This window comes from Rhodococcus sp. NPDC049939, from assembly GCF_040656415.1.
In the GTDB taxonomy this organism is placed as follows: domain Bacteria; phylum Actinomycetota; class Actinomycetes; order Mycobacteriales; family Mycobacteriaceae; genus Rhodococcus_F.
The window spans coordinates 57,672-169,030 of record NZ_JBFAMC010000006.1 but is presented as its reverse complement, the minus strand read 5'-3'; the positions used below and the strand labels follow the sequence as shown (position 1 = coordinate 169,030).

Annotated in this window: 98 protein-coding genes, 1 pseudogene and 1 riboswitch; of the genes and pseudogenes, 51 read left to right on the top strand and 48 right to left on the bottom strand. The window is 62.8% G+C overall.

What is annotated here, in order from left to right:
* Together AB0I57_RS19035 and AB0I57_RS19030 are read right to left on the bottom strand one after the other, a co-directional pair.
* Window positions 1-7,656: amino acid adenylation domain-containing protein (locus AB0I57_RS19035; protein ID WP_358338748.1), on the bottom strand; the 7,656-nt coding region annotated here is incomplete at its 3' end.
* Window positions 7,657-8,208: 552 nt separating this feature from the next.
* A complete protein-coding gene (locus AB0I57_RS19030) occupies window positions 8,209-8,715 on the bottom strand; it encodes a transglycosylase family protein (protein ID WP_358338745.1) in 507 nt (168 codons plus the stop codon).
* 846 nt (window positions 8,716-9,561) lie between these two features.
* On the opposite strand from AB0I57_RS19030, the gene AB0I57_RS19025 reads away from it, so the two are divergent.
* Window positions 9,562-12,780 (top strand): carboxyl transferase domain-containing protein, encoded by a 3,219-nt coding sequence (locus AB0I57_RS19025; protein WP_358338742.1) that lies wholly within the window; start codon window positions 9,562-9,564, stop codon window positions 12,778-12,780.
* Window positions 12,781-12,787: 7 nt separating this feature from the next.
* Here AB0I57_RS19025 and AB0I57_RS19020 read toward each other — a convergent pair whose 3' ends face one another.
* Entirely contained in the window at window positions 12,788-13,771 is a 984-nt protein-coding gene (locus tag AB0I57_RS19020; RefSeq protein ID WP_358338739.1) for an MDR family oxidoreductase, read from the bottom strand.
* A gap of 195 nt (window positions 13,772-13,966) precedes the next feature.
* Window positions 13,967-14,077 (bottom strand): annotated as a pseudogene (locus tag AB0I57_RS19015) (oxidoreductase); the annotation flags it as partial.
* Window positions 14,078-14,319: 242 nt separating this feature from the next.
* Between AB0I57_RS19015 and AB0I57_RS19010 the strand changes: the two are divergent.
* Together AB0I57_RS19010 and AB0I57_RS19005 are read left to right on the top strand one after the other, a co-directional pair.
* Window positions 14,320-15,408 (top strand): nitric oxide synthase oxygenase, encoded by a 1,089-nt coding sequence (locus AB0I57_RS19010; RefSeq protein WP_358338737.1) that lies wholly within the window; start codon window positions 14,320-14,322, stop codon window positions 15,406-15,408.
* Between the two features lie 93 nt (window positions 15,409-15,501).
* Window positions 15,502-16,335, top strand: a complete 834-nt coding sequence (locus AB0I57_RS19005; protein WP_358338734.1) for an oxidoreductase — start codon at window positions 15,502-15,504, stop codon at window positions 16,333-16,335.
* A gap of 52 nt (window positions 16,336-16,387) precedes the next feature.
* Here the strand turns inward: AB0I57_RS19005 and AB0I57_RS19000 are convergent, their stop codons facing one another.
* From AB0I57_RS19000 to AB0I57_RS18960, 9 genes are all read right to left on the bottom strand, one after another.
* Complete coding sequence (locus AB0I57_RS19000) at window positions 16,388-17,836, bottom strand: MFS transporter (protein ID WP_358338732.1); 1,449 nt, start codon at window positions 17,834-17,836, stop codon at window positions 16,388-16,390.
* Complete coding sequence (locus tag AB0I57_RS18995; protein WP_358338729.1) at window positions 17,833-18,288, bottom strand: MarR family transcriptional regulator; 456 nt, start codon at window positions 18,286-18,288, stop codon at window positions 17,833-17,835. Before AB0I57_RS18995 ends, AB0I57_RS19000 begins: the two co-directional genes overlap by 4 nt.
* Window positions 18,289-18,493: 205 nt before the next feature.
* Entirely contained in the window at window positions 18,494-19,942 is a 1,449-nt protein-coding gene (locus tag AB0I57_RS18990; protein WP_358338726.1) for an MFS transporter, read from the bottom strand.
* Window positions 19,942-20,256 (bottom strand): hypothetical protein, encoded by a 315-nt coding sequence (locus AB0I57_RS18985; RefSeq protein WP_358338723.1) that lies wholly within the window; start codon window positions 20,254-20,256, stop codon window positions 19,942-19,944. Before AB0I57_RS18985 ends, AB0I57_RS18990 begins: the two co-directional genes overlap by 1 nt.
* 462 nt (window positions 20,257-20,718) lie before the next feature.
* Window positions 20,719-21,819 carry a sn-glycerol-3-phosphate ABC transporter ATP-binding protein UgpC gene (gene ugpC / locus AB0I57_RS18980; RefSeq protein WP_358338720.1) on the bottom strand — a complete coding sequence of 367 codons (1,101 nt, stop codon included), beginning with the start codon at window positions 21,817-21,819 and terminating at the stop codon, window positions 20,719-20,721.
* Window positions 21,820-21,870: 51 nt separating this feature from the next.
* Window positions 21,871-22,719 (bottom strand): carbohydrate ABC transporter permease, encoded by an 849-nt coding sequence (locus AB0I57_RS18975; protein WP_358338772.1) that lies wholly within the window; start codon window positions 22,717-22,719, stop codon window positions 21,871-21,873.
* Window positions 22,720-22,748: 29 nt separating this feature from the next.
* Entirely contained in the window at window positions 22,749-23,714 is a 966-nt protein-coding gene (locus AB0I57_RS18970) for a sugar ABC transporter permease (RefSeq protein ID WP_358338717.1), read from the bottom strand.
* The gene (locus AB0I57_RS18965; protein WP_358338769.1) at window positions 23,711-25,036 is read right to left on the bottom strand and encodes a sugar ABC transporter substrate-binding protein; all 1,326 of its coding nucleotides are present in this window, start codon (window positions 25,034-25,036) and stop codon (window positions 23,711-23,713) included. The genes AB0I57_RS18970 and AB0I57_RS18965 overlap by 4 nt, the downstream gene beginning before the upstream one ends.
* Before the next feature lie 53 nt (window positions 25,037-25,089).
* Window positions 25,090-26,112 carry a sugar-binding domain-containing protein gene (locus AB0I57_RS18960; RefSeq protein WP_358338714.1) on the bottom strand — a complete coding sequence of 341 codons (1,023 nt, stop codon included), beginning with the start codon at window positions 26,110-26,112 and terminating at the stop codon, window positions 25,090-25,092.
* Between the two features lie 152 nt (window positions 26,113-26,264).
* On the opposite strand from AB0I57_RS18960, the gene AB0I57_RS18955 reads away from it, so the two are divergent.
* The 4 genes from AB0I57_RS18955 to AB0I57_RS18940 are packed head-to-tail and all read left to right on the top strand — an operon-like array spanning window position 26,265 to window position 31,072.
* The gene (locus AB0I57_RS18955) at window positions 26,265-27,269 is read left to right on the top strand and encodes an NAD(P)-dependent alcohol dehydrogenase (protein WP_358338766.1); all 1,005 of its coding nucleotides are present in this window, start codon (window positions 26,265-26,267) and stop codon (window positions 27,267-27,269) included.
* A gap of 10 nt (window positions 27,270-27,279) precedes the next feature.
* The gene (locus AB0I57_RS18950) at window positions 27,280-28,761 is read left to right on the top strand and encodes a mannitol dehydrogenase family protein (protein WP_358338711.1); all 1,482 of its coding nucleotides are present in this window, start codon (window positions 27,280-27,282) and stop codon (window positions 28,759-28,761) included.
* Window positions 28,758-29,678, top strand: a complete 921-nt coding sequence (locus AB0I57_RS18945; protein WP_358338709.1) for a carbohydrate kinase — start codon at window positions 28,758-28,760, stop codon at window positions 29,676-29,678. Before AB0I57_RS18950 ends, AB0I57_RS18945 begins: the two co-directional genes overlap by 4 nt.
* Window positions 29,678-31,072 (top strand): FGGY family carbohydrate kinase, encoded by a 1,395-nt coding sequence (locus AB0I57_RS18940; RefSeq protein WP_358338706.1) that lies wholly within the window; start codon window positions 29,678-29,680, stop codon window positions 31,070-31,072. Before AB0I57_RS18945 ends, AB0I57_RS18940 begins: the two co-directional genes overlap by 1 nt.
* A gap of 4 nt (window positions 31,073-31,076) precedes the next feature.
* Here the strand turns inward: AB0I57_RS18940 and AB0I57_RS18935 are convergent, their stop codons facing one another.
* The 4 genes from AB0I57_RS18935 to AB0I57_RS18920 form a co-directional block, all read right to left on the bottom strand.
* Window positions 31,077-32,084, bottom strand: coding sequence for an NADP-dependent oxidoreductase (locus AB0I57_RS18935; protein ID WP_358338703.1), 1,008 nt, complete (start codon window positions 32,082-32,084; stop codon window positions 31,077-31,079).
* A 182-nt stretch (window positions 32,085-32,266) separates the two neighbouring features.
* Window positions 32,267-33,511 carry an AGE family epimerase/isomerase gene (locus AB0I57_RS18930; protein ID WP_358338700.1) on the bottom strand — a complete coding sequence of 415 codons (1,245 nt, stop codon included), beginning with the start codon at window positions 33,509-33,511 and terminating at the stop codon, window positions 32,267-32,269.
* Between the two features lie 75 nt (window positions 33,512-33,586).
* A complete protein-coding gene (locus tag AB0I57_RS18925) occupies window positions 33,587-34,441 on the bottom strand; it encodes an SMP-30/gluconolactonase/LRE family protein (protein WP_358338697.1) in 855 nt (284 codons plus the stop codon).
* A 10-nt stretch (window positions 34,442-34,451) separates the two neighbouring features.
* Entirely contained in the window at window positions 34,452-35,261 is an 810-nt protein-coding gene (locus tag AB0I57_RS18920) for an SDR family oxidoreductase (protein WP_358338694.1), read from the bottom strand.
* Window positions 35,262-35,308: 47 nt separating this feature from the next.
* Here AB0I57_RS18920 and AB0I57_RS18915 point away from each other — a divergent pair, with 47 nt between their 5' ends.
* The 5 genes from AB0I57_RS18915 to AB0I57_RS18895 all read left to right on the top strand — a co-directional run bounded on the left by AB0I57_RS18915 (window position 35,309) and on the right by AB0I57_RS18895 (window position 39,479).
* Entirely contained in the window at window positions 35,309-36,040 is a 732-nt protein-coding gene (locus AB0I57_RS18915) for a GntR family transcriptional regulator (RefSeq protein WP_358338691.1), read from the top strand.
* Between the two features lie 49 nt (window positions 36,041-36,089).
* Entirely contained in the window at window positions 36,090-37,124 is a 1,035-nt protein-coding gene (locus AB0I57_RS18910) for a mannonate dehydratase (RefSeq protein ID WP_358338688.1), read from the top strand.
* 22 nt (window positions 37,125-37,146) lie between these two features.
* Window positions 37,147-37,881, top strand: coding sequence for an SDR family oxidoreductase (locus tag AB0I57_RS18905; protein WP_358338685.1), 735 nt, complete (start codon window positions 37,147-37,149; stop codon window positions 37,879-37,881).
* Window positions 37,882-37,914: 33 nt separating this feature from the next.
* Window positions 37,915-38,769, top strand: coding sequence for a fumarylacetoacetate hydrolase family protein (locus tag AB0I57_RS18900; protein ID WP_358338682.1), 855 nt, complete (start codon window positions 37,915-37,917; stop codon window positions 38,767-38,769).
* 341 nt (window positions 38,770-39,110) lie between these two features.
* Window positions 39,111-39,479 carry an antibiotic biosynthesis monooxygenase gene (locus AB0I57_RS18895; protein ID WP_358338677.1) on the top strand — a complete coding sequence of 123 codons (369 nt, stop codon included), beginning with the start codon at window positions 39,111-39,113 and terminating at the stop codon, window positions 39,477-39,479.
* Window positions 39,480-39,549: 70 nt separating this feature from the next.
* Here the strand turns inward: AB0I57_RS18895 and AB0I57_RS18890 are convergent, their stop codons facing one another.
* The 10 genes from AB0I57_RS18890 to AB0I57_RS18845 all read right to left on the bottom strand — a co-directional run bounded on the left by AB0I57_RS18890 (window position 39,550) and on the right by AB0I57_RS18845 (window position 47,174).
* The gene (locus AB0I57_RS18890) at window positions 39,550-39,822 is read right to left on the bottom strand and encodes a WhiB family transcriptional regulator (RefSeq protein WP_358338674.1); all 273 of its coding nucleotides are present in this window, start codon (window positions 39,820-39,822) and stop codon (window positions 39,550-39,552) included.
* Window positions 39,823-39,851: 29 nt separating this feature from the next.
* Window positions 39,852-40,394: an HNH endonuclease gene (locus AB0I57_RS18885; RefSeq protein WP_358338671.1), complete on the bottom strand. Its 543-nt coding sequence runs from the start codon at window positions 40,392-40,394 to the stop codon at window positions 39,852-39,854.
* Window positions 40,395-40,800: 406 nt separating this feature from the next.
* Window positions 40,801-41,898, bottom strand: coding sequence for a 1,2-phenylacetyl-CoA epoxidase subunit PaaE (paaE, locus tag AB0I57_RS18880; protein WP_358338668.1), 1,098 nt, complete (start codon window positions 41,896-41,898; stop codon window positions 40,801-40,803).
* 2 nt (window positions 41,899-41,900) lie between these two features.
* Complete coding sequence (gene paaD, locus AB0I57_RS18875; RefSeq protein ID WP_358338665.1) at window positions 41,901-42,416, bottom strand: 1,2-phenylacetyl-CoA epoxidase subunit PaaD; 516 nt, start codon at window positions 42,414-42,416, stop codon at window positions 41,901-41,903.
* A gap of 1 nt (window position 42,417) precedes the next feature.
* Complete coding sequence (paaC, locus tag AB0I57_RS18870; protein ID WP_358338662.1) at window positions 42,418-43,335, bottom strand: 1,2-phenylacetyl-CoA epoxidase subunit PaaC; 918 nt, start codon at window positions 43,333-43,335, stop codon at window positions 42,418-42,420.
* A 51-nt stretch (window positions 43,336-43,386) separates the two neighbouring features.
* Window positions 43,387-43,692 carry a 1,2-phenylacetyl-CoA epoxidase subunit PaaB gene (gene paaB / locus AB0I57_RS18865; protein ID WP_358338659.1) on the bottom strand — a complete coding sequence of 102 codons (306 nt, stop codon included), beginning with the start codon at window positions 43,690-43,692 and terminating at the stop codon, window positions 43,387-43,389.
* A complete protein-coding gene (paaA, locus tag AB0I57_RS18860) occupies window positions 43,689-44,642 on the bottom strand; it encodes a 1,2-phenylacetyl-CoA epoxidase subunit PaaA (RefSeq protein WP_358338656.1) in 954 nt (317 codons plus the stop codon). The genes paaB and paaA overlap by 4 nt, the downstream gene beginning before the upstream one ends.
* Before the next feature lie 84 nt (window positions 44,643-44,726).
* Window positions 44,727-45,515 (bottom strand): enoyl-CoA hydratase-related protein, encoded by a 789-nt coding sequence (locus tag AB0I57_RS18855; protein WP_358338653.1) that lies wholly within the window; start codon window positions 45,513-45,515, stop codon window positions 44,727-44,729.
* 82 nt (window positions 45,516-45,597) lie between these two features.
* Window positions 45,598-46,452: a 3-hydroxyacyl-CoA dehydrogenase family protein gene (locus AB0I57_RS18850; RefSeq protein WP_358338650.1), complete on the bottom strand. Its 855-nt coding sequence runs from the start codon at window positions 46,450-46,452 to the stop codon at window positions 45,598-45,600.
* On the bottom strand, window positions 46,449-47,174 hold the full coding sequence (locus tag AB0I57_RS18845; protein WP_358338647.1) for an enoyl-CoA hydratase/isomerase family protein: 726 nt from the start codon (window positions 47,172-47,174) through the stop codon (window positions 46,449-46,451). Before AB0I57_RS18845 ends, AB0I57_RS18850 begins: the two co-directional genes overlap by 4 nt.
* A 220-nt stretch (window positions 47,175-47,394) precedes the next feature.
* Here AB0I57_RS18845 and paaZ point away from each other — a divergent pair, with 220 nt between their 5' ends.
* From paaZ to paaI, 3 genes are read left to right on the top strand one after another with little or no spacing between them, the layout of a single operon-like run.
* Window positions 47,395-49,434 (top strand): phenylacetic acid degradation bifunctional protein PaaZ, encoded by a 2,040-nt coding sequence (paaZ, locus tag AB0I57_RS18840; protein ID WP_358338644.1) that lies wholly within the window; start codon window positions 47,395-47,397, stop codon window positions 49,432-49,434.
* Window positions 49,431-49,748, top strand: a complete 318-nt coding sequence (locus tag AB0I57_RS18835) for an EthD family reductase (RefSeq protein WP_358338641.1) — start codon at window positions 49,431-49,433, stop codon at window positions 49,746-49,748. Before paaZ ends, AB0I57_RS18835 begins: the two co-directional genes overlap by 4 nt.
* Before the next feature lie 7 nt (window positions 49,749-49,755).
* Window positions 49,756-50,208, top strand: a complete 453-nt coding sequence (gene paaI / locus AB0I57_RS18830) for a hydroxyphenylacetyl-CoA thioesterase PaaI (protein ID WP_358338638.1) — start codon at window positions 49,756-49,758, stop codon at window positions 50,206-50,208.
* Here paaI and AB0I57_RS18825 read toward each other — a convergent pair.
* A complete protein-coding gene (locus tag AB0I57_RS18825) occupies window positions 50,188-51,963 on the bottom strand; it encodes a CocE/NonD family hydrolase (RefSeq protein ID WP_358338635.1) in 1,776 nt (591 codons plus the stop codon). The genes paaI and AB0I57_RS18825 overlap by 21 nt on opposite strands.
* 413 nt (window positions 51,964-52,376) lie before the next feature.
* Between AB0I57_RS18825 and AB0I57_RS18820 the strand changes: the two genes are divergently transcribed.
* Window positions 52,377-53,489 carry an AbrB family transcriptional regulator gene (locus AB0I57_RS18820; RefSeq protein ID WP_358338632.1) on the top strand — a complete coding sequence of 371 codons (1,113 nt, stop codon included), beginning with the start codon at window positions 52,377-52,379 and terminating at the stop codon, window positions 53,487-53,489.
* A 62-nt stretch (window positions 53,490-53,551) separates the two neighbouring features.
* On the opposite strand, the gene AB0I57_RS18815 is transcribed toward AB0I57_RS18820, so the two are convergent.
* Entirely contained in the window at window positions 53,552-54,190 is a 639-nt protein-coding gene (locus AB0I57_RS18815; protein ID WP_358338629.1) for a TetR/AcrR family transcriptional regulator, read from the bottom strand.
* Window positions 54,191-54,279: 89 nt separating this feature from the next.
* On the opposite strand from AB0I57_RS18815, the gene AB0I57_RS18810 reads away from it, so the two are divergent.
* The 16 genes from AB0I57_RS18810 (at window position 54,280) to gcvT (ending at window position 74,692) form a co-directional block, all read left to right on the top strand.
* The gene (locus AB0I57_RS18810) at window positions 54,280-55,173 is read left to right on the top strand and encodes an SDR family oxidoreductase (RefSeq protein ID WP_358338626.1); all 894 of its coding nucleotides are present in this window, start codon (window positions 54,280-54,282) and stop codon (window positions 55,171-55,173) included.
* A 33-nt stretch (window positions 55,174-55,206) separates the two neighbouring features.
* Window positions 55,207-56,733 carry an NAD(P)/FAD-dependent oxidoreductase gene (locus tag AB0I57_RS18805; RefSeq protein WP_358338623.1) on the top strand — a complete coding sequence of 509 codons (1,527 nt, stop codon included), beginning with the start codon at window positions 55,207-55,209 and terminating at the stop codon, window positions 56,731-56,733.
* Between the two features lie 334 nt (window positions 56,734-57,067).
* Complete coding sequence (locus AB0I57_RS18800; protein WP_358338620.1) at window positions 57,068-57,430, top strand: hypothetical protein; 363 nt, start codon at window positions 57,068-57,070, stop codon at window positions 57,428-57,430.
* 309 nt (window positions 57,431-57,739) lie between these two features.
* Entirely contained in the window at window positions 57,740-58,102 is a 363-nt protein-coding gene (locus tag AB0I57_RS18795) for a nuclear transport factor 2 family protein (protein WP_358338617.1), read from the top strand.
* 50 nt (window positions 58,103-58,152) lie between these two features.
* Entirely contained in the window at window positions 58,153-58,431 is a 279-nt protein-coding gene (locus AB0I57_RS18790; RefSeq protein ID WP_358338614.1) for a hypothetical protein, read from the top strand.
* A gap of 685 nt (window positions 58,432-59,116) precedes the next feature.
* The gene (locus tag AB0I57_RS18785) at window positions 59,117-60,199 is read left to right on the top strand and encodes a beta-propeller fold lactonase family protein (RefSeq protein ID WP_358338611.1); all 1,083 of its coding nucleotides are present in this window, start codon (window positions 59,117-59,119) and stop codon (window positions 60,197-60,199) included.
* A 254-nt stretch (window positions 60,200-60,453) separates the two neighbouring features.
* Complete coding sequence (locus AB0I57_RS18780; protein WP_358338608.1) at window positions 60,454-61,752, top strand: lipase family protein; 1,299 nt, start codon at window positions 60,454-60,456, stop codon at window positions 61,750-61,752.
* 635 nt (window positions 61,753-62,387) lie between these two features.
* Window positions 62,388-63,437 carry a 3-oxoacyl-[acyl-carrier-protein] synthase III C-terminal domain-containing protein gene (locus tag AB0I57_RS18775; protein ID WP_358338605.1) on the top strand — a complete coding sequence of 350 codons (1,050 nt, stop codon included), beginning with the start codon at window positions 62,388-62,390 and terminating at the stop codon, window positions 63,435-63,437.
* Window position 63,438: 1 nt separating this feature from the next.
* Window positions 63,439-64,341, top strand: a complete 903-nt coding sequence (locus AB0I57_RS18770) for a hypothetical protein (RefSeq protein ID WP_358338602.1) — start codon at window positions 63,439-63,441, stop codon at window positions 64,339-64,341.
* Complete coding sequence (locus tag AB0I57_RS18765) at window positions 64,341-66,005, top strand: fatty acid CoA ligase family protein (protein ID WP_358338599.1); 1,665 nt, start codon at window positions 64,341-64,343, stop codon at window positions 66,003-66,005. The genes AB0I57_RS18770 and AB0I57_RS18765 overlap by 1 nt, the downstream gene beginning before the upstream one ends.
* Window positions 66,002-66,298, top strand: coding sequence for a hypothetical protein (locus AB0I57_RS18760; RefSeq protein WP_358338596.1), 297 nt, complete (start codon window positions 66,002-66,004; stop codon window positions 66,296-66,298). The genes AB0I57_RS18765 and AB0I57_RS18760 overlap by 4 nt, the downstream gene beginning before the upstream one ends.
* Complete coding sequence (locus AB0I57_RS18755) at window positions 66,295-67,335, top strand: NAD-dependent epimerase/dehydratase family protein (RefSeq protein WP_358338593.1); 1,041 nt, start codon at window positions 66,295-66,297, stop codon at window positions 67,333-67,335. The genes AB0I57_RS18760 and AB0I57_RS18755 overlap by 4 nt, the downstream gene beginning before the upstream one ends.
* Before the next feature lie 48 nt (window positions 67,336-67,383).
* Window positions 67,384-70,416: a non-ribosomal peptide synthetase gene (locus tag AB0I57_RS18750; RefSeq protein WP_358338590.1), complete on the top strand. Its 3,033-nt coding sequence runs from the start codon at window positions 67,384-67,386 to the stop codon at window positions 70,414-70,416.
* On the top strand, window positions 70,413-71,108 hold the full coding sequence (locus AB0I57_RS18745) for a formyltransferase family protein (protein WP_358338587.1): 696 nt from the start codon (window positions 70,413-70,415) through the stop codon (window positions 71,106-71,108). Before AB0I57_RS18750 ends, AB0I57_RS18745 begins: the two co-directional genes overlap by 4 nt.
* Window positions 71,105-73,282 carry an MMPL family transporter gene (locus AB0I57_RS18740; RefSeq protein ID WP_358338584.1) on the top strand — a complete coding sequence of 726 codons (2,178 nt, stop codon included), beginning with the start codon at window positions 71,105-71,107 and terminating at the stop codon, window positions 73,280-73,282. Before AB0I57_RS18745 ends, AB0I57_RS18740 begins: the two co-directional genes overlap by 4 nt.
* A 51-nt stretch (window positions 73,283-73,333) precedes the next feature.
* Window positions 73,334-73,425, top strand: a riboswitch (glycine riboswitch).
* A gap of 154 nt (window positions 73,426-73,579) precedes the next feature.
* A complete protein-coding gene (gene gcvT / locus AB0I57_RS18735; RefSeq protein WP_358338581.1) occupies window positions 73,580-74,692 on the top strand; it encodes a glycine cleavage system aminomethyltransferase GcvT in 1,113 nt (370 codons plus the stop codon).
* 54 nt (window positions 74,693-74,746) lie between these two features.
* Here gcvT and AB0I57_RS18730 read toward each other — a convergent pair whose 3' ends face one another.
* Complete coding sequence (locus tag AB0I57_RS18730) at window positions 74,747-74,977, bottom strand: hypothetical protein (RefSeq protein ID WP_358338578.1); 231 nt, start codon at window positions 74,975-74,977, stop codon at window positions 74,747-74,749.
* 278 nt (window positions 74,978-75,255) lie between these two features.
* On the opposite strand from AB0I57_RS18730, the gene AB0I57_RS18725 reads away from it, so the two are divergent.
* The gene (locus AB0I57_RS18725; RefSeq protein ID WP_358338576.1) at window positions 75,256-76,764 is read left to right on the top strand and encodes an amino acid permease; all 1,509 of its coding nucleotides are present in this window, start codon (window positions 75,256-75,258) and stop codon (window positions 76,762-76,764) included.
* A 97-nt stretch (window positions 76,765-76,861) separates the two neighbouring features.
* Here the strand turns inward: AB0I57_RS18725 and AB0I57_RS18720 are convergent, their stop codons facing one another.
* From AB0I57_RS18720 to AB0I57_RS18690, 7 genes are all read right to left on the bottom strand, one after another.
* On the bottom strand, window positions 76,862-78,499 hold the full coding sequence (locus AB0I57_RS18720) for an ABC transporter permease (protein ID WP_358338573.1): 1,638 nt from the start codon (window positions 78,497-78,499) through the stop codon (window positions 76,862-76,864).
* Window positions 78,496-79,419 carry an ABC transporter ATP-binding protein gene (locus AB0I57_RS18715; protein ID WP_358338570.1) on the bottom strand — a complete coding sequence of 308 codons (924 nt, stop codon included), beginning with the start codon at window positions 79,417-79,419 and terminating at the stop codon, window positions 78,496-78,498. The genes AB0I57_RS18720 and AB0I57_RS18715 overlap by 4 nt, the downstream gene beginning before the upstream one ends.
* Window positions 79,416-80,132, bottom strand: coding sequence for a TetR family transcriptional regulator (locus AB0I57_RS18710; protein ID WP_358338567.1), 717 nt, complete (start codon window positions 80,130-80,132; stop codon window positions 79,416-79,418). The genes AB0I57_RS18715 and AB0I57_RS18710 overlap by 4 nt, the downstream gene beginning before the upstream one ends.
* Before the next feature lie 60 nt (window positions 80,133-80,192).
* On the bottom strand, window positions 80,193-80,801 hold the full coding sequence (locus AB0I57_RS18705; protein ID WP_358338564.1) for a thiamine phosphate synthase: 609 nt from the start codon (window positions 80,799-80,801) through the stop codon (window positions 80,193-80,195).
* A gap of 107 nt (window positions 80,802-80,908) precedes the next feature.
* Window positions 80,909-81,484 (bottom strand): pentapeptide repeat-containing protein, encoded by a 576-nt coding sequence (locus tag AB0I57_RS18700; protein WP_358338561.1) that lies wholly within the window; start codon window positions 81,482-81,484, stop codon window positions 80,909-80,911.
* A 165-nt stretch (window positions 81,485-81,649) separates the two neighbouring features.
* A complete protein-coding gene (locus AB0I57_RS18695) occupies window positions 81,650-82,156 on the bottom strand; it encodes a DinB family protein (RefSeq protein WP_358338559.1) in 507 nt (168 codons plus the stop codon).
* 88 nt (window positions 82,157-82,244) lie between these two features.
* Window positions 82,245-82,967 carry a haloacid dehalogenase type II gene (locus AB0I57_RS18690; RefSeq protein ID WP_358338556.1) on the bottom strand — a complete coding sequence of 241 codons (723 nt, stop codon included), beginning with the start codon at window positions 82,965-82,967 and terminating at the stop codon, window positions 82,245-82,247.
* A gap of 135 nt (window positions 82,968-83,102) precedes the next feature.
* On the opposite strand from AB0I57_RS18690, the gene AB0I57_RS18685 reads away from it, so the two are divergent.
* Window positions 83,103-83,516, top strand: coding sequence for a VOC family protein (locus tag AB0I57_RS18685; RefSeq protein ID WP_358338553.1), 414 nt, complete (start codon window positions 83,103-83,105; stop codon window positions 83,514-83,516).
* Window positions 83,517-83,561: 45 nt separating this feature from the next.
* On the opposite strand, the gene AB0I57_RS18680 is transcribed toward AB0I57_RS18685, so the two are convergent.
* Entirely contained in the window at window positions 83,562-84,575 is a 1,014-nt protein-coding gene (locus tag AB0I57_RS18680) for a helix-turn-helix domain-containing protein (protein WP_358338550.1), read from the bottom strand.
* Between the two features lie 105 nt (window positions 84,576-84,680).
* On the opposite strand from AB0I57_RS18680, the gene AB0I57_RS18675 reads away from it, so the two are divergent.
* Both AB0I57_RS18675 and AB0I57_RS18670 read left to right on the top strand, forming a co-directional pair.
* Complete coding sequence (locus tag AB0I57_RS18675) at window positions 84,681-84,977, top strand: antibiotic biosynthesis monooxygenase (RefSeq protein ID WP_358338547.1); 297 nt, start codon at window positions 84,681-84,683, stop codon at window positions 84,975-84,977.
* Between the two features lie 201 nt (window positions 84,978-85,178).
* Window positions 85,179-86,078 carry a metallophosphoesterase gene (locus AB0I57_RS18670; protein WP_358338544.1) on the top strand — a complete coding sequence of 300 codons (900 nt, stop codon included), beginning with the start codon at window positions 85,179-85,181 and terminating at the stop codon, window positions 86,076-86,078.
* 105 nt (window positions 86,079-86,183) lie between these two features.
* Here AB0I57_RS18670 and lpdA read toward each other — a convergent pair whose 3' ends face one another.
* Genes lpdA through pdhA form a run of 4 tightly spaced genes read right to left on the bottom strand, consistent with a single transcriptional unit; the run spans window position 86,184 to window position 90,928 of the window.
* Window positions 86,184-87,566, bottom strand: coding sequence for a dihydrolipoyl dehydrogenase (gene lpdA, locus AB0I57_RS18665; protein ID WP_358338541.1), 1,383 nt, complete (start codon window positions 87,564-87,566; stop codon window positions 86,184-86,186).
* A complete protein-coding gene (locus tag AB0I57_RS18660; protein ID WP_358338538.1) occupies window positions 87,566-88,792 on the bottom strand; it encodes a dihydrolipoamide acetyltransferase family protein in 1,227 nt (408 codons plus the stop codon). The genes lpdA and AB0I57_RS18660 overlap by 1 nt, the downstream gene beginning before the upstream one ends.
* Window positions 88,789-89,793, bottom strand: coding sequence for an alpha-ketoacid dehydrogenase subunit beta (locus AB0I57_RS18655; RefSeq protein WP_358338535.1), 1,005 nt, complete (start codon window positions 89,791-89,793; stop codon window positions 88,789-88,791). Before AB0I57_RS18655 ends, AB0I57_RS18660 begins: the two co-directional genes overlap by 4 nt.
* Before the next feature lie 4 nt (window positions 89,794-89,797).
* Entirely contained in the window at window positions 89,798-90,928 is a 1,131-nt protein-coding gene (gene pdhA, locus AB0I57_RS18650) for a pyruvate dehydrogenase (acetyl-transferring) E1 component subunit alpha (RefSeq protein WP_358338532.1), read from the bottom strand.
* A 141-nt stretch (window positions 90,929-91,069) separates the two neighbouring features.
* Here pdhA and AB0I57_RS18645 point away from each other — a divergent pair, with 141 nt between their 5' ends.
* From AB0I57_RS18645 to AB0I57_RS18590, 12 genes are all read left to right on the top strand, one after another.
* On the top strand, window positions 91,070-91,543 hold the full coding sequence (locus AB0I57_RS18645) for an Lrp/AsnC family transcriptional regulator (RefSeq protein ID WP_358338529.1): 474 nt from the start codon (window positions 91,070-91,072) through the stop codon (window positions 91,541-91,543).
* A gap of 118 nt (window positions 91,544-91,661) precedes the next feature.
* On the top strand, window positions 91,662-92,303 hold the full coding sequence (locus AB0I57_RS18640) for an SIS domain-containing protein (RefSeq protein WP_358338527.1): 642 nt from the start codon (window positions 91,662-91,664) through the stop codon (window positions 92,301-92,303).
* Window positions 92,300-93,787, top strand: a complete 1,488-nt coding sequence (gene xylB, locus AB0I57_RS18635; RefSeq protein ID WP_358338524.1) for a xylulokinase — start codon at window positions 92,300-92,302, stop codon at window positions 93,785-93,787. Before AB0I57_RS18640 ends, xylB begins: the two co-directional genes overlap by 4 nt.
* A gap of 28 nt (window positions 93,788-93,815) precedes the next feature.
* Window positions 93,816-94,589, top strand: a complete 774-nt coding sequence (locus AB0I57_RS18630) for a glucose 1-dehydrogenase (protein WP_358338521.1) — start codon at window positions 93,816-93,818, stop codon at window positions 94,587-94,589.
* A gap of 95 nt (window positions 94,590-94,684) precedes the next feature.
* A complete protein-coding gene (locus AB0I57_RS18625) occupies window positions 94,685-95,080 on the top strand; it encodes a metalloregulator ArsR/SmtB family transcription factor (RefSeq protein WP_358338518.1) in 396 nt (131 codons plus the stop codon).
* Window positions 95,077-96,117: a cation diffusion facilitator family transporter gene (locus AB0I57_RS18620; protein ID WP_358338515.1), complete on the top strand. Its 1,041-nt coding sequence runs from the start codon at window positions 95,077-95,079 to the stop codon at window positions 96,115-96,117. Before AB0I57_RS18625 ends, AB0I57_RS18620 begins: the two co-directional genes overlap by 4 nt.
* 257 nt (window positions 96,118-96,374) lie before the next feature.
* Entirely contained in the window at window positions 96,375-97,853 is a 1,479-nt protein-coding gene (locus tag AB0I57_RS18615) for an FGGY-family carbohydrate kinase (protein ID WP_358338512.1), read from the top strand.
* Window positions 97,854-98,024: 171 nt separating this feature from the next.
* On the top strand, window positions 98,025-99,101 hold the full coding sequence (locus AB0I57_RS18610; protein ID WP_358338509.1) for an alcohol dehydrogenase catalytic domain-containing protein: 1,077 nt from the start codon (window positions 98,025-98,027) through the stop codon (window positions 99,099-99,101).
* A gap of 179 nt (window positions 99,102-99,280) precedes the next feature.
* Window positions 99,281-100,663: an MBL fold metallo-hydrolase gene (locus AB0I57_RS18605; protein WP_358338506.1), complete on the top strand. Its 1,383-nt coding sequence runs from the start codon at window positions 99,281-99,283 to the stop codon at window positions 100,661-100,663.
* Window positions 100,664-101,176: 513 nt separating this feature from the next.
* Window positions 101,177-101,446: a metal-sensitive transcriptional regulator gene (locus AB0I57_RS18600; RefSeq protein WP_358338503.1), complete on the top strand. Its 270-nt coding sequence runs from the start codon at window positions 101,177-101,179 to the stop codon at window positions 101,444-101,446.
* Between the two features lie 119 nt (window positions 101,447-101,565).
* The gene (locus AB0I57_RS18595; protein WP_358338500.1) at window positions 101,566-101,973 is read left to right on the top strand and encodes a DUF302 domain-containing protein; all 408 of its coding nucleotides are present in this window, start codon (window positions 101,566-101,568) and stop codon (window positions 101,971-101,973) included.
* Between the two features lie 37 nt (window positions 101,974-102,010).
* Window positions 102,011-102,787 (top strand): sulfite exporter TauE/SafE family protein, encoded by a 777-nt coding sequence (locus tag AB0I57_RS18590; protein WP_358338497.1) that lies wholly within the window; start codon window positions 102,011-102,013, stop codon window positions 102,785-102,787.
* Between the two features lie 136 nt (window positions 102,788-102,923).
* On the opposite strand, the gene AB0I57_RS18585 is transcribed toward AB0I57_RS18590, so the two are convergent.
* Window positions 102,924-103,388 carry a MarR family transcriptional regulator gene (locus AB0I57_RS18585; protein ID WP_358338494.1) on the bottom strand — a complete coding sequence of 155 codons (465 nt, stop codon included), beginning with the start codon at window positions 103,386-103,388 and terminating at the stop codon, window positions 102,924-102,926.
* Window positions 103,389-103,677: 289 nt separating this feature from the next.
* On the opposite strand from AB0I57_RS18585, the gene AB0I57_RS18580 reads away from it, so the two are divergent.
* Window positions 103,678-104,457 carry a class I SAM-dependent methyltransferase gene (locus AB0I57_RS18580; protein WP_358338492.1) on the top strand — a complete coding sequence of 260 codons (780 nt, stop codon included), beginning with the start codon at window positions 103,678-103,680 and terminating at the stop codon, window positions 104,455-104,457.
* 26 nt (window positions 104,458-104,483) lie between these two features.
* On the opposite strand, the gene AB0I57_RS18575 is transcribed toward AB0I57_RS18580, so the two are convergent.
* From AB0I57_RS18575 to AB0I57_RS18565, 3 genes are read right to left on the bottom strand one after another with little or no spacing between them, the layout of a single operon-like run.
* Window positions 104,484-105,920 carry a cytosine permease gene (locus tag AB0I57_RS18575; RefSeq protein WP_358338489.1) on the bottom strand — a complete coding sequence of 479 codons (1,437 nt, stop codon included), beginning with the start codon at window positions 105,918-105,920 and terminating at the stop codon, window positions 104,484-104,486.
* Window positions 105,917-106,060 carry a hypothetical protein gene (locus AB0I57_RS18570; protein ID WP_358338485.1) on the bottom strand — a complete coding sequence of 48 codons (144 nt, stop codon included), beginning with the start codon at window positions 106,058-106,060 and terminating at the stop codon, window positions 105,917-105,919. The genes AB0I57_RS18575 and AB0I57_RS18570 overlap by 4 nt, the downstream gene beginning before the upstream one ends.
* Window positions 106,053-106,742: an isochorismatase family cysteine hydrolase gene (locus AB0I57_RS18565; protein WP_358338482.1), complete on the bottom strand. Its 690-nt coding sequence runs from the start codon at window positions 106,740-106,742 to the stop codon at window positions 106,053-106,055. The genes AB0I57_RS18570 and AB0I57_RS18565 overlap by 8 nt, the downstream gene beginning before the upstream one ends.
* A gap of 267 nt (window positions 106,743-107,009) precedes the next feature.
* On the opposite strand from AB0I57_RS18565, the gene dapA reads away from it, so the two are divergent.
* Both dapA and AB0I57_RS18555 read left to right on the top strand, forming a co-directional pair.
* The gene (dapA, locus tag AB0I57_RS18560; RefSeq protein ID WP_358338479.1) at window positions 107,010-107,900 is read left to right on the top strand and encodes a 4-hydroxy-tetrahydrodipicolinate synthase; all 891 of its coding nucleotides are present in this window, start codon (window positions 107,010-107,012) and stop codon (window positions 107,898-107,900) included.
* Window positions 107,901-107,940: 40 nt separating this feature from the next.
* Window positions 107,941-108,747 (top strand): DUF3293 domain-containing protein, encoded by an 807-nt coding sequence (locus AB0I57_RS18555; protein WP_358338477.1) that lies wholly within the window; start codon window positions 107,941-107,943, stop codon window positions 108,745-108,747.
* 20 nt (window positions 108,748-108,767) lie between these two features.
* On the opposite strand, the gene AB0I57_RS18550 is transcribed toward AB0I57_RS18555, so the two are convergent.
* Together AB0I57_RS18550 and AB0I57_RS18545 are read right to left on the bottom strand one after the other, a co-directional pair.
* The gene (locus tag AB0I57_RS18550) at window positions 108,768-109,514 is read right to left on the bottom strand and encodes a hypothetical protein (protein WP_358338474.1); all 747 of its coding nucleotides are present in this window, start codon (window positions 109,512-109,514) and stop codon (window positions 108,768-108,770) included.
* Window positions 109,515-109,884: 370 nt separating this feature from the next.
* Entirely contained in the window at window positions 109,885-111,240 is a 1,356-nt protein-coding gene (locus AB0I57_RS18545) for an MFS transporter (protein WP_358338471.1), read from the bottom strand.
* Window positions 111,241-111,359: the final 119 nt, after the last annotated feature.

Here is a 111,359-nt window from a genome sequence, read left to right as displayed (position 1 = left end):
GGCGAACACCCCGGCAACAATCTCCTGCACCGGAGTCGTCGGCGCCCGGAACTCCCGAGGCACCCACACCGGCGCCGGCAACGCCCGCCGATCCAACTTCCCGGAACTGCCCAGCGGCAACACCTCCAACACCACCACCGCATCCGGCACCATATACCGCGGCAAACGCTTCCCCACCGCAGCACGCACCGCCTCGACCTCCACCGTGCACCCCGCAGCCGGCACCACATACCCCACCAACTGCTGACCGAACTCACCCTCATGCACAACCACCACAGCCTGCGACACCGCATCATCGGCCACCAACACCGACTCGATCTCCCCCAACTCGATCCGCAGACCCCGCACCTTCACCTGAAAATCAGTGCGCCCCAAGAACTCGAGATTCCCCTCCCGACTCCACCGCACCAAATCCCCCGTCCGATACAACCGCGCACCCGGCCCACCGAACGGATCCGCCACGAACCGCTCCGCCGTCAAATCCGCCCGACCGACATACCCCCGAGCCACCTGCACCCCACCCAAATACAACTCCCCCGCCACCCCCACCGGAACCGGCTGCAAACGGGCATCCAGCACATACACTCGGGTGTTCCACACCGGGCCACCGATCGGAACCACGGACTCGCCAGGACCGGTCTCGTAGGAGGTCACATCGACGGACGCCTCGGTCGGCCCGTAGAGGTTGTGCAACTGTGCGTCGCTCACCCTGTGCAATCGCGTCGCCGTCGCGGGCGCCAACGTCTCACCACTGGTGAACACCTGCCTCAGCGAATCACACCCCGCAACGTCAGCCCCGGCCAGGAACACCTCGAGCATCGACGGTACGAAGTGAACCGTGGTGACCGACCGCTCCCGGATCACACGTTCCAGGTATCGAGGTTCGCGGTGACCATCCGGTTCGGCGACTACCACACGCGCGCCGGTCTGCAATGGCCAGAACAACTCCCACACCGACACATCGAAGGTAGTCGGAGTCTTCTGTAGAACAGCATCTTTCGGACCGATCGGGTATCGCTGCTGCATCCACAGCAACCGGTTGACGATGCCCTCATGCGGCACGGTGACACCCTTGGGTTCGCCGGTGGAGCCAGAAGTGAAGATGACGTATGCAGGGTTGCCCGGACGCAGAGACGCCACCCGGTCTCCGTCACCGATGGGATGGGCAGAGTGCTCCGAGACGTCGAGGACATCGAGTGCGAGCGCCTCCACGGACGCGGGGAGCTTCACCCGATCCACGGTGCACGTCAGGATCAGAGCGGGCTCGGCAATGGCTACCACATGTGCAATCCGCTCGGCGGGCTGGTCCGGATCGATCGGCACATACGCCCCACCGCTCTTGACCACCGCATAGATCGCCACCAGTAGGTCGACCGAACGGGTCAAGGCGACGCCCACCAACGATTCAGGGCCCACCCCGGCACCGATCAGGTACCGTGCCAGACGATTCGTGCGGGCGTCGAACTCGGCGTACGACAACACAGTTCGGTCGAATACCACCGCGGGTGCGTCGGGGGTGCGGATCACCTGATCCGCGAACAGATCGGCGAGCGTGGTGTGCGGCACCGTATGCGAGGTCGTGTTCCACGTCTCGAGCACCAATTCCCGTTCACCGGGGGTGAAGAGATCGAGACCACCGACCGTGGTGCCCGCATCGTTGACAATTGCCTCGAGGATGCCGGTCAGGCGACCCGCGGCAGTCGCGGCTGTGTCGTGGTCGAAGAGTCCAGGTTGGTAGCGCAGACTCAACCGCAGGTGTGGCTCCTGGATCGACAGCAGTGTCAGAGGATAGTGAGTAGCGTCGCGGACATCGAGCATGGTGACCCGCATGCCTGCGATATCGGTGTCCGCGAGCCCGGACTTGTCGACTGGGTAGGACTCGAATACCGACAATGTGTCGAACAGGTTGCCCAAGCCCACACATGATTGAATTTCGCCGAGTCCCAGATGGTGATGCTCTACCAGGGACGCCTGCTCGGCCTGCAGTCGGGTGAGCAACTGCGCCAACGTCTCATCCGGATCGAGCCGAACACGAATCGGCACTGTGTTGATGAAGAGCCCCAGTATGCTCTCGACCTCGGGTAACTGCGGCGGCCGACCCGAAACAGTGGCGCCGAATACTATGTCGTCGCGCGAGAGCAGCCGAGAGAGCAACAGTCCCCACCCGGCCTGAATCACGGTGTTCACCGTGACTCCGAGTCGCGCAACGAACGCAGTCAGCTCCCCGATTATGTTGTCGGGCAGGTTTATATCGATTTCTGCAGGAACATCGTTGCGCACCGCAGACACACCAGGGGCAAGCAGGGTAGCTTCCTCGAAGCCGGCAAGGGCGCAATCCCACGCTCGCCGCGACGCATCGAGATCACGGTGGGCCAGCCAATCGAGATACGTCCGGAACGAAGGAGGTTCCACGAACGCGGTAGTCGAGTCGCCCGCAGCGTAGTCCACCAGCAATTCGCGCACCAGCAAGGGCATCGACCAGCCGTCGAGAATGATGTGGTGGTTGGTCATCGCGAGCACATATCGCGCCGGTTCCGTGCGGATCAGCAACAGTCGCACCAGAGGTGGCCGGGTGAGATCGAAGCTGGCGAATCGATCCTCGTCGAGAAGTCGTGCGAGTTCCGTATCCGCGCAAGTCCCATCGACACAGAGATCGACTTCCCGCCAAGGGACTTCCACGTCGTCGACTACCAGTTGCGCCGGCTCTCCAGTTTCGTCGTAGACGAAGGCAGCCCGCAGACTCGGGTGGCGTGCGAGCACACGTGCAGCAGCGGCACGCAGCCGCGCGCCGTCGACCGCACCCTCGAGGTCGATGCGCAGTTGCGCGGTGTAGACGTCGACCGACTCCGCGGCAATGGTCGCATGAAACAGCAACCCGGACTGCAGCGGCGAGAGTGACCACACATCGCGGAGCGTTGGATACCGTCGTTCCCAGCGCTCGATCTGCCGCTGGTTCACGGACACCAGCGGCAGGTCCGAAGGTGTCAGGCCACCGGCACCGGGTACCAGGGCGTGCGTGGCAAGGCCATCGAGGGCTCGGCGCCACAGATCCGCCAATGCTGCAACCTCCGCATCACGCAGGACTCCCGTCGGGAAGTCGAACGTCGCAGTCAGCCGTGGTCCGTCGTGGGCGTCGACGACAAGCGCATTGATGTCGACAGCGGCGGCCACCGTCATTCTGGACCCACTGGTTGCAAGCTGGTTCAGTGCCAACGGGTCGAGGGTCCAGCCGAGCTCGTGCTGATCCTCCTCCGCGTTCGACTGTCCGTCCGCCCGGCCCAGATAGTTGAAGCTGATTTGTGGAGCGGGGAGCGCGGCGAGGATCGTTCGCGTGGTGTCATCGAGCTGACGGAGCACACCGAAGCCGACGCCGTGTGCGGGCACCGCGACGAGTTGCTCCTTGATGGTCTTGATGAGGACACCGGCTTCGCGTCCGCCTCCGAATGCCTCGGCGAGATCGACCCCCCGCACTGTCAGCCGAACGGGAAAAGCGCTGGTGAACCAGCCAACGGTACGGGCGAGATCGGCACCCGCAACCGCCTCTTCCACCCGCCCGTGTCCCTCGAGTGTCAGCAGCACAGATCGTTCGTCGACCCCGCGGGAACGGCGCCATTCCACGATGGCCATCGCCAGGGCTGTAAGCAGGCCGTCGTGGATTCGACAGCTGAAGACGTCCGGTAGCTGTGCGAGCACCGCTTCGGTCACCGGCGGGCTTACCTCGATGGTGATCCGCTTGGTAGTGCGCATTGTGTCGATGGAGGGATCGATTGCCCGCGAACCGATCAGGGGATCACGGCCGCTGAGAACTTCCAGCCAGTGCGTCATCTCCCCGATGTGTGTGCCTGCGTCCGATTTGTCCCGGACTCCGTGTGCCCAACGGCGGAAGGAGGTCCCCACCGGGGCCAGGTCCGGTAGCTGACCGGCACCGATTCGCAGCCATGCCGTCGCGAAGTCCGGCAGCAGCACTCGCCATGACACGCCGTCCACTACCAAGTGATGCGCGACTATGAGAAGCCGCCCGGGCACCTCATGCGATCGTGGGTCGAGCCACACCACTTGAATCATGATCCCGCGCTCCGGGTCCAGCCGCCGTGCAGCGGCAGCACTCTCGGACTCCACCAGCTCGTTGAAGGTCAAGGAACCCGGCGCAGCGGTCGTCGGTACGCGCGAAACGAGAAGGTCTACCGAAATACCTCCGGCAAACCAATTTTCGATTGAAGCTGTTTCGAGAACCCAGGAGCTGCCCTCGCGATAGAACCGCGAACGCAACGTGTCGTGGCGCTCCATGACCGCCGCAAGCGTCGTCCTCAATCGGTCCTCGCCTGCCTCGACCGGTGCCATCAGCACCAATGTCTGACTGAAGTCGCCGAAGTATCCGCCGTCGAAGAATGCGCGTTCGAGCATCTCGTACATGACGGGGGTCAAAGGAATCCGCCCGACGCCACCGCCCTCGAATTCCTCGAGGCCCTCTGTGACCTGTTCCACCGCCGCTGCCCTGGCGATCTCGGCGATGGTCTTGCGTTCGAACACTGTCCGCGCGGTAAAGCTGAGACCACGCTTCTTCGCACGGGCTGCGATCTGCATCGCGATGATGCTGTCTCCGCCCAGGGCGAACAGCGAATCGTCAACACTCACCTTTTCGATCCCGAGTGCCTCGGCAACCAGTCCCGCGAGAAGTTCCTCGTCCGGCGTCGACGGAGGACGGAATGCGCGACTGGCGGAGCCGAACCGCGGCGCGGGTAGGGCGCTGCGGTCGAGTTTGCCCGCCGCGGTGACTGGAATCTCACTGAGCTGCATCACCACAGCAGGCACCATGTGTGAAGGTACTGTCGTGGCAACCTGCTCCGCAATGGCTTGCGGATCGAAGTCACAGCCGCTGTCGAGGCGCACATACGAGACCAAAGCTGGAGTGCCACTGTCAGTTTGATGAACGATAGTGGCAGCGAAGTTGATTCCGTCCAGAGTGAGCAGAGCCGTATCGATCTCACCGAGTTCGATACGAAAGCCACGGATCTTGACTTGGGAATCGGATCGGCCGATGAACTCGAGGGCGTAACCTCCCGCCGTGTCCGACTCCACCCAGCGCACTTCGTCGCCACTACGGTAGAGACGTTGCCCCGGCTCCCCGAAGGGGTTGGCCACGAAACGATTCGCTGTAAATCCGCGGCGGTCATGGTATCCGCGCGCCAGACCCGGCCCCGCCAGGTAGAGTTCGCCCACCACCCCTGCCGGAACCGGCCTGAGTCGGCGGTCGAGCACCACCGCGCTCACACCCGAAATGGGCGTACCTATGGTGATCGCGTCGCCCGGTTGCAGTGGGCACAGAGTGGTCGAGAGGATGGTGTTTTCGGAGGGGCCGTAGCCGTTGGTGAAACGGCATGCGTTGCCGAAGCGTTCGACAAGGTCTGGGGTGCAAATGTCGCCACCCACCAAGACGGCCTCGAGGTGCTCGAGGCTTCTTGGATCCACGGTGTTCATCACCGTGGGAGCCACGATCATATGGGTCACTTGTTCGTCGCGCAGCAAGTCGACCAGCTCACTACCGCCAATCATGTCCGGAGGTGCTACCACCATCGTGGCTCCGGCGCTGAACGCCTGAATCATCTCGAAGACGGATGCATCGAAACTTGCTGACGAGAAGCGCAATACCCGGGACTGCGCGGTTACACCGAGCTCCGGACGACTATCAGCCGCTACGTTGTTTGCCAGTCCGGTGTGGGCGATAACGACCCCTTTGGGGACACCGGTCGAGCCCGATGTGAAGATCAAGTAGGCGGCGTTGCCCTCCCGGAGTACCGACCGACGGTCGTTGTCAGTGATCGGGTCATCCGGCAGGGTCGCACACCGACGGTTCGTCGCTTCGTCGTCGAGCACGATCCAGTCGGTGGTGTCGGGCAGATCGGTGCGCAGGTCCCGAGTGGTGACGCCGACGAGTGCTCCGGAGTCCGCCAGCATTCTCGATATCCGCTCGATAGGCAAGTCCGGGTCAATCGGCACGAATGCAGCACCTGACTTGGCCACAGCCCAGAACGCGACCAACGATTCGACCGATCGAGACAGGCTCAGCGCGACGCGTATTTCCGGACCGGCACCCGACTCGATGAGTAACCGCGCCAATCTATTCGAACGGGTGTCCAGATCCTGGTAAGTGATCTCTGCGCCCGACGCGCGAATCGCGACGCTGTGCGGGGCCGCTGCCACACCTTCCGCCAGCAGATCGGGAAGCAGGCGCACCCTCGCGCCTGCCGGCCCGCGCGAGGGGACAAGGTGTGCAGCCTCGTCCTCGTCCAGGATCTCGAGGTCGACGACCCGACGATCGGCCGGTGCATCAGCGAAGGCGGTCAGGAATTCGAGGAACCGCGTGTGGTGTCCGCGCAGCTGATCCTCGGTATACAGATTCGGATTGGCCTCGAAGTCGATCTGCGCCACCTGACCCCCGACACTGGGATACAGGTTCACCGCCAGATCCTCAACCGGACCGGTGGTCAGCACGTTGAACTGGCCGACTGCATTGCCGCCGTGCAGTTCTTCGTGGAACAACATGATGTTGATCGACGGACCGAACAAACCGCGATAGCCGCCACTGATCCCAGCGTCGCGTCGAATGTCCTCATGCCGGTACCGCTGGTGGCGTAGCGCACCCGTCAACTCGAGCTGCGCGCGCCGAACAAGGTCGGCGACCGTCGCCTGATCGTCAACCTGCAGGCGGATCGGTACCACGTTCGACACCATGCCGCCGGAGTTACGTAGCCTCGCTGTAGTGCGGGCCGAGACCGGCAGACTCAGCACGACGTCGTCCTCGCCGGTCAGGCGGGACAAGAAGGCCGCCACAGCGGCCACTGCCACAGCGGCGAACATCGCATCTTGTCGGACGAGCAGCCGCTGGACCGCCGCTTCGGTGGCAGGGGGTAGCGGTTTGCTGATCACCCGAGCGGGCAGTCCGGGGGCAGCAGCCCGCCCGGCGAGGCTGATCGGATCCGGGAAATCGCGACTGCGCTCGGACCAATACTGCCGGTCCTTCTCAAATCTGCTGGACGTACGGTAACGAGCCTCGTCCTCGATGATTTCACGTAATGAACTGGCCTTGAATCTCGCCGGATCGCGCCCCTGGACCCTCGCGCTGTACAACTCCGCGGTTCGACTGTTGAACGTCATTGCGCCGTAGCCGTCGAGCGCGATGTGGTGGATTCGCGAGTACAAGTAGTAGTGATGGTCGCCAAGGTGCAGGATCGCGGTGTGGATCAACCGATCACCCAGCAGGTCGATCGGGGTGCTGTATTCGGTCCGCATCCAGGCGTGGGCGGCCGCGCGTGGGTCTTCTTCAGCCGTCAGATCGATGTGCATCCACTCGAGGCCGAGTGACTCGTCGATCACCTGGAGCGGTTCACCGTCTCTCTCGACGATCCGAAGCACACCGGTACCGAGTTCGCGTGCGGCAACGAGTGCGGAGTCCGCCAGCAGGTCGACGTCGAGATCGAGATCGGTGAACTCGACGTACTGAGAGATCACGATCGGGACATCGTCAAGTAGACCCTGAGCGAACCAAATCCCCCGCTGAGCAGCGGAAAGGGGGAACATTCCAGATGGTGCCGAGAAGTTGGAGGACGGCAACACCGACCGGGCCGAATTGATATCGAGATCGTTCAACGATGACACGCTTTGTTCACCAACTCTTCCATGCGTCATCTCGGGAATTAATAGTGGATCACCTGCTGCAACCACGAACCGCCCGATCGGCTCGTGGGGAGAATTCACCCGAGTATTCAGTTGCAGCGCAGGCCTATCACTGGGACCGGTTGCGGCCGAATTGAACCCAGCGGTCTTGTAAGTATACGCAACTGCGAGTGTGCGACATTGAGTCCGATTCCGCCTTCCGAGGGAGGCGAAATCGACTAAATAGACAGCCCTCGACGACTGATTCCAACGAAGTCGAGCCACCACTGAATCCGCTGTTCTGTTACATATCTGTTGTACATTCTCTTGCCTGACACATGAAATTGTTATCAAGCGAATCGAAGTAATTGTCCGGACCCAAACGCAGCTCGTCCCAGGTCAATACCCGGCCGCTGGGTTGGGGACGCCACGGACGGCAAGATCACCCTCGGATGCCCCGGCGGTGATCCCGCGGACCCGGCATCGGAAGCCGCTGTCGGCTTGTCCCCGGCCCAGAAGAACCGGGTGACAGCCGACAGGTGTGCGCTCGATCCCTCAGGATCCGGCCATCAGCATCTGCGCGATCCTGTGATCCAACCCGAACTGCTCAGCCAGATCGAGAGCCGTTTCGAAAGCCGCTTGCGCAGCCGCCATCAACGCTGCGGGATCGTCCAGGAAGGTGATGCCACCCGTGTTCAAGTACTTGCCGCAGACGGGCCACGCGCCGATGCCCTGAGTCTTGAGCACTCTCTCGGCGATACGGATCTGTTCGGCCCTGCTGGCATGCGCGGGATTGCCTATTCCTCCGTGTTCCGCCCAGGTGATGGGCGAGAACTGCAATCCTCCGTAGTAGCCGTTCCCGGTGTCGATGGACCAGTTGCCGCCGCTTTCGCATTGCGCGACGGCGTCCCAGTTGCGAAACGGGGACCACGAGGAAGATGACGAGGACGAGGAAGATGAGGCAGACGCGGTTCCGGTGCCCCAGCTGAGCGGGACTGCAACAGCAACGCCGACCATGACTATCCAGCCAAGGACACGCTTCTCGAGATTTCGAGTAGTCATGCTTGGTCAATCCTCTCCGCGCCCGCAGACGTGTCGGGCTTGCAGGCGACGATGTCTCGTTGCCTCCCCGAACATCCCTTTCCGTGCCGCGTCAGTGCGCCTCAAAGTGTCGGATTCCGGACCCACGAGCGCAGATCAACTGAGCGAAATCTGCAGCGAAGGGTCACTGTCTTCGCCCCGGTTCGCGACAAGGGGAGCGACCGTGCGCAACCTCCTCTCGAGATTCGGCTGAAAAAACAAGGTTCGAACGTCCGACTATCGAGACATTGGAGCCAAAATATTCGGATTTCAGAAAATCCGATGCGGTTCCGACATTGTCCCGTGACTTTCGGTATACATATTTATTACCTGAAGATTACCCTTTGGTCGGCTGTCTCGTGCGCTTTAGACCAGATGCCACGATTTTTACAACTAATGGTTTGCCAGGCGCATAACTACACCCGATCTGATTTGACCTATTCATTACCAATAGCGCTGAGCGCCAAAACAATCTGGCGGTCCGAACTTCTGCCCTTCTGGAGAATTGCGGTATGAATCGAATTCATCACCCGCTCGAGTTGTGGGCCCGCCCATGACTACCCGCCATAACGAGCGAGTTACCTAGCACGATCTTGGGCGACGAGTCGATGTCGGAGACCAGCAGACAGCACAGCCCGGTATCAATTCTGATATTGACGTCAACATCAGATACCGCATACTGTGGGCGCGTCCACGGGAGTGGATCTGCCAGCCTCGCCCCGTCGAACCTGTTGCCGAATGCACGCAGCGTGATACCGCCGTTCCAACGCCCTTGTCGCCCGCCACGGCCCTCGAGGCCGACCTGTTCGCTCTCACAGAGGAGTACAAGTGAGATTGCTTGTCGCCAACCGCGGTGAGATCGCGCTCCGCATCATCCGCTCCGCCTCCGAGATGTCGGTGGACACTGTCGCTGTCTACGCCGAAGACGACGCAGACAGCCCTCACATCTCGGCCGCAACCGAAGCCGCCGTACTGCCGGGATCTGGGCCCTCCGCATATCTGAACCCGCACGCGATCCTCGACGCAGCCGGCCAATTCGGTGCTACCGCACTTCATCCCGGTTACGGATTTCTCAGCGAAGACCCGGATTTCGCGCGCTCCTGCGTTGATGCCGGCATTTCCTTCGTCGGTCCTAGCCCCGAAGTGCTCGAAATCTTCGGCGACAAGTCCTCGGCGCGCGAGGCTGCCGAGCGCGCGAACGTGCCCGTGCTCGAAGCCACGCGCGGTCCCACCGACATCGACGGAATCCGCTCGTTCTTCTCGAGCCATCCGCGCGGAATCATGATCAAGGCCCTAGCCGGTGGTGGCGGCCGTGGAATCCGCGCCGTCCACCACGCGGACCGGATCGAGGAGTCGTATCGGTTGTGCGCCTCGGAGGCGCAGCTCGGATTCGGGAATCCAGCCCTGTTCGCCGAGGAACTGATTCCGGCGGCCAGACACATCGAGGTACAGGTAGTGGCGGCACCGCACTCGGGAAGCATCCGCGCACTCGCAGTAGGCGACCGCGACTGCAGCGTCCAACGCCGACACCAGAAGCTCGTCGAGATCGCACCGGCCCAAGGACTCGATACTCGATTGCGAACCGAACTGCACGAGGCTGCGACTCGACTCTGTGCCAGTGTCGGCTATCTCGGACTCGCGACCGTCGAGTTCCTGGTGTCATCCAACGGTTTCGCATTCCTCGAGGTAAACCCACGAATCCAGGTGGAACACACGGTTACCGAGGAAGTGACGGGGATCGACCTCGTTGCAACCCAGATCGATATCGCTCGGGGAGCGAGCTTCGACGATCTCTTTCTTCCGGAGGGGATCAGTGCCATCGGGTTGAACACGTCGGGCAGGTCGGCCACCGCTCGAGGCATCGCGATCCAGACCCGAGTCAACATGGAGACCATGAGCCCCGACGGTCAGGCAGTCCCCGTCACGGGAACCCTGTCGTCATTCTCGGCCCCCACCGGCCCGGGAATTCGCGTGGACACCTTCGGACGACCGGGTCTTTCACCGAGTCCGCGTTATGACTCGCTCCTCGCGAAAGTCGTTGTTCATTTTCGGGGGCAGTCATTTTCGGCTGCGACACGCAAAGCAGCGGCGGCACTGACCGAGTTCCTGATCGAGGGCGTCCCCACGAATATCGGTCTGCTCCAGGTAATTCTGAGAGACCCAGATTTCTCCGACGGCATTGTCGACACCAACTTCCTCGACGAGCGGACGAGCACGCTCGTAGACGCGGCGGACTCGCTCGATTGGGCTGGAGCGCCATCGGACGCACTCGAATTGCAACCGGGCGAAGAGATACTGCGAGCCCATATGTCAGCAACCGTCGTAGAAACGGCCGACGAAGGAGCCGACGTGGCGCCGGGCTGCCAACTCGTGGTGCTCGAAGCAATGAAGATGCACCACGTTGTCAACGCTCCTGCGGGTTCAGTGATCGCACGGAGTCTGGTATCACCCGGCGAGACCGTAAACATCGGCGACCCGCTGATCGTGATCCGCCGCTCCGGATCCGAATCCGATGCCATGACCTCGAGCGCGACCGATCTCGACCGAGAACGCGAGGATCTCGCGGAAATCCGATACCGGCACGAGGTCACCCTCGATGCTGCCCGGCCCGCCGCGATTGCGAAACGTGAGAAGATCGGCAGGCGTAGCGCTCGCGCCAACATCGCCGATCTGGTCGATCCAGACAGTTTCATCGAGTACGGACCCCTCGTTCTTGCCGGACAGCGTAGTCGCCGGTCCGAGGAGGATCTGATCGAGAACACTCCTGCCGACGGATTGGTCGCCGGACTGGCAACCATCAACCGAGGTGAGTTCGGCCCGAGCACGACTCAGGTGGCAGTGATGTCCTATGACTACACGGTGCTCGCGGGAACACAGGGGATGCGAAATCACGCGAAGACCGACCGCGTGATCGAAATAGCTGCGCGCAGACAGATTCCGATTGTCCTGTTTGCCGAAGGTGGTGGTGGACGTCCCGGTGACACCGACGCCGGCTCAGCAGCCGGACTCGATCGCGAGGCATTCCGGTACATGGCGGCGCTGAATGGGAAGGTACCGCTGGTATCGATCGTCTCGGGTCGCTGTTTCGCCGGCAACGCGGCGCTGGCCGGTGTCTGTGACGTCTTGATCGCCACCCCAGAAGCGAACATCGGCATGGGTGGCCCAGCGATGGTCGAGGGCGGCGGGCTCGGCGTGTACGGACCGGAAGAAATCGGCCCGGTCGAGGTGCAGCGCCGCAATGGGGTGATCGATTTGCTCGCGCGGGATGAGGCGCACGCAGTCATGCTGGCTAAGAAGTACCTGTCGTACTTCCAAGGCGTGACCTCCGACTGGACCGCCCCTGACGAAAGACTGTCCCGGCACGTCATCCCGGAGAACCGCTTGCACGCCTATGATGTTCGTTCCGCGGTGGACTCCATCGCCGATGTGGACTCGGTTCTCGAACTCCGTCGCGATCACGGCGTAGGGATCGTGACCGCGCTGATTCGCGTGGAGGGACGGCCGTACGGCCTCGTCGCGAACAGCAGCAGTCATCTCGGTGGCGCGATCGATGCGGTCGCGGCCGACAAGATGGCGCACTTTCTCGAGCTGTGCGAATCGTTCCGACTCCCGATCGTATCACTCTGCGACACACCTGGATTCATGGTCGGGCCTGATTCCGAGGAGGAAGCTACAGTCAGCCGCTTCGGCAAGCTGTTCATCATGGGTGCGCGGATGACCGTGCCGTACGGAACGATAATCTTGCGAAAGGGATACGGCCTGGGTGCAATGGCAATGGCGGGTGGTTCCTTTCATGCATCCGACTTCACGGTCGCGTGGCCGACAGGTGAGATCGGGGCGATGGGCCTCGAGGGCGCTGTACGGCTCGGGTTCCGTAAGGAACTAGAGGCGATCGACGACCCGGACGAACGGCACTCTGCATTCACCCGACTCGTCGATTCTGCCTACCAGCAAGGGAAGGCTCTGAACGCAGCGACGATCTTCGAGCTCGACGATGTGATCGACCCAGCCGATTCGCGCGCCTGGATCAGTCGGCTCAGTCCCTGACGTATTGCTACATCACCACGACGGCGCGGCCCGAATAGCTTCCGGCACGCACCTCATCGATTACCGACACAACGTCGGCGATCGGAACTTCGTGAGTGATCAAGTCGAGTCGAGATGGCGCGAGGTCCGATTCGAGGCGTCCCCACAATCGGCGGCGCTGGTCGATCGGATACTGAACCGAATCCATCCCGAGCAAGCTGACACCGCGAAGGATGAAGGGCAGCACCGTGGTAGCCAATTGGGCCCCGCCGGTCAGCCCACTCGCCGCAACCGCTCCGCCGTACTGAACGGTGCTCAGCACGTGTGCAAGGGTCGCGCCGCCGACACAATCCACCGCGCCCGCCCACTGCGCCTTGCCGAGCGGCCGCGGCTCCGTGCCGGGTTCCGGGATACGTCCGATCACCCTGCTCGCACCCAACTGGGTGAGCAGCTCGGCCTTCTCCGGCTTCCCACTCGACGCCACCACATCGAAACCTGCCGTCGACAGCAAATCGACGGCAACGGTTCCGACACCCCCACTCGCACCAGTGACCAGCACTGGTCCGTTTTCCGGTTCGATTCCTGACGCCAGCAGCGCCTCCACACTCATCGCGGCCGTGAAACCGGCTGTTCCGATTGCAGCGGCAGTGCGTGTCGACATGCTGCCCAAACGGACCACCCAGTCCGCTGGGACACGGGCGAACTGTGCGTACCCACCGTGGCGAGCGGTCCCTATGTCGTATCCGTGTGCAACAACTTTGTCACCGACCGCGAACTCGAGGGTCTGGGATTCAACGACAACGCCCGCGAGGTCGATGCCGGGCACCAGCGGGTAATCGCGCACCACACCGCCTTTCGGTGTCAGTGCCAGAGCGTCCTTGTAGTTCACGCTCGAGTACTCGACTTGGATCGTCACCTCGCCCGCAGGAAGAAACGGCTCGCCGACGCTCTCACGAGAAAGTCCGATTCCTTCCGAGTTCTCACGCGCGATCCACACGGTGAATTCTTTCATCAGCTACTCTCCTGACCTCGACGGTTTAGCCTTCACCATCATGCGACAGCACTCTCACACCAGCACTGTCGCGTCGCGAATGCAGGCAAATACGAGGCGGTGAGCGCGTCCGCCACGCCGAATTGTGCGGTGGAGCCGGCAGTGCCGATGCGGCAGCCATGCGGGTCGGTATGCTGCCCAACCGACCACCCAGTCCTTCGACCGAACGACAACGCCCGCGGGGTCGATGCCGGGCACCAGCGGGTACTCGCGCACCACAACGCCTTTCAGTGTCAGTGCCAGAGCGTCCTCGTAGTTCACGCTCGAAGCCATACCATCATGCGACAGTGTCCCGCCACCGGACGAAAGACCCTAAAGATTATCCCGAAATCAGTGCATAGGCTCAGTAACTTTTCTCTGGCATACTGGCGCGGGGCGTGATCAACAGCGGACGAGATCAACAATCGTCGGAGGTCTTGATGGACAGCACGAAGACGCTTCCGTCCGCTTCGGACATTGAGGCTGTAGAAAATGGACTCGACTGTGCCGGAGCCAGATACAAAGCTCAGATGGAAGAGTGTTCGGACTTCTTCCATCAGCCGGAACTCTCTCACCTGCTCGATTCACGTCTCGAGAACTCGTTGCAGTCTCTTGCTGCGACTGGGCGATATGAGCAGACCTTCGAGGAGCTGGAGATCGGTGCACGGCTGGCTTGGCGTAATCACGCACGTTGTGTGGGCCGCAAACACTGGCGCATGCTCAAGCTCCTCGATGCCCGCCACGCCACCACAGCAGACGAGATCGCGGAAGCATGCTGGAGGCATTTGCGGATTGCAACCAACGGCGGTGCACTACGTTCCGTCATCACCGTCGGCCCTCTACCTCTCCCCGACGGTCGCGAGTACAAGATCATCAGCCCCCAGCTGATCCGGTACGCCGGCTACCGCAACTCGGACGGGACGGTGACCGGTGACCCTGCGCACGTGAGCATCACCGAGTACGTCACCAGGATGGGATGGCGCGGTGCCGGGACGCCCTTCGATGTACTACCGCTGGTGATCAGCACGCCGCACGAGCCGGTGCGCTGGTACGACGTGCCCACCGAACTGGTCCTCGAAGTCGAGATCTCGCATCCCGATTACCCCTGGTTCGTCGATCTCGGTCTCAAATGGCACGCCGTCCCAGCCGTGTCGAACATGACCCTTTCAGTCGGCGGTCTGAACTACCCGCTCGCCCCGTTCAGCGGGTGGTACGTCAGCACCGAGGTCGGAGCCCGCAACTTCAGCGACGAGAATCGGTACAACATGCTGCCTGTCATTGCCAAGTACCTGAACTTGGACACGAGATCGGAGCGGACGCTGTGGCGCGACCGTGCACTGGTCGAACTCAACCGTGCCGTGATCCACAGCTACCGGCGTGCGGGCGTCATCATGGTCGATCATCACACCGTCGCCAAACAATTCATCAGCCATGTCGAACACGAAGAATCACGGGGGCGAAAGTGCCCTACGGACTGGTCGTGGATCAACCCTCCGATGTCCGCGGCGCTAACTCCCACATTCCACCGGTACTTCGACTCAGCCGACATGGACATTCGCCCCAACTTCGTCTCGCGCAGGAAGAGTAGAGGTTCAGGGTGCCCGGTCACCGGTCAGTGAACCGATGTCGCCACCGAGTCGCGTGCCGATCCTCGCGCAGGCCGCGGGACGTCGCCCCACAACCGACGGATCGAAGCGGAGGGACTAACAGATATGTCCACATGGTTCATCACAGGTTGCTCGACCGGTCTCGGCCGCGCCCTCGCCGAGGCGGTGCTCGCACGTGGACACCAAGCGGTGGTCACAGCGCGCGACGCCACGAAACTGGCGGAACTGTCCGAGGCATACCCAGATACGGCGCTCATAGTTCCCCTCGATGTCACCGACCCCGTTAAGGTAACCGAGGCGGTGCAAAAGGCTCACAACCGCTTCGGCGGTATCGACGTACTCGTCAACAACGCAGGATACGGCTATCGCGCCGCTGTCGAGGAAGGCGAGGACGCCGACATCCAGCGATTGTTCGCGACCAACTTCTTCGGTCCAGTCGAGACGATCCGGGCCGCGCTACCCGACATGCGCGCCCGACGCTCCGGTGCGATCGTGAACGTTTCCTCGATCGGCGCACGAATCTCGCCTGTCGGCTCCGGGTACTACTCCGCAGCGAAGGCAGCACTCGAAGGGATGTCCCGATCCCTGCGAAAGGAGCTCGAGCCGCTCGGTATTTCGGTCACGATCGTCGAGCCCGGTTCGTTCCGTACCGACTTCGCGGGCCGCTCACTCGTCCAATCAGCCATGGAAATTGCGGACTACGCCGAAACGGCAGGAAAGCGACGAAAGGAAAACGACTCCTCCCACGGCACACAGCCAGGAGACCCCGCGAAGGCCGCGAAGGCGATCATCACAGCCGTAGAGGACCCTGCGCCACCCCTGCTGCTGTTGCTCGGCGAGGACGCCCTCGACAGGTACTTGCAGGTCGAGGAAGCACAACGTGCTGAGGTCGAGAGGTGGCGGGAACTGACTGTCGGCACAAGTTTCGCACCCCGATAGAAGCGAGTCTGATTGAAGCAGCAACTGTGTGCACTCCTCGCACGCACAGGTGCTACTCAGAAAGCCCCGGCGTGCGCTCGAACTGGCGGGTTTGTACCTTCCGCCGGTCGCCCATGTTCCGTGAGATCAGGACACCGACCAACAGAACGGTTCCCACCACGGCAATGAACCATCCTGTCCGGTGCAGCCCGACGTCATCGATGACGTGACCGGAGGTAGCCGCCAGCACCGCAGCGGCGAGGTTCGCTCCGATGTACTGCACGGTTCGATACATTCCGATCGCGGTGCCCACTTCCTTGACGGATGTGACCGAGCTGACCAGATTCTGATTACCGATGTTGTTGAATCCGTTGGGAATCCCCAGCACGACAGCCACCAGGAGCAGCACGAGGATCGGGGCCGTGCTGCGCTCTACCGAGGCCAGGAGCAGACCACCGATGAGGAGTGCACACGTCCCGACAGCGAGTGTTCTGCGCGCCCCGTGAAGTACGTACGTTCGTGAGGCGATCAGCGTGGTGAGAGCACCGACCGCGGCGACCGGCAGCATTGTCAGGCCTGCCTGCGTGGCACTCATCCCGCGCGAGTACTGCAACCATTGCGGAACACCGAAGTAGACGCAGTAGAACGCCGAGTAGGTGAGCAGCGTCCGGGCGAGCGTCGCACTGAGCGCACGGTTTCGGGTGAGCGCCGGTACGTCGATGAACGGCACCTCCGCCCGCCGTTCCCGATAGATGAACGCAGCGAGTGCCACCGTCCAAAGGGGGATCAGCCACCAGGACGGGTCGGTCGTGAGCGAGAGCAGAAACAGCATCGTCGACGAGATCAGAACGAGAAACAACAGCACCCCTGCCACATCGAGCGAGCGCAGCAGCCGGCTGCGGCTCACGGACGCAACTCGGGCAGAGTCGGCTCCCACGAATCTCGTGACCAAGACGGCGCTGAACGCGGCAACCGGAAGGTTGATCCACATGATCGAGTGCCATCCGAACGCCCCCACCAACAGACCACCGAGCGTCGGACCCAGTGACACGGTTACCTGACTGCAGACGGTCAGGGTGGTGATCGCACTTCGAGGCTGCGCCCGATGACGCTCCGCGTACCCCCGAATCATGGTCATCGCATTGGGGTACTGGGTGGCAGTTCCGATTCCGATAAGTATGCGGGCAAAGATCAGCCAGCCGACTGTCGGCGCCAGGATGCCGACGACCGAACCGAGTGACACAAGAGCGAGTCCTCCGAGGTACACCCGCCGAGCACCGAGCAGGGCGCCCAGCTTGCCGGCTATCGGGGCGCAAACTGCTGTCGCTATGTACAGGCCCGAAATCACCCATGCGATACCGGACGACGAGCCGAACTGCGCGGCAATACCGACGATCGCGATGGCGATCATCGACGAGTTCAGCGGTTGGAGAATGCTTCCGGAGGAAACCGAGCCGCTGATCCGAATCGGGATGCGTCGATCCCGTCGCGTACCAACGGATTCCTCGACAAGGACACTCACGAGTTCACCACTGACCGAAGTTGCGGAGCCGTCTCCGGAATCTCGGCGAGGCGTCGCAGCAACCGACCAGCGATGAACAACAATTCGCGCTCGGCCTCGGTGCACTCGGTGTCGAGCGCCGCCGAGAGCCATTCACTTCGCCGCGCCCGGTCAACCTCGAGGGTCTGCGACCCGAGTGTGGTGATCGCGACGATGCTCGCACGAGCATCCTGGGGATCCGCGGTGCGCGAGACCATCCCCGCCTCTTCGAGGATCGAGACCGTCCTGGCGATGGACTGCGGCGCCACCTGCTCCAACCCTGCCAACGCACGAGCGCTCATCGGCCCTTCGCGGTCGAGGTGCGACAGCGCCTGCAACTGCGTGGGCGTGAGTTGGTGACGCGCCTTCTGGCTCCGGATTCGCCTGTTGAACAGAACAACGTCTTCACGGAGGCGATTGACCTTCTCGTCCATTTCTCACCCTCTCGTCCGATCCATACCGTTAGCCAGTCTAGCTGTCTTATTTTTGACCATCAAGCCATCACGTACAGCTAGGTCCAGGTCAATCGATAATTATTAAGCAGTATTGCTGTCTAATACATCACAGCTTCGCCTCTGATCGAGGGCGGCTCCGACGGAGACGGGGCAGAACCTCCAAACAGTGGTAGCCGCACAAGGCCTACATAGACGCCGGCTTCTGCTGGATCCACTGGGTCTGTTCCTCCAGCTGCTGATCTCCCATGTTCTGCGAGGTCAGGACACCCACCAGGAGAACGGTTCCCACCACGGCGATGAACCAGCCTGTGCGGTGCAGGCCGTCGTCGCCGATGATGTGACCAGCGGTGGTCGCCAGCACAGCGGCGGCGAGGTTCGCTCCGATGTACTGTACGGTGCGGTACGTCCCGATCGCGGTGCCCACATCCTCGACGGACGTGTACGAATTGACCAGATTCTGATTGCCGATGTTATTGAATCCGTTGGGAATTCCCAGCACGACAGCCACCAAGAGCAGCACGACGATCGGGGCCGTACTACTCTCCACCGAAGCCAAGAGCAGACCGCCGACGAGGATTGCACACGTCCCGACGGCGAGCGTCTTGCGCACACCGTGACGCGCCAGTATTCGCGATGCGAGAAACGTGGACCCAAAGCCCACCCCGGCGACTGGGAGCATCGTCAGACCTGCTTCGGTGGCACTCATCCCCCGGGAGTACTGCAACCACTGCGGAACGCCGAAGAAGACGCAGTAGAACGTCGTGTAGGTGAACAGCACCCGAGCAAGAGTCGCACTGAGCGCACGGTTTCGGGCGAGCGACCTTACGTCGACGAACGGTTCCTCCGCCCGCTTTTCCCACTCGATGAATGCTGCGAGAGTCATCAGCCAGACGGGTATCAACCACCAGAGCGGGACGCTGGTCAGCGACAAGAGGAACAGCATCGTCGATGCAATCAACCCGACAGACAGCATTGCCCCCACCACGTCGAGCGACCGAAGCAGATCCCTAACATTCACGGAAACGCTTCTCACGAGGCCGACTCCCACGAATTTTGTCACCGTCAGCGCGCACAACGCGGCGATCGGGAGGTTGATCCACATGATCGAGTGCCATCCGAACGCCCCCACCAGCAGACCACCGACAGTCGGCCCCAATGCCAACACCGCCTGGCTACAAGCCGCAAGGATGGTGATCGCACTGCGAGGCTGCACAGCGTATCGCTCCGAATACTCTCGAACCATCGTCATCGCATTGGGATACTGGGTGGCAGTTCCGATTCCGACGAGTACTCGGGCAAAGATCAGCCAGCCGACAGTCGGCGCCAACAAGCCGACAACGGAGCCGAGAGCCACCAGGGCGAGGCCACCGAGATAGACCCGCCGAGCACCGAGCAGAGCGCCCAGCTTGCCGGCTATCGGGGCGCAAATTGCTGTAGCCAGGTAGAGGCCCGAGATCACCCAGGTGATACCGGACGACGAGCCGAACTGCGCGGCAATACCGACGATCGCGACGGCGATCATCGACGAGTTCAGCGCTTGGAGGACGCTCCCCGAGGCCACCGAACCGCTGACCCTGAAAGGTACAGACCCGCCGGTTCGGTCCGCGCCGGTATCGACTACGGACACGTTCATCAGTTCATCAGTGACTCCCGCTGCGAAACCCGCTCCCCGATGTCGGCGAGGCGTCGCAGTAACCGACCAGCGATGAACAACAGTTCGCGCTCGTCCTCGGTGCACTCGGTGTCGAGCGCCGCCAGCCTGGCGATGGACTGCGGCGCCACCTGCTCAAACCCTGCCAACGCACGAGCGCTGATCGGCCCTCCGCGGTCGAGGTGCGACAGCGCCCGCAACTGCGAAGGCGTGAGCCTGTGGTCTGCCCGGTGTGTCCCGGTGCGGCCACTGAACAAGACAACATCCTCGCGGAGCCGATCGACTTTCCAGCCCATGTTCCACCTCACCACACACCGCGGCCTGATTAGCCAGTCTAGCTGTTTGTAATAGGTGCCTCAATAGTCTTCAACGGTAGTTGAACTTCACACGAGATGAATAGATATCCACAAGGGCGGCAAGCTATTAGCATCAACCAGTCATGATCGAACAACCACACAACTAGGCAGCAGCTCTATCAGCAACACTGTCTAATAGACGGCATGTCGGCAGCAGCCGAGAGAGAGCCTTCTACGCCAGGTCCTCACGGCCCGCGTGGGGCGGAATTCGCGCAAGTTCCATCGAGCAAGCGCAGGTCGCGCCCGCGTCGCGTCGTCCCGCAAACCCGGGGAAGACGACAACAGCGCCAGGTTGGGGGCGGCATTGTGAGTGCGGTAAGTGCTCCGACAGCACCCACACGTGGTGATTGGCCGCCCTCGGCCGCAAACGGCCGGCATTCCCACGCGACGAACGACGCGGGGCTAGTTCGCGCCCTTCCGGTCATCGATGCGTTCGCCTGTTTCAGGGTTGAACAAATGTACGATTCCCTCCCGCTTCCGCAGCGATACCGTGTCGGCCAGGCGAGCGGGTGTGCGGGTCAGTGAACGGGCGACCAGCCGCGTGCCGTCACCGTCGATGCGTGTGTGTACGTAGGACTCGCTGCCGAGTTCTTCTACGAGATCGACGACCACGTCCAAACTTCCCTCTCCGTCCGACAGTTCCAGCTGCTCAGGTCGTACCCCGACCGTCACCGTCTCCAGACCGGCCGCGTGCAGCGCCGACAACTGGCTGCGTTCGAGTGCAAGGGTGGAGCGGCCCAGGCGTACACCGCCGCTGACGATCGGCAGGGTCATCAGATTCATAGCGGGTGAACCGATGAATCCCGCCACGAAGACATTGGCCGGGCGGTCGTACAGTTCCGTCGGTGTCGAAAACTGTTGCAGCCTACCATTATCGAGGACAGCAACCCGATCACCCATTGTCATCGCTTCTACCTGGTCATGGGTGACGTACACGGTGGTGGTACCCAGCCTGCGCTGCAGTGCCGCAATCTGGGTACGCGTCTGCACCCGCAACTTGGCGTCCAGGTTCGACAACGGCTCGTCCATGCAGAACACCTGCGGATCACGAACAATCGCGCGCCCCATCGCCACTCGCTGACGCTGACCACCCGACAGCTTGGCCGGCTTGCGATCCAGATAATCGGTGAGGCCGAGCAGCCTGGACGCCTCCTCTACCTTCTTCTTGCGTTCCTCTACCCCGACGCCACGCATCTTCAACGCGAAGCCCATGTTCTCGCCGACTGTCTTGTTCGGGTACAGAGCGTAGTTCTGGAACACCATGGCGATGTCGCGGTCGCGCGGCGGCACCCCCACCATGTCCTTGCCGCCGATCTCGATAGTGCCCTCATCGATGTCCTCCAGTCCGGCGAGCATGCGCAGGGCGGTACTTTTTCCCGAGCCGGACGGGCCGACGAGGACGACGAACTCCCCGTCTTCGATCTGGAGGTCCAGCGAATCGACCGCCAACCTGTCGGCGTTCTCGTAGATGCAGGATGCGCCTCTGTACGCGATGTCAGCCATGATTACTCCTGAGCTCGAGACAGAAGATGATGAGTGTTCCTGCGGTGATCGTCATTTGATGGCACCGAAGGAAAGTCCGCGCACCAACTTGTTCTGGGCCACCCAGCCGGCGAGGATCACCGGCAATGCGGCGAGCGTCGCCGCAGCGGAGAGTCGAGCCCAGAACAGGCCTTCACCGGTGATGAACCCGACCAGGAACACCGGAATGGTTTGTGCCTGAACGGCGGTGAGGTTCACCGCGAAGAAGAACTCGTTCCACGAGAAGATCACGCAGATCAGCGCGGTCGCCGCGATACCAGGTGAAACGAGCGGCAGAATCACCTCCCGTACCGACGTCCACAGGCTCGCTCCGTCCATACTCGCGGCCTCGAGTAGTTCACCGGGAACCTCGAGGAAGAACGACCGCATCATCCACACCGCGATAGGCAGATTCATTGCGGTGTAAAGGATCACCAGCACCCAGATATTGTCGAGCAGACCGATATTGCTGACGATCACGTACAGCGGGATGATCGCGGCGACGATCGGGAGCATCTTCGTGCTGATGAAGAAGAACAACGCGTCCTTCGTCCTCCGAACGGGACGCAGGGACAGCGCGAACGCGGCCGGAACACCGAGCAACAGGACCAACAGCGTCGACATCACCGTCGCGAACGCCGAGTTGAGCAGGCTGGTACCGATCCCGCTGTCGAGCACCCCCCGGTACTGGTCCAACGTCGGTGCGAAGAACAACTTTGGAGGGTCCGTGTACGCATCACCCTCCTGCTTGAACGACGTCAACACCATCCAGGCAACCGGGAAGAAGAATCCCAGGGCAATGATCCACGCCACCGCACTCCAGGGACTGAACGGGCGGTGCTTGCGGGCGCGCTTACGTCCCGGTGCACTTGGTTCGGCCACAGCCGGCTGTGTCGCAGCAGCGGTACTCACTACGCGGCCTCCTCGCTACCGGAAAAGCTCTTGAAGATCAGGCGCAACGCCAGGGTCGCGACGATGATGATCGCGACCACCACCACGACGCCCATCGCTGCCGCCTGTCCGATATCGAAGCCGAGGAAGGCGCGTTGATAGATATAGAAGGGGAGATTGGCGCTGGCGGTACCAGGACCGCCCTGGGTCATCATGTAGATGACATCGAAGGTGTTGACCAGGTAGATCGCACCGAGAACGGCGCCAAGTTCGATGAACCTTCGCAGATGCGGAAGTGTCAACTCTCGGAACATCGCGAACGGCCGGGCACCGTCCACCCGAGCCGCCTCGAGGATGTCGCGCGGCATCGACTGCAAGCCGGCCAGGATCAGCAGCATCATGAACGGGGTCCACTGCCACACCAAGTTCACCATGACCGCGGCGAGCGGGAACCTGCTCACCCAGTCGACCTGCCCGACACCGAATGGCGAGAGCACGAAGTTGATGATGCCGAAGACCGGGTCGAACATCGTCGTCTTCCAAAGCAGCGCGCCTGCGACCGGTGTGACGAGGAAGGGCGTGATGAGGAGCGTTCGCACAATGCCTCGGCCGAGGAACGCTCGATCGAGCAGCAGTGCAAGCATCACCCCCAGGATCACCGAGATCAGGACGGTCCCGACGATGAGTATCACCGTGTTGACCGCGACCTCACGGAACTGACTGTCCCTGAACACATCCACGTAGTTCTGCAGTCCAATGAAGGTGCGGGACCCCGGTCGGACAAGATTCCAGGACTGCGTCGAGTAGTACAGCGTGAACAGGAACGGGATCTGGGTGACCACGATCATGAGGATCAGCGCGGGGAGCAGCGGGCCTCGGCGACGCCACCCCTCCGCTCTCGAGACGCCGGCATCCTTCTTGGCCCGCAGTTCGCGCACCCGCTCCTCGGTATCGCCCGCGACCGGCTTCTCGGCAACGGCTGTCATTGTTGTTCCCTATAGGACGCGCCGACCACCTCGGCGTACTGCTGCGCTTGGGCGAGCGCCTCGGGCACTGTCTTCTGGCCGGCGATCGCTGCACTGATCTGTTGACTCACCCGCGTCCCCAAGTCCTGGAACTCCGGGATCGCCAAGAACTGCACGCCGGTATACGGAACTGGTTGCACGGTAGGCGCTTCCGGTGTCGCATTCTCGATCGCCTCTAGTGTGAGCGGGCCGTACGCCGCTGACGCCTGCTGATACTCGGGTATTTCGTACGTCGACAGACGGCTACCGGGTGGCACGCGCTCCCAGCCGAGATCCTCTCCGACCGTGCGTATGTATTGCTTGTCGGTCATCCAGGAGATGAATTTCCAGGCCGCATCAGGGTTGTCACTGCTGACCGGAATTCCGAGGGCCCAACTGTAGAGCCAACCGGAGTTTTCCTTCACTTCGATCGGCGCCGGAGCGTACCCGATCTTGCCGACAACGGTGCTCGACGTCGGATCCTCGAGCGTGGACACGGCGGATGTGGCGTCGTACCACATCGCGGCGTGCCCTTGCGCGACTTGCGTTGCGCATTCTCCGAAACCGCTGGTTGCCGCTCCGGGCTCACCATGATCCCGCACCAGATCTACGTAGAATTGCACCGCGCGTTCTACCTCGGGGCTCGTGAGTTGCGCGTTCCAGTCTTCGTCGAACCACCGTCCACCGAAGGTGTTGATGACAGTGTCCAACGGGGCGAGCACCTGTCCCCAGCCAGGCTGGCCTCGCAGGCAGATTCCCGCCATCCCATCGGTATCGAGTTGCTCTGCAGCCTCCGCTACCTCCGTCCAGGTCGGCTTCTCCGACAGGACGATCCCGGCCTGCTCCAACAAGTCCTTGCGAAACATCAGAAACGACGACTCACCGTAGAACGGCACCGCATACATATCCCCCTCGTATGAAAGGGACTCTCGCAGTGTGGGAATGAAATCGTCTTGGTCGTAGCCCTCCGTCGCTTCCGCATACTCCGAGAGGTTCTCCAACCATCCATGGCCGGCCCACTGCGGAGTCTCGTAGTTACTGATCATTACCACGTCGAACTCGCCGCCACCGGTCGCGGTAGACGCCGTGATCTTCGCGCGAGCTTCGTTCTCCGGCAGTGTCACGAACTTCAGGTCGATGTCCGGGTTCTCCTCTTCGAACTGCGAGGCGAGGGCTCGGGCGTCCTGCATCTGAGGGTTGGACACCATCGCGATGGTGACGGTCTGATCCGAGGCACCGAGCGAACCCGCGCCCGCGCAAGCGCTGATCGTGAGGGTCAGGGCACCGGCGCCTGCTGCCAGCACGGCCCCGCGATTTCTGCGCCGTCTCATCGATCCTCACACCTGCCTGTGTGGCACTACCGGCTGAGTAGCCAACGCGCACAACCGATGTCGCAGACCAGCATCTTGGCCAGCCCGCCGCGCAGGGCTCCGAGTGCTGCTTGGTACTTGGTGGCCCCGCCGGTGATGAGGATCGAGCCCTCGCAGGCTCGGATGTCTTCCAGCGGAACCGACATGGCTCGCTCGTCCAGCTCGCTCCGCACCTCGGTCCCGTCGATTCGAAAGAATCGGCCGCCGACCTCGCCGACCGCGTCGAGATCGACGAGGTCGGAAAGCATGTCCGTATCGAGAAAACTGCCTTCGAACAGAGTGGTCCACGTCGACACCGCGCCTGCACCGAACAGCATCATGTCGGCCGTCCGCCCCACTTCCAGAGCACGCGAGATCACCGAATCGCTACGCATGGACGCGGCGGTGGATGGGTCCGCATAAAGCGGAACGGGAAGCCGAATCGGGTTGGCTTGCAGCTTCTCTGCACAGGTGCCGAGAACATACTCGACACCGGTCTGATAGTTGATCCCGCTCACCGAGCCGTCGAGTTGCACAACAGAGGCACACCTGGCCACACCCGACGGCAGACCTTTCGCAATAGCAACGGTCTCCGGACCCCAGGTGAACCCGAGTGTGTCCCCTTCCCGAATCCGGCGGGCGACCAGCGATGCGGCGGCACGCCCCATCCCCGAAAAAGTGCGGTAGCCGTCTGCTGCAGCCGCGTGACCGACCGAATCGGCGACGATCACGGCCTCAACCAGTCCGAACCTCTCTTCCAGGGCGCGTTCTTCATCCGAGCACAGAGCCTCGCGCAGATGTGTGGGCACTTGCACCTCGATCCGCACCAACCCCTGGGTGCGGGCGCGGGTGAGGAGTCGACCTGCCGTGGGTCGGGAGACACCGAGTCGAGCAGCGACGTCCGCCTGGGTCAGCCGATCGACGTAGTACAGCGTTGCCGCGCGCAAAGCCAGGCGCAAATCCTCAGCCGTCGACGGCGGTGACCCACCAGTTGGAGACGGTGGTGTAGCCGTCGATTCGGAGGATGTCACTGCTTCTCCTAGGCACGATTTCGGTGCCGGCAAACCTCGGTAGCCGGAACCCCGAGAATCCGTGAGCAAATGCTCACGATGCGTTCATCCGCTCAGCACGTTAGCATCGGCCTGTGATCCACACAACAGTTTCTGCGGGTATCCCATCGACGATGCGGGCGAGCGTGCTTCTCGAGCCCGGTCGAATAGAGATGCAGGAACGCGCCGTCCCTACCCCGGGTCCCGGCGATGTGCTGGTGAAAGTGGCGTCAGTGGGGATCTGCGGGTCCGACACGCACTTCTACCGCGAGGGCCGCATCGGCGATCTCGTCGTCGATCGACCGGTCGTTCTGGGCCACGAGTCGTCGGGCACCATCGTCGCTGTGGGCCCCGGCGTGGCTGCGGACAGAATCGGACAAAGGGTGTCTATCGAGCCACAGCGTCCCGATCCCTCGAGTGAAGAATCACGGCGAGGTCTATACCACCTCTGCCCACACATGCAGTTCTTTGCGGCGCCACCGATCGACGGGGCGCTGGCCGAATATGTGACCATCGGATCGGGATTCGCGCATGCAATCCCTGACGATATGTCCGACGACGCGGCGGCTCTGTGCGAGCCATTGTCGGTAGCCATCGCCGCCAACAGGAAAGCCCGAGTATCGGCCGGTTCTCGCGTTCTCGTCGCGGGTGCGGGACCGATCGGCATCGCCACGTTGCAGTCCGCCCTCGCGTTCGGGGCGACCGAGGTCATCGTCTCGGATCTCGAACCGCGAAGACGCGAAATGGCAACAAAATTCGGAGCATCTTCCGTTCTGGATCCGCGCGAGCACGATGTCGCCGGACTCCACGTGGACGCCTTCGTCGACGCCTCCGGCGCCCCAAGCGCCGTGGCGGCCGGAATCGAGGCCGTCCGCCCCGCGGGCACAGTCGTCCTCGTCGGCATGGGCGCCACGGAAATGACACTGCCAGTCCAGACAATCCAGAACCGGGAGCTGGTGCTGACCGGGGTATTTCGCTACGCCAACACCTGGCAGACGGCGATCTCCCTCGAACGGTCCGGGCGGGTAGACCTCGATTCCATGGTCACCAAACGATTTCCGCTCGCCGAAACAGAGCAGGCGCTGAACGCAGACCGAACGCCCGGCAGTCTCAAGGCCGTCGTTCGCGTGCAGGAATGAGAAGAGACCGATGCAGCTCAACGCTCAGACACTGAGGAAGTTCGACGACACCGTCAAGGTACCGACCTACGACCGGAACGACATCACCGTCGGGATAGTGCACTTCGGTGTCGGCGGCTTTCATCGTGCGCACCAGGCGATGTATGTCGACAAACTGATGCGCCGCGGCGAGGCACTCGAGTGGGGAATCTGCGGCGTCGGCGTTCTGCCCGGTGATCGGCGGATGAGGGACGTGCTCGACGCGCAGGACTGCCTGTACTCCCTCGCCGTGCGCCATCCCGACAGCACGTGGGAGGTCAGCGTCATCGGCTCGATCGTCGACTATCTCTTCGCCCCCGACGATCCCGAAGCTGTCATCGAGAAGATCGCGGCGCCCTCCACTCGGATCGTCTCGCTCACCATCACCGAGGGTGGCTACAACACCACCCGCGACACCGGCGAGTTCGATGCCAATAACCCGGACATCGCACACGATCTGGCCGACGGCGCGGTGCCGCGAACCGTGTTCGGGCTCGTCACCGAGGCACTCGCCCGCCGCCGCGCCCGTGGCATCCCATCGCCGACCATCATGTCCTGCGACAACCTCGAGGGCAACGGTTCGGTGACCCGCAGGATGTTCCTCGCATACGCGGAACTGAAAGATCCCGAACTCGCCGACTGGATGCGGACCGAGACCTCGTTCCCCAACTCGATGGTCGACCGGATCACGCCTGTCACCACTGACGAGTTGATCGAATCGCTGTCCTCCCGGTTCGGCGTCGACGATCAGTGGCCGGTCGCGACCGAGCCGTTCACCTCGTGGGCACTCGAAGATTCCTTTGCCCTCGGCCGTCCCCGGTACGAGGACGTCGGAGTCCAGATCGTCGATGACGTGGTACCGCACGAGTTGATGAAGCTGCGACTGATCAACTCCGGTCACCTGGCTCTCGGATGCTTCGGGTACCTGGCCGGCTACCGGCTGATACACGACGTCGCCCAGGATCCGCTGTTCGCCGAATTCGTACTGGCTTACATGGACGACGAGGCCACGCCAACCCTCCGGCCGTTGCCAGGTGTCGACCTCGACGAGTACAAACGCACAACCATCGCCCGGTTCTCGAACCCCGAAATCGGTGACACCCTTGCCAGGTGCTGCACCGACTGGTCCGACCGTCTCCCGAAGTGGCTGCTGCCCGTCATCCGCGAGAATCTCGAGTCCGATCGCCCCGTCCACTTGTCGGCTGCGATCGTCGCGAGCTGGGCGCGATACGCGGAAGCCGTCGACGAGAACGGAGATGTCATCGACATAGTCGATCCGCTGAAGGATTCTCTGGTTCCCATCGCGCGCAGCCAGCTCGAAAACCCCGCAGCCTTCATCGAGAATCGTTCCCTGTTCGGCGATCTGGCTGATGATCCCCGGTTCGCCGAGGCCTATCTGTGGGCTCTCGATTCGCTGCACCGGGTCGGCGCACGCGCGACGCTCGAGGCAATGCGTCAGAAGGCGCGGACATGAGCCTGGTCATCGGAGAAGCACTGGTCGACGTCGTCACAAGAGGTGACGGCGACTCCGCCGAGTATGTCGGGGGAAGCCCCCTCAACGTTGCGGTCGGTCTCGGCCGGCTGGGACGCACGGTCGAGTTCGTCACCCAGATCGGCGACGATCCACGCGGCCGCTGGATCGCCCGGCATCTCGACCGTTCGGGAGTGACTTTGGAGCCCGGCAGCATTTGCGCACAGCGGACCGCAACCGCCCACGCGACTGTCGAAGCGACGGGGAAAGCCACTTACGAATTCGACATCCAGTGGGACCTGCCCACGCCCAGCACTACTTGCTCTCCTCATCTGGTACACACGGGCTCCATTGCCGCCGTCATGGAACCGGGCTGTGACGTTGTGGCGGACATGCTCGCGCGACGGCGCCCCTACGCAACGATCAGTTTCGACCCCAATGTGCGGCCGACATTGATCGCTGATTCCGCGCGGGCACGGGCACGCATCGAACATTTGGTGTCGATGGCCGACATCGTCAAGGCCAGCGAGGAAGACCTGCAGTGGTACGACCCGGATCGGGACACCGAGGACATCGCGCTCGCGTGGCTCTGCCGCGGGCCCGCGACAGTCGTGGTGACCAAGGGGGCCGAGGGCGCGTTCGCGGTCTGCCCCAGAGGGGCCGTCGAGGTCGCAGCACCCGCGGTCGAAGTGATCGACACCGTCGGCGCGGGTGACGCGTTCATGGCCGGGCTACTCGACGGATTCTGGTCACATGGGTTCCTCGGCGCTGAGAGTCGCGAGGCCCTGCACGCGATTGAACCGGACGAATTGCGTGACGTGCTCGACGACGCCACGCTGGTCTCGGCACTTACCGTGACACGACCGGGCGCTGATCTTCCCACCCGCGAAGCGCTCGACCGAGCAACTGAGGAGCTTTGATGACCCTCGTGGCAGGCATCGACTCGTCGACCCAGGCTTGCAAGGTGATCGTCTGCGAGTCCGACACCGGAGAAACTGTCCGCGAAGGTAGAGCGTCGCATCCGGACGCCACCGAGGTCGCTCCGCAGGAATGGGCGAAGGCTCTCGACACCGCGATTGCGGCGGCAGGTGGATTGGACGACGTCGCCGCGGTATCCGTCGCGGCACAACAACACGGCATGGTGTGTCTCGATGACACATCGTCTGTCGTGCGTCCGGCATTGTTGTGGAACGATACTCGCTCGGCCGATGCTGCAGCGGAGTTGGTGGACGACCTCGGTGGAGCAGGTTCATGGGCGGAAGCAGTCGGCGTTGTGCCAGTCGCCTCGATCACGATCAGCAAGCTGCGGTGGCTCGCCGATTTCGAACCTGAGAACGCCGACCGGACGACCGTAGTGTGCCTGCCGCACGACTGGCTCGGTTGGCAACTTGCGGGCGCTGCCGATCCGAGCACCTTGTCAACGGATCGCGGCGATGCCAGTGGTACCGGATACTTCTCTGCCGCAACGGATTCCTACCGGCCCGACCTTCTCTCCCTTGCGTTGAGAGGGCGCACGGCCGAATTGCCACGTGTTGCCGGACCCGCCGAACAGATCGGGGAAACCCGTTGGGGTGCGGCACTGGGTCCGGGAAGCGGTGACAACGCAGCTGCCACACTTGCTCTCGATGCCAGGGAGGGCGACGTCGTCGTGTCGGTGGGAACGTCGGGTGTCGTGTCGGCGGTGTCGGCGACACCCCCGAACGATCCCGGAGGTTTCGTCGCAGGCTTCGCCGACGCCACCGGACGTCAACTGCCACTCGTGTGCACCCTCAACGCGGCCCGAGTACTCGACGCGACGGCATCGCTGTTGGGCGTCGATCACGATGAGTTGTCACGGCTTGCGCTCTCTGCGCCTTGCGGCAGTGAAGGTTTGGTGATGGTCCCGTATCTCGAGGGCGAACGCACCCCCAATCGCCCTCGTGCCACCGCGTCCGTGCACGGACTACGCCTTGCCAACTCGACACCCGCGCACCTCGCCCGCGCCGCGATCGAGGGTCTGCTGTGCGGGCTCGCGGAAGGCATCGATCACCTGGCCGCACAGAACGTGACGGTGCGACGCATCCTCCTGGTCGGCGGCGGTGCCCGCTCACAGGCACTGTGCAAACTCGCGCCCACCGTCTTCGGGGCACCGGTCCTGGTACCGCGGCCCGCGGAGTACGTCGCCATCGGTGCGGGCCGTCAAGCCGCCTGGACACTCGCCGGTACCCCGGAACCGCCCGAGTGGAGACAGGCACCAGCCGACCTATACGAGGCGGACCCGGTACCCGCTGTGCGCCTGCGGTATTCCGAGGTCCGCGATCTCACGGACTCCTAACCGATCAGGACGCGCGGACGAGCATCTTCCCCACATTCGCGCCGCGCATGAGCTGAAGCAACGCGTCGACCGAGTTCTCGATGCCATCGACGACGGTCTCATCGTGGACCACCTCGCCGGACGCCAGCCACGGGCCCATCTTGGCGATGAACTCGGGGAAGATGTGTGTGTAGTTGCCGAGCGTGAAGCCCTGGAGGGTGAGGCTGCGGCCGATGATGTTCACCATGTTGTCGGGGCCGGGCGTCGGGTCTGTGGCGTTGTACACGGAGATGGCGCCGCACAACGCGGCACGGCCACCTGGCTTCAGCACATCGAGCGCGGCCTCGAGGTGGTCACCGCCGACGTTGTCGAAGTAGACATCGATGCCGTCGCCGGCGACCCCGGCCAACTGCTCACGCACCGGCGCCTGCTTGTAGTCGAAGGCGGCGGCGAAACCGTACTTCTCGGTCAGCAACGCAACCTTCTCCGCGCTCCCGGCGGATCCGATCACGCGGGATGCTCCCTCCAACCGGGCAATCTGCCCAGCCGCCGTTCCTACCGCACCAGCCGCACCGGAGACGAAGACGGACTCGCCGATCTTGAGATGCGCGATACGCATCAGTCCGACGTATGCCGTCAGACCGGTGAGCCCGAGGATCCCCAGATATGCGGAGATCGGCACGCCCGGGATCTCCTCTACTACGCGGAATGCCTTGGCGTCACCCTGCGCGACGTCCCGCCAACCGAGGTCGTGCATGACGACCGAACCAACCGGATGGGTGGCAGCAGTTGATTCGGTGACGCGCCCGACGGCGCCGCCGGTCATCGTCTCCTCGAGCGCGAAGGGCGGAATGTACGACTCCCGGTCGTTCATCCGTCCGCGCATGTAGGGATCGACGGAGGTGTACTCGTTGGCCACACGCACCTGATCGGGTGCGAGGTCAGGCAAGTCGACGACGACGGTGCGGAAGTCGTCCTGGGTCGGCCACCCCACTGGCCGGTTGATCAATTGAATCTGAGTGCTGGAGGTCACGGTGCTTCCTTTCGATCCTTCTCTTTCCGAACTAGCCGTTTCACTGTCCGCCGCACTCACTCACGCACTTCGCACGTTCGACCAGGGCACGAGCACTGCCGCATAGCACTTATCGCAGCTTGGGGTGGTGCGACGAATACCCGTACCCGGCGAATACCCGAACCTGGGACCCCGAGCCGTCATCAGGTTTTTCGTTCCATCGACAGCGCAGTCGCGAGGCTTGGGGCAAGAGGTGCCCGTGGGATGAGGGTCGCCTGCAGCGCATGATAGATGTCCGGCTTTCCGGACCACACCGTGCTGGCGGGCCCACCTTCTGGTGTGCGTTCATGGTGCCAAGAGCCGTTGACTCGATCGATGAAATGCGTTTCCGCGTAATCCCAGAACGTGTTGTACCAGCGCGCGTACTTCGCGTCCTCGGTAACGGTGTTCAATGCAGCAGCTGCCGAGATGGCCTCGGCGATCACCCAGTGTAGTCGCGTCACGACCACCGGTTCTCTCTGCCAGTCCATCGTGTAGATGAATCCCGGCAGTTGGTCGGCGCACCACCCACTCTCCATCGCGAGGTCGAAGAGTGCCTCAGCGTCGGTCACCAGCCAGTGCGGAGCACTGTCGCCGAGTGTCGCGTGCACGTGCAGACACAATCTGGACCACTCGAGCAGATGACCGATGGTGACCCCGTACGGGCGGAAGACGTCCGCGGGCAATTCCTTGTTGTACTCGAGTTGCGGCGTCCAGTTCTCGTCGAAGTGCTCAGGCATGAGCCATGCATTGTTTCGGGTGAACTCGTGCACCAGTCGGCGGGTAATTGCGAGAGCCCTGTCATGGTGGACTCGGTCACCGGTCACGTCGCCGACAGCGAGAAGCGCTTCGACGGTATGCATGTTCGCATTCGCGCCGCGGTAGGCATCAGTCTTTGTCCAGTCGCGGCTTATGCGGTCGACCACCAGTTCAGCGGATTGGTCCCACCAATGTTCGTCGAAGACCGATGTTGCGTCGTCGAGCAACTCCCGTGCTCCGGGGATGTCTGCCACGACTGCGCTCGATGCGGCCAGGAGGACGAAGGCCTGATCGTAGGCGTCCTTCATCTCGGGGGATTCCTGGCTGTCGGAGACGAACGTGAACCAGCCTCCGTGCTCATCGTCATGCAGGGTTGTTCGCAAGGCGTCGACTCCGATTCCGGCCATATCTGAGGCTCGAGAGTGCCGAAACAGAGCGCCAATCGAATAGACATGCGTCATCCGGCAAGTCAGCCATGTGTACACAGGCATATCGCGGCTCACGTTGCCCCGCTCATCGAGCCAGCTGAATCCCCGGCCTGGCTGAGCCGAGCGGATCCCGAAATCGAGGAGCCTGTGGGTTTCGTTCCTGAGCCAGGTGTCGTCATACACCGTATCGGCCATGTTGTGAAGATCTGGATTCGAGCCCATTGCCGTATCTGTCCTTCCAGTCCGAAGATCTGTGTCGCTACTCCTCAGTCCCTTTGCGGCAAAATGCTTGCGGCTTCAGCCACCGAAGAACGCAACGTCGGTGCCGCATGATCCGGTGTCGTGGAGAGCAAGCACCGATCCGTCGATCGCGGCCGGTCGAGCAAGAGCCTGGCGGGCCGACGTCACGACAAGGGTGTCCCGCTGCGCTCCGGCGAACGCGCAGGAAGACGGCTGCTGCACCGGCAGTTCGACAGATTCGAGCTTGCGTCCCTCGGGAGACAACTGGACGACGCGGCCTCCTCCCCACATCGCCACCCATACATTCCCGTTCGTGTCGACGGACAGACCGTCAGGCAGGCCTTCCTCGATACCGAAAGTCGTCAGGATCCGGTGGTTCGAGAGGCTCGCCGATTCAAGGTCGTAGTCCCAGACCGAGATCGACCGTTCGAGACTGTCCACCAGGTAGAACAAGTCTGCTTCGGGACTCCACCCGAGCCCGTTCGGTAGGGTCCAGCCGTCGAGGACGGTACGAGTGGTGAAGTCGGTGTCGAGAACGTGCAGAGCGCCACGGCCTGCCGTGAAGTCGAGCGCACAGCTACCGGCCCACAGCCGGCCCCTCGCGTCGCACTTGGCATCGTTCATCCGCGTATCGCCGGGGAGGAATGCGTTCGTGATCTCCAGTCCGCCGTCGGCGGCGATGACACCGAACCCTTCACCGATCGCGGCGACGTAGCCGCTTGCCGTCGAGCGGGGTGCAACAGCACCGACGGTGGTGCCCACCGTAAGCGTCGCTGTCTTCCGAGTCTCGAAGTCGGTTGTATGAACTCGACCTCGAAAAATGTCTACCCAGTGAAGCACTCCGGTGCGGTCGTCCCACACCGGACCTTCGCCGACATGAGCATCGGCATCCGCAAAAGTGTTGACACGCATCGGGACTCGACTATTCCGGGAGGGCTACGGCTATTCCCGCAAGCAGTCCACCGTCGACGGGCAGCGAGATGCCGGTGACGAAGCTTGCCCGCTCGCTGGACAGGAACGCGATGACCTCGCCGATCTCGGAGGGCTGCGCAACACGACCCAGCGGATGCACTGCCCCCCACTGGTCGACAAGCTCTTGCTCGCCGGTCGGCGTGCCATCGGAAAACTGGCGCGCGCTGGCGCGCAGCATCGGGGTGTCGACGCCTGCGGGGCAGACCGCATTTGCACGGATTCCGTGCCGCGCCTCATCGATGGCGATGGACCGGGCGAGAGCGTTGATCGCACCCTTGCTGGCCGTATAGGAAGACACTCTGTCCTGGCAGACAAACGCCTGGGCTGAGGAGACCAAAACGATCGAACCTCCCCCTCCGCGACGGCGGAGGTGGGGAATCGCATGTTTGACGGTCAGGTAGGAACCGGTGAGGTTGACCGCAAGAGTGCGCTCCCAGGTAGCAAGGTCGGTATCGGCGGCAGAGCCGTACGTCTGGATACCCGCAGCTGTGACCACGATGTCGAGGCCGCCGAACCGCTCCGCAGAGTCGTCGACGAAGCGCTGCACCGCGTCCTCATCCGTGACATCCGCAACCTGCCCGAAGACCCGGTCGTCGCCGTGATCGGCAACGAGGCTCTTTGCTGACTGTTCGGCCTCTTCGGCGTCGATTCCGCAGAAGGCGACGGATGCTCCGCGCGCAAGCAGGCGCTCCACAGTTCCCAGGCCGATACCGCTGGTACCGCCCGTGACGATGGCGGTCCTGTTTGCTAGTTCAGACACGACTTGCATACTTGCATACAAGATGTGACGTATGCAACTATTCCTCCATGGTCACGACTCCCACATCGCCGGCGCAGGGCGACTCGGCGCTCGAACTTCCACCGATCCACCGCGGGCCGACTCGTGAGCGCACTTCAGACCTCGTCTTTCAGGAACTCCAGGGAGCCATTCGGGATCTGCGCCTCGCTCCCGGCCTCGAGCTATCCGAGAGCGCGTTGACCAAGCAGTTCGCCGTGAGTCGGACCCCTGTGCGTGAAGCGCTGGCGCGGCTCGCCGATGCGGGTCTGGTTCAGGTCACACCCCAGGTCGGCACCCGGGTAGCGCGGATCCGGCCCGCGGAAGTCCGCGAGGCACAGTTCATCCGTGAACACCTCGAGCTAGGCGCCTTCGAGGCCGCATGCGCAAATCCCACGGCGAATGATGCGAGGCTGAGTGCTCTCATAGAAGAGCAGGAACAGGCCTTTCGAGACCGCGACGAGGAACTCTTCTTCGCCAGCGACGAGGCACTGCACCGCACGATGTTCGAACTCGCGGGCTACCCGGGGGCGTGGGAGGTCGTTCAGTCGAAGAAACTACAACTCGATCGTCTACGTCGTCTGACGTTGCCCGAGCATTCGACCACCCGCGAATTGATCACCGAACACACGGCCATCATCGAGGCGCTGAAGAATCGCGACATTGCCGCCGGTCGAAAGGTCATCTGCAGCCACCTCCGACGAGTCCTCACCCAGCTTCCACGCCTGCAGCACGAACACCCTCAGTACTTCGCAGATCAATAGCGCGGCCGCAGCCTCGTCGTGCGCCCTCAGATCCCCAGGAGAATCAAACATGCCGATCCGGCTATCGCTCGGCCATATCGACGAATTCGACGACACGGTCGCCCAATTCGCACACCAACTGGGACTGCAGAGCGTGCAATTCCACACCCCGAGCAACCTGGCAACAGACAAAGAGTATTGGGGCATCGAAGAGCTCCAGGCTCTTCGGGAATACTGCGACAGTCAGGGTCTGCGTATTGAAGGACTGGAAAACGTTCCAGCTGAGCATTTTTGGAAGATTCAGCGTGGACTGCCGGGGCGTGACGAACAGATCGAGAATTATCAGCGAACGATCCGGAATATGGCAAAGACCGGATACGACCTTCTCGGTTTCAACTTCCTGCCAACCTACGTCTGGCGGACCGACATGAATGCAGTAGGCCGTGGCGGAGCAGGTGTTACGGCCTTCGATGCGAACGATGCCATGGGCGGAAACGCGCTCGCTTCCTACAAGCTGACCCACCCCGAACCGATTGACGGCGTCCTCGATGCCGAGCAAATGTGGGACAACTACCAGTACTTTCTGGACGCGGTGCTGCCAGTCGCCGAGCAAGAAGGGGTCCGCCTGGCACTTCATCCGGACGATCCTCCGGTGCGCGGCGCCCTGGGAGGTCACGAGCGGATCTTCATTTCTCCCGAGGGAATCGCCGAAGCGCATCGGCGCGCCAATGGAAGTCCCGCATGGGGACTGAACTTGTGTCTGGGAACGGTGTCCGAGATGGGTGGCGAGGATGCCGTCAACCAGGTCATCGACCTACTCGGGCCGGAGGGGCGCATCTTCTACGTTCACTTCCGCGACGTGCAGGGAACCGTCCCCAACTTCGCCGAGTGCTTCCTCGGTGAAGGCAACTTCGACCCATCGCAGGTGATTCGCCGACTTCACGCCGTCGGCTTCGACGGGTTTCTCATCGACGACCATGTGCCCGCAATGGTCGGCGACATCGCGACCTGGGGAGATACGTCGTCGGCCGCATACTGCAGCCGCGGCAGGGCCTACGCGATCGGGTACTTGCAGGGGGTGCTGGGCGGGCTCGACCTCGACTGACCTCGACCTCGAAGGAACGGAAATGGGCAAATTTGACGGGCGACGTGTTGTGGTAACCGGTGCGGGCTCAGGAATCGGATTCGAGATCGCACGATTGTTCCTCGAAGAAGGAGCGGAGGTGGTCGCCGCTGACAGGAATGCACGGTCCGTCCCCCCGGGTTCCTTTCCCGTAGAAGTCGACCTGAGTTCACCTGACGAGATCGATCAGCTTCGCAAGAGAGCATACGAACTGCTCGGTGGTGTAGACATCCTGTGCAACAACGCCGGCATCGGATCGACCACCAGCATCCTTGACGCAACTGTCGAGGAGTGGGATCACGTTTTCGCCGTGAACGCACGGGGAACATTCCTGTGCATGAAGAGCTTTCTCCCTGGCATGCTCGAGCAAGAGTTCGGCGTCATCGTGAACACTGCCTCGGTGGCGGGAATGATCGGCCTGCGGGATCGTGCCTCCTACTCGGCCAGCAAGGGTGCGGTGGTCACCTTGACCAAGCAAGCCGCGGTCCAGTGGGCGGGCGCCGGCATTCGCTGCAATTGCGTATGCCCTGGAACGGTCGATTCACCTTGGGTCGAACAGTTGCTTCAACAAGCGGAAGATCCTGCCGCCCGCCGCGCGGAGCTCACTGCTCGGCAGCCGATGGGCCGACTCGCCGAACCCACAGAGGTGGCGAAGGCGGTGCTCTATCTGGCGAGTGACGACGCTGCCTTCGTCACGGGTGCCGAACTCGTCATTGACGGCGGAATCCTTGCCGGCTGACGGCGAATACATCTGATCGAAAGGAAGACCACAATGCGGATCGCTTCAGTTGGTGGGCGAATCAAACTCGTCCGTGACAACGCGTTGGTCGACGTTCACAAGGCCAGCGACGGTAGGTTCGGCCCAACGGCGGCCGATGTCTTCGAACAATGGGCCCAGTTTCGCGACTGGGCAGCACACGACACCACGGAGGGCGACACACCCCTGAACGAATCGGAAGCAGAGGCGCCAGTCCCGCCCCGCCCGCAGGTGTTCGGCATAGGACTGAACTATCGCGAGCATCAGATCGAATCCGGCCTCCCAGCACCCGAGGTCCCCTTGGTGTTCACCAAATTCCCGACCTCGATCACGAACGCCTTGACGGAGATTCGGCTCCCCACCGATCAGGTCGATTGGGAGGTCGAGGTCGCGATCGTCATGGGAGCACGTGCTCACAATGTCTCGCGTTCGGATGCATGGTCATACGTCGCCGGAGTGACTGCTGCCCAGGACTTTTCCGCGCGCGATGTGCAGATGCGTCCCGCACGTACACCCCAATTCAATCTCGGTAAGTCGTTTCCGGGATTCACGCCGCTCGGCCCACTTCTGGTCACCCCTGACGAATTCGATGATCCGAACGACATCACACTGTCGTGCGACATCAACGGAGTCACAATGCAGTCCAGCTCGACCTCCGACCTCATCTTCGATGTCGGACAACTGATCGAGTATCTTTCCGGAATCGTGATTCTCCTCCCCGGCGACGTAATCCTCACAGGAACACCGTCGGGCGTGGGCCTCGGGCAGACCCCGAAGCGATTCCTGACCGCCGACGATGAAGTTGTCAGTCATGTTGGTGACCTGACCATGCGACACACATTCGCCGCCGCGGGAGCTCCTCGAGCGTAGAAGGCCTCGTCGCCATGACATCATCCCCCGGTGCGGCGCTCGTGATCGGCGCCACCGGTATCTCCGGTCGGGCGATCAGCAGTCAACTGGTTGTCGCGGCCTACCGCGACGCGAGAATCACCCCGTAGACCGAACCCGACGCCTGGTTGCCAGGACGTCGAACAACATTCACTCGTGTCCCCTACGAAGCGATCCGAACTCGAGCCGGAAATCGGGTCTTCGGGTTGTCCGATGCGAGGACTCCAAGGTCCTGATCGATTACCGTGGAAACAAGTAACCGAACAATTGCCCAGACGGGTAGCTTCTTCCCCCTCGAAAGCCCCAGACACCAGGAGCAACGAATGGGCGGCAAACACATCACCGTGGTCTACAAGTGGACGGCACAGCCAGGGAAGCTCGCGGAACTCGCGTCTATATACGAGAGAGTGACCGCCGCGATGGAGCAGAACGAGCCGGGTGCCGAGGCCGTCCATATCTACGTGTCCGAAGAGGACAACGCCGTGTATGTTCGCGACGAGTTTGCTGACGCCGCAGCGATGGGCTTCCACCTGCAAAGCACCGCGGCAGAGCACTTCCCTCAGCTACTCGCGATTGCCACCCCCGGACCGTTCTTCTTCCTCGGAAACGTACCCCCCGAGCTGAAACAGGCAACCCAACAGATGCAACTAGGTGCCGAATTCAGCACTCACGCAGCAGGGTTCGACCGATAGAACACACCGACATCATCAGGCGTACGCCTCCAAGTCTGTCGCTCCAGGCCTAAAAGCCCATCCCCACGCGTCAGTCGCAGTCCACCGCTACCGGTCCGCGGACTACGGTCCCACGGCGGTACTCGAGACCACCCCACACACCAGACTGCCGGGTGGCAGCAGCGTATTCGGCGCACGCGTCCTTGATCGGGCAATGCGCACACACGTGTGCCGCGTAGTCGAGGGACTCACTCGGATCGGGAAACCAGCGGTCGGGGTGTGCGTCGCCCCGGCAAGCAGCCTCTTCCCATCGGTTGTCGGTGGAGGCCGACAGCAGGTCGGTCAGGGCCGTCATCGCGGTCATCGGTGCCTCCTTCCGAGGCGCATGTCAGGTCAGTGGATTGGTGTCAAGTCCCGCCAAATCTGCTTCTGCCGCTTCGCGTCTTCGCGCGGCGCGCTCGGAACCCAGAGCATCCGCATGCCGGATTCTTCCGGGGTGCGGTCGGCTTTGCGCTGGTTGCAGCGTGCACAGGCCGCGACGAGGTTGCCGTAGGTGTCACCACCACCACGGCTCTTGGGAAACACGTGGTCGACCGTCCGCGCGCCTTGGCGGCCGCAATACGCGCACCGGTACCGGTCTCGCCGTAGGACCGCCGCGAAGCACGCTCGGGTGTCATCGTCGATGACCGGGCGGGGCGGTGTGTGGACATAGTCGACGAGTCGCACGATCCGAGGGAGCGGTACCGCCACGTGCTGGGAGCGCACGACGAAACGAGGGGTGTACTCGTCGACTATGACGACGAGATCCTCGGTGACGAGCACGATCGCACGAGCGGCCGGTACGACACCGAAGTCCTCGAACGTCGAATTAAGTACCCGTACTTGACAGTTCATCCAGGTACGAGCAGTGATCGCGGTGGGGTGGCGGTAGGACATGACAACGGAGCCTCATCTCGCTTTGAGTGTGAAGGGGAAGAGGAGCCGAGGTCGTGACGTTTCCGTGCACCGCGCTCCATATGAGCGGTGGTGCGGTCCGATCGGTGCTGTGCGAGTGGAGGCGGAGCGGTCACGCCCCCGGTAGGAGCGTCAGCGGATGCTTGGCGTGGTTACGCGGGCACGAGACCCTGATTGTTCCTGACGCCCGCTGGCGGCGTGCATCGACATCAACCACGTAGGTGTGATGCAGAAATTCGTTGCACGCATCGCGCCGACCGCCTTCCTTTGCTTGCTTGCCAAGTGGAACTCGGTGAACAGTGTCTCACTTTCTCAGCGGGCCACAACTGATTTGCGGAGGTTCCCTGGTCGGCCCGTCGGCCAAGAGTGGGAGTGAGGCAAGGGATGGTCAGGCATCGAAGTCGACAGTCACTGTGTCGCTGATCGGATAGCTCTGGCACGTCAAGACGAAACCGGTAGAGACCTCATAGTCCTCGAGGGCGTAGTTGCGGCGCATATCCACTTCACCGCTGGTGATCTTGGCGCGGCAGGTTCCGCACACACCACCTTTGCACGCGAATGGTACGTCGGAGCGATGCTCCTCGGACGTGTCCAGAATCGTTACATCCCTCGGGAACGCCGCGGTGGTCGAGCGTCCGTCGAGGATCAGTGTCACCTCGCTGCTCGGTCCGGTGATGCCTGGTTCGCGGTGGGTCTCCATGGGCGGGGGAACGTCGTCGACATAGAAGAGTTCGTGGTGGACTCGGCTCTTGTCGATTCCCAGCTCGGCGAGCACCGTCTCGGCGTCGGTAACCATCCCGTAAGGGCCGCACAGCCAGAAGTGGTCGATGTCGGAGATCGGCACCACCTTACGAAAGATCTTGCGGAGCCGGTTGGCATCGAGACGGCCGGTGAACAGTTCGACATCCCGTGGCTCACGAGACAGAACGTGGATGACGTCGAATCGCGAACCATACATGTCCTTGAGATCCGAGATCTCTTCGGCGAACATCACCGAACGTGTGCGTCGATTACCATACAGCAGAACAACTTCCGCCTCAGGATTGGCGAGCATTGACGCCGCTATCGATAGTGTCGGCGTTATCCCCGAACCTGCCGCCACCAGTATGTGACGGCCCCCGGCGGTCGGATCGGCTACGAACCGCCCAGAAGGACCTTGCACGTCGATCTTGTCGCCGCGCCGAACCTGGTTCACCAGCCAGGTCGAGAACAGCCCGTTGCTCACCTCGCGAACGCCGACGCGGAGCGCGGATCCGACAGGTGCGCAGATGGAATACGTGCGGCGATGCTCGACGCCGTCGACCATTCGCCGCAGGGTCAGGTTCTGTCCCGGAGCGAAAGTGAACTCTTCGGCGAGCTCGGCGGGAACGTCGAACGTGACGGCGACCGCATCGTCACAAAGGGATTCGACATCGGCCACGGTCAGCGAATGAAACTTCCTGTTACGCTCCGCAACACCAGATTTCGAGGAGATGGCTGTGGTCATCGTCAGATCTCCTTCACGTGTTCGAAGGGCTCGAGGCAGTCCATGCATCGGTAGAGCGCCTTGCACAGAGTCGACCCGAACTCGGAGTCGAGACGAGTATTCGCCGAATGACATACAGGGCAGGTGACTTCTCGCGGCTTGACGGTCAGCGTCAACGGCACCGGCCCAGCGGTTCGCCGTGGCGCCGGGCTCGGTGTCGAGTAGCCGTTCTCCCGCAGCTTTCGTCGGCCTTCCTCGCTTATCCAGTCGGTACTCCACGGCGGCGTCAGCATCGTCTTGACTTCGACGGCGGAGAAACCGGCGGCCTTCAAGGTTCGCTCGATGTCGTCACGCATCGTGGCGATGGCCGGGCACCCGGAGTACGTAGGGGTAATGGTCACGACCACCGATCCGTCGGTACCTTCCTCGACACCACGAAGTACACCGAGATCGGCGAGCGTGAGCATCGGCATCTCCGGATCGTGAACCGACTCCGCAAGTCGGCGCGCACTCGAGTCACGACCTACGACGGCAGTCATCTCACCACACTCCCTCCGGATGCGCCCTTGCCACACTTTGCATCTCGGCGAGCAGCAATCCGAGACCCTCGGTGTGCAGACCCTGCCTTCCCGCCTTGCCGCCCACCGTGCCTGCAGTCCGTTCAGTGGGGGCGGCGAGTTCAGCAGTGTGCAGTACCTGCTCGAGAACCGAATCGAATTCCGCACGCACCTCCCGCGGGTCGACGCCGACGCCTACCTCGGCGAGGGCGAGTTCCTCGGCGGACGGGACGAACAGTTCCTCGGCATACGGCCACACCCGAGAGAGCGCATCGACCATGCGCGTCTTGGACTCCGTGGTTCCGCAGCCGAGCGTGACCGCCCACCTGGCCGCGTAATCGCGGTGATACGTCAGTTCCTTGATTCCCTTCACCGCCACGGCCGCGAGCACAGGGTCTCGTGACGCGCGGAGTCGATCGAACAGAGCCAACCGCCAGGTCGAGAAAACCAGCAACCGGGTGATCGTCCGCGCGAAGTCACCGTTGTCGAGCTCGGCGAGCCTGGTGTTGCGAAACTTGTTCTCGTCGCGGAAGAACGCGAGCGCGTCTTCGGCGGGAATCGGTGAGGTATCCGAGATATGAGGAACCACGGTCTCATCGGCCGCGGCTGCGCGGGCGAGTAGCAGCCTCGCCTGACCGAGCAGGTCCAGCCCGATATTCGCCAGCGCCATCTCTTCCTCGAGTTCGGGTGCGCGAGCGACCCACTCGGCCAGACGCTGAGAGGAGATCAACGCATCGTCCCCGAGCATCAGGCAGTAGGTGGCCAGTGCGGCGTGGTCGACATCTTCGGGGACCGTCGTATCCACGCCTGCCAACGGGTCGTCGAAGCTGGTGCCAAATGCCCACTGGTCGTGGCTGTCCTCATCGACGAGGTCCTGATAGGCATTGTCGTGGTCGATCATCGGTACATCCTCGGATTTTGCGCTTCAGCCTTCGGAAGAGTCGGAGCCGGATCACATGTGGGGAACGTTGTCGGGTATCTCGTAGAAGGTGGGGTGGCGATACACCTTGTCACCGCTCGGCGCGAAGTAGGGATCCTTCTCCGCCGGGCTGGAGGCCACGATCGAGCTAGACCGCACCACCCAGATGCTCACGCCCTCGTTTCGCCGCGTGTAGACGTCGCGGGCGTGACGCAACGCCATCTCGTCATCAGCCGCATGCAGCGAGCCGACGTGCACGTGGTTGAGTCCGCGCTTACCGCGCAGGAACACCTCGTACAGCGGCCATTCCGCGCGCACCGCGGTGTCGTCCGGGTTCATTGTGTGTTCCCCTTCCTCGCCTCTCGGCGCGCGAAGGCGGTCGCTGCCTCTCGTACCCACGCTCCGTTCTCGTGCGCTGCCCGCCGGTTGGCGATGCGTTCGACGCTTGTTGCTCCGTTGCCCTTGATCACCCGCTCGAACTCGCTCCAGTCGGGCTCTCCGAAGTCGTAGGAGTCGCGCTCGGGGTTCCACTCGAGGTCCGGGTCCGGGACCGTCACACCCAGCGCCTCGGCCTGTGGGACAGACATGTCGACGAACCGCTGACGGAGTTCGTCATTGGTGTGCCGTTTGATCCGCCACTTCATCGACTGCGCGGAGTTGGGCGACTGGTCGTCCGGTGGCCCGAACATCATCAGAGACGGCCACCACCAGCGGTTCACGGAATCCTGCACCATCTCCCGCTGCGCGTCGGTCCCGCGCATCATCGTCATCAGCAACTCGAAGCCCTGACGTTGATGAAAGGACTCCTCCTTGCATACCCGAATCATCGCCCGGGCGTACGGACCGAAAGAACTGCGGCACAGAGGAACTTGATTGCAGATTGCGGCACCGTCGACCAGCCAGCCGATGACCCCCACGTCGGCGTAGGTGAGCGTCGGATAGTTGAATATCGAAGAATACTTCTGCTTGCCGTCGATCAGTTTCTCGGTGAGGTCGGCGCGGTCGGCTCCAAGCGTCTCGGCCGCCGAGTAGAGATACAAACCGTGGCCTGCCTCGTCCTGGACCTTCGCCATCAGGATCGCCTTGCGCCGCAGCGACGGCGCCCGGGTGAGCCAGTTGCCCTCGGGTTGCATGCCGATGATTTCCGAGTGTGCGTGCTGGGCGATCTGCCGGATCAGCGTCTTGCGGTAGCCGTCGGGCATCCAGTCTCTCGGCTCGACCCGCTGGTCAGCCGCGATGGTGTCTTCGAAGAGCGTTTGCAGCTCCGTCGGAGCTTGTGACGTGGTCATTGTCCTACCTCTATTACCGAATGATCGGTTGGTATCGAGTATGCACCGCGGTATGCACCCGCACAAGGGCGGATACGAATCGACTCAGCGGCCTTCGAATTCGGGTATGCGCTTCGCGAGAAATGCGTCGACTGCGCTGCGGTGATCCCTCGACCCCCCGAGCAGTTCCGCTGCCGCGCGTTCTCGCTCCAGCGCATCGAGTAACCCCGCGGCCTCAGCCGAGACCAACATTTTGACCTGCACATACGCGGCGGTGGGACCGTCGGCGAGTTGCCGTGCGAGTGTCGTGGCGGCATCGCCCAGTTCCGCGTCGGGAACTACGCGATGCACCAGACCCCAGTCGAGCGCTTCGGCCGCGGTGAACCGGTCACCGAGCATCATCAACCCGGTCGCCCGACTAGGGCCCACGGCCTGCACCAGAGTGTGGCTCAGCCCCGAATCGCCGGCCAAGGCGATGCCGGTGAAGGCCGTCGCGAATTTGGCACCCGTACCGGCCACTCGGATGTCACCCGCGAGAGCGATACCGAGTCCGGCGCCCACACACGCCCCGTTGATCGCAACGACGACTGGCACACGGACTCCGGCCAGCGCTCGCAGCAGCGGGTTGTAGTGCTCGCCGACCGTGTCCATCGCGTGAGCGGCGTCAGCTTCCAATCCGGCCACATGCTCTGCCAGATCCTGGCCCACACAGAAGTTCTTTCCTTCGGCTTCCAAGAGCACAGCCCGCACACTGTCGTCGGCGGAGACCTTCTCCACTGCCGTGAGCAACTGTTCCTTCACCGCGCGGTCGAGTGCGTTCGACGCGCCGCCGCGGCGCAACGTGATGGTGGCCAGTCCTCTGTCCAGGGAAAGTCCGACATTGTCAGTGCTCATGAGAGTGTGCCTCCTGCTGATTGTGATGGCGGCCGTTCAGCACCGCTGCGCCGGCGAGTTGTTCAGCCGTTCGGCCAGGCGGTCAAGGCCAGGTGAAGAACCCCTGACCCGTCTTCTGGCCGAGTTCGCCTCGCTCAACCTTTTCCCGCAGCAGCGCCGGAGGTGCGAAGCGGTCACCCAGTTTCTTCGTGAGGTGTTCGGCGATCGCGAGCCGCACGTCGAGCCCGACCAGATCCGTGGAGCGCAGCGGTCCCATCGGGTGCCGGTATCCCAGCTCCATTGCACGATCTATGGATTCGGCATCCGCAACGCCTTCCTCGAGCATCCGGATCGCCTCCAGCCCAAGGCATACGCCGAGGCGGCTGGTGGCAAATCCCGGGGAGTCGTTGACCAGCACCTCACTCTTGTCGAGCAGCGACACCCAACCTCGGACGCGGTCGACCACCCAGGCATCGGTCGCTGGAGTACGGATGATCTCGACGAGCCTCGACGCGGGAACCGGGTTGAAGAAGTGCATACCGATCAGCCGTGAAGAATCGTCCAGCGCAGCGCCGAGGGCGGCAATGGAGATCGAACTGGTGTTGCTCGCGATCACGGTCGACGCGTCAACCGCCTTCTCCACGAGTGCGAGTACGCGGAGTTTGAGATCCAGCGATTCGGGCACTGCTTCGACCACCAGATCCAGAGCGGGGGGCCAGGCATCGGGTGCACCGACGACACCGACGCGAGACAGGACGACCGCTGGGTCGGCGTCACCGAGCTTGCCGCGCTCGTGCGCGCGGTCGAGTCCATCCGAGACGCGGATGAGTACGGCCTGCTGGTCACCGGTCTCGGCAACGGAAACGACAGATCCGAGCGTCGCAAATACCTGTGCTATTCCGGCACCCATGCGACCACCGCCGACAACGCCTACCCTCTCGGGAACTTGTCTTGTCATCTCTTCTCCAGGAATGCGGTCATGCGGTCGTGCTTGTCGCGGCTTTCGAACAGCACCGCTTGGGCGATGTCGTTTGCGAACGGGTGAGAGCCGGGAGCGTCGACGATCATCTTGGTGAACTTCAGCGCCAGCGGCGCCCATCCGGTGATGCGGTCGATGACCTGGTGAGCGGCGACGATGTGCTCTCCCGGAGCGACCACACTCATGACGAGACCAAGGCGCAGCGCGTCCTGTGCATCGAGGTTGCGTCCGCCGAGGAGTACCTGCTTGGCGACGGACTTACCCACCAGTTCCGGTAGTCGGTAGCTGGCCCCGGCCGCAGCCATGATGCCCAGTCCGGGCTCGGGATTGCCGAAGACGGCGGTCTCGGTGGCGATACGAATGTCGCAAGCGTAGGACAGTTCCGCACCGCCGCCGAGTGCGTAGCCACTGACCGCCGCGACAGTGGGCATCGGCAGCCCGGCGATACGGTCGAAGAGATTGCGATTGATACCGGCGAGTGCTTCGTCGCGGCCGCGCGCACGCAGTTCTCCGATGTCGGCTCCCGCCGCGAAGTGGTCACCCCCACCGAGCAACAGCATCGGCTTGGGTGTCGCCTCCAGCGCCGCACACACCTCGTGCAGTTCGTCGATCATCTCGGCGTTGATTGCGTTTCGCCGGGCCGGACGGTCGAGCGTCACCACCATTCGGTCGTCGAGGTCGGCGATCTTCAGCGTCGTCACGGCGCCCCCACCGACATCGCGATCGGGCCAGTCGGCCCGTCCACCGGAAACACTCCACGCACGGCCTTCTCCTTAGCGGCGGCTACTTCCATTCATAACCGAATTTTCGGTAGGTACGCAATAGTGGGATGGAATTTCGCCCTTGCCCATCACCCTTGACAGTCGGCAACGACTGCAACGATTCTGGTAACCGACCGAACGTACGGTGAACGGAGTTGTCGTGAGCAAGCTACTGGAAAGCTACGTCGCCGGACGCTGGTACGCCGCGCCCGACAAGGGAACGCCACTGCTGAGCGCAGTCGACGGCTCCGAGGTGGCGCGAATCTCCGCGACCGGTCTGGACCTCGGCGAAATGGTCACCTACGCCCGTGAGGTGGGCGGACCTGCGCTGGCGAAGATGACCTTCCATGAGCGGGCAGCTGCCCTCAAAGCGCTCGCTCTGACGCTCATGGCAGGCAAGGACGAGTTCTATGCGCTGTCCACCGCCACTGGCGCCACCAAGCGCGACTCCGGCATCGACATCGACGGCGGCTTCGGCACACTGCTCAGCTACGCGAGCAAGGCTCGGCGCGAGCTGCCCAACGAAACCGTCTACCTCGACGGCACGATCGAATCCCTGGGGAAGAAGGGAACGTTCGTCGGTCAGCACATCTACACCTCCCGCCGTGGTGTCGCGGTGCAGATCAACGCCTTCAACTTTCCGGTGTGGGGCTTCCTCGAGAAACTTGCGCCGGCGTTCATCGCGGGTGTTCCCTCGATCGTCAAGCCCGCGAGCCAAACCGCCTACCTCACCGAGCTCGTGTTCCGTCGCATCATCGAGTCCGGACTGCTGCCGGACGGCTCCATACAGTTGCTCTCGGGCAGCGCCCGGGGCCTGCTCGACCACCTGGGCGGTCAGGATTCCGTGGCGTTCACCGGATCGGCCGACACCGCCGCGGCGCTGCGTGCCCACCCGAACGTGACCCACGAAGGCGTTCATTTCAACGCCGAGGCCGATTCGCTCAATGCGTCGATTCTGGGCTCGGACGTCACTTCAGGCAGCGAGGAATTCGACCTGTTCGTCGATCAACTCGTCACCGAAATGACAGCTAAGGCGGGTCAGAAGTGCACAGCCATCCGACGCGCCATCGTCCCGGACACGTTGATGGACGACATCATCACTGCGGCCGAGGCGCGACTGTCTCGCGTCGTAGTCGGCGCGCCGGACGCCGACGGTGTCACGATGGGTGCGCTCGCCAGTCTTTCTCAGCGCGACGAAGTACTCAAATCCCTTCGTGACCTGACCAAGTCGGCGAGAATCGTGATCGGCGACCCCGAGAACTTCGAGGTCGTAGGAGCCGACAAGTCGGTAGGCGCGTTCCTTCCCCCTATCCTCCTGCGCTGCGACGACAATGCCGCCGCCGAGCCCCACGAAATCGAGGCGTTCGGCCCCGTCAGCACGGTAATGGGGTACAGCAACACCGACGAGGCGGTCGAACTCGCGGCGCGCGGCAAGGGCAGCCTGGTGGCCTCGCTGGTCACTCGGGATTCGAGCCTCGCCCGCGACATCGTCGTTGGCCTCGCGCCGTTCCATGGTCGCGTTCTCGTCCTCAACCGCGACGACGCGAAGGAGTCCACCGGGCACGGCTCACCCCTCCCCGTCCTCGTGCACGGTGGACCCGGACGTGCTGGTGGCGGTGAGGAACTCGGCGGCATCCGCGGCGTCCTGCACCACATGCAGCGAACCGCCGTTCAAGCCACCCCCGACATCCTGACCGCAGTGGGGAACCGCTGGGTCACCGGTTCGCAACGCAACGACGACGGAATTCACCCATTCCGGAAGAACCTCGCACAGTTGCGGATCGGCGACACGATCGTCGGCGGACCCCGGCAGGTCACCCGTGCCGACATCGACCACTTCGCGGAGTTCACGGGTGACACGTTCTATGCGCACACAGATCCCGAGGCCGCAGCAGCGAACCCTCTCTTCGGCGGCATCGTCGCCCACGGATACCTGGTGGTCTCTCTCGCCGCCGGACTGTTCGTCGAGCCGAATCCGGGTCCGGTCCTTGCCAACTTCGGCGTCGACAATCTGCGGTTCCTCACCCCGGTCAAGGCCGACGACAGCCTCACCGTCACCCTGACCGCCAAGCTCATCACTCCGCGCAGCAGCGCCGACTACGGCGAGGTGCGTTGGGATGCGTTGGTGATCAACCAAAACGGCGATCCCGTCGCGACATACGATGTGCTCACACTCGTCGCCAAAGGAGACAAAGCATGAGCGTCAAGATCGTCGTCTGCTACGGACGTCCCGAGGACCCGGACAAGTTCGATGCCCACTATCGTGACATCCACATTCCGATCGCCAGGAAGACGCCCGGGCTTTCGGACTACACCTGGGGCAAATGCAGCACACTCGATGGAAGCGAACCTCCGTACTACGCGATCGCGTCCCTCCACTTTCCCGATTCCGCGACCATGCAGTCCGCACTTGCGTCGGACGAAATGAAACAGGCCAGGGCAGATGTCCCGAACTTCGCCACGGGCGGCGTGACCATGTACGTCCAGGACGAAGAATCCGTCTACAACCAGTAGGAGAATCATGTCCGCCGACGCGACCGAGTGCGGGATCGCACGGGAGATGTTCGAGGCCGACATCGCGTCACGAACTCTTGGAATCGAGATCAACGAACTGTCCCCCGGGCGCGTGGTCGCGTCCATGGTCGTTGGACCGACCATGGTGAACGGCCACGGCATCACGCACGGCGGTTTCGTGTTCACCCTGGCCGACACCACATTCGCCATGGCGTGCAACGGATACGACACGCCGGCCGTGGCAGCCCGCGCCGACATCCGGTTCCTGGCCCCGAGCCGACTCGGGGATATCCTCGTCGCCGAGGCTACCGAGCGGGCTCGCTTCGGGCGCAACGGTATCTACGACGTCACCGTGCGCCACGGCATCGAGACCGTCGCCGAATTCCGCGGCGACAGCAGGACCATCGCCTCTACTCCACCGAGGGGGATTTCGATGGAGTCAGCCGCCCGTGACCGGTAACACCAACTCCTGACCGGGATCGCTCGAGATCGTGACCTGGTGAGCGACCAGACCCCCGCGGAAGCTCGGATCCCCGCCTGCCACCACCAGGCGGACCTGGTGTCCCTCGGCGAATCGATGGACGATAGCCGGCATCGTGACCCGCATCGGCTCACCGGGTTCCGTGATCCGGAGCGGAGCGACCAAACCGTTGATCAAGTTCTCGCTGCCGTCGGGGGCAACGTCGTACAGCTTGGCAAACACCACTACCGCGTCCTCGACGCCAGTGACCGCGGGCGTCGCCGTGACGCGGAGGTTGAGCGTCGGCGCCCCGACGACGTAGAGCGGATCTGTGAGGGACTCGGACGACCACTGCGCCCGGGTGTCCGGAACCATGCCCTGCGGAACCTGCAAGCCTGGCCGTATATTGGGAGCTTCCGATTCGGTGGGAAGTCCGCCCGCAAGCGTGCTCAACGTTTGCGCGCCGGGAACGATGCCGCCGCTGTGACGGGTCAACGAGCCGTCACCGGAAAGATAAAGCGAATAATCCTTCCCCACATCGATATCAGATGAGTTGGCATACGCGGGCGTGGCAATGCCGGAGTAGTCGACCCAGTCACGGAAATAGCTGAAAACAGGACCGGTGTCGACTCCGGTGTCCTTCAGATAGTGGTCGAACCAGTCGACTATCCGGGCAGCTTCGTATTGGGTCGTGGGGTCGGGATCGTCCAGGTTGAGCTCGCCTTCGGCTGGCGTTTCATCGGAATGTCCCCAGCTGTGCCAGATCATCTTGACCTCGTTGCCCTGCGCCCTGAGTGCATCGAACGTCGCCCGGGACTCGTTGAGATCGAACAGAGTATCTTCCTGACCCTGCATCAGGAGAACCGGAATCCTCACCCGGTCCGAGTAAGACACCACGGACGACTGACGCAGGAAGTCAACGGACTCCGCGTCGGGATAGCCTTGCACCACAGCCTGATCCAGCGCAGGACAGACGGCGTCGGCGAAGTTGGGGCAGCCCGAAGCCCGTGACGGGTCCTGCACATACCCCTCGACCCCTGGGTCGGTGATGCCAGACGCCCCAAATCCGACCGCATACAGCACTTTCGACGCGCCCGGGACGGATGTGCTGACTCCTGACGTCTGGCCGATGCCGTTGGGAGCGAACGAGTAGCTGAGGTCATTCCAGGTAATCATCGGGATAATCGTGTCGATCCTCGGGTCGACTGCCGCCGCGGCGAACTGTACCGACCCACCATACGATCCGCCGATCATGCCGACCCGCGGATTGTGGTCCTGCGCCGTGCCGTTGTACGCGGTCTCATCTTGCACGACGTAGTCGAGGCCCGGAACCGGAAGCGTGTGCCCGGGGTCTCCGAACGCTATGCCATCCTTTCCGCCGAGAAAACTGACCAGTTCACTTGCTGCCCGGCCGTCATATTCGGGGTTGTCCAGGTAAATCTTGCAGCCAGAACCACCGAATCCGAGTCCCGAATATGCAAGCACCGCATATCCGCGGGACGCGAAGAACGAAGCAATCCCAGCCTGATCGTCCTTGGAACCGCCGAAGCCGTTGGTAGTGAGCACGGCGGGAACCCGACTTTCCGCGGACGCCGAGTCCGGCTTGTATACGTCACCGACGATGTCACATGATTCGTCACTGCTCGGTCCGACGGAGACCTGGAAGTGAAGCGTGTCCTTCGAGAAGCCGACAGGATCTGCCGTCGCCGGGGCTGCCACCGTAGTCGGCGTCAGCAATACCGTCGTAGCCGTCATCACGGCCACCAGCACTGATCCAACTGTTCTACTGTTCACGTCCACTCACCATCCGTCCGTATGTTCGAATACATCCGAATGCCATGACGTTTGTGAGCACCCACCGAACGAACTCGTGACGAGATCACTCGATGGGCCAAGACCAGTGTTGCATTACTCGAGCCGGCCTGGCACGGAGATTGCCGACCGCGGCCGTGAGGCTGCATACCGCCTACGGTGTCACCTGACTGTAAAGGCAAGTTCAATAGTCGTGCCCCTCAGCTCTCAGCACATCTCAATGTCCGTCGGTCCGAGTCTCTAACTCCCTGACGTGCAGCAGCTTTCACCAGAGCCTAGGCAGTCCGCGAACTTGGAGTCAATCTTCGCAAATGCCGTCTGTCTTTGACTATTTACCAAGCCTAAGCTTATCTATCATGAGATGGGGTCGTAGCCCGCGATTCGCGCAGCGGTGGTTGACATTGATCGCGGGGACAGCGCTCGCATGGGGCGCTCTCAGCGCATTCGGACTCGCTGCTGCGGCAGTGTTCGCGGCGCTGGTCGTGGCCGCTATTTGCACCCTGAGCGGAACTGGGCCCGCCCGGGTGCCACCCGCAGTGGAAATGGCGGCGCAAGGCGTTGTCGGCGTCAGCGTGGGATTCATGCTCGACAAACACACTCTGGCGGCATTGGGATCCAACTGGATCGCAGCCGTGAGTGTCTGCGTCGCAACACTTGTCATCAGCATTGTCGCAGGTGTGCTGCTCGGCCTGCACCGCAGCGTCGATCCACTCACGGGTGCGCTGTCGATGGTCGCCGGTGGCGCCCAAGGGCTGGTTGCGATGACGAAGGAACTCGGTGGCGACATACGTACCGTTGCCGTGATTCAGTACATCCGGGTCGCCCTGATCATCATGATGATGCCACTGGCAGCAACCCTGCTCTTCGATGCCGGGAACGCGAACCCGCCGTCCAGGAACTACTCCGAATCCGCAGGTGCGCCGTGGTATATCGGGGTCGCGCTGGTCGTCGGATGCATTGTCGTCGGAATCTGGTCAGCCCGCGTCGTGCGACTGCCTGCTCCGGCCATGCTGGGCCCACTGACTGTCGCCGGGGCTGTCGAACTCACAGGATGGGTCGAAACTGTCGCCGTTCCACAGTTGCTTCTCCTGCTGGCCTTCGCAGTGATCGGGTGGCAGGCCGGGCTTGCCTTCACTCCGGCGAGTGTGCGGACGATCTTCCGGGTGCTCCCAGTTGCCATACTGCTCATCCTCGGCGTCGTAGTCGCATGCGCCTGCCTTGGGATACTGCTCGCGCATGCGACCGGCATCAGCCTGCTCGAGGGGTACCTGGCCACCACCCCCGGGGGCCTGTCCGCAGTTCTGGCCGTTTCCACCGAGAGCGGAGCAAACGTCACGTTCATCGCTGCGGTGCAGGTAATACGCATAGTGATCATGTTGTTTGCCGCCCCGTTGGGCGCACGCGCCTATCTCCGCTTCATGCCTCCACCACCCAAGGCGCCCGATGTCGCACCGGTGCACTCAGACTGAACGAATGCCGCATCGAGCAAGGCGGTCAGGCGAAGAAACGACAGATGGGACCCGCACAGAGGTCAGACCAACTCGCTGAGGACAGCCATGACGATGGTGTGCGCGCCGGCGATAACGGACTCGATGGGTTGATGGTTGTCCGACAACACCCACTGCTGTGCGATCAGCAGAACGGCGCCCACCAGCCCCGTCGCGAGGGTGCGTAGGTGCAAATCGGACACGGCGGTGCGGTCGATCTCGGGGTCGATGACGATGAGGACGGCGTCGACGAAGGACCCCGTGCACGACCTATATGCGTCGTCCACTTCGGGACCAACGCCGAGGACCTCCTGGAACGCGATCCGGGAGATCCGCGGGTCGTCGGCGACCGTCTCGAAGAATGATGCGAGGGCCCCGCGAATCTTCTCGTCCAGATCCACGCCGCCGTCGGCGCCGCGAAGGATGCTCTCTCGGAGCCGGTCGGTAACGCTGGCGTAGGCCGCCAAGAGCAATGCCTCGCTACCGTCGAACGACTCGTAGAAGTAGCGCTTGGTCAGGCCGGCTGCCGCGCAGATCTTGTCGACGGTCGCGCTGCGGTATCCGCTCGTGCCGAACACCTCGACCGCAGCGTCGACCAGGCGAGCACGGCGCTCTTCCCGACGCTGTTGGGGCCCGGCGCCGCGGTAGGTGCGACCCGTCGCGTCCTGCCCGGTCGAATTCACCCAACAATTCACCCGACAATCTTGACACCGTGTGGTTCCAGATGCAAACTGACACCGAACCGTGCCAGATCACACCCCAGGAGGGGACTATGCCCACGCTCAGGAACAAAGTCGCGCTCGTTACCGGCGCCGCGCGGGGCATCGGTGCCGAGACCGCCCGTGCCCTCGCCCGTAAGGGCGTCAAGCTGGTTCTCATCGATCTCGACGCGGAACCACTGCAGGCTCTCGCCACCGAACTCGGTGACGACGTCGCCCTGGCCACCGCCGCCGACGTGTGCGATCTCGCCGCCATGCAGCAGGCCGTCGACGCGGGCGTCGCCAAGTTCGGCGGCATCGACCTCGTTCTCGCGAATGCCGGTATCGCCAGCTACGGCTCGGTGATGCAGGTCGATCCCTCAACCTTCAAACGGGTCATTGACGTCAACATCATCGGCGCCTTCCACACGGTCCGAGCAGCGCTACCGTCTGTGATCGAGCGCAAGGGCTACATCCTTATCGTCTCGTCCCTCGCCGCGTACACCCCCGCCGCAGGCCTCGCGTCCTACAACGCGAGCAAGGCCGGCGTCGAGCATTTCGCCAACACCCTGCGTATCGAAGTCGCCCACCGGGGCGTCGCCGTCGGTTCGGCACACATGTCGTGGATCGACACACCGCTGGTTCAGGACACGAAGAAGGACCTCGCCGCGTTCAACGAGTTCCTCGCAGTCCTTCCTGGACCGCTGGGCAAGACCACATCGGTCGACACCTGCGTCGACGCGTTCGTGGACGGACTGGCCGGGCGCAAGCGCCGGGTCTACGTCCCAGGTTGGGTCGGGGTGATGGGGTGGCTGAAGTCGGTGATCACCTCGCGCATCGGTGATCGCCGCGTTCTCCCCCACATCCCGCGGATCCTGCCCAAGATAGACGAGGAAGTCGCGAAGCTCGGCCGGTCCACAAGTGCGCGCAATGTCGCCCTCGGCGACGTCGCCGTAGACCCCAAATAAGCGCCCCTTCCCAACCCAAGCGAAAGGACCTTCATGGCACACGCCAGCACCACACCCGACATCCACGACGCGAAGACCCCCGTCGAACATCTCGATGTACTGATCATTGGTGCCGGGTTGTCGGGAATCGGCGCCGCGCGTCACCTCAAGGACAGCTTCCCTGACAGGACATTCGCCATTCTGGAGAGCCGCGAGTCGATGGGCGGCACGTGGGACCTGTTCCGCTACCCGGGAATTCGCTCCGACTCCGATATGTTCACGCTGGGCTATCGCTCCAAGCCGTGGGAGAAGGACCAGTCGATTGTCGATGGATCCTCCGTCCTCGAGTACCTGAAGGAGGCGGCCACCGAGCACGGTATCGACCGCAACATCCGCTTCCGGCACCACGTGGTCCGCGCCGAGTGGTCCACCCCGGACTCGCAGTGGACGGTCGATGTCGAGCGCGGCGACACCGGTGAGATGGTTCGGTTCACCGCCGACTTCATCATGTCCTGCAGCGGCTACTACCGCTACGACGAGGGCTACACACCGGAATTCCCTGGAATCGACCGCTTCGAGGGGCAGGTCGTCCATCCCCAGCATTGGCCGGACGACCTCGACTACGCCGGAAAGCGCGTCGTCGTCATCGGCAGCGGTGCCACTGCGGTCACCCTCGCGCCGTCCATGGCCACCGACGCGGCCCACGTGACCATGCTTCAGCGTTCGCCCACGTACATCCTCCCGATGCCTCGCGTCGACAAGGTGGCCAACGGCCTCCGGCGCCTCTTGCCCGCACGGCCCGCATACTCGTTGATACGGCTCAAGAACGCGACGATTGAAACCGCGATTTATCAACTGTCCCAGCGGTATCCGAATCTCATGAAGGGTCGAATCCGACAACTTCAGAAGGGTTTGCTGCCAAAAGGGTACGACATCGACACCCACCTCACACCCAACTACAACCCGTGGGACCAGCGGCTCTGCCTGGTACCCGACGGTGACCTGTTCGAGTCGATCAACGACGGCAAGGTGTCGATCGTGACAGATCATATCGACACCTTCACCGACAACGGCATAGCGTTGAAGTCAGGCGAGGAACTCGAGGCCGATATCGTCGTCACCGCAACGGGATTGAACCTGATTGCATTTGGAGGGATGACGCTCGCCGTCGACGGCCGCGACATCGACCTCACCGAGACCATGGCCTACAAGGGCATGATGCTCAGCGGTGTGCCCAACTTCTCCTTCGTCGTCGGGTACACCAATGCGTCCTGGACACTCAAGGCTGATCTGGTGTGTGAGTATGTCTGCCGACTACTCGCGCACATGGACCAAAACGACTACACGGTATGCGTCCCCGAACGAGACCCCTCTGTCGAAGAGGCGCCGTTCCTCGACTTCGCTGCGGGTTACGTATTGCGTTCGGTGGAGTCTTTCCCCAAGCAGGGTTCGAAAGCGCCGTGGCAGGTGCCGATGAACTACTTCCGCGATCTCGTGACGCTCCGTCACGGAAAAGTGGTGGACGACGCCATGATGTTCAGCGGATCTCGGAAACAAGAGATGGCAAGCACGGGGCACTGAAAGCGATCTGTATGCCGACGGATCGGCGGTGACGGGGCCGGCGACAAGTACGCGAGTGTCCCCTCACCGTAGGTGCCGGAGCAGGCCGTCGAGTTGTGGGGCAGCAATATTCCACAACTCCACCGCCAGCGCTTGTTGTGAAACATCCTCTATGGAAGCGAGTTTCGGAGCACAGAGCGTGCCTGGTCGCCGAATGCGCCGGTTCATTGAACATCCTCTCCGCAGTGTCAACTCGGGAAGGACCTCCAAACTTCGATCGATCGATCGAATCGTTGCTTATAGTATGCCGAGCCGATATCGGCCAGTGCACGATAGGTAATTCATGAGTCTGGAGATGAAGCAATTGAGAAGCCCGTTCAAGATCGTCGCAACCCTGACCGCGGGGCTATTCCTGGCCGCAGCCCCTGCAGTCGCCCACGCCCAAGACTCCATCGGCGGCGGGAGCCTTCCCGCAGGCGGTAGCTACATCCGGTCGGGTTCCGCTGAGACCATCTGGGAGGCGTATCGATTCGACCGGACCTTCACCCCGGAGCAGATCACTGAGTGCTGGGAAGCCGTAGGCCCCGACGTACTCGGCGTGCCCCCGTGCCCCTCAGCACCGATCGACGCTCTTGACCTCGCCGCAGCACGGCTGTGGTTCGGCTCCATGGAGATGGGGTTCGGCTCGATGGAGCTGGTGCTCGGCTCCTTGGGTTGACCTAGCGCACCGCCTTTCGGGTCGGCGCCACGTCCCGTGGTGTCGGCCCGATCGGTCACCGCAGCGAGGCAACCGCAGACGAGGGTGCCGCCATACCGAGGAACATCGAGGACACCAGCCGAATCCGGCTGAGTGGAATCACAACAACCCGCCGGCGAAGAACTGATCTCGAGAACGGCTGTGCCCCCGGATCGGCTCCGGGGACACAGCCCAAGGACAGCGCGCCCTAGTCATCGGCATCGGCGCTAGTCATCTTTTCAGCTCTACCGTCCTCCGCAAGCTCTGACTCAGAATAGGAAAATCCTGACAATGGCATGGACTGATCATGACGCGCAGACCTTCGTCCGGCGCCATATTGAGGTCTGGAACACCCATGACCTGGAGCAGATTCTCCGTCTGTACTCACCGGACATCGAACTCGTGTCACCCTTCGCCGGACAGACTATGGGGAGTGACGTCGTCCAAGGTCGTGACGGGCTCAAGAAGTACTTTGGAACGGCACTAGCCGCGAATCCGGACCTTCGATTCGAGGTCGTGGATGTGTTGCACTGCGTGGATACGGTGACGATTTACATGCGCAGTGTCGGTGGCCGGATGGTAGCGGAAGTCCTGTTCGTCGGTGAGGACGGTCTGATCACCAAGGTTCTGGCGCATTACAGCGCCGCCGCCTAATGGCTGCAATCATCACTCCACCGGTCTATGCTGTCGGGGAACTCCAGCCCGTGGATCAGGTAGCGGGGGCGGGCGCACTCGCTGATCGGCTGCGTTCCTATGGGTTTGATCTGTGTTCGGTGTCGGACAAGCCGCCGTCCGAGCTTGCTAGCGATGCGATTACGGCACTGCTGCACAAGCTCGACGTGTCTGCCGATTCCGTCGACGCAGTGGTGTACGGTACGTGCTCGCACCGGCGCGCAACGAGCCACGAAACCAGATTGAAGACGATAGCGATCCCGATCGCGAGGGCAGCCAGGATCCAGGCTTGCGGTTCCACCGTGAAGTGAAGTACCGCTCCGAGCACCATGGTCACGGCGAACGTAATTGGCCACGCCCAACGGTCCCGAATAGACACCTCAGACTTGGTTGGAGACATACCGTCATCGTGCTACAGAAGGTCGATTCGGTTGGAAATGACCCGACCGCAACATAAGTCGATCTCGCGAACGCCGGCGGTATTGCGAGGAACCGTGGAGCTTGCGTTGCTCGAGCTTGGGGACAAGAGTAGAGCGATGACCAAACAGAGGTTTCGAATATTCAACGGCACCTGTATGTCGTTGGTCATTCTGGGTGTCATGGTCCCGATCATTTTGCAGGGAAAGTACTTTAGCGGGATCATCGGCTGGTCTCTGGCTATGGTCGCTCTGACAATTTGGTTCTCCGCAGCCGTTGTCATGTGGCGGAAGCAGAACTCGCCTCACTGATCGCGTGCCGATTTGTCCTCGAACGTCGTCTGCGGCCATACGTCAGGTTACGCCAACGAGGAGCGTGCGGGGGCCGGGTCACGCGTACGATGCCGACACTCGATCAGGTCACGTGTGGCATTGTGACCGTGACAGTTTCGGCGAATTCGAGGGTACAGATTTACGCCCAGTTGATAACCTCCGATGAGCTGCCGGTACTCACCATTGCGGCCGCCGGTTTTTCCACGACGTGTTGATCCGTTTGGTTCCTCGAAGGGCAGGAGAAAATTTGAGTCACCACAGCGGTTTCCGCAACTACCCCGAGGTCAGGGGGCGTGTGCGACACCTGTTGCCCCGATTGACGGTCACCTCCTTGATGGTTCTCGGTATGGCCGGGGCGGGGGCCGCGACCGCCGCCGCGGACACCGTCATCGGCACCATCCCGGTCGGCGACAGCCCGCTCGGGGTGGCGATTACCCCGAACGGGGACTTCGCCTACGTCACCAACAACGTCGACGGTTCGGTGTCGGTGATCGACACCGCCACCAACGCCGAGGTTGAGACCATCACGATCTCGGCCCCTCATATCCTCAACGCCCCGCAACAGGTGGCGATCAGCCCCAACGGGGCCTTCGCCTACGTCGTCAACAACTTACGCTCTTCGGTGTCGGTGATCGACACCGCGACCAACACCAAGGTCGACACCATCGCGATCGGGGATGCCCCGCAGGGGATGGCGATCACCCCGGACGGGGCCTTCGCCTACGTCACCAACATCGTCGACCATTCGGTGTCGGTGATCAACACCGCCACCAACGCCGAGGTCGACACCATCGAGGTCGACAACGTCCCGCAATACGTGGCGATCACCCCGGACGGGGCCTTCGCCTACGTCACCCATTATCATTCCGGTTCGGTGACGGTGATCAACATCGAAACCAACACCAAGGTCGACACCATCGAGGTCGGCAACGCCCCCCATCAGGGGGTGGCGATCACCCCGAACGGCGACTTCGCCTATGTCACCAACTTCAAAGACGGTTCGGTGTCGGTGATCAACACCGCCACCAAGACCGAGGTCGCTACCATCCCCGTCGGCAACGCCCCGCAACAGGTGGCGATCACCCCGGACGGAACCCGCGCCTACGTCACCAACAGAGATGACGACACCGTGTCGGTGATCGACATCGCCACCAACACCGAGGTCGACACCATCGCGGTCGGGGATGCCCCGCAACAGGTGGCGATCGCGCCGGACGGAACCCGCGCCTACGTCACCAACAGAGATGACGACACCGTGTCGGTGATCACCATCGACCAGTGCTTTGGTTCGCTGTGCATCGACTTCGGTTCGCTGGCCGGCAGCGGCTAGAGCGCAGGCAGCGTGTTCAGCTGACACAAACACCAAAGAACTGAATGCGAGACATCTTTCGCCGGAGCTTCGGGCAACGGGCTGGTCCAGTTTCGGGCCTGCCGTGACGACCATCACCCATACCTGCTAGTGTCCGGCTACTCGCCCGACGGGAAGTCGGCTCACTCGCTGGGTGTCGGCCCGACGTGAGCGAGGGTGCACATCAGGGGAGGGACTCGACTATGCGGCGACTTGCTCGGACCAGGGTGAGCCAGGTGAACAAACGCCTGGCGACCATGGTCGCGATGACCTGTGCTGCTGCAGCTGTGGCAATCTGGCCTGGCGCAACTGCTGCGGTTGCCGCTCCAGTCGACAGCTTCTACCTTCCTCCGCCGTTGGTCGATCAGACACCGGGCACGGTGATCAGAACCGAGCCCCTGGCGATCTTCGCGGCCCCACCTGGGGCGGACGGCATCTGGCCGATTACTGGCCAAAAGGTTCTATACACCTCACGCACGCAAGATGGGGACGCGGTCGCGGTCAGCGGTACCTACATCGATCCAGCCCACCCCTGGCAGGGAACGGGGGACAAGCCGACAGTCGTAATTGCTCCAGGCACGTCCGGCCAGGGTGACCAGTGCGCGATGTCGGTCGCATTTTCCACCGGCCTGTATGCCGATCCAGCGATGTTGTCGTTGTCTGCCAACCAGGAGGCGATTTCGGCCGCGACGTGGAGTTCGCTCGGCGCCCGGGTGTTCGTGACCGACTACATCGGGTTGGGCACACCCGGGATTCACACGTACGCCAACCGAGTCGAGCAGGCGCACGCGGTTCTAGACGCTGCGCGGGCTGCAAACGCGCTGGCCGACTCCGGTTCTACGACGCCGGTGGTGTTCTGGGGTTTTTCGCAGGGTGGTGGCGCCGTCGCAGCGGCCGCGGAGCTGCAGCCGGACTATGCGCCGGAGCTCAATCTCGAGGGAACTTGGGCCGGCGCGCCGACTGCGGATCTCACCGCGGTGCTCGAGCGGATCGATAACAGCAACCTCATCGGAGCCGTTGTCGGCTACGCGGTGAATGGTTTCACCGAACGCAATCCGGATATGCGCAAATTCGTCGATGAACTAGTCACTCCCGCAGGTAAAGATCTTCTCGCCACGCTCAGCGACTCGTGCATCGCCGACATCATCTTCAAGCGTCCCTTTACGCAGACCAGTAGCGTGACCGTGGACGGACGCCCGATACTCGAGCACCTGCGCGAAATCCCGGAGGTAGTCGAACTGCTACGGCAACAGCGAATCGGCACAATGACTCCGTCGAGCCCGGTCCTGATCACCAGTGCGATCAACGATGACACCGTGCCCCATGGTCAGGCTCGCCAACTCGCCGAGGACTGGTGCGCTCGTGGCGCGACCGTTACATTCCGTACGAACACCCTGCCCCCTATCCTGCCCGGAGCGGCCTTACCAAACCACTTGGGACCGGAGTACATCGAGGGATACGGCCCTGACAGTGCGGTCAGCTACCTACTCGACCGACTCAACGGCGTTCCGCTGGCCGGGTGCACCTTGGACTGAACTTTCATCCCACCACCCCACGGGGACTTCCGACCGGCGGAAAGGCAAGCACCTCGGGCCGACCGGTTTCCCGAGTACGCACCGAAAGCGGCTGGAATGAAATGTATTTCACGTGTCTCCACCACTGAAGACTCGATACTACTCTGAAGTAATAAGAGTCCAACGCTACAAGACCATGCCAGCCGTACCGCTTTCAAGCAGGACGCGCGGTAATGTGACACGATTCATAGAGGGCATCCGAATCAGCCTCTCTCGCAGTCCATATTCCACGTTCGAGTGGTTCGGTCGTTACCGATTCCTCCCGCTGGGCGGCGGTGAACCTGCAGGTCGGAGCGGTTGCCACTCCCGAGGGTGTTGTAGTGTGTCGCCCCCGCCTGGCGTGTCAGCCTGCCCGATACCCGCGACTGACTTACACGCCCCTTGCACATTGACAGCGAGGGCGACGGTGACGACTGCTCGTATTCGGCTGTACATTCCTCGCCGCAGAGACGGGCTGAGAGCCGGACGGTTGCACGCCAATACCGTCCCGTGATCTTCTTCCTGTCCGCGGATGGCGAGATTCCGTGGGGGACTTCACACAATGCACCGACTCGGCATGGAAGCGGACGAGGCCGGTCTAAATAGAGGGGTGAGTGGTGACGTATTCCCGGTTCGAAGCAATCGGTGCTTATCTGCCAGAGGACGTAGTGACAACCGAAGAGTTGATCGGCCGTCTCGCAGAGAAGCCGAGCTTCGACTTTGCGGCGGTGACCGGTGTTCGGGAACGGCGGGTGAGGTCCACGTCTTCCGAGACCTACGAGGATTCGTTCATCCTCGCGGTGAACGCGGCTCGGGACTGCCTGTCTCGGTCACGCTACAGCGCGGAGGATCTCGATGCCATCGTCTCGGTATCCATCACCCGGAGCAAGAACGGAGAGACGATCTACTTCGAGCCGTCGTTTGCATCGATGATCGCAAAGGAGCTCGGCGCGCGACAGGTGATCCACTTCGACATCTCCAACGCCTGCGCCGGCATGCTCACGGGGACCTTACTGCTGGACAAGATGATCCGCGCCGGGATCATCCGCAACGGCATGGTCGTCAGTGGGGAGGCAATCACCCCGATCGCCGAGACTGCGGTCAAAGAGCTGTCGGGCGGTTACGACCCGCAGTTCGCGTCGCTGTCGGTCGGCGATTCCGGTAGCGCGGTGATCATCGACGTGTCGGAGGACGAACGGGACCGAATCCACTACGTAGAGATGATGACCGCGTCGGAGTACTCGGATGCGTGCATCGGGAAGCCGAGCGACCGCACTCAGGGCGTCGCCCTCTACACCGACAACCGGCGAATGCACAACGAGGACCGGTTCAAGCTGTGGACCGGCAGTCAGAGCACCTTCCTGGCCGAACAGGGCCGCACATTCGCCGACGAAAAGTTCGATTACGTCATACACCACCAGTTCGGATCGTCGGCGGTGGAGTTCCTCAACGCACTCGGTGAACGCGAATTCACCACGCCGATGCCGCCACCACTCAACGTCATCGACAAGTACGGAAACACTTCATCCACCTCGCATTTCATCGTGCTACACGACCACTTGCGGCAAGGCAACATCCCATCCGGGTCGAAGGTACTGATGGTGCCCGCCGCATCCGGAGTCGTCACCGGGTACCTGTCGGCCACGATCTCGTCTCTGGAGGCCTGACATGGGCGTCATCATCACAGCAACCGGTGTCAGTCACGACACGGACACCGCCAGCGTCATCGAGCACTCCTCGAGGGCCGCTCGCGCAGCTCTCGAGGCGGCGTCGATCGGCCCCGAGCAGGTAGGTGTGCTGATCAACACCGGTATCTACCGAGATTCGAACATGGTCGAGCCCGCGATCGCAGCGCTGATCCAGAAGGCCGCCGGTATCGGCCTCGACTACACCGAGACCGATCCGAAGTCGTTCTCCTTCGACCTGATGAACGGTGCGTGCGGTGTTCTCAATGCGGTCCAGGTGGCGTCCGGCCTGCTCGAGACGGCGACAACCGAGCGTGTCCTCGTCGTGTCCGGAGACACCCACCCGTCGATGACCGGTGCAGCAGCGCCCCAGGGCTTCCCGTACACCACCGCCGGTGCGGCGATGCTGCTCGAACACACTGACCGGCCAGAGGGGTTCGGACCAGTGCATGTTGATCTCCTGGACGGTGAACCCGCTGTCGAGGGGTTCGTCGACATGTCCACGATGGGTACCACCGGCCGCACGGCGATGACCGTGGCTCGCGCCGACGACTTCGACGTCAGGATTCTCGACGCCGCCGTCTCGGTCGCCACACGCGCACTCGACGGCTCCGGCATCGACCCGGCCACCACGGTTCTGATCTCCTCCCAGCCGACATCCGGCTTCCAGACCGCGCTGGCCGAGAAGCTCGGCATTCGCAGCCTCGGTGTCGACGGAGAGCCGCGCGTCGCCGGTGACACACACACCGCCGCACTGACACTCGCATACCACCGCGCTGTTACAGCAGACGGGATGAAAGACGTGACGAGTGCGCTGTTCGTTGCTGCAGGCGCAGGCCCGAGCGCAGCAGCGACCGTGTATCGGGTCCCGGTAATGGCGGCGTGATGACCAGATCCGGCCTCACCTGCTGGCTCGACAGACTGTCGGATATCGCCCGTCGTCGGCCGGGCGCGGCCGCGGTGACCTACGCCGACGGCCCGACCGACGCGTTGCCCAGCTATACCGATCTGACGTTCGCCGAACTCGACGCCTGGTCGGATGCCCTGGCCGAACAGTTCACCGCTGACGGCATTGCGGCGGGTACCCGGACGATCGTGCTCGTCAACCCGGGCCCGGAGTTGTACGCGATCCTTTTCGGGTTGTTCAAGGCCCGGGCAGTCCCAGTGGTCATCGACCCGGGAATGGGATTGCGTCCCATGCTGCGCTGCCTGGCTGCCGTCGACCCCCAAGCCTTCATCGGGATCCCGCAGGCCCATGCCGTGCGCGTGCTGTTCCGGCGCGCGTTCCCCAATGTGCGGGCGACTGTCACGGTCGGACGCCGCTGGGCGTGGAGGGGCCGCACTCTCGCCTCCGCCGGACGTATCCCCAACCGCCGCGCACCGCAGCACGCAATTCCAGCCGCCGATGATCTGTTGATGATCGCGTTCACGACCGGCTCGACCGGACCGGCGAAGGCGGTCGAACTGACGCATGGCAACCTCGAAGCGATGCTGGCGCAGACCCAGTCGATGACCGCAGTCACCGAGGATGAGTCCGCGCTGGTCACCCTTCCGATGTTCGGCATGCTCTACCTGCTCCTCGGTGCCCGAATCGTGCTCCCGCCACTGATTCCCAGTCAGGTCGGTGCCACCAATCCGCTGCATGTCGTCAACGCGATCAACCGGTTCGACGTGGCCACACTATTCGCCTCACCCGCGGTACTTGGCCCGCTACTCGAGCACGCCCGCACCCACAAGTCGACGATGTCGACGGTCCGCGCGGTGTTCTCGGGAGGTGCCCCGGTCCCCGACAGAGTCATCACCGGATTGCGCGACGTACTTCCGGACGCGGCTCAGGTCCACGCCGGTTACGGGGCCACCGAGGCGATCCCGATGTCGTCGATCGAGTCACGTGAATTGCTCTCGGGGCTGACAGACCAGGCCAGGGGTGGAGCCGGCACCTGCATCGGTCGACCTGTCGACGGTGTCGAGGTGCGCATCATCGCCGTTGACGACGATCCGCTGCCGCGCTGGAGCCAGGCTCAACCGCTGGACGTCGGGGTGGGGGAGATCGTCGTTTCCGGTCCGAACGTCAGTACCCGCTACTTCTGGCCTCCAGAAGCGAACCTGATCGGGAAGATCCGTGACGGAGACCGGGTCTGGCATCGCACCGGAGACCTCGGCCGGATCGACAGCCAAGGCCGAATCTGGTTCTGCGGCCGCAAGTCCCAGCGCGTCGGTACCAGCAGCGGTGTCCTGTATCCCGTGCAGGTCGAGCAGATCTTCAGCGCAGTGGACGGTGTCGCCCGCACCGCACTCGTAGGGGTCGGCGAACGCCCCCGACAGCGGCCGGTGCTGTGCATCGAACTCGCCCCCGGCGCGAATCCGGTCGAGACGTTGGCCGCGGTACGAGCCCGGGCCGCCGAGAACCCGTTGTCCGCTGAAATCGACACCTTTCTCATTCACCCGCGCTTTCCAGTAGATATCCGACACAACGCCAAGATCGGTCGTGAGCAACTTGCTGCCTGGGCCTCGACCGAGTTGGACCGACATGCGGTGGTGACTCGATGAAAACACTTCTGCTGCGCGCTATCCCGATCGCCGGATGGCTCTACCTCGCTTACGGTGCCATCCGCGCCGCCCGCAAGCGTCCGCTCCAACACCCCCTCGCCCGGACGACCTGGTGGATCGATGCGTTCCTCAGCATCGTCGTGCACGCCGCGCAGATCCCGGCCGCGCTGCGGGCCAGCGGCGGGCAACGGTCGCCGGTCGCCACCGCCGCCCTGACGATGCTGTTCGGCATGACCTGGTGGACCACGCAGCAGCCGACCAAACAGTCGCACACGAAGGAGATCCCCGAGTGAAGTTCCTCGTCACCGGAGCATCCGGGTTCCTCGGCGGCAACATCGCGCGCCGTCTCGCCGACGACGGCGAGCACGACGTATCGATCCTCGTCCGAAAGACCAGCCGACTCACAGACCTCGGCGACACGTCGGCGTTTCGGATCCGATACGGCGACCTGACCGACCCCGCATCCCTCGAAGCCGCCACCCGCGGAATCGATGTGGTCGTCCACAGCGCTGCCCGCGTCGACGAGCGCGGGACCCGCGCCCAGTTCGAGCAGGAGAACATCACGGCGACCCGCGTGCTGCTCGCGGCAGCCAAATCCAATGGTGCCAAGCGGTTCGTGTTCATCTCGAGCCCGAGCGCGCTGATGAGCTACGACGGTGGCGACCAGATCAATCTTGACGAGACCGCGCCGTATCCCACGAAGTTCCTCAACCTCTATTCGGAAACCAAGGCCGCAGCCGAGCAGTCCGTCCTTGCCGCAAACGAGGACGGATTCACAACCTGCGCGCTCCGGCCACGGGCGATCTGGGGGCCCGGCGACCGCTCGGGTCCGATCATCCGGCTCCTCGCCCGCGCCCATGCCGGGACGCTGCCGAACCTGTCCGGCGGCCGGGACGTGTTCGCCTCACTGTGCCACGTCGACAACATCGTCGACGCGACCATCAAGGCGGCCGGCTCCGACAACATCGGCGGCAAGGCGTACTTCATCGCCGACGCCGAAGTCACCAACATCTGGCCGTACATGGCCGAGGTCTGCCAGGACTTCGGGTTCACCATGCCCGACCGGAGCGTGAACCCGCGCGTGGCCTCCGCGATCGTGAAGGTCCTCGACCGCGTGTGGACCATCCCGTACCTCGCAGGCCGCTATTCGCCGCCGCTGTCGATGTACGTGTTTGCACTGATGACACGCTCGGCGACGTTCGACACCAGCGCCGCCGAACGGGACTTCGGCTACACGCCCGTCATCGACCGCACAGCCGGGATGCATCGATTCAGGGAGTGGGTCGACGCACAAGGCGGCCTGGCCAGATTGACTCGCGATCTGTCCTGACCCCGACTTCACTCCATCTTGTTCCTGCCCTCGCCGAAAAGAGATCCAGTGACCGCGACCGCCCCGTTTCAGCGCCCGATCTCCGCAACCGAGCAGCTCTATCTCGCGACGCAGCGGCTCGCCGCGCCGTTCGCGATCCAGCTGGTCGTCACCGGCACCGGTGTGGTCAGTCCCGCCGCGCTAGAGGCCGCCGTCGATCAGGCGTCTGCGGCTTGTCCGGGCTCGAGGCTGGTCCGCGACGGTCGGAACTGGATCGATTCGAATCGCACCCCACGTGTGCGGGTCATCGATCACTCCATCGACTTCGATGATCTCGACAGTGATCCGATCCTCCAGAGCAGTCTCGGCGCCGACGAACGCGCCACGACCGAGGTTGTCCTGGCCCGCGCCGCTTCGCAGACCACCATCATCGTCCGAGCGTTCCACGGTGTGATGGACGCCAAGGGCCTCGGCTTGTGGACGGGGGATATCTTCCGGGTACTGAGGGGCGAAGAACCGCTCGGAGCACAGGATCCGACTGCAGACCATGACCTCGTCGCCCGCATCGGTGCCGACGGCGCACCCACCAAGCTGTTGCCGACCCGCCGGGCCCCGCTCGGCTCCACCGGGCCTGCTCCCCGCGATTCCCGGTTCTTGTGGCGGCACCGCAGCATTGCGGCCACGACACCGGCCGTGGTCGCCCGGATTTGTGCCCACCTCACTCAGGAACTCGATATCCCGGCCCGTTTCATGGTGCCGGTAGACCTCCGCCGTCACGATCCGGCGATTCGATCGACCGCGAATCTTGCTCTACCGCTGTTCGTCGACGTCAACCCCGGGGTCACGTGGCAGCAAGTCCACGCTCAGATCCTCACCCAGCTCGTTGACCGTCGCGAACTCGCCGAGATGGACAACGGCGGCCTCGCACGGCTTCCCGCACCGGTCACTCGTGCCATCGTCACCACAGCTCACCGTTTCGGTGCCCGTATGAACCGAAACCTGGTCTCGGCGATAGTCTCACACGCCGGGAAGATCGACCTGGACGAGCTGTCGGCGCCCGGCTTCATCGCCACGAGCGCGCGCCCCCTACCGGTGCACACCGGGCTCGTACCGATGTCGTTCGTCATCTCCGAAACAGGCTCCACCACCGAAGTCGGTGTCTCCTGCCGCGCAGGCGACGGCGTCAGTGAGCGCCTCGACGCGCTTCTCGACCGCCTCACTGACGCACTCTCCACACCTGACGCAGAGTCTGGGGCACCCGCCGCCGTCGAACCTGCGCTACCGACCCTCACCACGGCGCCGACAGCGGATACCGCCGACAGCCGGTTCCGCCGCCATGCTTCTGCCACCCCTGATGCCGTGGCGGTCAGCGGACCCGGCGGCGAGTACACCTACCGCCAGCTCGACGACTGGACCGACGCGATCGCGGCCACCCTTGCCGATCATGGAGTCGGCACCGGTGGGGTCGTCGCGATCCTCTCCGGACGCACCCCCGCGGCGGTGGCCGGACAGCTCGGCATCATGCGCGCCGGTGCGGCGTTTCTGGCACTGGACCCGAAGCACCCCAGCGACCGCCTCGCCGCAATCCTGGCCGACTCGGGTGCCCAGATCCTGCTGTCCGGGCGTGAACACCAGCACCTGATCGATACCGACATCCCCGTCTTGGATCTCGACGATCTCCCGACCCACACAGAATCACCGGTGACGACGACAATCAGTGGCGACGATATCGCCTATGTCACCTACACTTCCGGGTCGACGGGTCGGCCCAAGGGCGTCCTCATTCCGCACCGCGGCCTGGTCAACTTCGTCGATACCGCCATCGAGTGGTGGCACCTCGGCCCGGAGACCCGGTATGCCCACCACCACACCCCAGCGGCGGACCTGGCCTGTTGCGCGTTCTTCAGTTCCTTGCTGACTGGAGGATCGCTCACCCTTGTTCCCCAGGATATTTCGCATCTGTCGCTCGAGGAAATGCTGTGCGAGTCGGGTGCCAACACCTTCCTGTTCACCCCGAGCCTGCTCGAGACCATCCTCCGGCTGGGCATTGCCCCGCCCAGCCCACGCACGGTGATCATCGCAGGTGAACGCCTCCTGCCCGGACTCGCCGCGCGAGCACGCGAATTCTTCGGCCCCGGAACCCGACTGGTCAACAGCTACGGACCGGCCGAGATGTCCATCGCCTGCACCACCCACGTAATAGGCAGCGACCCGGACCCGAACGCGCCGTCGGTTCCCATCGGCCCGCCCTGCGCCAACACTCCCGTCTTCGTTCTCGATGAGCACCGGCAACCCGTTGCGCCAGGGGAGATCGGCGAACTGTATTTCGGCGGCCCGCAGGTGGGCCGCGAGTACCTCGGTCGCCCCGACCTGACCGCCGAGCGGTTCATCACCTTGCCCGGTGGCGAACGGGTCTACCGTACCGGCGACCTCGGACGGGTGCTGCCCGGCGAAACTCTCGATTTCGTCGGTCGTGTCGACGACCAGGTCAAGATCCGCGGCAACAGAGTCGAACCCGGAGAAGTGCAGGCCACCCTTGAACGGGTGCACGGAATAGACCGGGCCGCAGTCCTCGGCCGCCGGACCGAGTCCGGCGGCAACGCGCTCATCGCCTACGTCGTCGCACATACAGACGCCGACATCGATATAGTCGCCGTGCGCGAGCAGCTGGCAAAGCAGCTGCCTCCCTACATGATCCCGGCCACGATCCAGGTCGTCGACACTCTTCCCCTCAACGCCAACGGCAAACTGGACCTGGCACGCCTGTCGAGCATCCCGAACGCGGGCCAAGGGGAGTCCAGCGAATCACCGTCGGCACAGTCGGCAGGCGGCGAGGGAGAAGAGCTCGCCCAGATCGTCGCGATCTGGGCCGCGATCCTCGAAATCACCCCCGACAAGCTGACGCCGGACTCGGACTTTTTCGTGCTCGGCGGCGACTCGCTCGCCTCCCTCGAAATGCTCTCCAGGATCTCGTCCACCATCGTCGGTCCTGCCGGCGAGGCACTGTTCGTCAAGCAACTCGAGGGTCTTGTCACCAACATGACCCTGACCGAGGTACATGCCGCCGCGATGTCCGCGCGCGAGAATGGGGTCCGGGCATGATTTTCATCGGCGGAGGTTCTCTGCTCTGGCGTGCCGTCCGCTCCGCCGCGAATTCGGGCCACAGTGTCGATCTCGTCTGCGTCCGTCCGGAAGAAACATGTCCGGATGGGTTTCCCATCGCCGAAGTCGACGATGTCAATTCTGTGGCTGCGATGATCGAGGCAGCGTGCAGCGACGACGTGGTGTGGTCGATCAACAACCCGTCTATCCTGCGTGCCCCAGTTCTCGACCTCGGCCTACGGATCTACAACATCCACAACGGGCCGCTCCCCGCATACCGGGGTCTACCTGAAATCGCGATCACACACGCACTCCTCAATGATGAAACCCATTACGCAGCAACGCTCCACGAGGTCGACCGAGGTATCGACACCGGCGCCGTCCTCGATGTCGAAGAGTTCCCGATTTCACCGCAAGACCGGTTTCAAGAGGTGATGTTGACCGGACTGCGCGCCTGCCACACCCTGTTCGAACGCAATCTCGACCTCGCGGTATCGGCAACGCTCACGCCGGTCGATTCGCCCTCCTCCAGCGGCGGCTACTACGGGCGCGCACGCCTGAAAGAGCTGGCCAGTCATCGCGGCAATCCCGGCTTCGAACGCGCCGCCAACCTGGGTGTGTTCACCCACCTGTACCCCGAGCTGGCAGCCGCGCTCGCGGTACCTGCCACGACCGAAAGCGTGCACTCGTGAACTACTGGGCCTCGATAGTCTTGCGGCGGCGCTGGACGATACTGCTGAGCACCATTGCCATAGTTCTGCTCGCAGGAGCATGGGGCTCGTCCGTGATGAACAACCTGGGTGCGGGCGGCTACTCCGACCCGGGTAGCGAGTCCGTTCAGGTCGAGAAACTCCTGGAGCAGCACGTCGGACGGCAGACACCGGATGTGGTGGCCGTGTACACAGTTCCGGACGGCCACAGCATCGACGACCTGGGCGACGAAGTACACCGGAGCATCGATGGGATCGACGCCGAGCTGTTGGACCGCCCCGTAGTCACCTATTGGAACACCCCGATCGGCGCAGAGTTCCTGCGTTCCGAAGACAGCACCAAGGCACTGGCACTGGTATTCGCTGCCGGAGACGAGAACGAACGCCTCGCCGCGTTCACCGACATCGCACCGCACCTCACCGTGCCAGGTATCGACGCCGAGATCACCGGGTTCACTGCTCTCGCTCAGGAAATCAACGAACAGTCCGAGCGCGATCTGTTGTTCGCCGAGATGTTGTCACTACCGGTCACGCTCGCGGTTCTGGTCGTGGTCTTCGGCGGCCTCGTGGCCGCGTCCCTGCCGGTGGCCGTCGGATTCATGTCCATTCTCGGCGCACTGGCCTCGCTGCGGCTGATCTCCGAGTTCGTCGACGTCAACGTCTTCGCCGTCAACATCGCGTCCCTGCTCGGGCTCGGGTTGGCCATCGATTACGGACTATTCATAGTCAGCCGATTCCGGGAGGAGCTGGCCCGCGACGGCGCCGACGTCGAATCCGCGCTCACCCGAACTCTGAGCACTGCCGGGCGCACCATCGCGTTCTCCGCACTGCTGCTCATGTGTGCATTTGCCGGAACTTTGGTTTTCCCGCAAGCCGTACTCAAGTCTCTGGGATTCGGCGCCATGTCGGCCGTCGCCGTGGCCGCAGCGACATCGCTGACGGCACTGCCTGCGGCGCTCGCTCTGCTCGGCCACCGTATCGGGAAGTGGAGTTGGCGCAAGGACACATTCGAGCGAGGTGAGGCCAGGGCGCGGCGGTTCTGGGGGCGGATCACCAGCGCCGTACTCCGCCGCCCCGGTGCGGTGGCGTTCGGAATCGTCTCCGTGCTTCTGCTGGTCGCATCACCGGTACTCGGTGTCAAGCTCGGCGATGTCGATCACACCGCGCTTCCCCCGGACAGTTCCGCCCGTCTCGGCGCGGAGAGCCTGGCCGCGGAATTGCCCGCCGCCAACGGCGGAGTCATCATCCTCGCCCGCAGTACGGACGGCGCCACGCCCACCTCGGCCGCGATCAGCCAACTACATCGCGACGTGTCGGGAGTCGACGGCGTCACGGACGTCATCTTCGCCGGCAGCAAAGATGACATGACCGTCATACAGGCACGTCTCTCCGTTCCCGACCGTTCGCAGGACGCGATGAAGGTAGTGGAGCAGATACGCGGCCTCGAAACACCAGCAGGGATCAGCGTTCAGATCGGCGGCCTGACCGCAATCACCGCAGACGGCGTCGATGCCATCATCACCTGGCTCCCGGTGATGCTCGCCATCATGGCTATCGCCACATTCCTGCTGATGCTCCTGGCGTTCGGCTCGATCGTCCTGCCGATCAAGGCGGTTGCGGTGGCGTTCATGAGTCTGGCCGCGACATTTGGCATCCTCACGCTCGTGTTCTACGACGGCCATCTCGTCGACGTCTTCGATGTCAGCCAAGGACCCCTGCCGGCGGGAATGGTGGTCCTGGTGATCTCGGTGGTGTTCGGACTGTCCACCGACTACGAAGTGTTCCTCATCTCGCGGATGGTCGAGGCCAAACAGGCCGGCGCCACAACCGAAGAAGCGATCCTCGTGGGTGCCACCCGAACCGGCCGCGTTGTCACCGCCGCGGCAACACTGCTGATCCTCGTCACCGGTGCCTTCACTCTCTCGGAGTTGACGCCGATGCGGTTCATCGGAATGGCGATGATCATCGCCCTCGCACTCGATGCCACCGTGGTGCGGATGCTGCTCGTGCCCGCCCTGGTCAAGCTCATGGGTGAGGCCAATTGGTGGGGTCCTGCGTTCCTTCGAGCGCGGACTGCGGGCAATCGGGCAGCGGCCGACGACGGCAAGGCACAGTCAGCTGACGACGACCTCTCTGCGCTCGAGGTCAAGCACTGACGAAACACGCAGGCGGTGTACTGTTTGGCAAGTCACAATTGAAGACGCCGTGGACACGCAGCGGGAGAACCTCCATCTCGAGAGGTGCCGTAGGAGCAACTTCCTCCCCGGGAATCTCTCAGGCCCAGCACCGCAGCGAAGAGGCAACTCTGGAGAACAGCATCAGCTAGGCCGGTGCTTACCGAAGGTGAAGAGCTTGCCGCGATTGCGGTAGCCCAATCTCTCAGGTTCCAGGACAGAGCGGGGAGGTGTGCCCGATTCTTCGGCGATAGCCGACACCCCTGAGGAGGCCCTCGCATGACCCTTACCACGACCCCCGAGTCCCCGCTTCTCGCCGAGCATCGTGCGCTCGGCGCCCACTTCACCGACTTTGCTGGGTGGCAGATGCCGCTGAAGTACTCGAGCGAGCTGTCCGAACATCACGCGGTCCGCACCAAGGCCGGCCTGTTCGACCTCTCGCACATGGGGGAAATCGCTGTCACCGGAACGGAATCCGGCGCCCTCTTGGACTACGCGCTGGCCGGTGAACTCTCGAAGATCGCGGTCGGCCGGGCCAAGTACTCGCTCCTGTGCAATTCAGACGGTGGCGTGATCGACGATCTCGTCGTCTACCGACTCACCAACGAGCACTTCCTGGTGGTAGCCAACGCCGCCAACGCATCGGCGGTGTACCGCGAGCTGACGGCCCGCGCGGAGAACTTCTCGGCGACAGTCGACAACCAGTCCTCGGAAACCGCGCTGATTGCGGTACAGGGACCGTCCGCGCAAGACATCGTCCAGGCTCTCGTTTCCGGCCAGCAGGCGGAAGCGGTGGCTGAGTTGAAGTACTACGCCGTGACGCGCGCGGTGGTTGCGGATGTCGACGTCCTGCTCGCCCGCACCGGCTACACCGGCGAGGACGGATTCGAGCTCTACGTACCGAACATTCAATCTGTGCAGTTGTGGCGCGCGCTGCTCGATGCCACCACCGAGCGCGGGGGCGTGCCTGCGGGCCTCGCCTGCCGGGACACCCTTCGCCTCGAGGCCGGCATGGCACTCTATGGCCACGAGCTGAACCTGGAGACGAATCCGTTCGAAGCCGGGCTCGGTAGAGTGGTCCGCCTGAACAAGGACTTCGTCGGGCGCAACGCCTTGCAGCAACTGTCCGAGCAAGCCCCGCAGAAAGTGCTGGTCGGACTCGAGGGAGGCGGTCGCCGGGCCGCCCGCGCCGGCTACACCGTCCACGACGCCGACGGCGGGACGGTCGGCACGGTCACCTCCGGAGCCCTGTCGCCGACCCTCGGACACCCGATCGCGCTCGCATTCGTGGACGTCGCGCACCGCGAACCCGGCACCGCACTCACCGTCGACATTCGTGGCAAGAAGGAGCCGTTCGTGGTCGCCTCGCCACAGTTCTATCGACGCTCTTGAACGCATGCGTGCCCCGGGATCTTCTCGATCTCGGGGCACGCGTTGTTCAGCACGTCAGTTTCGAGTGGTAAAGGTCTTCGGAAGGAATCTATCGCCGAGCTCGACGGCGCCGATGACAACGAGAGCGATTGCAGCACTCCACCACCACGTCCAGTCGACGAACGCAGGTAGGAACACGGTAGCGGCTGCACCGACTCCGATGGTGGCAGCCCACAGCGGGCTTCTCCGGGGTCGACCGCTCGGTGGCTGGACGATCATGTTCATGGGCTCGAGCGGTTCGGGCATGGTTCTCCTGAGTTCCCCTCACTTGCGCCTGATGACGTCTGCTCCGCGTGCCCGGTACCAACTGGCCGCTCGAGGGAACGATACGCGCCTGGTCGCAATCCGAACCGCAACGCGGAGCCGCCGCTCGGTCGCCGTGCCTACCGGTCGTGAGGAGCGGGGCGGCGCACCAGAACGGCCAGTAACGCGATTATTCGGTAGGAATGATTCAGGTGTTTTGGGAAACGAATCAATCCCGGAAGCACCGCTCGAAGTAGTCGCGGTTCTGGAAGGACGGTGCAATGGAGGGATTCTCGGCACGCACGTCCGGCCTCGCGCACCCCGGGCGACGTGTACCAGGCAGCGGAAGGCTTCGCCGGTTTTCGGCCTCGCATTCGGTCTTGTTGTTCGCGTTTGCGTTCACTGTCATGGCCGATCCGGTGTCGTCGGTGGCATACGCGATCGAAGCGGCCCTGCGGGCGCTCGGCGGCGACCTCGGACTGCTCATGGCCACGATGGCGCTGGTAGTCGCAATCATCTGCCTCATCATCGTCAACTATCAAAGATTGGTCGCGCGATACCCCATGGGGGGAGACGCCGCCGCGGCAGCGGGTGATGCATTCGGCGAGGGATGGGCGTTCCTACCCATCGGGGCGCTGATCGTCGATTTCGTTCTGACAATCGCCATCAGTGTCTCTGCCGGAACATCGGCGATCATCGACTATGCGCCGGAATTATCCGGGTGGCGAATTCCGCTGGCGGTGGGACTGATTCTGCTCGTCGCGGGTGCTACCTGGTTCGGAAATCTGGGCCGGGCGGTCTTCGCTGTATTGACGGTTGTATTCATCGTGTTCGCCGTACTGGTGATCGTGGGTGCATTCACCACTCCAATGAACACCGCCGACACTGTCGCCCGGGCACCTCACACGCCCGCCCTGTCGATTGCCTTGGCGTTCCCAGTCGCGATGGCCTTGGCGACCGGAGTGGAAGCCCCGTCTTCGGCCATCTCCCAACTGGGCCAGCTCGACGACGACGGACGCCGCCGATTCGGCCAGATCACGTTGTGGCTTACGCTCGCAATCGTCGGCGGAATCACCATCGGCTTGACTGCAGCAACCGTTCATCTCGGTAGACACATCCCCGACACAGGCTCCACGCTCATCGCCGACGTTGCGAAAGCCTCGGTACCTCCACCCGTCTACGGTCTGTTCCAGGGTGCAACAGCCCTGCTCCTACTCTCGGCAGCGTCGTCGTCCTTTCAGGCCGGACCCGGACTACTGAAAGCACTCTCTCGCCGCACCGACGATTCCGGCCGGGAACTCGGGATTCTTCCGCGCCCGCTCGGTCGCACGAACCGCCACTACACCCCGTATTTCGGAGTGGTCGTATTCGCGATCCTGTCCCTCGCGATCACCACCGCCGGCGGGGCGCAAGATCAACGATTAGTGCTCTACTACGCCGTGGCCGTATTCATCAGCTTCCTGATGGGGCTGATCGCAATGGCGCGCTTCTCCCACCGAGAAGCCGAGACGGGCTGGTTGCTTGTCAATCTGTTCGGCGCTGCGGTCGTTGCGTTCACGCTGATTGTCAACCTGGCACGTGGCCGACCGATGGTGTCATTGGCAGCCTCGCTGCTGTTGGCCGCGGCGATGTACATCATGTGGGTACGACAGGGGCGACCACGAGGGATCGCTCACGCCACGGCTGCTGCTCATCGAGAGCAGATCCAGCCACCACACCAGGATCAGGAGCAAATGCCTTTGCAGCCCCAACCCGTGAGCGGCTCCGAAGATCCTGCCGGCGGCGCTTGACGCGGATACCGTTTCGCGCAAATACGTACGTTCGTATGCGGTTGCACCATAGCGGCATAGCTGGTGAGCTATGCCGCTACGCACGGCCAGCTGGATCTCAGCGCAGGTCGCGCCGCCGGAACGCGGTCAAACCCACCGCGATCAGCACTGCGGTGATGAGAAGCAGCCACAGAATCGGTGTTGCCTGGAACTCCTCGCCCGGCAGTTTGGGCGTGTGGCCGAACGGCTCGAGGTTGAGCACCGCCTGAGGGAACTGCGCGATCGATCCGACCAAGAAAATCAGGAGGAACGCCACCAACACTGCCCACGCCACGGGTGTGAACCGCGGCATCACACCGAACAAGAAGACCGTGACCCCTGCGAGCATCCAGATTGCAGGAATCTGCACAAGGGCCGCGCCGACGATGGCGGGCACGGCCCCTCCCACATCGTCGGTGGAAACGCCGTAGGCAAATCCTGCCGTCGCTCCGGCCACCACCACCGCGATCGCAGGTCCGAGCAACGCGAGAACAACGTGGCTCGCCGCCAAGCGGACACGGCCAACCGGGCCGGCAGTCACTGATTCGAGGCGTTGGGCGTTCTCCTCTGCGTACAGACGCAGCGACGCGGAGATCGCATACGCCGCCGCGACAATCCCGACCATCGTGAAGGCGTAGCCGATGAACGACTCTTCCAGCGACGCTGATCCACCCATCCGGGTCATCATGTCGCGAATCTCCTGACTGTCACCGAACTGTCCACTGATCCCGTTGGCAGCGCTGCCGATGAGCAGGCCGTACAGCCCGAGACCCACCGTCCAAGCCACGAACGTGCCCCGGTGCATCCGCCACGCCAGCCCGAAAGTTCCTGCCAGCGTCGGCGATGCGGTCGTGGGGCCAGGCCGCTCGGCAATCAGTCCTGCTCCGACATCACGACGCTGAATGAGAACATACGCCACCCAGACGAGTACGGCTGTCGCAGCAAGGCTGGGCAGCACTACCCACCAACGCTCGTCGGCGTACGGACGAATTTGCAGGGCCCAACCGAGGGGCGAGAACCAGGATAGTGTGCCCGAACCAGCATCACCCACCGCCCGCAACGCGAAAGCCGCAGCGAGCACCGCTAGCGCGACGCCGCGAGCGACGCGGGCGCCGGCACTCAGCTGCGCCGACACGGCGGCCACGCCGGTGAAGACCAGACCAGAGCAGGCCAGCGAAGCACCGAAGGCAGCTGATCCGGCCGCTGGAACGTCTTGCGTCAACAAGGTTGCTGTGCAGAGTATCCCAGTGACGGCCGAGGCACCGCCAGTCAAAATGAGCGCCGCGGTAAAACTGGCGTACCGTCCGACGGAAGTGGAGTCGAGAAGTTCAGCCCTGCCGTTCTCCTCCTCGGCACGAGTGTGGCGGATGAACGTGAGAATGACTGCCAGCGCGATCAGCGTGTAATAGATGCCCGCCTTCCACAACCCGACGGAACCCAGGCTCGAGCTGAATATCGGCCCGAACATTGCGATCTGCGCGGGACTGGCCGCTGTCGTCGCAGCGAACGTCGCGAGTTGGTCTGCAGTGGTGTAGATGGCGACGGTGCTGACGATATACGTTGCGGGCGTGGCTGCGAAGATCAGAATCCATAGCGGAAGAACAATCCGATCTCTGCGGATGAACAATCGCAGAAAGTGGAGTGTCCCAGTGAAATCCGATGCAGATGTCGGCACGGGTTCGACGGCCCGGGCGCGAGGAGTCGTGGCGATGCTCATACTGAGACCCTCTCCGATGTGTCGGACTTCGGGGCGTCATCGATCTCGTAGTGCTGGAGGAAGAGCTCCTCGAGAGTGGGCGGTTGACTGACCAGGCTACGAACACCGATTCCGCCGAGCACACGAATGAGCTCACCGAGATGTTCGCCGTCGACCTGGCAATTCAGCGTCGACCCGTCCAGATGAATATCTGCCACGCCCTCAATGGAACTCAGATCTCCCGGCTCGCCGATAAGTTCGGCCTTGATCGACGTGCTGCTGAGGTGCCGCATCGATGCCAGCGAACCGGATTCGACGGTCCGCCCGCCTCGGATGATGGTGACCCTCTCACAGAGCGCCTCCACCTCGGAAAGGATGTGGCTGGACAGCAGAACCGTCACCCCACGGTCACCGGCTTCGGCCACGCACTCGTGGAACACTTTCTCCATCAACGGATCCAGACCAGAAGTCGGCTCGTCGAGCAGCAGCAGGCGCGCGTTGGAGGAGAACGCCGATACCAGCGCCACCTTCTGTCGATTTCCCTTCGAGTAGGTCCGGCCCTTCTTCCCCGGATCGAGGTCGAAACGCTCGATCAGGTCGTGTCGACGGGTTTCGTCGAGCCCACCACGCATTCGCCCGAGAAGATCGATGGTTTCCCCTCCTGACAAGGAAGGCCAGAGCGTGACATCGCCTGGGACGTAGGCCATGTCGCGGTGCAGTGCGACCGCATCGTGCCAGGGATCCCGTCCGAACACAGTGGTCTCACCGCTGTCGGCTCGCAAGCTGCCGAGCAGAACGCGTATCGTGGTCGACTTGCCTGCGCCGTTGGGACCGAGGAAACCATGTACCTCACCCTCACGGACCTCGAGGTCCAGTCCGTCCAACGCGCGGGTTCGTCCGAACGTCTTCACCAGGTTGCGCACTTCGATGATCGGTCTCACTTCTGCTCCTCGGTGGTCGAATCGGGTTGTCTTGTCTCTGCGTCCTCCGACTGGGCGGCAACGTCTTCGGTGGCCAGGTAGGCATCGAGCATCGACGAATCGGAAAACAAGCCTTCCGAGTACAGCTCGAGAGCTGGCAACGCCAGGTCGCCGGCAAAGTCTCGGATTGCTTCGCGATAGTCGATCGGGGTGTCCCTGTGCATGCGCATCTGCATGTACAACAACATCGCGCCGACGTTGTTGAGGGTTAGATACCGCGCCCGGGCCGCCGGATCGCGGCTCGGGCGTACCTGACCGGATGCCACTCCCATTTCGAGATATTGCTCGGCGTCTTGGACCATTTGCTCGAAGAGGGATTCACCGAGTCCGTCGCCTGCCTGGAAGCTTCGCACGATGTAAGCGAAAAGCGGGGCATACTCGTCGATCTCGGCGAGGTCCTTCATTGCCTGGGCGGGGCCGGGCGTGGCGATCGCCTCCGCCTTGCGCCTGCGAATGACATCGAGGACGTACTTGTCACATTCTGCGCGAAGCCCGTCCTTGGACCCGAAGTGATGATTCACCAAGCCCGGCGACACCCCCGCTGCGGCTGCAATGGCCCGCAACCCAGCAGTGAAGCCGGACTCCGCGAACACTGCGATCGCAGCATCCCGAATCCGGGCGCGGGTTGTCAGATCACTCCGTGAGTCCCCCGCATCGTCATTCGTTAAACGCATGTTCAATACATTAAACGCATGTTTAATCCGGCGCAAGACGTTCAGGAAGCAAGGTTTCCGTCAGGCAGGAGATGCAGGCGACTGTGGTACCCAGAATCCGCGGATACCTGCGACACCATGGGCGCCATTGGTTACCGCGACCGCCAGATGATTCGGCGACATGCCCCCCAATGCGTAGACCGGCAGCGGGCATGCACGAGCGAGGTCGCGGAATCGGTGCCAACCCATCGGTGAGGCATCGGGGTGTGATTGTGTTTGCGCTACCGGGGAGAGGGTCACGAAGTCCAGACCCAGTGCGGCCGCATGGTCGAGCTGCTCAGCATTGTGGCAGCTCGCGGAGACCGGCCGATCGGCAGGGAGCGGCCGCGCGGAGGTGGCCATCAACTGAGCGGATTTCAAATGCACCCCACACCGGTCGATGGCCCGAGCTCCATCGACGTCGGCATTGATCATCAGCTGAATGTTCTGATTCAGTGGCCCAGCCGACACAACGGCGGCCATGTCCCGAACCTGGAACAGCGACCACATCGGGAGCCGGAGTTGGACGATGCAGGGGTCCGCAGTTCTCGCGTACTGCAACAACCCGGACAACTCGCCTCGTTGGTCGGGTGAGATGTCCGGTGGTGTGATGCGGTACAGCGCGGGCCATGCGCGAACGCCGGACCTCACGTATGCGCCCCTCCGATCGGAGAAACCTGTTAGGGCCTGTCACGACTGACAACCCGATGATATCGGTGGCCGTCGTCGTCTCGGTCGAACTGATGACGGTCGGGTTGTCAGTCGACCGACGTGCCGTCCGGCATGGTGGCCTCTGTGAGATCGGCACCGTCCAGGACAGCGGTGACGATGTTCGCCCCGGCCAAGTTGGCCTTCGCCAGGTAGGCGCTTGTCAGGATGGCGCCGGACAGGTCGGCATCACCGAGATATGCGCCGGTCATGTACGCGCCGGATAGGTTCGCTCCGGCGAGATCCGCGTACCCGAGGAAGGTTGACGTCAGATATGCCATCGTCAGGTCAGCATCCCGCAGACGGGCCCGCGTGAGGTACGCGCCGGTGAAGTTGGCATCGTGAGCGATCACGCCGGTCAGATCAGCTCTTGCCAGGTCGGCGCCGACGAGCTCGGCCGAGGTCAGGTCGGCGCCCGTGAGGCTGGCATCCGTGAGATCGGCTCCCGACAGGTCGGCGCCGGCGAGGTCCACGCCGGCCAGGTTCGCCCCCGCCAGGTTCGTCCCCGCCAGACAGGCGTCGACGAGGCTGACGCTCTCCGAGTCACCGAGCGCCCGAAGGGAATTCCAGGCGGCAATATCAGAGTGGAGCAGGCCGAGAGGATGCGTGTGTCCTGTCGATTTCATCGAACCCCCTATAGGAAGAACAGTGTTGGCGGCTCACCATCCGCCGAGGCAGTTGGCGTGCCGAGAAGATCGGTCCGTGGACGCTTTCGAGTCCCAAGGCGCTGGAGCCAAACCACTGATATCGCCCAGGAGATCGCGCTAGATCAACTCGCCTGAGACCGAGGATCAACGCCGCTCGTAGACCCCGCGAACGTACGCCGCCTGGCCGACGTGCTGAAGGTCGTCCGACACGACGCTGACGAGTCTTACCCCGCGAGAGACTGGAGGATCGAAGCTCTCATCCACGATCTCGTCGAGGTCGGACTCGCTGATCGTCTGCAGATACTCGACGGTGCGGGCATGGACCGCGTCCAAGTAGCCGAGCAGCAGATCGGTCGATGCCGTCACCAGGGGCACGTCAGCGGGAGGCTGGTCGTAGCCGATCTCACTCGTCGGGAACGGAAGGCCGAAGCGTTCTGCCCAGCCCGCCGAGGTCCAGACCTGCTCGCTACCCGCAACCCCCGCAACATGGTCGTCCTGCACACGAGTGAGATGCCAGACGAGCCAAGCGATGGAGTTGGCGTCCTCGTCCACCCGATATGTGAGGGCGTCGGCCGGGAGGTTGGACAGTGCCGCATGCACGTCCTCCTGGATGCGGCCGAATGCGTCAGTCAACAGGGCTCTGTGATCCACGATGGTCCTTTCGTCGCCTGGTCCACCGTTTCACTATGCGCCTGTCCCGTGCTGTTGGGTAGGGCGATGCCAAAACCCCGCCGGCACGTCAGCAGCCTAGTTGCGTCGCCAGATCCAAGAAATCCGAGGCGTTGATGTCGAATTCGTCCGAATACTCGATATCCGGGCTCGCATCCGCACCGAACTCGTCCGGGCGGGCGACGAATGCGGTCTGCATTCCGAAGGCGCCTGCAGCACGGATGTCGTACTTGTGGCTCGCCACCATCATCACTTCTCCCGGATCGCATCCCAGATAACGGCACGCCATCGCATACGTGCGCGGATCCGGCTTGAACGCCTTGACCATCTCTGCGGAAAATATTGCATCCCAATGCAATTGTCCGTGTCTGCTCATGTTGATGACGGCACACACATCGGCATTGGACAAAGCGGCTACGACGAACCTACCGTGCAGACGCGAAAGGCCCGTGGCGGCATCCGGCCAGGGGTCGAGCAACTGCCAAGCCGCATTCAGTTCCGCACGTTCGTCGGGGTCGATGCCGTCGAGTCCGTCCTCTTCGAGCAGCACGTCGAGCGATCTCCTGTAGACCGAGTCGACTGGTATCCACTTGTCCTCAGTGCCGCCGATGTCGGACGTGATATCGAAATACATAGCGCGCCATCGATTCACGAATTCCGACCAATTGACATCAGGGTATCGGTCACCACAGATTCGTTCCGCCTCGCGACAAATCGTGGAATGGAAGTCGGTGGCGGTTCCCTGAACATCGAACAGCAGAGCCCTCGGGTCTCCGACAGGTGTTGTGCTCACACACCCACGGTACCGACACACCCGGCTGCGGGAGTTCGGGAGACCGGCCGGCGGTGCACCCCTTTTCCACACACCACGCCAACCGTTCGTTGTAACGTCGTCCTGTCGGATCTGCCACGTCGAAGGAGCATGTCCATGACCTCTCGTCTCAATCCCTACATCAGCTTCGCAGGCAACGCCCGGCAAGCCATGGAGTTCTATCAGGGAGTCTTCGGTGGCAATCTGTCGGTGACCACGTTCGGTGAATTCGGAGTACCGGACGCCGAGAGTGCCGACAAGATCATGCACGCCATGCTCGAATCCGAGAACGGGTTCACGCTCATGGGCGCAGACACGCCCCCTGCAGTGGAGCACAATCCGGGGACGAACATCTCTGTGAGCCTCAGCGGAGACGACGCCGACGAACTTCGCGGCTACTGGGTCGAACTCTCCCGCTATGGCACCGTGACCGTGCCGTTGGAGAAGCAAATGTGGGGGGACGACTTCGGTGCCTGTATTGACCAGTTCGGTATCTCATGGATGGTCAATATCGCTCAACCGGAAGACTGACTTGGATTCCGACCTTTCGAAAGCCTCCATACGCCGACTGCGTCTCTACATGTGCCGTACGTGAATCGCTGCTCGACCACGGTGATGCTCTGATCCGAACTGGCTACTGCCACGACGGATTTCAGTGATGCTGGTGTGACGTCGACGTCGGATCAGTGCGCGTAGTGTGGCGGCGTTCTGGTAGCCGACGGCTCGGGCTATCGCATCGGCGCTCTGCTGGGTGGTGCGTAGGAGGAACGTTGCCTGGTCGAGCCGGATTTCTTGAACGAATTCCATCGGCGACATGCCCACGACAGCGGCCGTCGTTCGCTGAAGTGTTCGCTGACTCACGCCGATCGCACGTGCGACAACGCTGACCGGCAACGGCTCTTCGAGATGATCACGGACCCAACGTTCGAATGCCATCATCGTGGGATCAGCGGTGGCCAGCAGCGACGGCACTGCGAAGATTGCCTGAGAGGGCCTGTCTCCTATCAGGAGGTACCGCGCCACAAGATCGGCCAGCGCGGGGCTGTGCTGCCGGACAATCGTCAGTGCCAGATCGATGTGGGCAAAAGCCGCACCGGCTGTCGTCACCCGATCGTCGTGGGTGAGTGTGCGGCGCTCATCGAGATCGACACGGGCATAACGGGCGCGGAACGCTGGACCGAGCCACCAACTCGTCGTCGCCGTCAACCCGTCGAGAATCCCTGCCTCGGCCAAGAAAAAGGTTCCGCTACAGGCCGCGGCGAGGGCAGCGCCCGAGCGTCGGCCCTCTACCACCCAGTCCAGCGCAGGATGTCCGCGTACCACGTCGACGATCTGCGCGGGGGTCCTCACCCCGATGGCGGGCATCATGAGCACATCGGCCGGCTCGACGATGTCTTCCAACGGTGTGGTGGCGAGTACCAACCCGTGGCCGGTACGGACCGATGGCCCCACCGCGACCGGAACAGCGGTAAAGGGTGGCCGGCCTGCCTCGATACCGTCGTGGAGAGCGTTTGCCGTCGCAAGTACATCGAGCACGATACTCAGGCCCGAGTCGAAGACGCCGTCTACGGTCAAAACCGCCACCCTCATGGCGAAAACGGTAGCAAACGTGGCGCTTCCGACGCGCCACTTCGGGCACCGCCCCAATAGCGTGATGAGTGAACAAACTCGAAGACCCCAGTATGAGGAGGCATTGTGGCGATCGACAGGGGAATACTGGCCCTGCTCGAGGCCAAGCCGGGCAAGGGCGAGGAACTGGCGGCGTTCCTCGAACAGGGACGCGCCCTGGCTGCGGAAGAGAGCGGCACCGTGACTTGGTACGCGTTCAAACTGAGCGAGACCACGTACGGCATATTCGACACATTCAGCGACGAACAGGGTCGCCAGGCGCACCTGACCGGGCCCATCCCGGAAGCATTGAACCTGATCGGACCCGAGCTGCTCGCCAAGGATCCCAGCATTCGCGCGGTCGACCTGATCGCCGCCAAGTAAAGCGAGGCACTCGCACGTCCTCGGCTGCCCCCTGCGCGATTTGGAACCCGTTCTAGACCAAAATCCGCCCTCACGCGACCTCGGCGAAGCATAGACTGACAATGAGCGACGGGTTCCCTACTCGCTAGGCTTGCTGTGTCTACCCGAACACCTGGTCTTCGAGGTCGACGGCTCCTTTGATGCCAGGAAGGAGCCTTCTTGATGTCACCAACACCATCGCGTGAGACCGATCGCCTCGGACAACCGACCCTCCGCGCATCCCGAACGTTCAGCCAGCCGTCGACGCCGCTTCGCGCCTACCGTGCAGCTAGCGGAGAAAAGGTGCGAGGCCGCTTCTTCCAAACACCGCGCAGGATCGCGATCGCCGGTGACTGGCACGCCAACACCGATTTCGGCCGGCAGGTCATCGTGCACGCGGCAAAGCGAAACGCGGATATCCTCGTCCACCTCGGTGACTTCGGCTACAGCTTCAAAGAAGCCTTTCTCGACGGTATCGACCAGGCCCTCGCAGCCCAAGACATGGTCCTGGGGTTCGTCGAGGGCAACCACGAGGACTTCGATTGGCTTCTTGCGCAACCGGTTGCCGAAGACCGATTGCGCTACTTGAGAGAGCGGATCGTGCACCTCCCACGCGGACTGCGTTGGAACTGGGGTCAGACGCGTTGCCTGGCCCTCGGCGGCGCCCATTCGATCGACCGATTCCTACGTACCGAGGGCAAGTCGTGGTGGCCCCAGGAACAGATCAGCGATGCCGACGTCCGTGCTGCCGTCGACGGCGGACCGGCGGATGTCATGTTCTGCCACGACTGCCCAGGTGGTATCGAGGTCCCGGGCATGGCCCGTGACCGCTACGGCTTTCCCGCAGAGGAACTTGCCGAATCGGAGGCGAACCGCGCCAAGCTGCGGTATGTCGTGGATCAGGTTCGCCCCGGACGGTTGTGGCACGGACACTTCCACCACCGGTATCGCACGATTCTGGACGGCAGCGACTACCGCACCGTCATCGATGGGTTGGGGCGGGACAACAGCCCGATCGACAACAACATGGTGGTGGTCAACCTGCACGAAGTCGGTTCCCATCCCGTCAGCTGCCGAATGTAGCCTTCTCGGTAGCTGATCAGTGTCCTTGCGGATACTGAATCCGTTTGCACTGGAACGGTGTTCGCGTAGGTTTCTTGACAACTGTCAACTACTAGTTGCGCCTCACTAGTTGTGCGCATGCAGCGGCTTTCCCGCAAGTGCGAGGATCGCCTCGCCCAGCGCCTCGTTCTGAGTCGGGTGCGCGTGCAAGAAGGGGGCGATGTCAGCGGGCAGCGCTTCCCATGCCGCGATCAGTTGAGCCTCACCGATCAGTTCACCAACCCGGTCGCCGACCATGTGCACTCCGACGACGGGCCCATCCGCACCATTGCCTCCGATCCGCACGACCTTGACCCCTCCCAAGGTCTTCAGAATCTGACTCCTGCCGTTGCCTGCAAGGTCGTAAACGACGGTGGTGACGTCGCCGTACCACTTCCTGGCAGCATCCTCACTCAGTCCGACAGACGCGACCTCGGGGTGCGAATACGTCACGCGAGGAATGAGGTGCTCGGCCACTGGAAGCGGCTGGAGACCCGCTATCTCCTCGGCAACGAAGACGCCTTGTTGGAATCCTCTGTGCGCCAACTGGAGTCCGGAAACTATGTCACCAACAGCGTACACGCACTCCGAGGTTGTCCGTAAGCGCTGGTCGGTGACTACGTAACCCTGCTCCAGAGCGATGCCGTTTTCGGCGAATCCGCTGTCCGCGGTGCGTGGTCCACGTCCCACGGCCACCAGCAGAAGGTTTGCCTGCAGGATCTCACCGGTGTCGAGTTCGACGGCCACACCGTCGTCCGATTCCTTAGCCGCCACGACCTTCGTACCCGTTCTGACGGCGATGCCCCGACGGCGAAACGCCCGTTCGAGTTGCTTCGAACACCACGAATCCTCCGAAGTAACCAGTCGCGGAAGCGCTTCGACGACGGTCACCTCAGCTCCGAATGATCTCCAGATACTGGCGAACTCGACGCCGATCACCCCGCCACCGAGAACGATCGCCCTCTCCGGTGTGAATTCGAGATTCAGCGCCCGGTCACTGGTGACGATCCGATCACCAAGTTCGATGCCCGGGACTGCACCGGCGTACGACCCGGTCGCCAGTACGACGGAAGAGCCCGTGTATCGGACGCCGTCGACCTCGACCGTGCGGTCCCCGAGGTAACTACCGTGCCCCACAACCGTATTCACTTTGTGACGCTCGACGAGTCCCAGAAGTCCTCTGTACAGACGCTCCACAGTACCGTTCTTGTACTCGTGAACGGCATCGAGGTCGATGCCTTCGAAACTTGCCCGTACGCCGACTGCCGCACTCGACCGGAGGGTGTCCGCCACCGCGGCGGTGTGCAAGAGAGCCTTGGTCGGTATGCATCCCCGGTGAAGGCACGTTCCACCGACCTTGTCCGACTCGATCAATGTGACGGAGAGTCCGAGTTGGGCGGAGCGAAAGGCGCAAGCGTAGCCGCCCGACCCACCGCCGAGAATCAGTACATCGCTGTGAGTTTCGGTCATCAGAGCCAGCCCAACATCGAGATCGGATTTTCGATGTAGTCGGCGAACAGCCTCAGGAACCCTCCCGCGACACCGCCGTCGCACACGCGGTGATCGAAGCTGAGCGATACCTGTGTGACCTTCCGGACGGCCACCTGCCCATCGACGACCCAAGGTTTGTCGACAATTCGACCAACGCCGAGGAGCGCGGCTTCCGGATGATTGATGATCGGTGTCGATCCGTCGACGCCGAAGACACCGTAGTTGTTGAGGGTGAAGGTTCCCCCGGACAGACGCCCGGGCGCAAGGGTTCCGGCACGGGCCAGATCGGTGGTATCCCGAAGTTGCTGCGCAAGCTCGAGTGTCGTGAGGAGGTCCGCATTTTCTATGACCGGGACAACCAACCCTCTCGGAGTCTGGGCGGCGATACCCAGATTGACGTGCTCGTATCGCACGATCTCGTTGTGTTCGGTATCGACGGTGGAGTTCAACTCCGGGAACTGTTTCAGGGCCGACAGGGTCATCCGAGCCAGAAGTGCCAGCAAGCTCACCTCGGTGTCGCCGAGCGACGCGTTGATCGCCCGCCGAGCGTCGAGTAACGCTGTGGCGTTCACGTCAACCCACGTAGTTGCATCCGGAATCTCCCGTCGACTGGTCGAGAGCTTGTCGGAGACAGACTTGCGAAGACCCTTGATCGGGATCCGCTGATGCTCGGCAGTCCTGCCCTCGGGTACTGCGGCGAGAGCAGTTTCGACGTCGGCTCGGGTGATCACACCGCCGAAACCGGTTCCCGACAGGTTCGACAGGTCGAGACCGCTGCGGAGTGCAAGTTTGCGGACGACGGGTGAGATGACCCGTGACGGGGCGGCGGGACTCGGTGCCGGTGCAGTCACGCGTTCGTCCGCGTGCACGCGTCGGCGGCGACGGCGAGTGTTCTCACTGGTTCCGTATCCGATCAGGACGTTGCCGGACCCGGCACGTTCTTCTTCCCGATATTGCCCATGAACCGCGTCGCTGACCGTGATCAGAGGAGTCCCGACTTTCAGCGTCGAGCCTTCTGCACCGTGCAGTGCGACGACGGTGCCCTCGAATGGAATCGGCACCTCGACTGCCGCCTTGGCCGTCTCGACCTCCACGACTACCTGGTCGATGGCGACCGTGTCGCCGACCTTCACCTTCCATTCTGAAATGTCTGCCTCGGTCAGACCCTCGCCGAGGTCGGGAAGCATGAAGGTCTGGTCGCTCATACGGATACCGCCCAACGCGTATCGACGGTGTCGTTCCATTGCAACCGTTCCACACTGTCAAGGACACGGTCCACGTCCGGCAAATGAAACTTCTCGAGTTCCGGTGGCGGGTACGGGATGTCGAAACCACTGACCCGAAGGACAGGCGCGTGCAGGTAATGGAAGCACCGTTCCTGAACGCGGGCGGCAACTTCCGCCCCGACCCCGGCAAAGCCCTGCGCTTCCTGGACGACGATGCACCTACCAGTCTTGCGAACCGACGCCATGACGGTCTCGTCGTCGAACGGCACGATCGAGCGCAGATCGATCACCTCGAGATCGTGGCCTTGTGCGGCGGCAGCCTCAGCGGTCTCGAGCGCGATGCTCATCGACGGTCCGTAGGCGACGATGGTGGCGTCGGCGCCCGAGCGGCGCACCGAAGCCCGCCCGATCGGCGCGCCGACCACGAGGTCGACGTCGGCGCTCGAGAAGTACAGGCGCTTGGGTTCGAGGAAGATAACCGGGTCGGGGTCGGCAATGGCCTGATGAAGAAGCGTGTAGGCGTCTTCGACTGTGGATGGAACGACCACCTTCAGCCCCGGGGTCTGAGCGTAGTAGGCCTCACTCGAATCGCAGTGGTGCTCCACCCCGCCTATGCCGCCGGCAAACGGGACGCGGATCACCATCGGGACCGACAGGGCGCCCTTGGTGCGGTTCCTGATCTTGGCGACGTGCGAGATGATCTGCTCGAACGCGGGGTACGCGAACGCGTCGAACTGCATCTCCACGACCGGGCGGAAGCCTGCCATCGTCATTCCGACAGCGAAGCCGACGATGCCCGACTCGGCGAGGGGGGTGTCGAAGCAGCGGTTGTCGCCGAAGTCGCGGGTCAACCCGTCCGTCACACGGAATACGCCGCCGAGGGCACCGACGTCCTCACCGAAGACGACGACGTTCTCGTCGGCGGTGAGGGCTTCCCGCAGTGCAGTGTTCAGGGCCTGGGCCATCGTGGTCGTGGGCATGGTGTCAGTGCTCCTCGGATTCAGCGGCCAGTTCGGCTTCGACCTGCGCCTGCTGCTCGCGCAGTTGGGGGGTCTGTTCGGCGAAGACGTAGCGGAACAGATCCATCGGGTCGGCCCGTCGTTCCGTATTCATTCCGGCGCGTAAAGCCGCCGCGGCTTCCTCGGCCTCCGCATCGAGGGCATCAGCTTCCTCGTCGTCGAGCAGACCCTTCCCACGTAGGTACTTCTCCAGCCGAGCCAACGGGTCACGGCTGAGCCACTGCTCGACCTCCGACTCGTCTCGGTACCGGGTGGCGTCGTCGGCGTTGGTGTGCGCGTCCATCCGATAGGTATGGGCTTCCACGATCACAGGACCATTGCCGGCGCGGACGAACACTGCAGCCTCGTCCATCACCGCTAGCATCGCGACCGGATCGTTGCCATCCACCTGCTCGCTGCCGATTCCGTAGCCGACGCCCTTGTGCGCCAGCGTCGGGGCGGCGCTCTGCCGGGCGATCGGCACACTGATTGCGAAGCCGTTGTTCTGCACCAGGAAAACCACAGGGGCTTTGAACACGCCTGCGAAGTTCAATGCCTCGTGGAAGTCGCCCTCACTGGTGGCGCCGTCGCCGCAGAACGCCAGGGCGATGGTGTCGCGACCCTTGCGCTTCTCGCCGTATGCCACGCCCACGGCATGCAGCAACTGGGTTGCCAGGGGTGTGCATTGTGGGGCGCTGCGGTGTCGGGCGGGATCGTATCCGCAGTGCCATTTCCCCGCGAGCATGCCGAGAACCTCGACCTGGTCGATACCGCGCGCCGTGAGGGCCATCGAGTCCCGGTAGGTGGTGAACATCCAGTCCGTCGGCCGCAGGCTCATTGCCCCCGCTATCTGACACGCATCCTGGCCACGAGAGGACGGGTACACCGCCAGCTTGCCTTGCTTCGTCAGCGCGGTCGCTTGTTGATCGAATCGCCTGCCGAGAACCATATTTCGATACATCTCGGCAAGTCGGTCATCACTGGGCTTCGGGTATCGGGCATCGGACTTGGTCAACTCGCCCGCCGCGTCGAGGTACTGCACCGCGTGGTCGGCCGGAAGAAACTTCTGATATTGCCGTGCACCCACGGGCTCCATGAGCGTCACATCTACCTCCATATGCACTATGTGCAGCAATGCTCCCAATTGGCCGACTGAGCGACAACGCAGAGATGCAAGTGGAGACAAACGGCCTAGAATCGGGTCACTGACGACAAAACGTCTCACGGATGTGTGATAGACCACAGCAGAGGTAGACAGATGGCCGACGATCCATCGCACCCATATGTGTTGGACGCGATCGACCGGCGCATCATCAGGGAACTGGTCGCGGACAGTCGCATCTCGATCCGGGCTCTCGCGGAGAAGGCGCATATCTCTCGCGCGCACGCCTACACGCGAATCGGGCGCCTGCAAGGCGAAGGGATCATCGAGGGCTTCACCACACGGATCGCCCACGAGAAGGCCGGACTCGGGTCCTCGGCATTCGTCGCCTTGTCGATCAAACAGGACTCATGGCGGGGAATCGCGTCACAACTTCGAAGCCTGTCGTTCGTCGAGCACTATTCACTACTGGGCGGCGAGTTCGATGTTCTCGTGCTGGTCCGTTCACCCGACGACCGTGCGCTCCGGCACGTGGTACTCGAGCAACTGCAAGGTCTCGAAGGTGTGTTGTCCACCAGAACGTGGTTGATCTTCGAAGAGGCGAACGGGCCGGGCGCGGAATGGGTGTGAGCGCTGCGCGGGCGATTCGATGTCGACCGACTGACTACCTGCGTATTCATTGACAAAAGAAAGGGCCTGTGGGCATGATCCGATTCGTGCACTGCAGGTGAGCGATGAGGTACGGCACATGAGCAAAAACAACGACGCCGCACTGCAAATCCTCGCGCAGACCGTATTGGTTCGGGAAGCCGCCGGGCTGTCCGCTTTGGTCGATTCGGTCGGACCGAGCGTCGTGCGCGTGGCGCGCACCGTGGTCGATACTCCCGGCAAGATCATCACAACCGGTTCGGGAACGTCGGGAATCATGGCCGCACGCCTGGCCCATCTTCTCTCGGTTTGCGGCACCCCGGCTCTCTACCTGGCCGCGACGGATGCGCTCCACGGCGGAATGGGTGCAGTCGACGGCGACGACCTCGTAGTCGCGATCTCCAAGACCGGACTTTCCAGCGAGCTGACCGAACTAGTGACTCGTCTGGTGAGCCGCAAGGTTCGCGTAGTCGCGGTCACCGAGGACGCCGGGTCCCCCTTCGCGGCCGCTGCCACCGACGTCGCCGAGTTACCTCCCACCATCCCGGACGCCGATCCGGGCGGCATGATCGCCCTCGCGAGCACACTCGCGGTCGGCGCGTGGGGTGACGCCGTCGCCGTCGTTGCGATGGCACTCAACGGCCACACCATCCATGACGTCGTTCGATCTCACCCCGCAGGCGGTGTCGGAACCCGCGAGGATCTGATCGACGACGACAACCGACCCGTGGTCGTACTTTGACCCGCCCCGTCGTGGTCGGCATCGACTCGTCCACCCAGTCCTGCAAGGCCGAGATCCGAGACATGGACACCGGTGCGCTACTCGCCTCCGGGTCCGCTCCGCACACGCCTGCCTTCCCGCCGTGTAGCGAGCAGGATCCTCAATCGTGGTGGGACGCTATGGTCACCGCTGTCCGCACAGCACTGTCGCGTGCGGGACCGATCACAGTGCGCGCGCTGTCGGTCGCAGCACAGTGCCACGGACTCGTGCTGCTCGACGACGACGGCAGGCCGCTGCGACCAGCCAAGTTATGGAACGACACCACGGGCGCACCCCAGCTGGCCCAGCTCGTAGACAGCCTCGGCGGACCGCAGTGGGTCCGGCGAATCGGAACGCTGCCGACTGCGGCATTCACGATCGCGAAGCTGGCTTGGGTTGCCGAGCGGGAACCGTCGGTTCTCGATCAGACCCGCCTTGTCCTGCTTCCCCACGACTACCTTGTTCATCGGCTGACCGGCCGGGCCGTCACCGACCGGTCCGACGCCTCCGGCACCGGCTATTTCGACGCCACCACCTCGGCCTGGTTGCCCGAATACCTCGATGCCGCCGCCGGAGAACGCGACTGGCTTCCGCTCCTACCGACGGTGCTCAGCGGCACCGAGCCGGCCGGTGTCGTATGTGCTGACGCTGCAGCCGAACTCGACCTTTCGGACACGGTATTGGTCGGTGCCGGTGCGGGCGACCAGCACGCCGCGTATCTAGGCCTGGGATTGACCGATGGAGACCAATACTTCGGGCTGGGAACGTCCGGCGTCGTCGCGACCTCGTCACGCACACCCGTATTCGACGAGACCGGCACCATCAGCGGAGTAGCCGACACAACCGGCGGCTACCTTCCCCTCGTCTGCACACTCAACGCGGCACGGGTCGGCGACACGGCCGCCCGAATCCTCGGAACCGACCACGCAGGGCTGTCCGAACTCGCGCTCGCCGCAGACCCAGGGCAGGGGCCGATTCTCGTACCTTTTCTCGACGGCGAACGCACACCGAACCGTCCCAACGCGCACGGCCTGCTATCCGACGTCACCTCGGCCACCACTCGAGAGGAGATGGCTCGCGCATTCCTGGAGGGGCCACTGCTGTCGCTGTTGTCACACCGAGATGCGATGCGCTCTCACGGGTTACGTTGTGACGGTCCGATGACAGCGGTAGGCGGCGGCGCCCGTTCGCGCGCGACACTTCAGCTCCTCGCGGATCTCTCCGACGACGTCGTCACCGTGCCCGAGGCGGACGAGGCCACCGCTCGAGGAGCTTGCGTGCAGGCCGCCGCCGTATCGGCAGGCACCGACGTCGAGGGAATGATCGATGTGGCTCAGCGCTGGGCACCGCCTACCCGAATAACGGTGGAACCTCGAGCTAACGGCCGTGATATCGGGGCAGTGCGCGCCCGCTGGGCGGAGTGTGCGGCCGTCGACACCCTCGACCACGCAGAAGCCGCCACATGACGGACATACTCCCGGGAAGGATCAATCCATGACTACTACCAGGCCCAACCCGTTCGACCTGACCGGACGGACCGCCTTGGTCACCGGGGGAAACCAGGGACTCGGCCGTGCATTCGCATTCGGCCTCGCCAATGCGGGCGCGCGCGTCGCCATCGCGGGACGCAACGCCGAACGCAACGAACAGGTCGTCGTCGACGCATCATCCGAGGGGCACGAATTCGCCTCGATCACCGCCGACATCACCTCCCATGCCGACGTCGAGCGCATGACCAGAGAGGCGATCGACGCGCTCGGACACATCGACATCCTGGTCAACAACGCCGGTGCCGGAATCCACAACGACTCCTGGGACGTCACCGAGGAGGAGTGGGACCGGGTCTTCGACCTCAATGTGAAAGCGCTGTGGCACTGCAGTATTGCCGTGGGTGCTCACATGCGCGAGCGTGGCGGCGGATCAATCGTCAATATCGGCTCCATGTCGGGGATCATTGTCAACCGTCCGCAGATGCAGCCCGCCTACAACACGTCGAAAGCCGCCGTGCACCACCTCACCAAATCGCTGGCCGGCGAGTGGGCACCGCTCGGCATCCGAGTCAACGCGCTGGCACCTGGCTACGTGAAGACTCCGATGTCGCCCGTCGACAATCCAGAGTTCAAGCGGTGCTGGATCGACGACGCGCCCCAGCAACGGTTCGCGATGCCCGAGGAGATCGCACCCAGCGTCGTCTTTCTCGCCAGCGATGCCGCCAGTTTCATCACCGGATCAGTCCTCGTTGCAGATGGCGGCTACACGATCTGGTGAGTGCCGAACCAGCGACACCCGACCGGAATCCCACTCAGCGTCACTCAACTCTCCGACCAGCGACAAGAAGATTCCCCCAGTGTTAGTATCTGCGTATGAATGCAGATACTGCTATTGCCTGTCGGCAGAAGTTGCCGGACGACCAGGTCGATCTGGTGGTAGGGGTGTTTCGTATGTTGTCCGATTCAACTCGGGTACAGATCTTGTGGGCACTGACGAGCGGCGAGTTGTCCGTCAACGACCTCGCCGAGCATGTCGGGAAGCCCGCACCGTCGGTGTCGCAGCATCTCGCGAAACTTCGGATGTCCCGGCTGGTCCGTTCCCGAAAAGAGGGCAACCAGGTGATCTACCGCCTGGAAAATGAGCACGTTCGCCAACTGGTGACCGATGCGGTGTTCAACGCCGAGCATGCCGGGCCTGGAATTCCCCGGCACCACCGCATGGGCGGTGAATCGGCGGCGCCGGAACGTGTATCGGAGCACCCGGCATGAACCACACACCGCACCCCGCCTCCACCAACCACGGGCACGGGCACGGGCATGGGCACGGACACGGACATGGGCTCGGTGGGCGGATCGGTGCGGCAGTTCGTGAGGTGTTCGCGCCGCACAGCCACGATGCGGCCGACAGCGTCGATGACGCCCTCGAGTCCAGTGCCATCGGCATCCGGGCCGTCAAGATCAGCCTCGTAATCCTGGGTATCACCGCGTTCGCTCAACTGGCGATCGTGGCCGTCTCCGGGTCGGTCGCACTGTTGGCGGACACAGTGCACAACTTTTCCGACGCGCTGACCTCAATCCCACTCTGGATAGCGTTCGTGCTGGGCCGACGGGCGGCAACCCGCCGTTACACCTACGGTTTCGGGCGCGCCGAGGACTTGGCCGGCTTGTTCGTGGTCGCGATGATCACCCTGTCCGCGGTGATCACGGGGGTCGAAGCAGTGCGGCGGCTGATCAACCCGGTCACGATCGAGCATGTCGGCTGGGTCGCGGTCGCCGGTTTCGTCGGGTTCCTCGGCAACGAAATCGTCGCCGGCTATCGCATCCGGGTCGGGCGTCGGATCGGCTCAGCTGCACTGGTTGCCGACGGATTGCATGCTCGCACAGACGGATTCACTTCGCTGGCCGTGCTGTTCGGTGCCGGTGGCGTTGCCCTGGGCTTTCCGCTCGCGGACCCGATCATCGGACTCGTCATCACCGTCGCGATCCTCGCGGTTCTGCGGAATGCGGCGCGAGATGTGCTGCGCCGCCTGATGGACGGCGTCGATCCTGAACTCGTCGAAACCGCCGAACAATCCCTGTCCGCCGAACCCGGGGTACTCCAAGTGCGTAGCGTGCGGATGAGGTGGATCGGGCACCGCCTTCACGCCGACGTCGAACTCGACATCGACCCCGCCACGAGCTTGGCCGACGCTCACCGGCTGGCACACGAGGCCGAACACACCCTCACCCACACGGTGCCGAAACTTTCCACCGCACTCATCCACGCCTATCCTGCACACAGCTCGGTCACCGCGAGAGGACACTGACCAGGCACACAACATATTTCATCGCAATACTCCGAATTCGGACACCACCGAGTGCGCCGTATTCGGACCGAGGCGCGGCACGAGTAAGCCTCATTCCACAATGGAAATTCTCGCCTCTCGTCGCAGTACCGGTCGCGGTAGTGTGACGGACAGTAGAAAGCTGTGGGGTTCGAGCACGCCGGTCGCTCACCCGGGCCACTGCTCACCGGCGGCAACTCACCGCCGCAGCGATGCGCCCGACGGAGAGGCTGACTGACGTGGACCTTCTCGTGGGTATCGACATGGGGACCAGCAGCAGCAAGGGCGTGCTGGTGACGCCGGACGGCGTCATCGTCGCTTCACACCAGGTCCCCCACGAAATATCTCTGCCACGGCCGGGCTGGGCGGAAGTTGATGCGGAGAAGACCTGGTGGGCAGACGTCTGCCGGATCAGCAAGACTCTGCTCGACAGCCGGCCACCGGGTTCGCGCGTCTCGGGAATATGTGTGAGTGGGGTGGGCCCCTGCCTGGCGTTGTGCGATGAGAACGTCTCCCCGGTTCGGCCTGCAATCCTCTACGGCATCGACACCCGGGCTTCCGTCGAGATCGATGAACTCACCGCGTTGTTCGGAGCCGAGAACATTCTGGCCCGCGGGGGCAAGCCACTGTCGAGTCAAGCGGTCGGTCCGAAGATCGAGTGGGTACGGAAGAACGAGCCGGACGTCTTCGCACGAGCAAAACGCTGGTACGGCTCCAACTCGTACATCGCCGCGAAGCTCACCGGCGAGTACATACACGACCATCCCACCGCGAGCGCATGCGATCCGCTGTACTCGATCAGGGATTTCCGCTGGAACGAGGACTGGGCGCAGAGGATCCTCGCCGGACTGCCGCTTCCACGGCTTGTGTGGCCCGCTGAGGTAGTCGGCACCGTGCATGCCCGCGCTGCGGGTGAAACGGGCATTCCGGAGGGTACGCCCGTGGTCGCGGGCACGTTGGACGCCCTTGCCGACACGTTGAGCATCGGTGTCCGCCACCCGGGTGATCTGATGCTGATGTACGGGTCGACGATGTTTCTGGTGCAGGTACTCGAGAAGTTCCACACCAGCCCGGCGCTGTGGACTACCGCGGGCGTGCCGGAGAATACATACACCCTCGCAGGTGGCACGGCGACGGCAGGTACACTGACCAATTGGCTGCAAAAGGTCACGGGTGGAGCCTCTTTCGATGAACTGATGACAGAAGCCGCGGCGGTGCCTCCCGGATCGGACGGACTGCTGGTGCTGCCATATCTTGCCGGAGAACGGACCCCGGTCTTCGACCCCGATGCACGCGGCGTGGTCGCCGGACTGACCCTCAGGCACGGGCGAGGCCACCTGTTCCGCGCATCGTACGAGGGCATCGCATTCGGAACCAGACAGATTCTCGACATGTTCGACAGTGCAGACGCACCGGTGAAGCGAGTGGTCGCCGTCGGAGGCGGGTTGCGCAGCCCGATCTGGGCGCAGGCACTCAGCGACATCACCGGCCGCACCCAGTTACTACCCGATCAGACGATCGGGGCCAGTCACGGCGACGGACTACTCGCCGCGATCGGCGTAGGACTTGTTCCGCCGGAGACGGATTGGGCCACGATCACGAACGAAATCAAGCCGAACCCGGACCACCGCGAGATGTATGACAACTTGTACGAGATGTGGCTGGAGCTCTATCCGGCCACGCGTGAACAGATGCACCGCCTGGCCCGTCTCGGCTGAGAAGTTCAGCTATCGACGCAGCATCCGAGTCCGGAAATTGGATTTGGCCCTCGCTCTTCGTTAGCGTGATAGTCAGCACTGTGATGGTCACCATATCGAGAGTCGGCTGCCCGCACTCTCTGCATCCGGCTTCTCAACCATCCGGGACTCTGCACCAAGTGGGGAGAAGCGATGTCGGAAACTATGCAGGCAGTGATTTGTCATGGCCCTGGTGACTACCGACTCGAACACGTACCGGTTCCCGTTCCGGGTCCAGGGGAGGCTCTGGTGCGCGTGGAAGCCGTTGGCATCTGCGCTAGCGATCTGAAGTGCTACCACGGAGCCGCCAAATTCTGGGGGGACGAGAACCGGCCGGCGTGGGCTGAGACCGAGGTGATACCCGGCCACGAATTCGTTGGCGAGATTGTGCAAATCGATGGCGAGGGCGCTGCCCGGTGGAGCGTCCAGGTCGGTGACCGGGTGGTGTCCGAACAGATCGTCCCCTGCTGGAAGTGCCGGTATTGCGAGCGAGGCCAGTACCACATGTGCAAGCCGCACGACATGTATGGATTCAAGCGCCGGACGCCGGGCGGGATGGCGAAGTACATGACCTATCCGGCCGAGGCGCTGGTCTACAAGATCTCCAAGGATCTCCCACCGGCGCACGCGGCTTTTACCGAGCCACTTTCGTGCTCGCTCCACGCGGTCGAACGTGCCGGCATCACCTTCGACGACGTCGTGGTCGTCGCCGGGTGCGGCCCCATAGGGCTCGGCATGGTGATCGGCGCACGGGCGAAGAATCCCGCTCACGTCATTGCGCTGGACCTGGTACCCGAGAAGCTCGAGCTTGCCAAGGAATGCGGGGCGGACATCGTCGTGAATATCCGCGACGAAGACGCCGAGAAGGTCGTCAAAGATCTCACCGACGGTTACGGGGCCGATGTCTATTTGGAGGGAACCGGCCACCCCTCGGCTGTGACCCAGGGATTGAGCCTCCTGCGCAAGTTGGGAACGTACGTCGAATACGGTGTCTTCGGCAGCGATGCCACGGTCGACTGGAGCATCATCAGCGACGACAAGGAACTCGACGTTCTCGGCGCGCACCTGGGCCCGCATTGCTGGCCGGCAGCCATCCGGATGCTCGAGTCGGGCGAACTGCCGATGGACAAGATCTGCAGCCACCAGCTACCCCTCACCGAGTTCCAGAAGGGGCTCGATCTCGTAGCCGCCGGCACCGAATCGGTCAAAGTGTCGCTCATCCCGTCCTGACCAGGCGGAGCGGTACCACAGCCCGCATTTCCTCCGAGTGAATATTCAATCCCTCGCCCCGCTCGCGAGTCGGTGACTTCTATCTGCTCGGTCACATACCCCCTAGGGTAATTGCATACCCCCATGGGTATCTGGCAATCTGACTGCAGCAAGGAGATTCCCGTTCTGGAGGTAGCAAGATGATCCTCGAGCAGTACTACATCGAGTGTCTGTCACATGCGTCGTACCTGATCGGCGACGAGAGCACGGGACGTGCCGTCGTGGTCGATCCTCGACGTGACATCACCGAGTACCTTGCCGACGCCCGCCGATTCGAGTTGACCATCGAGGGAGTGATCAACACTCACTTCCACGCGGATTTCGTTTCCGGGCATCTGGAACTACTCGAGGCGACCGGCGCGTGGATCGGATTCGGCGAGGCTGCCGAAACGGACTACCCGATCCGCCGACTCCGGCACGACGAGCACATCAGCCTCGGCGAGGTAGATATCGAAATTCTGTCCACCCCAGGACACACCTGGGAATCGATCAGCCTGCTGGTCCGCGAGCGACCACAGGCGCTCCCGTCGGCAGTGCTGACCGGCGATTCGCTGTTCATCGGCGATGTTGGCCGCCCCGACCTGGTCAATCTCGGTGACGGCTCCAATACCGACCTGGCCCGGGCCATGTATCACACCATCCATCGGACGCTGCTGACCCTGCCTGATTCGGTGACGGTGATGCCCGCGCACGGTGCCGGCTCGTCCTGTGGGAAGAACCTGTCGGCGAAGCTGACCTCGACGATCGGTGAGCAACGCCGTACCAACCCGTCCGTGCAACCGATGAGCGAGGATGCGTTCGTCGCTCTGATCACCGATGGGCAGCCGGCGGTGCCCGCGTACTTCTCCGTCGCCGCGTCCCTGAACAAGGCCACTCATCCCTTGCTCGACCAGCAACGCCACATTCCCGCAGTGTCCGCAGCGCAACTGCGCACCGAACTCGCCTCCGGCACAAAAGTGCTCGATGCCCGTACCCCCGACGACTTCGCCGCCGGGCACCTGAAGGGGTCGGTCAACGTCGGATTCGACGGCCGGTTCGCCGAGACCGGGGGCATGGTCGCCGAGATCGGGGAGAAGGTCGTGCTGATCACTTACCCTGGGCAGGAGCAGGAAGCGGCGATGCGGCTCGCGCGCATCGGCTCCGATCACGCGGACAGCTACTTGACCGTGGACGCCGACGGCGCCTTTCCTGCGGAACTGGCTGATCTCATGCAAACGGCGGCAAGGATCACTGTCGCGGAACTCGATCAGCTGCTCGCCACAGAGGCGGTGATGCTCGTCGATATCCGCAATCCGGGCGAACGTGAATTCGGAGTGATCCCGGGTGCTGTGCCGATTCCGCTGGCGCAGCTGCGTTTCCGACTCGATGATCTCCCCAATGATCGGCCGATCGTGGTGCATTGCGCTGGCGGGTGGCGTTCCAGCGTCGCCGCGTCGCTGTTGCGAGCTCGAGGCTTTGAGCAGGTCAGCGACCTCGTCGGCGGCTACGACGAATGGGCTGCGCACAAGATTGCCGGCTCGTGATGTAACACGACGAAGGTGGCTTCCGGGACAGCCTGGACCCTCGTCCACGCAGAGGTCAAGCATCACTCCGTCGCCCCCTCGTAGAAGAACTCCGTGAAATCCGTAGCCGAAAAACCAACAGAAACCTGCTAGGAGAGATGATCATGTGCTACCCCACGACCTGCTCGCAGTGCGCAAAAACGACCTGGGGCGGATGCGGCCAGCACGCCGATGGCGTCATGGCATCCGTGCCCGCCTCCGACCGGTGCACATGCGCCAAGAAATCCGCCCCAAGAGCGAAGCCGCGGTTCTTCCGCGCACTCTTCGGATCCTGATCACCACAGCGTAAATAGAACGACTGCAATTGGTTTGATTCAAGTGCTCCGTCGGTCCTCATCGCCCATGAAATCGTGAATATCCATCGAGTTCGAAATTCCAGACCAACAACTCTGACGAATATCGTTTTCTTCCAACGAGATCCCCTCACGGGGTGGTGCATCAAACAATCGACCCATCCAACGAAAGGAATCAGCAATGGTCGGCAACGAAGACAGCCACGCATTGGTACTCAACCGACTACGCCGGGCACATGGGCAGCTCGCCGGTGTGATCTCGATGATCGAGGAGGGCCGCGACTGCAAGGAGGTCGTAACCCAACTGGCCGCGGTATCCCGGGCCCTCGACAGAGCGGGCTTCAAGATCGTCGCAGCCGGACTGCGTGAATGCCTCACCGGTGACACCCAGGAGAACACGCAACCAATGACCGAAGCGGAACTCGAAAAGCTCTTCCTCTCTCTCGCTTGAACTCACGGTGGGGCAGCCTGGTGGCACCGTTCAAGACAACAACAAACCATCAGCTACACCCCACCGCCCCGGACATCCCGGGCGTCAGACACGAACCACTACAACTCAGGGAAGCAACCATGAACCTCGCATTGTCAACCACACTGCATACCTCCTTCGACGATGCCGTACAGCGGACCCGCCAAGCCCTGTCCGAGCAGGGTTTCGGCGTACTCACCGAGATCGACATGAAGGCAACGCTGAAAGCCAAGCTCGACGAGGACATGGAGGACTACCTGATCCTCGGGGCCTGCAACCCGGCGCTCGCGCACCGCGCCGTGAACGTGGACCGGCAGATCGGGCTGCTGTTGCCGTGCAACGTAGTCGTACGCACCGACCCATCCACCGAGAATGCAGTCATCATCGACGCGATGAACCCGGCGCTGATGGTCGAAGTGACCGACGAACCGGGACTGAAGTCCGTCGCCGGCGAAGCCACCACCAAACTCCAAGCCGCGATCGACTCCCTCAGCACACAGCACGCCTGACCCATTTGGCTCGCGGCGGGTACCGGGAAGGAAGATCGTGACCCTGACAGTCGCCCTCGCCCTCGGCGCAGTTATCGGAATTCTGCTCGGCCTACTCGGCGGCGGCGGATCGATCCTGGCCGTCCCCGCTCTGGTCTACGGCCTCGGACTCGGCATCGAACAGGCGATACCGATATCGCTGCTCGTGATCGGCATCGCCTCCGCAGTCGGCGTCCTCCCGAAACTGCGCGCTCAACAGGTCGAATGGCGGCTGGCGGGAATCTTCGCCGCCGCAGGCATCCCCGCCACCTTCGCCGGGAGCGCGGTGAGCCGACTTCTGCCCCAGTCCGCAATTATGCTCGGCTTCGCCGCTGTTATGGTCGTCGCGGGTATTCGGATGCTGCTCGACAGTGACAACGTCGGAACTGCCTGCAAGACTGGCGATTCAGGAATCAACTGGCGGCGGTGCGCGCCCCGCTCGATTCCGGCCGGATTCGCAGTGGGATTCCTGACTGGACTGTTCGGAGTCGGCGGCGGCTTCCTCATCATTCCCGCCCTGGTATTGATGCTCGGTGTCGGGATTCAGATCGCCGTCGGGACGTCGCTGCTGATAATCGTCGCGAACTCGGCGGCCGGACTGATCTCGCACCTGAGTGGCGCAAGCATCGACTGGGCGATCACCGTAGCCTTCGCCGGCACCGCCATAGTCGGGTCGCTCGTCGCTGCCCATTTCGGCACCCGCATCGACACCGACCGACTCCAACGCTGGTTCGCCTATCTCGTCTTCGTTGTCGCAACGTACATACTGATCGACACGATATTCAGCTACCGCTGACCGAGTTCCAGAAGGGGCTCGACCCTGTTTCCGGCAACACCGGATCGGTCAAGGTGTTGCTCGTCCCGTCCTGACCTGAGGGAGCTGGCCCCGGCCCCGAACCCGAACCGTAGTTCAGTGTTGTCGCAGTGCGTTTTCAGGAGCTGGCGGATTTTGGAGGCAATTCGGCGCCTCGGCTTGCGAACACTTCGGCCACCCATCGGTACACGCCGTAGGCAGCGTGCAATCGCGATGCGCGCGGTGTTTCTGGTCCGACGATCTGCAGGCCGTCAGCCGCGATGCCTTCGAACTTGACCATGCCCTCGATGCGTCGACGGACGGCTGCTTCCCAAGCATCGTCATCGATGCGGTAGTAGGAGGTGCGATCGCCGGCGCGGGTACGTCGACGGATGAGCCCGACGGCCATCAGGGTGCGGATATTGCTCGTCATAGACGCGCGGCTGGCTTTGATCGCGGTGGCGATTTCTGCTGCCGACTGTTCAGCGGGTTCGCAGATCATCAACCATCCGAGGATGCGGCCGGTGATCGGCGGCAGTCCTTCCTGTTCGGCGAAGAAGTTGGCCACCTGCTCGATCCACGCCATTTCAGCCGCGGTCTCCATCACCCTCCTTAAATTTGCGTCATTACAGTCACGACTGTAATATCTATCCATATCCATACTGGGTGTCTAGAACCTACACCGGACCACCTGTGCCGTCCATCAGTGTCAGGACGGAGTTCTCGTGCGGCGAGAACCCCTGGGACACCACCCAATCCGATCAATGCTGACGTTGCCCGAACTGGGGGCGTTCAGCTCGGTCGTACTCTCCTGAAGGTGTTTTCACAAGCAGATTGGTAGGCCAATGGCCCTCGAACGCGTTGAGCTTCATCGCGAGCAAGAAACGACGCTCATGACGCTGTACCTACATGCCCGGGATGCCCACTCACCGCGTCCCATCCTCGCCGACCCTTACGCGACGCCGATGCTCGAACGCATCGACTACGACTTCGGACGATTCGAGAAGCTGAAAGGAAATCAGCCGCTGATCGCGAGTCGCGCAAAGGCCGTCGACGACATCGCACGCACATTCGTCGCCAGCCACGCCGACGCGGTGGTGCTGCATCTAGGCTGCGGTCTGGATAGCCGCGTGCGGCGCGTCGACCCCGGGCCGAGTGTTGTGTGGTTCGACGTCGATCAGGAGCCGGTCATAGAGCTGCGGCGCAAACTGGTGCCGGATCGCGAAGGCGTGACCATGCTCGCCGACTCGGTGGCAGACCCTCGATGGTGGATAACCGTTCCGGCCGAACGGCCGACGTTGGTCCTAGGCGAAGGACTGCTGATGTATCTCGCTCCCAACGACCTCGGCTCATTGATCGACATCGCGGTGACTCGGTCTTGCGCGCCCATCCAGACGTTCGTGTTCGACACCGTCGCACCCTGGGTGCGCCGAGTCAGTGCCTGGCAGTCGAACTTCCGCGACGCCGCCACGAAGTTCCTCTCGACCACCGACGATCTCGAGAGCGCCATCCACCGCCACGACAGCGTGACCATGCTCGCCGAACAATCGGTGGTTTCACTGGCACACCAAGCCTCCCGCGGAGGACTGGCCACATTCATCGGCGCCGTCGACGCCGTCGGACCCGGGCACCGCGCAATGGTTCTACGGACCTACCTACACCGACCGACATGAACCGGCGCGAAAACGCCGTGGCGAAATCAACGAGTGGCCCTCCACTGATGCCCAACCGGTACTTCCAGCCGCGCTATCGCATGCTCGGGGTTGTCGGCGCTCTCGTGTGCAACGTCGTACCCGCCCAGACCCAGCTTCGGGATCACGGTCTTGCCCAGAAGGTAATAGACCCCGCCCGAGGCCACCATGGCTGGAAGTGTCGCACTGATCCGTCCGAAGGCTTCCTGACCCGCAGAGAAGGTCAAGACCGAGAATCCGCTCTGCCATCCGCCGAGGAACACCCATACGGCCATACCGACCAGCACGCTCACGAAGGCCAAGACGTTGAACCCGTGGCTGTACCAATACGGCCCCGCCGTATCGAAGCACGCCTTCACGTCGATGCGCTGTCGCCGAAGGAAGAAGTAGTCGACGAGCGCCACCGCCCAATATGGCCCCACGAGCAAGCCGATGAAGATGAGCAGGGTGTCGAAGATGCCCTGCAACGACGCGCCGAAGACGAATATCGCGGACGGAACGGTCACCAACACGCACACAATTCTGTAGTTCGTGTGCGGGAACGTACTCAAAATACCCATTGATCCCGAACCGAGAAGATGCGTGACCGCCGTGATTGTGCCCAATACGATAATCAGCAGAGACACCAATCCCAGGTCCAGTTCATTGGCCCAGATGGCCGGGTCTATCTCTCCAGTTGCGAGCGTCGCCATGCCGCCCACGACGGCAAATGTCACGCCCGTCACCAACAGTCCGAGATACGTTCCCCAAAAACTTGATTTCTCGGTGCTGGAGAATCTGTTCCAAGATCCCAGATATGGGAACCAAGATATCGAGAAAGCGAAGATGATTTCGAATGCAATGGCCCAATCGGAACTACCGTCACCAGGCTTGTTCACAATCGTTGAAATATGACCATCGATGAACAACCGGACGACGATATATCCGACAAAGGCCACCAGAAGTGGCACAACAAGCCGCGAAACCGTGAACGAAGCCTTCTGACTGTAGGTGATTATGAGTAATGGAATGAATATGCCCGCACCGATCGAGTACACGTAGTAGTCGCCTGTAAAACTGATTCCTTGACCATCGGCCACGATCTTCGTGGCCGTACCCGCAAGTGCAGCCAGAATACCGACCCAGCCGAAATTCACGCAGACGAGAACCAGAGTTCCATATGCCGAACCTCGAGGGCCGAATGCCGGGCGCAGCGACACGATCTCATCAATTCCGTATCGCGCGCTACGCTGAGAATTCCATGAGCAGAAGGCGAATCCGAGCATGAACCCGGTGACGGTGATCACCAACATGTTCTCGAATCCGAGACCGCTGGCATATGAAGATCCAGAGATGAAGTTCGTAAGCAGTACGTTCCCTCCGGCCCACAGCCAGAATATCGAGAAGAAGCCGGCGTACCGTTGCGACTTCTTCAGTGGTAGTGACGTCGAGGCCTCACCACTCACTTCGACATTCCCTGCGCTACATACCACCAGGTCGAAAGAGTAATGGGGACGATCGCCAGTAGCAGCATCAGGACTTGGTCGGTTCTGGAAAGGTCGGTGGATTCATCGGAGTCGAAGTTCTTGCGCTGATCCTCAGTCATTGAATGAATCTCCCTTGAACTCCGATGAGAGGGATTCATAGGCGTCGTCGATCCTCTTGCTCGAATAGGCCACCAGATCAGGTGCGGTCGCCTTCCAGGACGTATACGCGGAACCCGACATCTTGTTGATCAGCTCTTTGGAATCGATGATTTCGATCCCGTAAGTCCAATTCGCCATGTTCAGAATGGCAGACTTGTGTGCACCGGAATTAGTGGCGGCACAAGCGTCCTTCACCAACACGACGTTGTAGTTGCGGGAAAAGGCATCGAACACCGTGGTCAAAACACAGCAGTCGGTCGTAAATCCGACGACGATCACCGTTTCGATCTTCTGGGTACGGAGTATGAGATCCAGGGAAGTTTCGTGGAATCCACTCCACCGATACTTGTCGATGACGACCTCGCCAACGCGTGGCTCGAGCTGGTCGATCACCTCGAGATTCTCGGTATCGGACCGGTAGAAAACAGGTTTCCCCGAATCATCGAGAATCTCGTTGTTGATCAGTCCCGCACCGTCTACTCGGCTCACGTGTCGGGTGTATATGACCGGGACCGACAGCGAACGGCAGATGCCGATCACAGACTCTGCAGAATCCACTGCTTCCTGCATGTGTTCGATGCCGTACTTGCTTTCCTTCTGCATGTCTATTACAAGAAGTGCAGTATGGCTGCTATTTACCATTGTCTTACCTTTGCTTGCCTGCGGGGGTGAGCGCACCTTGCTCTCGCAGTGTGCGCTCGGTGTGCGGGCCAACCAAAGCCTCAGGCCGCATATAGATAGTTCGCAACACATACAATACGTCGTTGCCGAATTCGCCCGGTGTGCCTGAACTCCTGGTGCACATATTCCGTCACCGCGCCTTCGAAGCGGAGTGATCAGCTGTGTCGCATACGGTTTTCGAACAGTCGGCGACTCGAAGGCAACGGTTGGGCGTAGTGTCTATCAACCATGGAGGACACCCCATTTGGCCGGATGATCACTGCGATGGTGACTCCGATGCACGACGATGGCTCGATCGACTACGACGGGCTGCAGCGGCTCGCGGTACACCTCGCCGACTCTGGGCACGACGGGCTTCTGGTCAATGGCACCACAGGCGAGTCCCCGACGACCTCCGACGAAGAGGACTACTCCTCGGTGCAGGCCGTCGTCGAGGCGGTGGGCGACCGAGTCGCGGTCATGGCCGGTTGCGGCACCAACGACACCGAGCACTCCGCGCGCGCGGCTCGGGAGATGGTCGCCCGCGGAGCGGATGCGCTGCTCGTGGTCACCCCTTACTACAACAAACCGCCACAAGACTGCATCCTCGAGCACTTCCGCCTCGTTGCCGAAGCCGGCGGCCAGACGCCAGTCATGCTGTACGACATCCCCGGCCGCACCGGAACCGCCCTGACGACCGAGACGATCCGGCGCGCCTCGGATATCGAGCAAGTCAAGGCCGTCAAGGATGCCAAGGGCGACATGTTCGAGGCGAGCCGACTGATAGCCGAGACCGATCTGCTCTGGTACTCGGGGGATGACGTGCTCAACCTTGCACACCTCGCGCAGGGCGCCACTGGCGTTGTGTCGGTCGTCGGGCACGTTGCGGGTGACCTCTACGCAGAGATGATTGCCTGCGTGGACCGAGGCGACCTGCCCCGGGCACGCGAGATCCACACCCGACTGATCCCTGCGGTCGACGCAATCATGCACACCTCGCAGGGAGCGATCCAGGCGAAGGCAGCCCTCAAGATGCTCGGTGTCATCGATTCCGACCAACTCCGCATGCCGCTGAGACAGGGGCCTGCCGAGCACATCGAGCGCCTGCGCGCCGGGCTCGCTGCGTCGGGCCTGCTTTGACAGGAGGAGAGTCCAGCAGGGCCTGGATCGGCTGCAACCTGTGAAGGGCCTGCAAAACGCGTACCTCGCCTATCTGCGCCAGATGGGTCACCAAGTCAGCGATCGGCGGATTGCGTTCGGTGACAACCGATCAGTGATACTCCTGTTCGATGACACGAACAGCGAGCTGATCGACGTCCGAGCGACGATCGACATGGCAACGATGCGCACCGCGTTAGAGCAGATCCTCGACTGCGCCCCCTATGTCGAGCACAGCCATCGGTCGTTCCTGCTGCCAGCGGAGCCGGCCAAGAATGTGATCGACTTACTCCATGACCACGGGGTATCCGTGATCTGGGCAAGCGGAGACGACTTCGCAGTACGCCGGTGCCCCGACTCACTGGCCGCTTTCGCCGCAAACGATGTGCTGTGGCAGAACTATTCGGAAGCGGTCGTAGATGTTGCGCTACCGACCGGTGCCGTCCGCATCACCCCTACCGATGACGCTGCCTACGGCACCATGCCCCCGGCTGGTCCGCTGCACATCATCGCCGCATGCCAGCCTGGTGAACTGCCCGGGACCGAGCGCGAACGCGAGAGCCACCGTCGGCTCACCGACTATCTGCACGGCCGCGGTCTGGACACATTCGGGGCGATCGGAGGTTCGCCGGACGGCACGTATCAGGAACTCAGTGTTGCGGTGTCTGGACTGTCCGACGAACAGGCGCGCGAGATCGGTCGTCGATTCGGGCAGGTCGCGGTCTTTTCCTGGAACTCGTCGCAGTGGAAGCTGCTGGCATGCGCCAGTGACCGATCAGCCGTCCACCGATGGACCCTGGAGCGGTCACCACTCCCACCGAAGCGTTGACAGCGAACGAAGCAACTCCCTCAATCACTGGCGGAGATGACAAGTGAGCTCACGGCGAGGACTCCTTCGGTGATCAGCGAGATCCGTCGGGCTGATTCGTTCCACGAAATCCCCGCGGGTTCGAGGGTGAGGACCACGACGATCTTGTCGTTGTTCTCGCCAAGGGTGCCCGTTGTGTGCATGGCCGCCTTGGTCAAGTCGATATCTGGACCTGCGGGTGTCGGCTCTTGGCCGTCCTGCGAAGAGCCTGCAAGCCCGTCCGCGATCTCGGCATCGCCGTCATGAACCTCAGGTTCGTCGAACGGGTCGGGTGGCAAAGGATTTGCGGGGGAACATGGTATCGACGGCGCATCGCCGAATCCGGACCACCCTTGCTTGATTGCCCACGGGGGCGGCGCGGCTTCGGGGATACCGAAGTACTGGTCGAAACCGTCATTCCCACACTTTGTCGACTGGTGCAGGTTGTCCATGATTACAGATCGAACCTGCGGTGAGGCGTCGTCGAGGATGTACCGGTAGATCTTGACCACATCGGAAGCGCTGATTGCGGTGTATCCCCATATGGCCCGGTCAGCCGGTGGGGCAGTGTCGGTGAGGTCGAGTTTGGTGGCCATCCGTTCGACAATCGCCGCGAATCCACCCTTCACCCAGAAGTACGACGCGGCGGTGTCGTCGCTCGAACGCAGCATCGGCTGCAACTGCGCCAAGTCTTCTGGCGGAATGCTGAAATCCTCTCCCAATCCCTCCAGGTAATCCAATGCGATCAATAGCTTTACGATGGAGGCGGATCGAAACTGTTTGTGAGAATCGAACTTCACAGTCGGTTCGGCAGTTGTTCGATCGAAGACTACGAAACTGGTCTCGATCCCAAAAGGGAGAATCGGTGGGTCGATACCCACAGAGCCAGTCGATTCCGCCGGCGCTCGGGGAGTCGCAAGTGCGAAAGTTGTGATAGTGGCCGCTATTGCGGCAATACCTACTGTCAGAACCGATCGAGACATTCTTCGTGAACCAGACTTCTCGTAGCAGGCGGGGACCGGCACGGTGGTGTAACTCGTTGAGCGCGTGGGTCTGTGCTGTCGGTGATTATTCCTCGAGCGGGATGCTACGTCCACGTGAACATTTGGCCCTCGAAGATCACTGGTTGCGCCCGCTACGTTCCTCGGCCGCCAGTCGGTATCCGCGCAATGCGACCATGCTCGCGGCTACGAGCACGGCGGGCACGGCGGCGAAAGCGATGACGACGCCGAAGATCGCTCCGGCAGATTGGGTGACGTGGTTTCCGGCGGTCGAGGAGACGAACCCGGTGGCGGCGAGGATCATGAGCACCACCGCGGGACCCAGCGCCAAGCCCACGGTCTCCGCTGCGGTCCACACGCCGCTGAACGCCCCCGCACGAACCGATCCCGTGGTGGCGTTCTGGTGGTCGCTGATCACATCCGGCAGCATCGACATCGGCAGCATCTGCATGCCCGCATAGCCGGTGCCGGCCAGCGCCACCATCGCATACACCCACGGCCCGGGGGAGGCGAGCAGGCCGAGCATCGCGACGGAGGAGGCCAGAAACAACCCGGATGCCAGGAAATACGCGCCCCGCTTGCCCCACGCCCGCACCAGCCGGATCCACATCGGCATCACAGCAAGCGCCGGTGCAACCAGGGCGACGAACAGGATGGACACCGCACCTTCCGACTCGAGAAGGTAGGTGGCCACGTACTGGGCCGCACCCAGCATGCATCCCGTGGCCAGGGCTTGCAACATGAAGGCACCCAGCAGGAATCGGAAGGGGCCGCTCGAGCGCACCGCAGCGAGACTGTCGGCCATCGTGTGACCCGAAGAGGCGTCCGAGGGGTCTGGACCGACGTCGTTGGTGCGCGGTGCGATCCGCCAGACGGCCAGCATTCCGAGTCCGAGAGCAAGCCCAGCGACAACCCCCATCAGCAGGTATCCGGGCCGGCCGCCGCCGCCGAGTTCACGCAGCGCCGGACCACCCGCTCCGAAGAGCAATATCGCGACGGCGAGCAGCGCGACCCGCCAAGACATGAGCCGGGACCGTTCGTGATAGTCGTCGGTGAGCTCTGCGGGCAACGCTATGTACGGAACCTGGAACAAGCTGAACGCGATCGCCGCACACACGAAAGCGGTAGTTACCCAAAGTGACCCGGCCAGAGTGGAGACTCCGGATGGCACCGCGAAGGTGAGCGCGAAGAACACCGGCAGGCCCAGCGCGCCTAGGAGCAGGAACCGTCGCCGCGTCCCGGTGCGAGCCGCGTCGGCGTCGCTGCGGAATCCTATGTAGGGGTTGATCAGCACGTCGAGCGCCTTGGGGGCGAATACCACCACCGAGGCGACCGCAGCGGCGACGCCGAGGGTGTCTGTCAGGTAGTACGCCAGCACCAGGCCGGGCAGGGTGGCGTACCCGCCTGTACCCACCGAACCAAGCGAGTAGCCAGTAACGGTCGATCTACTCAGCCGCGCGGGAGCCATCGTCATCCGGTCAACATATGCGAAAAGTGTCCGGTTTCGATCGGATTAGGCACCGCTTGGACTCGGAGTGTTCGTCGGTGATTCGACGCCGCCTCTGGTTGACGAGTGCGGTATTGTTCGGCGCA

Bases quoted from the DNA above. Each gene is read 5' to 3' on its own strand.
- AB0I57_RS18580 (WP_358338492.1), top strand. From the start codon at position 103,678: ATGACGCTGTACCTACATGCCCGGGATGCCCACTCACCGCGTCCCATC.
- pdhA (WP_358338532.1), bottom strand. From the start codon at position 90,928: ATGGAGGTAGATGTGACGCTCATGGAGCCCGTGGGTGCACGGCAATAT.
- AB0I57_RS18620 (WP_358338515.1), top strand. From the start codon at position 95,077: ATGAACCACACACCGCACCCCGCCTCCACCAACCACGGGCACGGGCAC.
- AB0I57_RS18800 (WP_358338620.1), top strand. From the start codon at position 57,068: ATGAAGCAATTGAGAAGCCCGTTCAAGATCGTCGCAACCCTGACCGCG.
- AB0I57_RS18895 (WP_358338677.1), top strand. From the start codon at position 39,111: ATGGGCGGCAAACACATCACCGTGGTCTACAAGTGGACGGCACAGCCA.
- ugpC (WP_358338720.1), bottom strand. From the start codon at position 21,819: ATGGCTGACATCGCGTACAGAGGCGCATCCTGCATCTACGAGAACGCC.
- AB0I57_RS18770 (WP_358338602.1), top strand. From the start codon at position 63,439: ATGGGCGTCATCATCACAGCAACCGGTGTCAGTCACGACACGGACACC.
- AB0I57_RS18900 (WP_358338682.1), top strand. From the start codon at position 37,915: ATGCGGATCGCTTCAGTTGGTGGGCGAATCAAACTCGTCCGTGACAAC.
- AB0I57_RS18805 (WP_358338623.1), top strand. From the start codon at position 55,207: ATGGCACACGCCAGCACCACACCCGACATCCACGACGCGAAGACCCCC.
- AB0I57_RS18725 (WP_358338576.1), top strand. From the start codon at position 75,256: ATGGAGGGATTCTCGGCACGCACGTCCGGCCTCGCGCACCCCGGGCGA.
- AB0I57_RS19030 (WP_358338745.1), bottom strand. From the start codon at position 8,715: ATGACTACTCGAAATCTCGAGAAGCGTGTCCTTGGCTGGATAGTCATG.
- AB0I57_RS18545 (WP_358338471.1), bottom strand. From the start codon at position 111,240: ATGACGATGGCTCCCGCGCGGCTGAGTAGATCGACCGTTACTGGCTAC.
- paaC (WP_358338662.1), bottom strand. From the start codon at position 43,335: ATGATCGACCACGACAATGCCTATCAGGACCTCGTCGATGAGGACAGC.
- AB0I57_RS18835 (WP_358338641.1), top strand. From the start codon at position 49,431: ATGAGCGTCAAGATCGTCGTCTGCTACGGACGTCCCGAGGACCCGGAC.
- AB0I57_RS18930 (WP_358338700.1), bottom strand. From the start codon at position 33,511: ATGGGCTCGAATCCAGATCTTCACAACATGGCCGATACGGTGTATGAC.
- gcvT (WP_358338581.1), top strand. From the start codon at position 73,580: ATGACCCTTACCACGACCCCCGAGTCCCCGCTTCTCGCCGAGCATCGT.
- paaE (WP_358338668.1), bottom strand. From the start codon at position 41,898: ATGACCACAGCCATCTCCTCGAAATCTGGTGTTGCGGAGCGTAACAGG.
- AB0I57_RS18760 (WP_358338596.1), top strand. From the start codon at position 66,002: ATGAAAACACTTCTGCTGCGCGCTATCCCGATCGCCGGATGGCTCTAC.
- AB0I57_RS18855 (WP_358338653.1), bottom strand. From the start codon at position 45,515: ATGAGCACTGACAATGTCGGACTTTCCCTGGACAGAGGACTGGCCACC.
- AB0I57_RS18585 (WP_358338494.1), bottom strand. From the start codon at position 103,388: ATGGAGACCGCGGCTGAAATGGCGTGGATCGAGCAGGTGGCCAACTTC.
- AB0I57_RS18915 (WP_358338691.1), top strand. From the start codon at position 35,309: ATGGTCACGACTCCCACATCGCCGGCGCAGGGCGACTCGGCGCTCGAA.
- AB0I57_RS18565 (WP_358338482.1), bottom strand. From the start codon at position 106,742: ATGGTAAATAGCAGCCATACTGCACTTCTTGTAATAGACATGCAGAAG.
- AB0I57_RS18680 (WP_358338550.1), bottom strand. From the start codon at position 84,575: ATGAGGGTGGCGGTTTTGACCGTAGACGGCGTCTTCGACTCGGGCCTG.
- AB0I57_RS18720 (WP_358338573.1), bottom strand. From the start codon at position 78,499: ATGAGCATCGCCACGACTCCTCGCGCCCGGGCCGTCGAACCCGTGCCG.
- AB0I57_RS18925 (WP_358338697.1), bottom strand. From the start codon at position 34,441: ATGCGTGTCAACACTTTTGCGGATGCCGATGCTCATGTCGGCGAAGGT.
- AB0I57_RS18640 (WP_358338527.1), top strand. From the start codon at position 91,662: ATGAGCAAAAACAACGACGCCGCACTGCAAATCCTCGCGCAGACCGTA.
- AB0I57_RS18995 (WP_358338729.1), bottom strand. From the start codon at position 18,288: ATGGACGAGAAGGTCAATCGCCTCCGTGAAGACGTTGTTCTGTTCAAC.
- AB0I57_RS18710 (WP_358338567.1), bottom strand. From the start codon at position 80,132: ATGCGTTTAACGAATGACGATGCGGGGGACTCACGGAGTGATCTGACA.
- AB0I57_RS18945 (WP_358338709.1), top strand. From the start codon at position 28,758: ATGAGCCTGGTCATCGGAGAAGCACTGGTCGACGTCGTCACAAGAGGT.
- paaA (WP_358338656.1), bottom strand. From the start codon at position 44,642: ATGACCACGTCACAAGCTCCGACGGAGCTGCAAACGCTCTTCGAAGAC.
- AB0I57_RS18810 (WP_358338626.1), top strand. From the start codon at position 54,280: ATGCCCACGCTCAGGAACAAAGTCGCGCTCGTTACCGGCGCCGCGCGG.
- AB0I57_RS19010 (WP_358338737.1), top strand. From the start codon at position 14,320: ATGGAAGAGTGTTCGGACTTCTTCCATCAGCCGGAACTCTCTCACCTG.
- AB0I57_RS18630 (WP_358338521.1), top strand. From the start codon at position 93,816: ATGACTACTACCAGGCCCAACCCGTTCGACCTGACCGGACGGACCGCC.
- AB0I57_RS18950 (WP_358338711.1), top strand. From the start codon at position 27,280: ATGCAGCTCAACGCTCAGACACTGAGGAAGTTCGACGACACCGTCAAG.
- AB0I57_RS19005 (WP_358338734.1), top strand. From the start codon at position 15,502: ATGTCCACATGGTTCATCACAGGTTGCTCGACCGGTCTCGGCCGCGCC.
- AB0I57_RS18570 (WP_358338485.1), bottom strand. From the start codon at position 106,060: ATGACTGAGGATCAGCGCAAGAACTTCGACTCCGATGAATCCACCGAC.
- lpdA (WP_358338541.1), bottom strand. From the start codon at position 87,566: ATGACCGAAACTCACAGCGATGTACTGATTCTCGGCGGTGGGTCGGGC.
- AB0I57_RS18890 (WP_358338674.1), bottom strand. From the start codon at position 39,822: ATGACCGCGATGACGGCCCTGACCGACCTGCTGTCGGCCTCCACCGAC.
- AB0I57_RS18795 (WP_358338617.1), top strand. From the start codon at position 57,740: ATGGCATGGACTGATCATGACGCGCAGACCTTCGTCCGGCGCCATATT.
- AB0I57_RS18595 (WP_358338500.1), top strand. From the start codon at position 101,566: ATGAACCTCGCATTGTCAACCACACTGCATACCTCCTTCGACGATGCC.
- AB0I57_RS18990 (WP_358338726.1), bottom strand. From the start codon at position 19,942: ATGAACGTGTCCGTAGTCGATACCGGCGCGGACCGAACCGGCGGGTCT.
- paaI (WP_358338638.1), top strand. From the start codon at position 49,756: ATGTCCGCCGACGCGACCGAGTGCGGGATCGCACGGGAGATGTTCGAG.
- AB0I57_RS18700 (WP_358338561.1), bottom strand. From the start codon at position 81,484: ATGAAATCGACAGGACACACGCATCCTCTCGGCCTGCTCCACTCTGAT.
- paaD (WP_358338665.1), bottom strand. From the start codon at position 42,416: ATGACTGCCGTCGTAGGTCGTGACTCGAGTGCGCGCCGACTTGCGGAG.
- AB0I57_RS18645 (WP_358338529.1), top strand. From the start codon at position 91,070: ATGGCCGACGATCCATCGCACCCATATGTGTTGGACGCGATCGACCGG.
- AB0I57_RS18985 (WP_358338723.1), bottom strand. From the start codon at position 20,256: ATGGGCTGGAAAGTCGATCGGCTCCGCGAGGATGTTGTCTTGTTCAGT.
- AB0I57_RS18600 (WP_358338503.1), top strand. From the start codon at position 101,177: ATGGTCGGCAACGAAGACAGCCACGCATTGGTACTCAACCGACTACGC.
- AB0I57_RS18905 (WP_358338685.1), top strand. From the start codon at position 37,147: ATGGGCAAATTTGACGGGCGACGTGTTGTGGTAACCGGTGCGGGCTCA.
- AB0I57_RS18825 (WP_358338635.1), bottom strand. From the start codon at position 51,963: ATGACGGCTACGACGGTATTGCTGACGCCGACTACGGTGGCAGCCCCG.
- AB0I57_RS18730 (WP_358338578.1), bottom strand. From the start codon at position 74,977: ATGCCCGAACCGCTCGAGCCCATGAACATGATCGTCCAGCCACCGAGC.
- AB0I57_RS18885 (WP_358338671.1), bottom strand. From the start codon at position 40,394: ATGTCCTACCGCCACCCCACCGCGATCACTGCTCGTACCTGGATGAAC.
- AB0I57_RS18625 (WP_358338518.1), top strand. From the start codon at position 94,685: ATGAATGCAGATACTGCTATTGCCTGTCGGCAGAAGTTGCCGGACGAC.
- AB0I57_RS18685 (WP_358338553.1), top strand. From the start codon at position 83,103: ATGACCTCTCGTCTCAATCCCTACATCAGCTTCGCAGGCAACGCCCGG.
- AB0I57_RS18765 (WP_358338599.1), top strand. From the start codon at position 64,341: ATGACCAGATCCGGCCTCACCTGCTGGCTCGACAGACTGTCGGATATC.
- AB0I57_RS18660 (WP_358338538.1), bottom strand. From the start codon at position 88,792: ATGAGCGACCAGACCTTCATGCTTCCCGACCTCGGCGAGGGTCTGACC.
- AB0I57_RS18610 (WP_358338509.1), top strand. From the start codon at position 98,025: ATGTCGGAAACTATGCAGGCAGTGATTTGTCATGGCCCTGGTGACTAC.
- AB0I57_RS18940 (WP_358338706.1), top strand. From the start codon at position 29,678: ATGACCCTCGTGGCAGGCATCGACTCGTCGACCCAGGCTTGCAAGGTG.
- AB0I57_RS18955 (WP_358338766.1), top strand. From the start codon at position 26,265: ATGCGGGCGAGCGTGCTTCTCGAGCCCGGTCGAATAGAGATGCAGGAA.
- AB0I57_RS18970 (WP_358338717.1), bottom strand. From the start codon at position 23,714: ATGACAGCCGTTGCCGAGAAGCCGGTCGCGGGCGATACCGAGGAGCGG.
- dapA (WP_358338479.1), top strand. From the start codon at position 107,010: ATGGAGGACACCCCATTTGGCCGGATGATCACTGCGATGGTGACTCCG.
- AB0I57_RS18670 (WP_358338544.1), top strand. From the start codon at position 85,179: ATGTCACCAACACCATCGCGTGAGACCGATCGCCTCGGACAACCGACC.
- paaB (WP_358338659.1), bottom strand. From the start codon at position 43,692: ATGAACCCGGACGACACCGCGGTGCGCGCGGAATGGCCGCTGTACGAG.
- AB0I57_RS18655 (WP_358338535.1), bottom strand. From the start codon at position 89,793: ATGCCCACGACCACGATGGCCCAGGCCCTGAACACTGCACTGCGGGAA.
- AB0I57_RS18605 (WP_358338506.1), top strand. From the start codon at position 99,281: ATGATCCTCGAGCAGTACTACATCGAGTGTCTGTCACATGCGTCGTAC.
- AB0I57_RS18910 (WP_358338688.1), top strand. From the start codon at position 36,090: ATGCCGATCCGGCTATCGCTCGGCCATATCGACGAATTCGACGACACG.
- AB0I57_RS18850 (WP_358338650.1), bottom strand. From the start codon at position 46,452: ATGACAAGACAAGTTCCCGAGAGGGTAGGCGTTGTCGGCGGTGGTCGC.
- AB0I57_RS19020 (WP_358338739.1), bottom strand. From the start codon at position 13,771: ATGAAAGAATTCACCGTGTGGATCGCGCGTGAGAACTCGGAAGGAATC.
- AB0I57_RS18820 (WP_358338632.1), top strand. From the start codon at position 52,377: ATGAGATGGGGTCGTAGCCCGCGATTCGCGCAGCGGTGGTTGACATTG.
- AB0I57_RS18745 (WP_358338587.1), top strand. From the start codon at position 70,413: ATGATTTTCATCGGCGGAGGTTCTCTGCTCTGGCGTGCCGTCCGCTCC.